At 70.2% G+C, this 111107-nt stretch carries 111 protein-coding genes and 7 pseudogenes (2 of these 118 running past the window's edge); 62 read left to right on the top strand and 56 right to left on the bottom strand.

What is annotated here, in order from left to right; all coding sequences use genetic code 11:
* Together AB0B29_RS26505 and AB0B29_RS26500 are read left to right on the top strand one after the other, a co-directional pair.
* Positions 1–208 carry the 3' end of an ABC transporter substrate-binding protein gene (locus AB0B29_RS26505; protein WP_362243965.1) on the top strand. 1304 nt of this gene lie to the left of the window's left edge, so 208 of the gene's 1512 nt are visible here — the last part of the coding sequence; its start codon lies beyond the left edge, outside the window; the stop codon is at positions 206–208.
* Positions 209–213: 5 nt separating this feature from the next.
* The gene (locus AB0B29_RS26500) at positions 214–1968 is read left to right on the top strand and encodes an ABC transporter permease subunit (protein ID WP_362243964.1); all 1755 of its coding nucleotides are present in this window, start codon (positions 214–216) and stop codon (positions 1966–1968) included.
* A 54-nt stretch (positions 1969–2022) separates the two neighbouring features.
* Here the strand turns inward: AB0B29_RS26500 and AB0B29_RS26495 are convergent, their stop codons facing one another.
* Positions 2023–2517 (bottom strand): NAD(P)-dependent oxidoreductase, encoded by a 495-nt coding sequence (locus AB0B29_RS26495; RefSeq protein ID WP_362243963.1) that lies wholly within the window; start codon positions 2515–2517, stop codon positions 2023–2025.
* On the opposite strand from AB0B29_RS26495, the gene AB0B29_RS26490 reads away from it, so the two are divergent.
* Entirely contained in the window at positions 2455–2925 is a 471-nt protein-coding gene (locus AB0B29_RS26490) for a PucR family transcriptional regulator (protein ID WP_362243962.1), read from the top strand. The two genes, AB0B29_RS26495 and AB0B29_RS26490, sit on opposite strands and share 63 nt — an antisense overlap.
* A gap of 15 nt (positions 2926–2940) precedes the next feature.
* On the opposite strand, the pseudogene AB0B29_RS26485 reads toward AB0B29_RS26490, so the two are convergent.
* The 7 genes and pseudogenes from AB0B29_RS26485 to AB0B29_RS26455 form a co-directional block, all read right to left on the bottom strand.
* Positions 2941–3130, bottom strand: a pseudogene (locus tag AB0B29_RS26485) (histidine kinase); the annotation flags it as partial.
* Between the two features lie 280 nt (positions 3131–3410).
* Entirely contained in the window at positions 3411–4838 is a 1428-nt protein-coding gene (locus AB0B29_RS26480; protein ID WP_362243961.1) for a GntP family transporter, read from the bottom strand.
* Positions 4835–5776: an NAD(P)-dependent oxidoreductase gene (locus AB0B29_RS26475; protein WP_362243960.1), complete on the bottom strand. Its 942-nt coding sequence runs from the start codon at positions 5774–5776 to the stop codon at positions 4835–4837. Before AB0B29_RS26475 ends, AB0B29_RS26480 begins: the two co-directional genes overlap by 4 nt.
* A 202-nt stretch (positions 5777–5978) precedes the next feature.
* Positions 5979–6191, bottom strand: coding sequence for a hypothetical protein (locus AB0B29_RS26470; protein ID WP_362243959.1), 213 nt, complete (start codon positions 6189–6191; stop codon positions 5979–5981).
* Between the two features lie 95 nt (positions 6192–6286).
* Positions 6287–6379, bottom strand: a pseudogene (locus tag AB0B29_RS26465) (class II fructose-bisphosphate aldolase); the annotation flags it as partial.
* Positions 6379–7827: a four-carbon acid sugar kinase family protein gene (locus tag AB0B29_RS26460; protein WP_362243958.1), complete on the bottom strand. Its 1449-nt coding sequence runs from the start codon at positions 7825–7827 to the stop codon at positions 6379–6381. The pseudogene AB0B29_RS26465 and the gene AB0B29_RS26460, both read right to left, overlap by 1 nt.
* 64 nt (positions 7828–7891) lie before the next feature.
* Positions 7892–8590: a FadR/GntR family transcriptional regulator gene (locus tag AB0B29_RS26455; RefSeq protein WP_362243957.1), complete on the bottom strand. Its 699-nt coding sequence runs from the start codon at positions 8588–8590 to the stop codon at positions 7892–7894.
* Between the two features lie 317 nt (positions 8591–8907).
* Here AB0B29_RS26455 and dctA point away from each other — a divergent pair, with 317 nt between their 5' ends.
* The 5 genes from dctA (at position 8908) to AB0B29_RS26430 (ending at position 15198) form a co-directional block, all read left to right on the top strand.
* The gene (gene dctA / locus AB0B29_RS26450; protein WP_362243956.1) at positions 8908–10356 is read left to right on the top strand and encodes a C4-dicarboxylate transporter DctA; all 1449 of its coding nucleotides are present in this window, start codon (positions 8908–8910) and stop codon (positions 10354–10356) included.
* Entirely contained in the window at positions 10356–11528 is a 1173-nt protein-coding gene (locus AB0B29_RS26445) for a glycerate kinase (RefSeq protein ID WP_362243955.1), read from the top strand. The genes dctA and AB0B29_RS26445 overlap by 1 nt, the downstream gene beginning before the upstream one ends.
* 24 nt (positions 11529–11552) lie before the next feature.
* Positions 11553–12464 (top strand): LysR family transcriptional regulator, encoded by a 912-nt coding sequence (locus AB0B29_RS26440; RefSeq protein ID WP_362243954.1) that lies wholly within the window; start codon positions 11553–11555, stop codon positions 12462–12464.
* A gap of 113 nt (positions 12465–12577) precedes the next feature.
* A complete protein-coding gene (locus AB0B29_RS26435; protein WP_362243953.1) occupies positions 12578–13660 on the top strand; it encodes a tartrate dehydrogenase in 1083 nt (360 codons plus the stop codon).
* Positions 13661–14361: 701 nt separating this feature from the next.
* On the top strand, positions 14362–15198 hold the full coding sequence (locus tag AB0B29_RS26430) for an alpha/beta hydrolase (RefSeq protein WP_362244097.1): 837 nt from the start codon (positions 14362–14364) through the stop codon (positions 15196–15198).
* A gap of 1274 nt (positions 15199–16472) precedes the next feature.
* On the opposite strand, the gene AB0B29_RS26425 is transcribed toward AB0B29_RS26430, so the two are convergent.
* Positions 16473–16967: a MarR family winged helix-turn-helix transcriptional regulator gene (locus AB0B29_RS26425; protein ID WP_362243952.1), complete on the bottom strand. Its 495-nt coding sequence runs from the start codon at positions 16965–16967 to the stop codon at positions 16473–16475.
* A 133-nt stretch (positions 16968–17100) separates the two neighbouring features.
* Positions 17101–18327, bottom strand: coding sequence for an acyl-CoA dehydrogenase family protein (locus AB0B29_RS26420; protein ID WP_362243951.1), 1227 nt, complete (start codon positions 18325–18327; stop codon positions 17101–17103).
* 63 nt (positions 18328–18390) lie between these two features.
* On the opposite strand from AB0B29_RS26420, the gene AB0B29_RS26415 reads away from it, so the two are divergent.
* Positions 18391–19218: an SDR family oxidoreductase gene (locus tag AB0B29_RS26415; protein WP_031143689.1), complete on the top strand. Its 828-nt coding sequence runs from the start codon at positions 18391–18393 to the stop codon at positions 19216–19218.
* Between the two features lie 14 nt (positions 19219–19232).
* Here the strand turns inward: AB0B29_RS26415 and AB0B29_RS26410 are convergent.
* Positions 19233–19539: pseudogene (locus AB0B29_RS26410) on the bottom strand (hypothetical protein); the annotation flags it as partial.
* 126 nt (positions 19540–19665) lie between these two features.
* Here AB0B29_RS26410 and AB0B29_RS26405 point away from each other — a divergent pair.
* The 3 genes from AB0B29_RS26405 (at position 19666) to AB0B29_RS26395 (ending at position 21834) form a co-directional block, all read left to right on the top strand.
* The gene (locus AB0B29_RS26405; protein ID WP_217236343.1) at positions 19666–21153 is read left to right on the top strand and encodes an amidase; all 1488 of its coding nucleotides are present in this window, start codon (positions 19666–19668) and stop codon (positions 21151–21153) included.
* A gap of 30 nt (positions 21154–21183) precedes the next feature.
* Positions 21184–21432, top strand: a complete 249-nt coding sequence (locus AB0B29_RS26400; protein ID WP_362243950.1) for an AMP-binding protein — start codon at positions 21184–21186, stop codon at positions 21430–21432.
* 228 nt (positions 21433–21660) lie between these two features.
* Complete coding sequence (locus AB0B29_RS26395) at positions 21661–21834, top strand: AMP-binding protein (protein ID WP_199808890.1); 174 nt, start codon at positions 21661–21663, stop codon at positions 21832–21834.
* On the opposite strand, the gene lpdA is transcribed toward AB0B29_RS26395, so the two are convergent.
* Positions 21824–23236 (bottom strand): dihydrolipoyl dehydrogenase, encoded by a 1413-nt coding sequence (lpdA, locus tag AB0B29_RS26390; protein WP_362243949.1) that lies wholly within the window; start codon positions 23234–23236, stop codon positions 21824–21826. The two genes, AB0B29_RS26395 and lpdA, sit on opposite strands and share 11 nt — an antisense overlap.
* 129 nt (positions 23237–23365) lie before the next feature.
* Positions 23366–24598, bottom strand: coding sequence for a saccharopine dehydrogenase NADP-binding domain-containing protein (locus AB0B29_RS26385; protein ID WP_362243948.1), 1233 nt, complete (start codon positions 24596–24598; stop codon positions 23366–23368).
* Positions 24599–24635: 37 nt separating this feature from the next.
* Here AB0B29_RS26385 and AB0B29_RS26380 point away from each other — a divergent pair, with 37 nt between their 5' ends.
* The gene (locus AB0B29_RS26380) at positions 24636–25265 is read left to right on the top strand and encodes a TetR/AcrR family transcriptional regulator (protein ID WP_362243947.1); all 630 of its coding nucleotides are present in this window, start codon (positions 24636–24638) and stop codon (positions 25263–25265) included.
* Between the two features lie 50 nt (positions 25266–25315).
* On the opposite strand, the gene AB0B29_RS26375 is transcribed toward AB0B29_RS26380, so the two are convergent.
* The 3 genes from AB0B29_RS26375 to AB0B29_RS26365 all read right to left on the bottom strand — a co-directional run bounded on the left by AB0B29_RS26375 (position 25316) and on the right by AB0B29_RS26365 (position 27521).
* Positions 25316–26377: an LLM class flavin-dependent oxidoreductase gene (locus tag AB0B29_RS26375; RefSeq protein WP_217236347.1), complete on the bottom strand. Its 1062-nt coding sequence runs from the start codon at positions 26375–26377 to the stop codon at positions 25316–25318.
* Positions 26377–26910, bottom strand: coding sequence for an SRPBCC family protein (locus AB0B29_RS26370; protein ID WP_109004494.1), 534 nt, complete (start codon positions 26908–26910; stop codon positions 26377–26379). Before AB0B29_RS26370 ends, AB0B29_RS26375 begins: the two co-directional genes overlap by 1 nt.
* A 113-nt stretch (positions 26911–27023) precedes the next feature.
* Positions 27024–27521: a winged helix-turn-helix transcriptional regulator gene (locus AB0B29_RS26365; protein WP_362243946.1), complete on the bottom strand. Its 498-nt coding sequence runs from the start codon at positions 27519–27521 to the stop codon at positions 27024–27026.
* Between the two features lie 107 nt (positions 27522–27628).
* Between AB0B29_RS26365 and AB0B29_RS26360 the strand changes: the two genes are divergently transcribed.
* Positions 27629–28525 (top strand): SDR family oxidoreductase, encoded by an 897-nt coding sequence (locus AB0B29_RS26360; RefSeq protein ID WP_217236350.1) that lies wholly within the window; start codon positions 27629–27631, stop codon positions 28523–28525.
* Positions 28526–28573: 48 nt separating this feature from the next.
* Here AB0B29_RS26360 and AB0B29_RS26355 read toward each other — a convergent pair whose 3' ends face one another.
* A complete protein-coding gene (locus AB0B29_RS26355) occupies positions 28574–29257 on the bottom strand; it encodes a TetR/AcrR family transcriptional regulator (RefSeq protein WP_362243945.1) in 684 nt (227 codons plus the stop codon).
* 211 nt (positions 29258–29468) lie between these two features.
* Here AB0B29_RS26355 and AB0B29_RS26350 point away from each other — a divergent pair, with 211 nt between their 5' ends.
* Genes AB0B29_RS26350 through AB0B29_RS26340 form a run of 3 tightly spaced genes read left to right on the top strand, consistent with a single transcriptional unit; the run spans position 29469 to position 32873 of the window.
* The gene (locus tag AB0B29_RS26350; protein WP_217236352.1) at positions 29469–30443 is read left to right on the top strand and encodes an enoyl-CoA hydratase/isomerase family protein; all 975 of its coding nucleotides are present in this window, start codon (positions 29469–29471) and stop codon (positions 30441–30443) included.
* A gap of 7 nt (positions 30444–30450) precedes the next feature.
* Complete coding sequence (locus AB0B29_RS26345; RefSeq protein WP_217236353.1) at positions 30451–31371, top strand: alpha/beta hydrolase; 921 nt, start codon at positions 30451–30453, stop codon at positions 31369–31371.
* A gap of 35 nt (positions 31372–31406) precedes the next feature.
* On the top strand, positions 31407–32873 hold the full coding sequence (locus tag AB0B29_RS26340) for a class I adenylate-forming enzyme family protein (protein ID WP_362243944.1): 1467 nt from the start codon (positions 31407–31409) through the stop codon (positions 32871–32873).
* A 228-nt stretch (positions 32874–33101) separates the two neighbouring features.
* Here AB0B29_RS26340 and AB0B29_RS26335 read toward each other — a convergent pair whose 3' ends face one another.
* On the bottom strand, positions 33102–33974 hold the full coding sequence (locus tag AB0B29_RS26335; RefSeq protein ID WP_362243943.1) for an alpha/beta fold hydrolase: 873 nt from the start codon (positions 33972–33974) through the stop codon (positions 33102–33104).
* 65 nt (positions 33975–34039) lie between these two features.
* On the opposite strand from AB0B29_RS26335, the gene AB0B29_RS26330 reads away from it, so the two are divergent.
* Positions 34040–34645, top strand: coding sequence for a CGNR zinc finger domain-containing protein (locus tag AB0B29_RS26330; RefSeq protein ID WP_362243942.1), 606 nt, complete (start codon positions 34040–34042; stop codon positions 34643–34645).
* 34 nt (positions 34646–34679) lie between these two features.
* Here the strand turns inward: AB0B29_RS26330 and AB0B29_RS26325 are convergent, their stop codons facing one another.
* Positions 34680–35153, bottom strand: a complete 474-nt coding sequence (locus AB0B29_RS26325; protein WP_031143657.1) for a winged helix-turn-helix transcriptional regulator — start codon at positions 35151–35153, stop codon at positions 34680–34682.
* Between the two features lie 138 nt (positions 35154–35291).
* On the opposite strand from AB0B29_RS26325, the gene AB0B29_RS26320 reads away from it, so the two are divergent.
* Positions 35292–36305: an NADP-dependent oxidoreductase gene (locus AB0B29_RS26320; RefSeq protein ID WP_362243941.1), complete on the top strand. Its 1014-nt coding sequence runs from the start codon at positions 35292–35294 to the stop codon at positions 36303–36305.
* 1664 nt (positions 36306–37969) lie between these two features.
* Here AB0B29_RS26320 and AB0B29_RS26315 read toward each other — a convergent pair.
* Positions 37970–38809 carry an alpha/beta fold hydrolase gene (locus tag AB0B29_RS26315; RefSeq protein WP_217236359.1) on the bottom strand — a complete coding sequence of 280 codons (840 nt, stop codon included), beginning with the start codon at positions 38807–38809 and terminating at the stop codon, positions 37970–37972.
* A gap of 67 nt (positions 38810–38876) precedes the next feature.
* Between AB0B29_RS26315 and AB0B29_RS26310 the strand changes: the two genes are divergently transcribed.
* Entirely contained in the window at positions 38877–39548 is a 672-nt protein-coding gene (locus AB0B29_RS26310) for a TetR/AcrR family transcriptional regulator (RefSeq protein ID WP_362243940.1), read from the top strand.
* 348 nt (positions 39549–39896) lie between these two features.
* Here AB0B29_RS26310 and AB0B29_RS26305 read toward each other — a convergent pair whose 3' ends face one another.
* A complete protein-coding gene (locus AB0B29_RS26305) occupies positions 39897–40544 on the bottom strand; it encodes a TetR/AcrR family transcriptional regulator (protein WP_362243939.1) in 648 nt (215 codons plus the stop codon).
* Between the two features lie 107 nt (positions 40545–40651).
* Between AB0B29_RS26305 and AB0B29_RS26300 the strand changes: the two genes are divergently transcribed.
* The gene (locus tag AB0B29_RS26300) at positions 40652–41365 is read left to right on the top strand and encodes an SDR family oxidoreductase (RefSeq protein WP_362243938.1); all 714 of its coding nucleotides are present in this window, start codon (positions 40652–40654) and stop codon (positions 41363–41365) included.
* A 252-nt stretch (positions 41366–41617) separates the two neighbouring features.
* Here AB0B29_RS26300 and AB0B29_RS26295 read toward each other — a convergent pair whose 3' ends face one another.
* The 4 genes from AB0B29_RS26295 to AB0B29_RS26280 all read right to left on the bottom strand — a co-directional run bounded on the left by AB0B29_RS26295 (position 41618) and on the right by AB0B29_RS26280 (position 45337).
* Positions 41618–42451 carry an enoyl-CoA hydratase/isomerase family protein gene (locus AB0B29_RS26295; RefSeq protein ID WP_217236361.1) on the bottom strand — a complete coding sequence of 278 codons (834 nt, stop codon included), beginning with the start codon at positions 42449–42451 and terminating at the stop codon, positions 41618–41620.
* A gap of 119 nt (positions 42452–42570) precedes the next feature.
* Complete coding sequence (locus tag AB0B29_RS26290) at positions 42571–43377, bottom strand: strictosidine synthase (protein ID WP_362243937.1); 807 nt, start codon at positions 43375–43377, stop codon at positions 42571–42573.
* Positions 43378–43408: 31 nt separating this feature from the next.
* Positions 43409–44275, bottom strand: coding sequence for an alpha/beta fold hydrolase (locus AB0B29_RS26285; protein ID WP_217236363.1), 867 nt, complete (start codon positions 44273–44275; stop codon positions 43409–43411).
* A 66-nt stretch (positions 44276–44341) separates the two neighbouring features.
* Entirely contained in the window at positions 44342–45337 is a 996-nt protein-coding gene (locus AB0B29_RS26280; protein WP_362243936.1) for an NADP-dependent oxidoreductase, read from the bottom strand.
* A 158-nt stretch (positions 45338–45495) separates the two neighbouring features.
* Between AB0B29_RS26280 and AB0B29_RS26275 the strand changes: the two genes are divergently transcribed.
* On the top strand, positions 45496–46119 hold the full coding sequence (locus tag AB0B29_RS26275; RefSeq protein WP_217236365.1) for a TetR/AcrR family transcriptional regulator: 624 nt from the start codon (positions 45496–45498) through the stop codon (positions 46117–46119).
* A 191-nt stretch (positions 46120–46310) separates the two neighbouring features.
* On the opposite strand, the gene AB0B29_RS26270 is transcribed toward AB0B29_RS26275, so the two are convergent.
* The 3 genes from AB0B29_RS26270 to AB0B29_RS26260 all read right to left on the bottom strand — a co-directional run bounded on the left by AB0B29_RS26270 (position 46311) and on the right by AB0B29_RS26260 (position 47710).
* A complete protein-coding gene (locus AB0B29_RS26270; RefSeq protein WP_362243935.1) occupies positions 46311–46625 on the bottom strand; it encodes an enoyl-CoA hydratase/isomerase family protein in 315 nt (104 codons plus the stop codon).
* The gene (locus tag AB0B29_RS26265) at positions 46591–47322 is read right to left on the bottom strand and encodes an enoyl-CoA hydratase/isomerase family protein (protein ID WP_362243934.1); all 732 of its coding nucleotides are present in this window, start codon (positions 47320–47322) and stop codon (positions 46591–46593) included. Before AB0B29_RS26265 ends, AB0B29_RS26270 begins: the two co-directional genes overlap by 35 nt.
* Positions 47323–47485: 163 nt before the next feature.
* On the bottom strand, positions 47486–47710 hold the full coding sequence (locus AB0B29_RS26260; protein ID WP_055705485.1) for an iron-containing alcohol dehydrogenase: 225 nt from the start codon (positions 47708–47710) through the stop codon (positions 47486–47488).
* Positions 47711–48325: 615 nt separating this feature from the next.
* Here AB0B29_RS26260 and AB0B29_RS26250 point away from each other — a divergent pair.
* The 4 genes and pseudogenes from AB0B29_RS26250 to AB0B29_RS26235 all read left to right on the top strand — a co-directional run bounded on the left by AB0B29_RS26250 (position 48326) and on the right by AB0B29_RS26235 (position 52275).
* Positions 48326–49237 carry an alpha/beta hydrolase gene (locus AB0B29_RS26250; protein WP_362243933.1) on the top strand — a complete coding sequence of 304 codons (912 nt, stop codon included), beginning with the start codon at positions 48326–48328 and terminating at the stop codon, positions 49235–49237.
* A gap of 185 nt (positions 49238–49422) precedes the next feature.
* A complete protein-coding gene (locus tag AB0B29_RS26245; protein ID WP_362243932.1) occupies positions 49423–51312 on the top strand; it encodes a propionyl-CoA synthetase in 1890 nt (629 codons plus the stop codon).
* A 168-nt stretch (positions 51313–51480) separates the two neighbouring features.
* Positions 51481–51648 (top strand): annotated as a pseudogene (locus tag AB0B29_RS26240) (transposase); the annotation flags it as partial.
* 204 nt (positions 51649–51852) lie between these two features.
* Positions 51853–52275 (top strand): hypothetical protein, encoded by a 423-nt coding sequence (locus AB0B29_RS26235; RefSeq protein WP_362244095.1) that lies wholly within the window; start codon positions 51853–51855, stop codon positions 52273–52275.
* Positions 52276–52348: 73 nt separating this feature from the next.
* Here AB0B29_RS26235 and AB0B29_RS26230 read toward each other — a convergent pair whose 3' ends face one another.
* Entirely contained in the window at positions 52349–52777 is a 429-nt protein-coding gene (locus tag AB0B29_RS26230; protein ID WP_362243931.1) for an ester cyclase, read from the bottom strand.
* Between the two features lie 364 nt (positions 52778–53141).
* Here AB0B29_RS26230 and AB0B29_RS26225 point away from each other — a divergent pair, with 364 nt between their 5' ends.
* Positions 53142–53414, top strand: coding sequence for a hypothetical protein (locus AB0B29_RS26225; RefSeq protein ID WP_362243930.1), 273 nt, complete (start codon positions 53142–53144; stop codon positions 53412–53414).
* A 646-nt stretch (positions 53415–54060) separates the two neighbouring features.
* Entirely contained in the window at positions 54061–55128 is a 1068-nt protein-coding gene (locus tag AB0B29_RS26220; protein WP_362243929.1) for an alkene reductase, read from the top strand.
* 201 nt (positions 55129–55329) lie between these two features.
* Here AB0B29_RS26220 and AB0B29_RS26215 read toward each other — a convergent pair whose 3' ends face one another.
* Entirely contained in the window at positions 55330–55830 is a 501-nt protein-coding gene (locus AB0B29_RS26215; protein ID WP_217236371.1) for a PaaI family thioesterase, read from the bottom strand.
* 92 nt (positions 55831–55922) lie between these two features.
* Here AB0B29_RS26215 and AB0B29_RS26210 point away from each other — a divergent pair, with 92 nt between their 5' ends.
* A complete protein-coding gene (locus tag AB0B29_RS26210) occupies positions 55923–56390 on the top strand; it encodes a winged helix-turn-helix transcriptional regulator (protein WP_362243928.1) in 468 nt (155 codons plus the stop codon).
* 102 nt (positions 56391–56492) lie between these two features.
* Positions 56493–57065: a TetR/AcrR family transcriptional regulator gene (locus tag AB0B29_RS26205; protein WP_055705492.1), complete on the top strand. Its 573-nt coding sequence runs from the start codon at positions 56493–56495 to the stop codon at positions 57063–57065.
* Between the two features lie 273 nt (positions 57066–57338).
* Here AB0B29_RS26205 and AB0B29_RS26200 read toward each other — a convergent pair whose 3' ends face one another.
* A complete protein-coding gene (locus AB0B29_RS26200; protein WP_217236372.1) occupies positions 57339–57941 on the bottom strand; it encodes a TetR/AcrR family transcriptional regulator in 603 nt (200 codons plus the stop codon).
* Between the two features lie 445 nt (positions 57942–58386).
* Between AB0B29_RS26200 and AB0B29_RS26195 the strand changes: the two genes are divergently transcribed.
* Positions 58387–59244, top strand: coding sequence for an alpha/beta fold hydrolase (locus AB0B29_RS26195; RefSeq protein WP_362244094.1), 858 nt, complete (start codon positions 58387–58389; stop codon positions 59242–59244).
* A gap of 283 nt (positions 59245–59527) precedes the next feature.
* Here AB0B29_RS26195 and AB0B29_RS26190 read toward each other — a convergent pair.
* Positions 59528–59953: pseudogene (locus AB0B29_RS26190) on the bottom strand (amidohydrolase family protein); the annotation flags it as partial.
* On the opposite strand from AB0B29_RS26190, the gene AB0B29_RS26185 reads away from it, so the two are divergent.
* A complete protein-coding gene (locus AB0B29_RS26185; RefSeq protein WP_302185418.1) occupies positions 59933–60061 on the top strand; it encodes a hypothetical protein in 129 nt (42 codons plus the stop codon). The pseudogene AB0B29_RS26190 and the gene AB0B29_RS26185 sit on opposite strands and share 21 nt — an antisense overlap.
* 35 nt (positions 60062–60096) lie before the next feature.
* Here AB0B29_RS26185 and AB0B29_RS26180 read toward each other — a convergent pair whose 3' ends face one another.
* The 5 genes and pseudogenes from AB0B29_RS26180 to AB0B29_RS26160 all read right to left on the bottom strand — a co-directional run bounded on the left by AB0B29_RS26180 (position 60097) and on the right by AB0B29_RS26160 (position 63153).
* The gene (locus tag AB0B29_RS26180) at positions 60097–61491 is read right to left on the bottom strand and encodes a UvrD-helicase domain-containing protein (RefSeq protein WP_362243926.1); all 1395 of its coding nucleotides are present in this window, start codon (positions 61489–61491) and stop codon (positions 60097–60099) included.
* Between the two features lie 35 nt (positions 61492–61526).
* Positions 61527–61781 carry a hypothetical protein gene (locus AB0B29_RS26175; protein WP_362243925.1) on the bottom strand — a complete coding sequence of 85 codons (255 nt, stop codon included), beginning with the start codon at positions 61779–61781 and terminating at the stop codon, positions 61527–61529.
* 74 nt (positions 61782–61855) lie between these two features.
* Positions 61856–62080, bottom strand: coding sequence for a hypothetical protein (locus AB0B29_RS26170; RefSeq protein WP_308406593.1), 225 nt, complete (start codon positions 62078–62080; stop codon positions 61856–61858).
* A gap of 270 nt (positions 62081–62350) precedes the next feature.
* Positions 62351–62731: pseudogene (locus tag AB0B29_RS26165) on the bottom strand (DUF6083 domain-containing protein); the annotation flags it as partial.
* 152 nt (positions 62732–62883) lie between these two features.
* Entirely contained in the window at positions 62884–63153 is a 270-nt protein-coding gene (locus AB0B29_RS26160) for a helix-turn-helix transcriptional regulator (protein ID WP_362243924.1), read from the bottom strand.
* 628 nt (positions 63154–63781) lie between these two features.
* Between AB0B29_RS26160 and AB0B29_RS26155 the strand changes: the two genes are divergently transcribed.
* Positions 63782–64372, top strand: a complete 591-nt coding sequence (locus AB0B29_RS26155; protein ID WP_362243923.1) for a hypothetical protein — start codon at positions 63782–63784, stop codon at positions 64370–64372.
* A gap of 110 nt (positions 64373–64482) precedes the next feature.
* On the opposite strand, the gene AB0B29_RS26150 is transcribed toward AB0B29_RS26155, so the two are convergent.
* From AB0B29_RS26150 to AB0B29_RS26140, 3 genes are all read right to left on the bottom strand, one after another.
* A complete protein-coding gene (locus AB0B29_RS26150; protein WP_362243922.1) occupies positions 64483–64701 on the bottom strand; it encodes a hypothetical protein in 219 nt (72 codons plus the stop codon).
* A 309-nt stretch (positions 64702–65010) separates the two neighbouring features.
* The gene (locus AB0B29_RS26145; RefSeq protein WP_362243921.1) at positions 65011–66189 is read right to left on the bottom strand and encodes an acyl-CoA dehydrogenase family protein; all 1179 of its coding nucleotides are present in this window, start codon (positions 66187–66189) and stop codon (positions 65011–65013) included.
* Between the two features lie 99 nt (positions 66190–66288).
* Positions 66289–66663, bottom strand: a complete 375-nt coding sequence (locus AB0B29_RS26140; protein ID WP_362243920.1) for a ferredoxin — start codon at positions 66661–66663, stop codon at positions 66289–66291.
* A gap of 117 nt (positions 66664–66780) precedes the next feature.
* Here AB0B29_RS26140 and AB0B29_RS26135 point away from each other — a divergent pair, with 117 nt between their 5' ends.
* From AB0B29_RS26135 to AB0B29_RS26105, 7 genes are all read left to right on the top strand, one after another.
* Positions 66781–67146: a DUF6479 family protein gene (locus AB0B29_RS26135; RefSeq protein WP_362243919.1), complete on the top strand. Its 366-nt coding sequence runs from the start codon at positions 66781–66783 to the stop codon at positions 67144–67146.
* Positions 67147–67326: 180 nt separating this feature from the next.
* The gene (locus tag AB0B29_RS26130) at positions 67327–67833 is read left to right on the top strand and encodes a SigE family RNA polymerase sigma factor (RefSeq protein WP_362243918.1); all 507 of its coding nucleotides are present in this window, start codon (positions 67327–67329) and stop codon (positions 67831–67833) included.
* A gap of 11 nt (positions 67834–67844) precedes the next feature.
* Positions 67845–68384 carry a cellulase gene (locus tag AB0B29_RS26125; protein ID WP_362243917.1) on the top strand — a complete coding sequence of 180 codons (540 nt, stop codon included), beginning with the start codon at positions 67845–67847 and terminating at the stop codon, positions 68382–68384.
* A 173-nt stretch (positions 68385–68557) separates the two neighbouring features.
* Positions 68558–69832: a bifunctional glycosyltransferase family 2/GtrA family protein gene (locus AB0B29_RS26120; protein WP_362243916.1), complete on the top strand. Its 1275-nt coding sequence runs from the start codon at positions 68558–68560 to the stop codon at positions 69830–69832.
* The gene (locus AB0B29_RS26115) at positions 69829–71091 is read left to right on the top strand and encodes a hypothetical protein (RefSeq protein WP_362243915.1); all 1263 of its coding nucleotides are present in this window, start codon (positions 69829–69831) and stop codon (positions 71089–71091) included. Before AB0B29_RS26120 ends, AB0B29_RS26115 begins: the two co-directional genes overlap by 4 nt.
* Before the next feature lie 130 nt (positions 71092–71221).
* Positions 71222–72886 (top strand): purine-cytosine permease family protein, encoded by a 1665-nt coding sequence (locus tag AB0B29_RS26110; RefSeq protein WP_362243914.1) that lies wholly within the window; start codon positions 71222–71224, stop codon positions 72884–72886.
* Between the two features lie 165 nt (positions 72887–73051).
* Positions 73052–73507, top strand: coding sequence for a hypothetical protein (locus tag AB0B29_RS26105; RefSeq protein WP_362243913.1), 456 nt, complete (start codon positions 73052–73054; stop codon positions 73505–73507).
* A gap of 215 nt (positions 73508–73722) precedes the next feature.
* On the opposite strand, the gene AB0B29_RS26100 is transcribed toward AB0B29_RS26105, so the two are convergent.
* The 3 genes and pseudogenes from AB0B29_RS26100 to AB0B29_RS26090 all read right to left on the bottom strand — a co-directional run.
* The gene (locus AB0B29_RS26100; protein WP_362243912.1) at positions 73723–74304 is read right to left on the bottom strand and encodes an Rv1733c family protein; all 582 of its coding nucleotides are present in this window, start codon (positions 74302–74304) and stop codon (positions 73723–73725) included.
* A gap of 114 nt (positions 74305–74418) precedes the next feature.
* Positions 74419–75519: a winged helix DNA-binding domain-containing protein gene (locus AB0B29_RS26095; protein ID WP_362243911.1), complete on the bottom strand. Its 1101-nt coding sequence runs from the start codon at positions 75517–75519 to the stop codon at positions 74419–74421.
* Positions 75520–75605: 86 nt separating this feature from the next.
* Positions 75606–75788: pseudogene (locus AB0B29_RS26090) on the bottom strand (LLM class flavin-dependent oxidoreductase); the annotation flags it as partial.
* Between the two features lie 146 nt (positions 75789–75934).
* On the opposite strand from AB0B29_RS26090, the gene AB0B29_RS26085 reads away from it, so the two are divergent.
* Positions 75935–77164 (top strand): acyl-CoA dehydrogenase family protein, encoded by a 1230-nt coding sequence (locus AB0B29_RS26085; protein ID WP_362243910.1) that lies wholly within the window; start codon positions 75935–75937, stop codon positions 77162–77164.
* 164 nt (positions 77165–77328) lie between these two features.
* Here the strand turns inward: AB0B29_RS26085 and AB0B29_RS26080 are convergent, their stop codons facing one another.
* Both AB0B29_RS26080 and AB0B29_RS26075 read right to left on the bottom strand, forming a co-directional pair.
* Positions 77329–77916 carry a hemerythrin domain-containing protein gene (locus AB0B29_RS26080; RefSeq protein WP_362243909.1) on the bottom strand — a complete coding sequence of 196 codons (588 nt, stop codon included), beginning with the start codon at positions 77914–77916 and terminating at the stop codon, positions 77329–77331.
* A gap of 11 nt (positions 77917–77927) precedes the next feature.
* On the bottom strand, positions 77928–79127 hold the full coding sequence (locus tag AB0B29_RS26075) for a hypothetical protein (RefSeq protein WP_362243908.1): 1200 nt from the start codon (positions 79125–79127) through the stop codon (positions 77928–77930).
* Between the two features lie 278 nt (positions 79128–79405).
* Here AB0B29_RS26075 and AB0B29_RS26070 point away from each other — a divergent pair, with 278 nt between their 5' ends.
* Complete coding sequence (locus AB0B29_RS26070; protein ID WP_362244093.1) at positions 79406–79756, top strand: hypothetical protein; 351 nt, start codon at positions 79406–79408, stop codon at positions 79754–79756.
* 18 nt (positions 79757–79774) lie between these two features.
* Here the strand turns inward: AB0B29_RS26070 and AB0B29_RS26065 are convergent, their stop codons facing one another.
* The gene (locus AB0B29_RS26065) at positions 79775–80869 is read right to left on the bottom strand and encodes a carboxylate-amine ligase (protein ID WP_362243907.1); all 1095 of its coding nucleotides are present in this window, start codon (positions 80867–80869) and stop codon (positions 79775–79777) included.
* Positions 80870–81197: 328 nt separating this feature from the next.
* Between AB0B29_RS26065 and ctaD the strand changes: the two genes are divergently transcribed.
* Positions 81198–82910 carry an aa3-type cytochrome oxidase subunit I gene (ctaD, locus tag AB0B29_RS26060; RefSeq protein ID WP_436845883.1) on the top strand — a complete coding sequence of 571 codons (1713 nt, stop codon included), beginning with the start codon at positions 81198–81200 and terminating at the stop codon, positions 82908–82910.
* A 23-nt stretch (positions 82911–82933) separates the two neighbouring features.
* Complete coding sequence (locus tag AB0B29_RS26055; RefSeq protein WP_362243906.1) at positions 82934–83281, top strand: hypothetical protein; 348 nt, start codon at positions 82934–82936, stop codon at positions 83279–83281.
* A gap of 452 nt (positions 83282–83733) precedes the next feature.
* Here the strand turns inward: AB0B29_RS26055 and AB0B29_RS26045 are convergent, their stop codons facing one another.
* Both AB0B29_RS26045 and AB0B29_RS26040 read right to left on the bottom strand, forming a co-directional pair.
* Positions 83734–84330, bottom strand: a complete 597-nt coding sequence (locus AB0B29_RS26045) for a hypothetical protein (protein ID WP_362243905.1) — start codon at positions 84328–84330, stop codon at positions 83734–83736.
* Between the two features lie 70 nt (positions 84331–84400).
* The gene (locus AB0B29_RS26040) at positions 84401–85255 is read right to left on the bottom strand and encodes a LysR family transcriptional regulator (protein ID WP_362243904.1); all 855 of its coding nucleotides are present in this window, start codon (positions 85253–85255) and stop codon (positions 84401–84403) included.
* 68 nt (positions 85256–85323) lie between these two features.
* Here AB0B29_RS26040 and AB0B29_RS26035 point away from each other — a divergent pair, with 68 nt between their 5' ends.
* Complete coding sequence (locus tag AB0B29_RS26035; RefSeq protein WP_362243903.1) at positions 85324–86241, top strand: EamA family transporter; 918 nt, start codon at positions 85324–85326, stop codon at positions 86239–86241.
* A 79-nt stretch (positions 86242–86320) separates the two neighbouring features.
* Here AB0B29_RS26035 and AB0B29_RS26030 read toward each other — a convergent pair whose 3' ends face one another.
* Positions 86321–87967, bottom strand: a complete 1647-nt coding sequence (locus tag AB0B29_RS26030; RefSeq protein WP_362243902.1) for a glycoside hydrolase family 27 protein — start codon at positions 87965–87967, stop codon at positions 86321–86323.
* A 395-nt stretch (positions 87968–88362) separates the two neighbouring features.
* On the opposite strand from AB0B29_RS26030, the gene AB0B29_RS26025 reads away from it, so the two are divergent.
* The 4 genes from AB0B29_RS26025 (at position 88363) to AB0B29_RS26010 (ending at position 91598) form a co-directional block, all read left to right on the top strand.
* Entirely contained in the window at positions 88363–89328 is a 966-nt protein-coding gene (locus AB0B29_RS26025; RefSeq protein ID WP_362243901.1) for a glycoside hydrolase family 6 protein, read from the top strand.
* 223 nt (positions 89329–89551) lie between these two features.
* The gene (gene dhaK, locus AB0B29_RS26020) at positions 89552–90544 is read left to right on the top strand and encodes a dihydroxyacetone kinase subunit DhaK (RefSeq protein ID WP_362243900.1); all 993 of its coding nucleotides are present in this window, start codon (positions 89552–89554) and stop codon (positions 90542–90544) included.
* 51 nt (positions 90545–90595) lie between these two features.
* On the top strand, positions 90596–91195 hold the full coding sequence (dhaL, locus tag AB0B29_RS26015; protein WP_362243899.1) for a dihydroxyacetone kinase subunit DhaL: 600 nt from the start codon (positions 90596–90598) through the stop codon (positions 91193–91195).
* Entirely contained in the window at positions 91188–91598 is a 411-nt protein-coding gene (locus tag AB0B29_RS26010; RefSeq protein WP_362243898.1) for a PTS-dependent dihydroxyacetone kinase phosphotransferase subunit DhaM, read from the top strand. Before dhaL ends, AB0B29_RS26010 begins: the two co-directional genes overlap by 8 nt.
* Before the next feature lie 74 nt (positions 91599–91672).
* Here AB0B29_RS26010 and AB0B29_RS26005 read toward each other — a convergent pair whose 3' ends face one another.
* Positions 91673–92383 (bottom strand): glycoside hydrolase family 75 protein, encoded by a 711-nt coding sequence (locus AB0B29_RS26005; RefSeq protein WP_362243897.1) that lies wholly within the window; start codon positions 92381–92383, stop codon positions 91673–91675.
* Positions 92384–92802: 419 nt separating this feature from the next.
* Here AB0B29_RS26005 and AB0B29_RS26000 point away from each other — a divergent pair, with 419 nt between their 5' ends.
* Positions 92803–93783, top strand: coding sequence for a fibronectin type III domain-containing protein (locus AB0B29_RS26000; protein ID WP_362243896.1), 981 nt, complete (start codon positions 92803–92805; stop codon positions 93781–93783).
* Positions 93784–93953: 170 nt separating this feature from the next.
* Positions 93954–94493 carry a hypothetical protein gene (locus tag AB0B29_RS25995; protein WP_362243895.1) on the top strand — a complete coding sequence of 180 codons (540 nt, stop codon included), beginning with the start codon at positions 93954–93956 and terminating at the stop codon, positions 94491–94493.
* Positions 94494–94577: 84 nt separating this feature from the next.
* Here the strand turns inward: AB0B29_RS25995 and AB0B29_RS25990 are convergent, their stop codons facing one another.
* The 3 genes from AB0B29_RS25990 to AB0B29_RS25980 all read right to left on the bottom strand — a co-directional run bounded on the left by AB0B29_RS25990 (position 94578) and on the right by AB0B29_RS25980 (position 97757).
* Positions 94578–95129, bottom strand: coding sequence for a PadR family transcriptional regulator (locus AB0B29_RS25990; protein ID WP_362243894.1), 552 nt, complete (start codon positions 95127–95129; stop codon positions 94578–94580).
* Positions 95130–95157: 28 nt separating this feature from the next.
* A complete protein-coding gene (locus AB0B29_RS25985; RefSeq protein WP_362243893.1) occupies positions 95158–97173 on the bottom strand; it encodes an NADPH-dependent 2,4-dienoyl-CoA reductase in 2016 nt (671 codons plus the stop codon).
* A gap of 215 nt (positions 97174–97388) precedes the next feature.
* Positions 97389–97757 (bottom strand): hypothetical protein, encoded by a 369-nt coding sequence (locus AB0B29_RS25980; protein WP_362244091.1) that lies wholly within the window; start codon positions 97755–97757, stop codon positions 97389–97391.
* A 250-nt stretch (positions 97758–98007) separates the two neighbouring features.
* Here AB0B29_RS25980 and AB0B29_RS25975 point away from each other — a divergent pair, with 250 nt between their 5' ends.
* On the top strand, positions 98008–100086 hold the full coding sequence (locus tag AB0B29_RS25975; protein WP_362243892.1) for a SpoIIE family protein phosphatase: 2079 nt from the start codon (positions 98008–98010) through the stop codon (positions 100084–100086).
* Positions 100087–100092: 6 nt separating this feature from the next.
* Here the strand turns inward: AB0B29_RS25975 and AB0B29_RS25970 are convergent, their stop codons facing one another.
* The gene (locus AB0B29_RS25970; RefSeq protein WP_362243891.1) at positions 100093–100896 is read right to left on the bottom strand and encodes a putative protein N(5)-glutamine methyltransferase; all 804 of its coding nucleotides are present in this window, start codon (positions 100894–100896) and stop codon (positions 100093–100095) included.
* Between the two features lie 271 nt (positions 100897–101167).
* On the opposite strand from AB0B29_RS25970, the gene AB0B29_RS25965 reads away from it, so the two are divergent.
* From AB0B29_RS25965 to AB0B29_RS25935, 7 genes are all read left to right on the top strand, one after another.
* Complete coding sequence (locus AB0B29_RS25965; RefSeq protein WP_362243890.1) at positions 101168–101605, top strand: MarR family winged helix-turn-helix transcriptional regulator; 438 nt, start codon at positions 101168–101170, stop codon at positions 101603–101605.
* 180 nt (positions 101606–101785) lie between these two features.
* Positions 101786–102391 (top strand): sulfite oxidase-like oxidoreductase, encoded by a 606-nt coding sequence (locus tag AB0B29_RS25960; protein WP_362243889.1) that lies wholly within the window; start codon positions 101786–101788, stop codon positions 102389–102391.
* 22 nt (positions 102392–102413) lie between these two features.
* Entirely contained in the window at positions 102414–103169 is a 756-nt protein-coding gene (locus AB0B29_RS25955) for a ferredoxin reductase (protein WP_362244090.1), read from the top strand.
* Between the two features lie 249 nt (positions 103170–103418).
* Positions 103419–104000 carry an Rv1733c family protein gene (locus AB0B29_RS25950; protein ID WP_362243888.1) on the top strand — a complete coding sequence of 194 codons (582 nt, stop codon included), beginning with the start codon at positions 103419–103421 and terminating at the stop codon, positions 103998–104000.
* 113 nt (positions 104001–104113) lie between these two features.
* The gene (locus AB0B29_RS25945) at positions 104114–105082 is read left to right on the top strand and encodes an acetylxylan esterase (protein WP_362243887.1); all 969 of its coding nucleotides are present in this window, start codon (positions 104114–104116) and stop codon (positions 105080–105082) included.
* Positions 105083–105192: 110 nt separating this feature from the next.
* The gene (locus AB0B29_RS25940; protein WP_362243886.1) at positions 105193–106362 is read left to right on the top strand and encodes a serine hydrolase domain-containing protein; all 1170 of its coding nucleotides are present in this window, start codon (positions 105193–105195) and stop codon (positions 106360–106362) included.
* A 255-nt stretch (positions 106363–106617) separates the two neighbouring features.
* Entirely contained in the window at positions 106618–107439 is an 822-nt protein-coding gene (locus tag AB0B29_RS25935) for an alpha/beta fold hydrolase (protein WP_362243885.1), read from the top strand.
* 21 nt (positions 107440–107460) lie between these two features.
* Here AB0B29_RS25935 and AB0B29_RS25930 read toward each other — a convergent pair whose 3' ends face one another.
* A complete protein-coding gene (locus tag AB0B29_RS25930; RefSeq protein ID WP_362243884.1) occupies positions 107461–108186 on the bottom strand; it encodes a class I SAM-dependent methyltransferase in 726 nt (241 codons plus the stop codon).
* A 4-nt stretch (positions 108187–108190) separates the two neighbouring features.
* A complete protein-coding gene (locus tag AB0B29_RS25925; protein WP_362243883.1) occupies positions 108191–108754 on the bottom strand; it encodes a PadR family transcriptional regulator in 564 nt (187 codons plus the stop codon).
* Between the two features lie 69 nt (positions 108755–108823).
* On the opposite strand from AB0B29_RS25925, the gene AB0B29_RS25920 reads away from it, so the two are divergent.
* From AB0B29_RS25920 to rho, 3 genes are all read left to right on the top strand, one after another.
* Positions 108824–109222 carry a nuclear transport factor 2 family protein gene (locus tag AB0B29_RS25920; RefSeq protein WP_362243882.1) on the top strand — a complete coding sequence of 133 codons (399 nt, stop codon included), beginning with the start codon at positions 108824–108826 and terminating at the stop codon, positions 109220–109222.
* 69 nt (positions 109223–109291) lie between these two features.
* On the top strand, positions 109292–110119 hold the full coding sequence (locus AB0B29_RS25915; protein WP_362243881.1) for a class I SAM-dependent methyltransferase: 828 nt from the start codon (positions 109292–109294) through the stop codon (positions 110117–110119).
* Between the two features lie 282 nt (positions 110120–110401).
* Positions 110402–111107, top strand: partial view of a transcription termination factor Rho gene (rho, locus tag AB0B29_RS25910; protein WP_362243880.1) — the 5' portion only. 437 nt of this gene lie beyond the right edge of the window; the window shows 706 of its 1143 coding nt (coding positions 1–706); it begins with the start codon at positions 110402–110404; its stop codon lies beyond the right edge, outside the window.

Here is a 111107-nt window from a genome sequence, read left to right as displayed (position 1 = left end):
CAGGGCCATCCGGGCCGCCGCCGCGGAACGGGACACCGAGAGCCGCCAGGAGAAGATCATGCGGGCGGAGGCGGAGATCCTGCGCACCGACGCGGTCGTGCCGCTGGTCCACGAGCAGGCCGTGCAGGGCATCGCGGACGACGTCGAGGGCGTGATCCTCGACCCGCGCGAGCGGTCCCTGATCGACGCCGACACCCGCCTGAAGTAACCCGCATGAGCCTCACGCACAGCCCTGCCGCCCGCTCGTCCCTCTGGACGGCGGCGGCCGGCCGTGTGCTCGCCGGTACCGCCCTGCTCGGCGCGGTGGCCCTGCTCCCCTGGCTGTCCGGCGCCGACCCGGCCCGTACGGTGCTGCGCGCACGGTCCGCCGACCAGAACCCCACACGGGCGGAACTCTCGGCCGTGCGCGACCAGTTGGGTCTGGACGAGGGGCCCTGGGTCCATCTCGCGCGCTGGCTGGGCGGCCTGCCGCGCGGCGACGCCGGCGTCTCATGGGTCTCCGGGGAATCGGTCATGCCGCAGGTGGGGACGGCCCTGTCGGTCTCCCTGACACTGATGCTGGGCGCGTTCGCGGTCACGGTGCTGGTCGCCGGACTGGTGGTTGCCCGCACGGTGTTCCTCGGGTCCCGGCGCCGACTGCGGCAGGACCGCGCGGGCACCACGGCCGCCGTCCTCGCGTCGCTGCCCAAGTTCCTGCTCGCCTCGGTGCTGGCCACCGTGTGCGGGGTGTGGTGGGGGTGGTTCCCGTCCAGCGGGTGGGAGGGCCCGCAGTCGATGGTGCTGCCCGCGCTCGCCCTGGGCATCCCGTCGGGCGCGATGCTCGGCGGCATGCTCGACCAGGCGCTGCCTGCCGCCTTCCACGAGCCCTGGGCGCGCACGGCCTACGCCGCCGGGCTGCCGTCCGGTCATATCGGCCGGGGCGCGCTGCGGCGCACCCTGCCCGGCCTGTTGCCACAGCTGCTGCCGACCGTCGTGGCCCTGGTCGGCGGCGCGGTCGCCGTGGAGAAGATCTTCAACATCCCCGGGCTCGGCCGGCTCGCCCTGGACTCGGCCGTCGCGCAGGACCTCCCGGTGCTGCAGACGGCGACCCTGGCGCTGGCCCTGCTCGGCGTCACCGCGGGCGTCCTGATCCGGGCCCTGCGCCACGCGCTCCTCGGGCGGCCCCTGCGGGACGGCGCCCTGCCCGCCCTGCACCGGCCCCCGCTCACGGTGCCGCGCTCCCTGCGCCGGCTCACCGCGGCCTGCGCACTGCTCCTGCTCGCCCTGGTGACGGCGGGCCTCCTGCGCGACCCGCTCCAGGTCGACACGGCGGCACGGCTGCTGTCGCCGTCCGGCGAACACCCCTTGGGCACGGACGCGCTGGGCCGTGACCTCCTGGCCCGCCTCGGCCACGGGGCGCTGCGCACGGCCTGGGTCGCCCTCGTCGTGACGGCGGTCAGCGCCGTCACCGGGCTGCTGGTGGGCATGGCACCGAGGGCGAGCGCGGGCCCCACCGAGGTCGTCTCCACCCTGCCCGCCGTTCTCGCGGGTCTGCTGATCGCGGGCGTGACCGGACCGTCCGTGTGGGGCGCCGCCTGCGCGGTCTGCCTGGTCGGATGGAGCCCGTACGCCGCCCAGACCGCGGCCCTGCTGGAACAGGAACGCGCGAGCGGGCACATCGCCGCCTCCGTCGCGCTCGGCGCCGGACGGCTGCACCTCCTGCGCCGGCACCTGCTGCCCTCGGTGGTCCCGGCCCTCCTGCGCAACGCCCTGCTCCGGCTTCCCACGACCGTGCTGGTCCTGGCCTCCCTGGGCTTCCTCGGCCTGGGCGAACAGCCGCCCACCCCCGAGTGGGGCCGCCTCCTCTCGGAGAACCAGCCGTACGCCGAACTGGCCCCCTGGACCGTCCTCGGCCCGGCCGGCGCGCTGGTGGTGCTGTCCGTACTCGCGGTGACGGGCAGCGTGCTGGGGCGGGGGAAGGGCGACTAGGACGTGTCCCGGCCGGGTGCGGGGTCACCGGCCGGGACACGTGCCGCTCACCCTTCAGACGGGGTACGTCTCGTCGTTCACGTATCCGCGCCGCTTGTCCACGACGTTGCGCAGGGGGCGGCCCTCGATGTGCCGGGTGAGGTTGTCGAGGAACACCTCGACGAGCGCCTCCCGCTCGCTCATGGTCTCGCCCGCCGTGTGCGGGGAGCTCATCACGCCGGGCATGTCCCACAGGGGCGACTCGGCAGGCAGCGGTTCCTGGGCGAACACGTCCAGGGCCGCGCCGGCGAGCCGTCCGGCGGCGAGGTGGCCGACCAGCGCCTCCTCGTCGGCGAGTCCGCCCCGGCCCACGTTGATCAGCCGCGCCCCCGGCTTCATGGCGGCGAGCACGGGGGCGTCGACCATGCCCCGGGTGTCCTGGGTGAGGGGCGCGGCCAGGACCACGTAGTCCGCCTCCGCCAGGGCGGAGTGCAGGGTCGACGCACCGTGGACCGTACCGAAGACGGGATCCGCCGTGCGGGCCCTGCGGCCCGCGCCGCACACACGCATTCCGGCCCCGCGCAGCAGACCGAGCAGACGGCCCAGGCCATCACGCCGGCGTACCCGGAGCGGTGGTTCTACGTGCCCGCCGATGTGGAGCTTCCGGAACTCCTCGGCGTCCTGCGCGCGGACACCCGTCTCCAGCGGTACGCGGAACGGCAGCTGACCCGCCTCATCGAGCACGACGACCGCAACGGCGGCGACCTGCTGCCCGCGCTGCGGGCCTATCTGACGGCCGCCGGGAACAAGTCGGTCGCGGCGAAGCTGGCCGGCATGTCGCGGCAGGCCTACTACCAGCGCCTCCACACCATCGAACGACTCCTGGGCTGCGACCTGGAATCAGGCCTGCAGCGCACGTCCCTGCACGTGGCGGTGCTCGTCCTGGACGCGGGCGCAGGTGCTGTACCGGGCAGCTGACGGGCACGCCGACAGCTCGTCAGTGACGCCGCCGGTGTGGAACCGGAGAGCACGCGGTCGTCGCCGACGACGCCGAGCGCCCGTATCCGGTGTCCGCGAGCGCCACTGCCGCCGCTACGAGGCGCCCGAGCACCTGTTGAAGTTATGGCTCCCGCCCGACCGACAGCACCGCTTCGAGCAGGCTGTGCACCCGGTCCCGGGTGCCCGGCCGGCGGGCTTGCGGCGCACGACCGAACGGAGCGGGCCCCGCTCGCACGCCGGTCCCGTGTGACCGGGATCGATGGTCGGCACCGGGCCACGTTCACGACCTGCATTGATGCCAAGTGTCTGCAGGGTCACGGCGCCGACGTCGACCTGCCCGACTTCGTGGCCTGGATCGCCGAGGTCACCGGTTACGAGGGCGCGAAGAAGCAGCCCCGGCGCGGACAGCCGCCCGCCCGGGCCGGTCGGGGGCTCGGGCGGGCGGATCCGCGTGTGGCGTGGTGTCAGACCAGCGGCCACAGCGCGGCGGTGAGGACGAAGCCCGCGCAGCCCATGACGGTCGTCAGGACCGTCCAGGTGCGCAGGCCCGCCGCCACGTCGAGACCGGCCAGCTTGGTGAACATCCAGAACCCGGCGTCGTTGATGTGGGACAGCGCCAGGGCGCCCGCACCCATCGCCAGGGCGACCAGCGACAGCTGCCCCGTCGACAGGTCTGCGCGGTGCAGCAGCGGGGTGAGGATGCCGGCGGTCGTGATGAGGGCCACGGTCGCCGACCCCTGAGCGGCGCGCAGGGCGAGGGACGTCAGGAACGCCAGCAGCAGTACGGGCAGGCCGGTGCTGTCCAGGACGTCGGCGATCGCGTCGCCGATGCCGCTGGCGACCAGGACCTTGCCGAAGACACCGCCCGCCCCGGCCACCAGGATCACCATCGCGACGGGCGGCAGCGCGGAGCCCATGACGTCGGCGATGTGCGAGCGGTTCCAGCCGCGGCGGGCGCCCAGGAACCAGCCGCACAGGGCGACGTCGATGAGCAAGGCCACCATCGGGGCACCGAGGACGGTCAGCACGGCGCGCAGGGTGGAGCCCCCGGCGAGCGCGTTCTGGCCGATCGTGCCGAGGAGGATCAGCAGGATCGGGGTGACGATCAGCGCCAGGACCATGCCGAAGGACGGCGGGCGGACGTCGGTCTGCGAGGACGCGGGCTTGGTCAGTACGGCGGTGGCGTGACCGCCCTCAACGGGAGCCGGCGCACTGCCCCCCTTGGTCCCTGCCTTCGGCTCGCCGTACACCTCGGCGTACACCGACGGGTCCATCGGGTACTCGCGGCGGGTGAGGCGACGGGAGACGAGGTAGCCGAGCAGGGCGACGACCGCCGTGACGGGGAGGCCCAGCAGCAGCATCAGGCCCTGGCTCGCGCCGATGGCCCCGGCGACGGCGACGGCGCCGGGGTGCGGCGGCAGGAAGGCGTGCACGGTGAGCATCGCGGCGGCCATCGGCAGCGCGTAGACCAGCAGCGGTTTGCGCGCGGCGCGGGCGACGCCGTACGCGATCGGCATCAGGATGATCAGGCCGACCTCGAAGAAGACCGGGATGCCGAGGACGAACCCGGCGACGGTCAGGGCGAGCGGGGTGCGGCGGGAGCCGAACCTCTCGATGAGGGAATGGGCGAACGCGTGGGCGCCACCGGAGAGTTCGATGATCCGGCCGATCATCGCGCCGAGGGCGATGATGGTGGCGATGTGGCCGAGGGTGGCCCCCATGCCGTCCTCGATGGTCTTCACCAGGTCGGCGGCGGGCACTCCCGCGGCGAGCGCGACGCCGACGCTGACGACCATGAGGGCGACGAACGGCTGGACCTTGGCTCTGAGGATGAGCAGGAGCAGGGTCGCCACACCGGCGACCGCGATGGTGAGCAGGGCGGCGTGGCTCATCGTCCCTCTCCTCCCATGGCTGTCTCTGCGGATATGTCCGACGACTTGGGCGACAGGACGGTGACGAGACTGGAGTCGTCGCGGGCGGCGAGCCCGGCGCGCTCGCCGAGCAGGTAGAGCTGTTCGGCCGCGGCGGCCAACGGCACCGGGACGTGGGCGTCCTTGGCGATGCCGGTGACGATGCCCATGTCCTTGACGAAGATGTCGAGCCGCGACTTGACCTCGGGCTCGGGTCCCTGCTCGTACGTCTGGACCATGCGCGGCCCTCGGTCGGCGAACATGAAGGAGCCGGCGGCGCCGTGCTTGAGGGTGTCCACGACCGTGCCCGGGTCGAGCCCGAGCTCACGGGCGAGCGCGATCGCTTCCGCGGCGGCCGCGATGTGCACGCCGGCCAGCAGCTGGTTGACGGCCTTCATGGCCTGGCCGTCGCCCGGGCGCGGGCCGACGACCGTGAGGGTGGAGGCGAGCAGGCCGAGGACCGGCCGGGCCGTCTTCAGCGCGGCGTCCTCGGCGCCGACGACGATCAGCAGATCGCCGTCGCCGGCTCGCACCGGGCCGCCGCTGACCGGCGCGTCCACGGTCAGCACACCGCGCTCGGCGAGGCGCTGGGCGGTGGAGCGTGCCGCCTCGGGGCCGACCGTGCTGGTGAGGATCACGACCGCGCCCGGGCGCAGGGCTTCGGCGGCGCCGTGCACACCGAACAGCGCGCCTTCGACCTGCGCCTGGTCGCGTACGGCGAGCACGAGGACGTCGGCGTCACGGGCGGCCTCGGCGGGGGAGGCGGCGTCACGGGCGCCCTCGGCCGCCAGCGCGGCGCGCCGGTCGGCGGCGATGTCGTAGACGGACACGGGCAGTTCGCCGGCCAGGCGGCGCGCCATGGGAAGGCCCATGGCGCCCAGGCCGACCACGGCCGTGCGGGGACGGGGGTGCGAAGACATCTTCGTCCTCCTTGAGAGAGACGGGGAGAGCGGAGCGGGGCGGCCGCCGGGGATGGGGAAGCCTCCGGCAGCGAGAAGGCGCGGCGCACGAGAGTGGTGGGATGCGGCGCGCGAGGTGAGGCGATGCGGCGCGCGGTCGTACGACGGTCTCGTGCCGTACGGCGCGGTGGTGCGGTTCGTCGTCAGCGGAGCCGCGCTGAGGTCACGCGTGTGCTCCCTCGGCGCGGGGGCTCAGGCGGCCGATGACCTCCAGGGCGGCGTCCCGGACCGCGTCGCGGCCCGCCGCCCACACGGAGACGACGTCGGAGCCGGGCAGCGCGGACGGCAAGCTCGCGCGGACGGCTTCCAGGTAGGCGCGGCGCAGTTCGGCGTTGACGTTGACCTTGGCGACGCCTCGGGCGAGGGCACCGTGCAACTCGTCGACGGGCAGACCGCTGGCGCCGTAAAGGGGCTGGAGCCCGCCTGGATGATGACCGGCCGTCCGGCTTCCTCGGCTGCGGCCGTGATGCCCTGGACCGTCTCCAGGTTGTAGGCGACGAACCCCGGCAGGGCCTGACCGGTGGCCGCGGCCTGCTTCAGGGCGTCGGTTCCGTGCAGCAGCATCAGTCGCTCCGAAGCAGGTCGAGGGCGTCGGCGAGGGCGTCGGGGCCGCCGACGTTCCCGGCGAAGACGATGTAGGGGACGCCGGCGGCGGGGCCGTCCACCGGCTCCCAAAGGGAGACGATGCCCGGCAGCAGCGTGCCCCGGGCCCAGGCACGTCGAATCTGCAGACCGTGGGTGGCGGTGTCGCTGGAGGTGATGCCGCCCTTGGCGACGACGAAGGCGGGCCGCCGGGTGGCGTTGACCTGGCGCACGGCCTGAACGAGCGCGGCGGAGACCCGGCGGGAGATCGCCAGACTGTCATCCGCGTCCGCGCCCGTCACCAGCACGCGAGAGGTGCGGATCACGGCGTCGGCCGTGTCCAGCGCGCCGGCGGCCGCGGCCGCTACCTCGGCGACGTGGGCGTCACGCCACTCCTCGTCGAGCAGGAGGGCGACGTCGAGTTCGTACTCGGCGATCCCTCCGCGTTCCCGCAGCCGATCCAACTGCCTAGTCGTCAGGGAGACATGGGAGCCTACGGCGATCAGCCCGTGCGGTGCGTCCCCGCGCAGCGGGCGCAGTTCGGCCGGGGTGAGCGGTTCCCGCCCGGCCTGTCCGGCGCGGGCCCTGACGAAGGACGGCCCGACCCGGTACAGCAGCCGCCTGCCCTTCGCCTCCGCCTCAGCGAGGGCGAGGGCCAGCACACGCAGATCGTCGTCGCAGACCGCGTCGACGACGGCCGTACGCCCGCCGTGCAGGGAGCTGAGCATCCGCGCGGTGTGCGCCGGGCCCCCGCCGCGCAGATCGTCGAGGGTGATGCGCAGAACCTCACCCGCGGCCACCCGCCCGTCCGTTTTCTCCTCGACCCACTCGGGCAGCGAGGAGCTGCGGTAGCCGAAGGTGGCGTCGCGGGCGAATTCGCTCTCCCCTACCGGCAGCAGTCCCTCGGCCGTGCGCATCCAGTGGCGGGAGCCGACGGTCAGCCGGCCCGCCTCGATGTAGGCGGGCACCAGTACCACCCCGTCCGGAGCGCCGGCGCCCAGCTCGGTCAGCTCCTGGGCCAGGACGTCCGTCTCCAGCGGGAAGTGGCCGCGCAGGGTGGAGTCGCCGCGGCTGGCCAGGACGTAACCGGTGTCCTCGGCCTCCGCGGCCTGGTGCAGGGCGCGGACCACCTCGCGGTTGCGGGCGGCCGCGTCCTCAGGGGACAGGCTGCGGGTGTTGGTGAGGACGAAGAAGACGGCGCTGTCCTGGCGCAGCGCCCAGCGCAGGTCCTCCACCGTCCAGGACGTCAGGACGGGCACGTCGGCGACCGTCTGGGTGCCGGTGGGATCGTCGTCGAGGACGACGAGACGGCGGCCGCCGGCTATGCGCTCGGCCACCTCGGCGGCGTTCACGACGCGGACTGGAGGGAGCCCGTCCAGCACCGCTGCCTCGGGAACGGGGCCCGTCTGGGCATGGAGGGGTAGGGACATGACGAATTCCTGGTTTCTGACGGGGAGTTGAGGGGAGCAGCAGGGTTGGCGGGAGCTGGGGACGTCAGTCGAGGTCGCGCTTGATCACATGGGTGCGCAGGTCGTCTGCGGTCTGGTTCATGTGGCCGTTCATGGCGTCCCGGGCGGCCTCGGGGCTGCCGGACTCCAGTGCGGCGAGCACCGCCTCGTGGTGCGCGATGGCGTTCGTACGGATCGCCGGGACGGCCGAGGTCTCCCGGCGCCCCCCGACGAGCAGGGGCCCGAACGGCTCGAAGAGCAAGGGAACGAACAGGTTGCCCGTCGCCCGCATCACCGTGTCGTGGAAGTCGATGTCGGCCTGCACGAACTGCTCGGTGTCGCCCGCATCGGCGGCCTGGCGCATGACCGCCAGGTGCTGGCGCAGCTCCTCCAGGTCCTCCTCGGTGCGGCGGGAGGCGGCCAGCTCACAGGCACCGTTCTCGATGAGCCGGCGCGCCTCGATCAGCCGCTCGGACAGGGCGCCGCTCGCGGTCCGCGAGGCCGCACGCACCACCGGCTCCAGCGCCGTCCACCGGTCCGGCGGGTTGACGTAGGTGCCCCGGCCACGCACCACCCGGACGACGTTCTGCGCGCGCAGTTGCTTGACCGCCTCGCGCACGGTCAGGCGGCTGACCCCGCTCTGCTCCGAGAGTTCTCCCTCGGGCGGGAGGGCGGAGTCCGGCGGGTACTGGCCGTCGATGATCGCGGTGAGCAGCTGCTCGGCGAGGTCATCGGAGAGTGACATGAAAGGAACCTCTCCGTTCGATCCGTTCGATCCGTTGATGATCACATCTGACGTCAGACATCTGATGTCCACGTGCCCGACACGATGACACCGGAGGTAGGGCTCGTCAATACCTCGGCCGGAAGCGATGTGAGCACGGCCGTTCGGGGATGCCCGTGGGGGCCATGGACAGCCGACTCGGGACGGCAACACATAGGCTGCGCCTATACGGGGCATCGTTTTTTGGTCGTGGACCCCCTGATGTGCGGCCGGTTCACTGTGGCCCAGAGCTGGCGCGTACCGATCGGGCTCGGTGTCGCGCGATCAGGGAGGCTGCAATGACGCATACCCCGGGCAACGAGCGAGCCGAGCAAGCCGCGCACATCGCGGCGAAGCCGTGGTACCGGCAGTTGTACGTCCAGGTGCTGGTGGCGATCGTGATCGGCATCGTGCTGGGCTGGAAGTGGCCGGATCTGGCCACGGACATGGAGCCGATCGGCACGACGTTCATCACCGCGATGAAGATGCTGATCGGCCCGATCGTCTTCCTGACGATCATCGGCGGCATCGCCGGCGTCGCGGATCTGAAGAAGGTCGGCCGCACCGGCATCAAGGCGCTGACCTACTTCCAGGCCGGCACGATCGTCGCTCTGCTGACGGGCCTGGTGGCGATCAACATCTTCCGGCTCGGTGACGGCGTGCACGCCGACCCGTCGACGCTTCAGACGTCCGGTGACGCGAGCCAGTACATCGAGCAGGGCGAGCACCAGCACTGGTGGGAGTTCCTCACCGACCTCGTGCCGAACAGTTTCTTCGGCCCGTTCGTCGAGGGCGACATCCTCCAGGTGATCTTCCTGGCCGTGATCTTCGGCATGGCGCTGAAGATGGTGGGGAAGTCGGGCGAGCCGATCATCGCGACCGTGGGGCGGCTGACCGAGGTCGTCTTCAAGGTCCTGTCCTTCGTCATGAAGGCCGCTCCGCTGGGCGCCTTCGGTGCGATGTCGTACGCCATCGGGAAGTTCGGACTGTCCACGCTGACCAGCCTCGGGTCACTGATCGTCCTCTTCTACGTCACCTCGGCCCTGTTCGTCGTGGTGGTGCTCGGCGGGGTGCTCGCCCTGTACGTGCGGCTGAACATCTTCCAGCTCTTCCGCTACTTCAAGGAGGAGTTCTGGCTGATCCTCGGCACCTCGACCGCCGAGCCCGCGCTGCCCGGACTGATGCGCAAACTGCAGTTCATGGGCGCGGAGCGGTCCACGGTCGGGCTGGTGGTGCCGACCGGCTACAGCTTCAACCTCGACGGTGCGGCGATCTACCTCTCGCTGGCCACCCTCTACATCGCCCAGGCCACCGACACGTCCCTCTCCCTCGGCCGGCAACTCGGGCTGCTGGCTGTCATGTTGCTGACGTCGAAGGGAGCGGCGGGTGTCGCGGGCGGCGGGTTCATCGCGCTCACCGCGACGTTGTCGACGGTCGGCTCGGTCCCGGCGGCGGGCATCATGCTCATCTTCGGCATCGACAAGTTCATGTCGGAGTGCAGGGCCCTGGTGAACTTCTTCGGCAACGCCGTCGCCACCTTGTTCGTCGCCAAGTGGGAGCACGGCTTGGACCTGGAGCGGGCCCGGCTGGTGCTGGCCGGGAAGGTGGGAGAGCCTCCGCTGACCACCGAGGCCGAAGTCGAGACCGAAGCGAAGAGCGGTACTCCGGCCGGAGCCCAGGTCGAGCTCGAAAAGCACGGTCCTGTCGTCGCACACCCCGCTCCTCAGACCGCCGAGGTGTCCCCCTGATGGCCTCCGTCCTGATCGCTCCGGACAAGTTCAAGGGGTCGCTCACCGCCGACGCCGTGGCCCGCGCGCTGGAGCGCGGGCTGTGCGAAGCCGCCCCGCACGCCCGCGTCACCCGACTCGCCCTGGCCGACGGAGGAGAGGGCAGCGTCGCTGCCGCCTGCGCGGGCCGCTTCCACGCTGAGACGGCCACCGTCACCGGCCCCACCGGGCAGCCCGTGACGGCGCTTGTGGCGGTCGACGGCCGTACCGTCCTCGTCGAAGCCGCGGCCGTCTGCGGCCTCGGCGTCCTGCCGGACGGCTGCCCTGCACCGCTGACCGCCACCAGCCGAGGCATCGGTCAGGCCGTCCAGTACGCCCTGGCAGCCGGGGCCGGCACCATCGTCCTCGCCCTCGGCGGGGTCGCCACCACCGACGGCGGCGCGGGCCTGCTCCAGTCCCTCGGCGCTGTGCTGACCCGCGCGGACGGCACCCCGATCGGCCCCGGCGGCCAGGGACTCGCCGACCTCCACACGGCCGACCTCACCGCGGCCCGTACCGCGCTGGCCGGGGTCGACCTGGTCCTCGCCACCGATGTGGACAACCCGCTGCTCGGACCGACCGGCACCGCCGCCGTCTACGGCCCCCAGAAGGGAGCCACCGAGCACGACGTGCGCACACTGGACGCGGCCCTCGGCACCTTCGTAGGACGACTTCAAGCCGCCGGTGTCCCGGACGCGTCCCGCCTCGCCCGCTCCGCCGGGGCCGGGGCGGCCGGTGGGCTCGGCTACGCCGGACTGCTGCTGGGCGGACGGATGCGCTCGGGGGCCGACTACTTCCTCACCCTGCTGGGCGCCGACGCGCTGCTCGCCGCGAGCGACTTCGTCGTCACCGGTGAAGGGAGCCTCGACGAGCAGTCCCTCTCGGGCAAGCTGCCCGTCGCGCTCGCCCGACGGGCCCGACGGCAGGGCGTCGCGGTGCACGCCGTCGCCGGCCGCTGCACCCTGCCCGCCGAACGCGCCGCCGCCCACTTCAGCTCCGTCCAGACGCTGACGGAGCTGACCGACCAGGACTGCGCGAACGACAACGCGTTGTCCGCGCGGCTCCTCTCGAACTGCGGACGGACGCTCGCCGAACGCTGGATCGGCGGGCGCGCGGACGAAGCGGCCCCGGCGGATAAGTTGGCCCTGCCCTAGGACAGATCAACCGGCGGAGGCACCGTGGACGCCCGGCAGCTGGAGTACTTCCTGGCAATCGTCGAGCACGGCGGCTTCAGCAAGGCCGCCGCCGCGCTCCACGTGGCCCAGCCGTCGCTGTCGCAGGCCATGGCGAACCTGGAGGCCGACCTCGGGGTGGCCCTCTTCCACCGAGTGGGGCGCGGTGTCGTCCTCAGCGAGGCGGGCACGGAACTGCTGGAGCCCAGCCGCCGCGTCCTGCGGGACCTGGCAGCCGTACGCGACACTGCCGCCGCGCTCGCCGGGTTGCGCGGCGGCACGGTCGAGGTGGCCACGATGCCCTCGCCCGGCATCGAGCCGCTGACGACCCTCATCCACCGGTTCGCCGAGCTGCACCCGTCCGTGACGGTGAGCACCCAGGCCGCCTTCACCCCCGACGAGGTCGTGTCCCTGGTCCGTACGGGGGCCTGCGAACTGGGCCTGCTGGGCTCGGCGATCCCCGTCGACCCTTCCGGGCTCGACGTCCTGCACATCGAGGACCAGCCGTTCGTGGTCGTCGCCGCGCCCGGCGGGGCGATCGAGGACGACGTCACGATCCGGCCCGAGGACCTGGCAGGGCAGAAACTCATCGCCTCCCGCGCCGGCAGCCTCATGCGCAGCATCGTCGACGACGTCACCGCGGGCGGCACCGGCACGGAGATCGTGACGGTCGTCGACCACCGCACCTCGATCCTGCCGCTCGTCCTGACCGGGGTGGGCGTCGCCGTCCTGCCGTCCTCCTGGACCCGGCTGGCGCGCCGCTGCGGTGCCGTCGTCGCCCCCATCGAACCCACGGCGCACCTGCACGTGGCGATGGTCAGCCTGCCCGCACACCTCACCCCCGCGGCCCGCGCCTTCCTCACCCTCACCAGGTCACTGGCCGTCCGACGGACCCGGCGAGCCGCTCCGGAGAGCTGACGCGCAACCGATCGGGTGTGCCTATGGGTCGTATCGGAAGCAGGTCTTGGACGCGCCCCGGCACCGGTGTGTTGACTCGAAACAGACCGCACGACAGTGAGCCGGAGGCCCCCATGACCGCACCCCGCACCTTCCGTATCGCCGCCATTCCCGCAGACGGCGTGGGCAGGGAGGTCGTCGCCGCGGGACGTGCCGTCCTCGACGCCCTGGCCGAGGACTCCGGCGGCGCCTTCGCCTTCCGGTGGCAGGAGTTCGGCTGGGGCTGCGAGTACTACGAGCGCACCGGGAAGATGATGGACGAGGACGGCCTCGACCAGCTCAAGGACTTCGACGCCATCTACTTCGGCGCCGTCGGCTGGCCGAACGTACCCGACCACATCAGCCTCTGGGGGCTGCGCCTGAGGATCTGCCAGAACTTCGACCAGTGGGCCAACGTCCGTCCCGTGCACTTCCTGCCCGGAGTGCAGAGCCCGCTGCGCAAGGCCGACGACACCGACCTCGACTGGGTCGTCGTCCGCGAGAACAGCGAGGGCGAGTACGCCGGACTCGGCGGCCGCAACCTCGCCGGCCGTGGCCAGGGCGGTGAAGTCGCCGTCCAGTCGGCCCTGTTCACCGAGGTGGGCTGCGAGCGGATCATGCGGTTCGCCTTCGACCTGGCCCGCACCAGGGCCCACAAGAAGGTCTCCTCCGTCACGAAGAGCAACGCCCAGCAGTACGGCATGGTCCTGTGGGACGACGTCTTCAAGCGGGTCGCACTCGACTACCCGGACGTGGAGACGGAGAGCGTCCTGGTCGACGCGATGTCGGCGAAGTTCGTGCTGAAGCCGGAGGACCTCTCCGTCGTCGTCGCTTCGAACCTCAACGCCGACATCCTCTCCGACCTCGGCAGCGCGCTCGCCGGCAGCCTGGGCCTCGCCGCCAGCGCCAACCTCAACCCCGAACGCCGCTTCCCCAGCATGTTCGAGCCGGTCCACGGCTCCGCCCCGGACATCGCGGGCCAGGGCCTGGCCAACCCGATCGGCGCGGTCGGCAGCGCCGCGCTGATGCTGGAGCACTTCGGCCTGCACGACCATGCGGCCCGCCTCCACAAGGCCATCGAGGCCACGACCGCCGCCGGCGTCCTCACCCGCGACGTCGGTGGCACGGCCACGACCGAGGACGTCACCAAGGCCCTGATCGACGCGCTGAACCCCTGACGGCGGGGGGAAGGGACGGCATCCCCCCGTTCGCCGAGGGGGATCCATGGCGGGAAAGACGAGGCCCGCAGCCGCGGACGCGACGCGGCCGACGCAACCCGCCAGACCCTGCGAAGGCGGCAACGGCCCCGGCCGCCTGTTCGCCCCACGACGACGGCCGTCTCGGCTACCGCATCCACCAGCGTCTCGGACAGCACCTCGCCTCCGTGGAACTGCAGGCCGCACTTCCCACGCTGCTGCGCAGGCTGCCGGGGCTCTGCCTCGCCGGCACCGGCGGAAGAGCTGGAGTTCCGTCCAGGGGGGTCGGTCCCGCAGGGACTGCCGGTCGACTGGTACCACGCACCGCGCACCGTCCGGCACGGCATCGCCGTGCCGGACAGCGTCCGCCTCCCGTTCTGCTGCGCACCCCGGCGAGCGGCCCCGACCGGGGCTCTGGCCGCTTCTGCGGCCTTTGACCGCCTTCGACGGACGCAGCCAGGTGGGCTTGGAGCCACACGGGCCTGGAAAAACAGGCGGGGCGCCACGGCCGGAGCGTTCATCCCCGCTTCGACTGGGGGGCTCGTGGTTGTCCCTTGCGTGATCAGTGGCGAACCTCCATTATCAGGAATCCTGATACTTGATGTTTGTAGCGATGGGGTCCGGTCATGTCATTCAAGCCCAGAATCCAGGCCAGAGGGGTTCAGCTGCTGCTCGGCCGAATGATGAGCCGCGTGCACAAGGATCTGCGCTTCACCGACATCCCGAAGCGCACGGAATCCATCCGGGTGGAGACCGGCGCCGGACCGGTGACGTGCACCGTCTACCGCCCGTCGGCCGCCGCCGCGGCCCCTGCCCCCGTGTACGTCAACTTCCACGGCGGCGGGTTCGTGATCGCCCGCCCCCAGCAGGACGACCACATCTGCCGCTACATAGCCGCCACGGCCGGCTGCGTGGTGATCAACGTGGACTACGCCGTCGCTCCGCAGCGGCCGTACCCCGTACCCGTCACCCAGGCGTACGACGTCACCGCATGGGTGGCCGAGAACGGCACCGCCAACAACTGGGACGGGTCGCGACTCGCCGTGGGCGGACACAGCGCCGGGGCCAACCTGACCGCCGCGGTCTGCCGCACCGCCAGGGACCGCGGCACCTTCACGCCCCGCCTCCAGATCATCGACTCCGCACCACTCGACCAGCTCGCCGACCCGGCCACCAAGCAGTCACCCATCGCCAAGCCCCTGCTTACCCCTCAGCTCATGCGGGTCTTCACCGCCGCCTACGTGCCTGAGCCCGGCGACCTCGCCCGTCCGCTGGTGTCGCCCGGACTGGCCGACGACCTCGCCGGGTTGCCGCCCGCCCTGGTCATCACCGCGGAGAACGACCGCCTGCGTGACGAGGGCGATGCGTACGCCAAGGCCCTGGAAGCTGCCGGCGTCCCGGTCACCCACCGTTGCTTCGAGGGTGTCGACCACTACTTCACCCACACCGGCCCGGTACCGGCCGGGAAGGAAGCCATCGACCTGATGGCCACCACCCTGCGCACGGCACTCACCGCCTGACCGGAGCAGTGCCAGTTGCTCACCGAGGGCTTCCGGATCCGCGGCCCCGGCCTGCCGTGCGATGTCCGAGAGGCGGCGGGCGAACTCGCCCTTGTACGCCGCGGCCAGTCGGTGGGCGGAATGCCCAGGGTCGGGTACTTCAACGCTGACGTTCAGTAACGGGCACCCCCGGAACGGAGCGGAGGTTTCCGGCGGCTTCCAGTCGAAGACGGCGAGCAATTGCTCACGCGGGCTCAAGGTCGGTGGGGCGGACGCCGGGGGGACGGGGAGGGGGCCGTCGCCCAGGGACCGCAGGTATGCCCCGACCAGCTCGTCCATACTGGGGAAGTGCGTGTAGAGAGTGCGCGGTGACGCCTCCCTCGTCATCCAGCCCGCCGTGCCTGTGGCCTGAGCCGCGGATCCGGCCGCCGGCGGCCCCTGCCGTCGACGCCATTTTCCGTCCCGCATCGTGTGCATGGTGCGCAACGGTGCCGTCTGGCGGTCCGTGGCAAATCGCACCCAGTCGTCACAGCCCCATCGTGTCGATCGTTGGCGAAGCAGAGGGACAACGCGTGTCTTCGACCTCCTGGGCAGGAACGGTTGGCCGAGCAGGTGAGGGACTGGGGTATCAGCGCTGCTGAACCCAGTCGCCGGACAAAAGCGTGAGGGCTCGCTCCCGACCACAGCACGCCCGGGTTGATGCACTCGGAGTGGAGACTCGTCATCCCCTCGAAGAACTCCATCGTTGCGGTGGAGCTCTCCAGTTGCCGGTCCACGGCGTCGAGGTAGCGCCTCGTGCGGCCGATGCGGGCCACGTCGTCCGGGCGAGCCGGGACTTGGCGGCTGGCCACCACGAACTCCACTCCGAGCGCCTTCACTTGGCGGAAAGACCTTCGCCACGCGTCGCGGCCACCACCCTCGGATTACCCGAGCGAGAGGTGCACGCCGCTGTAGACGACGCCCCCCCGACGGGGACGAGCGCGTACCCCTCCAGACTCAGTCTGCCTACCGGCGCACTTTTCGTGGAGCCCGGTCGCCCAACCCTCCGAGCACCACCACACAAACCGCTCGGCGAACGCGGTGACGAAACCTGCCGGGAACGAGCACCTCGATCACGGTCAGCGACTCGGGTGTTGCCCCATGCTCGACCCAATTGACGCATGGCCTACGAACAGGGCGTCCCCTGCCCACCACAATGAGGCCGCCGAGAACCGCCGGAGGGCATACGGCCCGGCAAGCCGACTTCGCTAGAACCGGGGCATAGCGCTATACCCCAGGGCGATCCCCTAGAGCCGTTAAGCCCGTTTCACAGCGTTCTGCTCCCGGACGGTGTCGAACAGGGAGGTCAGAGCGGGACTTCCCGCGAGACTGTCCAGCAGGACGTGAAGCGACTGTCGTTCCGTGGTGCCCAGGTCTGCGAGGATTTCGCCGTCGAGATCTACGAGTGTGCGGTTGAGGCGGGCCAGGACCTTGCGCCCTTCGGTGGTGATGTCCACGGCGTAGCGGCGACGATCCTGCGGATCTCGTGTCCGCTCCGCGTATCCGGCGCGCTCCAGGTCGTCGAGACTCGTCACCATCGTCGCGGGGTCGATGCGCAGGAACGAGCCAAGTGCCAGTTGCGGCATCGCACCGTTGTCCGCCAAAGCCTGCAGGACGCTGTAATGCCGCACCCGCAGGCCGGTCCCGCCAATGCCGTCCTCGGCGATCCTGAACGCCACCTGCCCGAGTTTGACCAGCAGGCAGATGGTGTGTTCGGCCACTGTCCCCGGAACCAGCGGAGCCTCGGACATCGTTTATCCCGCCCATGGTTAGTCGTACGTATGGTCCTGTCCATCGTACGAGAAGGCCCGAGGCACCAGGACCGCTACAGGCGGGCGGGATTCCCCACCTTCCGCCGGCTTACGGCCGGTGCGTCCTGGGTGCTCAGCCGACGATGGCCCGACCGAAGATCTGCCGGGCTATGACCCACTTCTGGATCTCGTTGGTGCCCTCATAGATCTCGCCGATCTTGCTGTCCCGGTAGATCGCCTCGACGGGGCCGGGGCTGCCGTCGGCACCCAGTTCGCGCGCGAAGCCGAGGCCTCCGAAGGCCTGGACGGCGTCGCGCGCCATGTCCACCGACAGCTTGGTGGCGTAGTACTTCGCCATCGCGGCCTCGGGCTCCGGGGACGGGTTGCCCGCGTCCAGGCGCAGGGCGGCCTTGGTGTAGAGGGTGCGGGCGTTCTCGATCTCGGTGGCCCGTTCGGCGAGCAGGAACTGCCAGTGCTGGTTGGCGGCCACCGGCTTGCCGAAGGCGTGTCGCGTCGACAGGTGGGCCACGGTGTGGTCGAAGGCGGCCTGCGCCATGCCGACCCCGGCAGCCGCGATGCCGATCCGGCCGTAGGTCAGAGTGGACAGTGCATGGCGCAGTCCGTGTCCCTCGGCGCCACCGAGGAGATCGTCGTCGGTCAGGTGCACATCCGTGAAGCGGACGTCCGCGGTGAGCTGGCCGCGGTTGCCCATCTTGCGGTCGGGAAGGCCGACCTCCACTCCGGGAAGCGCCGTGTCGACGATGAACATGCTCAGCCGGATGCCGGTGCGGGCGAGAACCACCACGAACCCGGCGACGGGCGAGTTGGAGATCCACCGCTTGTGGCCGTTCAGCACCCAGCCGGCCTCGGTGCGTATCGCCTCGGTCTGAACCGCCTGCGGGGACAGGTCACTTGAGGCATCCGGCTCGGTGGTGGCGAACGCGCCGACCACTGAGCCCTCCGCGACCTTTCGCAGCCATCGCTGCTGCTGCTCCTCGGTGCCTTGGCGCAGGGCGTTGCCCGCCAGGATGCAGTGCACATCGAAGACGGCCGCGACGCTGCTGGAGTAGTAGGCCAGTTCCTCGATGGCCGCGGCGGTGGCGCTCGCCGGGTGGGTCAGACCGTCGCCGCCGACCTCGCTGGGGAAGGGGATCCGGAAGACCCCCGCCGACGCAAGCCCGTCAAACACCTGCCGGGGGAAGCCGTCCGTGCGCTCGTCGCCGCCCGCGATCGCCACGGCGTGCGGAGCCACTTCGCGCTCTGCGATCCGGCGCACGGCAGCGCGAACGGACTGTGTCTCTTTGGGGGCCAGGAGCTCGTGGTAGAGCCGGTCGATCTGGCGTGTGGGAGTGGAAGTCATACGCGGAAGATACCATTAGCATCGCATACGATTAGCTCGGCAATCTATTTTGGAGGTTCGACCATGACACAGACGCTGGCCGACAAGACCATCCTGATGTCGGGAGGCAGCCGCGGCATCGGACTCGCCATCGCTCTGCGCGCGGCCCGCGACGGTGCGAACGTGGTGATGCTCGCCAAGACCGCCGTGCCGCATCCGAAGCTCGAAGGCACGGTCCACACCGCCGTTGACGAGATTGAGCGCGCGGGCGGCAAGGGGCTGGCCGTCGTCGGTGACGTCCGCGACGAGGACGATGTGCGCACCGCTGTCGACGCGGCGGTCAGCGCCTTCGGTGGCATCGACATCGTGGTGAACAACGCCAGCGCGATCGACCTGTCGTCGTCGGAGCAGCTGGAGATGAAGCGGTACGACCTGATGCAGGACATCAACACGCGTGGCACGTTCCTGCTGAGCAAGGCCGCTATCCCGCACCTGCGCAAGGCGGGCAACCCGCACATCCTCACGCTCTCCCCGCCGTTGAACCTCGCGCCGCACTGGGTGGGGAAGCACCTCGGTTACACGCTGTCGAAGTACGGCATGAGTCTGTGCACCATCGGGCTCGCCGAGGAGCTCGCCGCCGACGGTATCGCCGCCAACTCGTTGTGGCCGAGGACCCTGATCGACACAGCCGCCGTGCGCAACGTGGTCGGCGGCGCCGGACAAGCCCGTAGTCCGCGGATCATGGCTGACGCCGCGTACGCCATCCTCACGCGTGACGCGCGGAAGTGCACCGCCAACCTGTTCATCGACGACGAGGTCCTGTTGGACGAGGGCGTCACCGACCTGTCCGTCTACAGCCCTGCCGACTTCGAAGGTGATCTCGCGCTCGACATATTCGTCGATCCGGCCTGATCCCACACAGCTCACTAGATGAACGCGAGGGCGTTCTCGATGCCCTTCTTGAGGACCTCATCGGCGAGCTTCGAGTCGAAGGCGGCGCGGGACAGCTGCCGCGCCCCAGGCCTGCTTGCGCGTCCGCGCAGCGGCCGATCTAGTCGAGCAGGGCGGCGGAGGGACATCCGACGCCGCGCTGGTCCCGGTGCTCGGGCGACAGATAGCCGCGAACGAGATCCTCGAGTCCCGGGCAACCGGGCAACCGGGCAATCGGGCAACCGGGCAACCGGGCCGCAGAGTGCCGTACCGCGCCGCCTGCGCGCGTAGCTCCTCCCTGACGCCACAGGATCCTCCGTTCAATGCGCAGGGCCATTGCCTTGCACGTCATCCCGAGCCTATGGTCTGTCGAATGTAATATTATGACTCACATTTGATGATGCGTCAGAGTCAGAGATGAGGCACGCCGTGAGTGACGTCCCCTTCCAGCCCGCAGTGGAGCAGTCACGCGCGCTGGCCGCGGGTGAGATCTCGAGCCGGGAACTCGTCGAGCTCTATCTTGAGCGGATCGCCACCCATAACACCGCGTTGAACGCGGTAGTGACCCTTGACCCCGAGCGGGCCCGTCGCGAGGCCGGGGAAGCGGACGCCGCGCGGGCGGCCGGGCGAGACCTCGGTCCTCTGCACGGTGTGCCGATCACGGTCAAGGACAGCTTCGAGACAGCCGGGATGCGCACCGTCTGCGGGCGAACAGACCTCAAGGACTACGTGCCCGACCACGACGCCGAGGCGGTCAAGCGGCTGCGTTCGGCCGGTGCCGTGATCATGGGGAAGAGCAACATGCCTCCGGGCAACCAGGACGTCCAGGCCGACAACCCGGTGTTCGGTCCTTCATCGAACCCGTGGGACACGACCCGTACCTCGGGCGGATCCGCCGGGGGCGGCGCCGTCGCCACCGCCGCGGGCCTCACGGCGTTCGACTTCGGCTCGGAGATCGGCGGATCGACCAGGATCCCGTCCCACTTCAACGGCCTGTACGGGCACAAGTCGACCTGGCGGTCCATACCCCTCATCGGGCATGTGCCCTACGGCCCGGGCCCGGGACGATGGACCGAGGCCGACATGGGCTGCGGCGGCGCGCAGGTCCGCGACGCCCGTGACCTCGTCCCGATCCTGCGGGCAACGGTCGGGCCCGCCGACTACGACGGCGGTTTCAGCTACACACTCGCACCGCCGCGCGCGACCAAGCTCGCCGACTTCCGGGTCGCCGTCTGGAGCGAGGATCCCTCGTGTCCGGTCGACAGCGACGTCGCGGCTGCCGTTGACGACGCGGTCGCTGTGCTGCGGACGGCCGGCGCGAAGATCACGGTGCAGCCCGCCGGCCTCCCTGTCGACATCGCGACGAATCACGAGAAGGCCTTCCAGCCCCTGCTCTTCGGCGCGGGCGACCGCACCGGCCTCGCTCCTGCCTCCAGCGCCGCAGTGCTGGCCCGGTTCGTCCAGCACCCGCGGGGTGACGCCGGTCCCGCCCTGCTCGGAACCTTCCAGTCCCACTATCACTGGCTGCAGGCCCACATGGTGCGCAATGAGATCCGGCAGCGTTGGTTCGAGTTCTTCCAGGGCTTCGACATCGTGCTCATGCCGGTCACCCCGACGGCCGCCCCCGCCCACCACAACAAGCTGATCGACTGGTTCGGGCGGCCATTCGAAGTCGAAGGTGTGCGACGCCCTTACTGGGACCAGGTCAAGTGGAGCGCCGTCGCCAACGTCTCCGGGGGGCCGGCGACGACCATCCCGGTGCGCCGAGGCAGGAGCGGACTGCCCATCGGTCTGCAGGCCATGGGCCCGACCGGAGGCGATCTCACCACCATCGAGTTCGCCGCCCTGCTGGGCCGGGAAGTTGACGGCTTCGTGCCGCCTCCGGCCTTCGTCCAGACCCCCACCACTGGACCCTGACCACCCGCCCGAAAACCCCGAAGAACGACGATGCACAGCTTGAGCCGCAACGCGTCACGACTGCGGACGGATTCCGCGTCCCGCTCCCCGGAACGCACCGCGATCGTCTTCGGCGACGACCGCATCACGTACGAGGCCCTCGACGCCGCGGCCAACCGGGGGGCGAACCTGCTCGTCTCGCGCGGGATCCAGCCCGGGGACAAGGTCGCGCTGTCCTGCCCCGATTCTCCAGCATCTACTTCGGCATCCTCAAGGCCGGCGCCGCGATCGTGCCGCTGAACGTGCTGTTGCAGGGCCGCGAGGTCGCCTACCACCTCACCGACTCCGACGCGAAGGGCGTACTTCGCCTTCGAGGGCACCCCGGAGCTGCCGATCGGGAAGGCCGCCTGGAAGGGATTCCGCGAGAGCGCGGACTGCACCGAGTTCTTCCTGATCGAGAGCGGCGGCGCGCCGTAGTCCGGGGACGAGACGCCGGAGTCCTACACCTCGGACGTAGCCGAGCAGCCCGTGACGTTCCGGACGGTCGAACGCGACGAAGACGACACAGCGGTGGTCCCCTACACGTCCGGCACCACCGGCCACCCCAAGGGCGCGGAGCTGCGTCACCGCAACGTGTATGACAACGCGCTCGCCGGCATCGACCTGTTCGTTTCGAGGGGGCAGCGCCCTGCTACATGTTGATCATGTGGCCCGCGAGGCCGTGGACGGCTTCTTTGACCGCCTCGCCCAGGGTGGGGTGGGCGTGGACGTTGCGGGCGACCTCATGGAGGGTGAGGTCCCACTGCTGGGCCAGGGTCAGCTCGGGAAGGAGTTCGGTGACGTCGGGGCCGATGAGGTGTCCGCCGAGGAGTTCGCCGTACTTGGCGTCGCTGATCAGCTTCACGAAGCCGCTCGCGTCGCCCAGGCCGTGGGCCTTGCCGTTCGCGGTGAACGGGAACTTGGCGACCTGGACGTCGTATCCCTTCTCCCTCGCCTGTGCCTCGGTGTAGCCGAAGCTGGCGATCTGCGGCTGGCAGAACGTGGACCGCGGGATCATCACATAGTCCAGCTCCATGGTCTCCGCGTCCGCGATCGTCTCGGCGGCGACCACACCCATCGCCTCAGCGGCGTGCGCCAGCATCAGCTTCGCGGTGACGTCACCGATGGCGTAGATGTGCGGGACGGAGGTGCGGCAGCGGCCGTCCACGTCGATCGCGCCGCGCTCGGTGACGCGCACGCCGGTGTTCTCCAGGCCGTAGCCGGTGACGTTCGGGGCGAAGCCGATCGCCTGCAGGACCTTGTCGGCCTCCAGCACCTGCTGGGTGCCGTCCTTGCCGGTGACGGTGACCCGCACCTGCGGGCCGGACTCGTCGATCGACTCGACGCGGGTCGAGGTGAGCACGTCGATGCCCAACTTCCGGTACTGCTTGGCCAGTTCGTCGGAGACCTCGGCGTCCTCCAGCGGGGCGATCCGGTCCAGGAACTCGACGACGGTGACCTTGACGCCGTAGTTGTGCAGCACATAGGCGAACTCGACGCCGATGGCCCCGGCGCCGGCGATCACGATCGACTGCGGCAGGTCCTCGGCCAGGATCTGCTCCTCGTACGTCACCACGCGCGCGCTGCGCTTGGTGCCGGGCAGCAGCTTGGGGGTCGCCCCGGCAGCGATGATGCAGTTCTCGAAGCCGATGGTGCGGGTGTTGCCGTCGTAGTCGGCCACCTGGAGTGTGTGCGGGTCGAGGAACGTGCCGCGTCCGCTGATTTCGGTGATCGTGTTCTTCTTCATCAGGTAGTGGACGCCCTTGACCCGGCCGTCCGCGACCTTCCGGCTGCGGCGGAAGGCCTCCCCGTAGTCGAAGGAGACCTGTCCGTCGACCTTGATGCCGAAGGTCTTCGCCTCGCGCGTGAAGATGTGTGCGAGTTCGGCGTTGCGCAGCAGGGCCTTGGTGGGGATGCAGCCCACGTTCAGGCAGACGCCGCCCCAGTACTTCTCCTCGACGACCGCTACGCGCTTGCCCAGTTGGGCGGCCCGGATGGCGGCTACGTATCCGCCGGGGCCCGCGCCGAGTACGACGACGTCGAAGTGCTCACTCTGCTCGTCCATGGACCTTTCCTTTCCACTGGGACGGTCGACTCCACGTCAGTGGCCGACTCGCTCCCGATCGCACAACCTGTTCATCAACTCAGTCGCTGGTTCAACGCCCCGGTGCCGTGATCCATACCCACGCAGCGATCACCGACGGGCCAACGCCCCGTCGACTTCGTGTACTCCCGCCTCGGCGGCACCGAGCCTGAGGGTGTCGAGCCCGAAGGCCGCGACCGGACCGTGCACACCGGGCTTGAGGACGGCATCCGGCGCCGCCGCACGGACTGCGCCCCACGCCAGGAGGGAGCCCGTCATCTCGTAGGGATCGGGTCCGGTGAGGGCCGTCGCGGCCAGGGGACGACCCTGGCCGTCGCGGGCAACCGCGATCACCAGGGAACGGCCGTCGGTGTCCGGCTCACGATGTGCTCCCGGGAGCCGCCCGGACCACCGCGTCAGAGCAGCCCGCACCTTCGCCGACCTCAGCAAGGGCGCCTGGAGCATGGCGGCGATCTGCACCGGACGCGTCCACCGCCCGAGCCAGCCCATCCCCACCTCGACGCTCTCCAACTGAGGGAAGACCTCAGGCAGGCCGAGATGCTCCGTGCCCGGGACGGTCATGGCCGGGCGTCGCACACCGGCGTAGCGGAAGGTGAGGACACGCTTGGCGGCCCGCTCGTCGACCAGTCGGGAAGAGGCTCCAGGGCGTGGAGAGCGGTAGGCGAACCCGTCCTCGGCCACCGCGGCGACCAGCGTCTGGCGCGTGCCACCCGTGGTCAGGTCCCAGGAGTCGCGCAGGGTGCTCCGGTAACGCAGCTCACTCCCGCGCCCCGAACGGGTGATGAAGTAACCGATCTCGACATGGCATGCGCGCTCGCCCGCCTGTTCCAGGGCCAGGGCGCCGGCGAGATTGCCGGGCACGTAGTCGTAGCCGAACGCGGGTACGAGAGTCGCTCCCCGGGCGGCCGCGACGGAGTCCAGCTCGAGGAGGACCCGGCGGGCGAAGGGGCCCTCCCCCGTGGAGTCGAAGTAGCGCGCTCCCGCCCGCGCGGCAGCCGTGACCGTGGCCATGCCCAGTTGCATGAACGGCCCGACCGTGGAGACGACCACATCGCTGGGGCCCAGAAGGCGCGTGAGGTGGGCGGAAGAGGTGACGTCCACTTCCGCCACCGGCAGTTCCGCCTCGAAGCGGTCGGCCAGGGTCAGCATCTTCGTTCGGCTTCGCCCGACCAAGGTCGGCTTCTCACCTCGTGCGAGCAGTTCCCTGAGAACTCGCCGCCCCGTGTACCCCGTCGCACCCAGCAACAAAATTCTGCGCTTTTCCACGGCTACGTCTGCCTTCCGGAGGGCATTCACGACGACCACTGACCGACCACGAGTCATTCACTGACTTCAGGTCATTGAATATACGATGGTCAACATGAGAGGGCCAAACCGACGACAGCTGTATGCGGAGCAGACCCGGGCGGACCTGGTGGCGGCCGCGCGCAAACTCTTCGTCGACAACGGGTTCGCGGACACGTCGGTCGAGGCCATCACCACGGCGGCGCAAGTGAGCAAGGGCACCTTTTACCACCACTTCCCGGACAAGAAGGCGATGTTCGCCGAGCTCTACACGGAGCTGCTCCAGCGGGTCGGAGCGCTCGCCGACGCGGCGTCCGAGGCGATCCGTGCGACGCCGGGCGAGCCTGCGTTGGCCGCCGTGTCGAACCTCACGCACGCCTTCTTGCGGCGGACCATCGACGATCCCCTGCATCGAGAGCTGATGGCCCAGGCGCCCTCGGTGCTGGTGGAGCAGTACAGTCACATCAACGACACGGTGGCCCAGCCGCCGATCGAACGGCTATTGACCGTCCTGGCCGAACGCGGTGACGTGGAACCGGACGTTCCGGTCGCCACCGTCGCCCGGCTGCTGTTGGCCGTCCTGTGCGAGGGCAACCAGATCATCGCCGCCGCGGCGGACCGGGAGGACGCCCTGGCCAGGACGTTCCACACGATCACCCTGCTGATGTCGGGCCTGGCGGCGGACGGCGTCAGCGCGCACGGTTGACGTCGAGCAACGCCTGCAACAGCACTCCTCGACTGCACCCGGCCGTGCCGCTACCGTGCCGCCTCGTCCTCAATGTCACGGACCAGGTCGATGGCCCGACCGAGAGTGGTGAGCCGAGCGTCGAGGGTCTCTCCGGCCGGATAAAAACGTACGGTGTCCACACCGGCGTCGCGCCACACACGCAGCCGCTGACGCACCATGGCCTCGGTTCCGATCAGAGTGGTCGCCAGCACCATTTCGTCGGTGACCAAGCCGGCCGCGCCGTCCCGGTCCCCGGCCTGCCAACGTGTCCGGACTTCGGCCGCCACCTCGGCCCAACCCTGGCGGCTGTAGGCATTGTTGTAGAAGTTCGTGGTCGCGGACCCCATGCCGCCGAGGCTGAAGGCCAGTTCCTTCTTGCGTCCGGCCACCATCGCGCTCAGCGCGTCCTCGTCGTCCGCGAAGGCGACCTCGGCACCTTGGCAGATGTCGAGGTCGGCACGGGCGCGACCGGCGGTGGCCAGGCCCTGGTCCAGGTGGTCGAAGTACGCCTCCTTGGCGCCCTCGGGCACGAAACTGGTGCCCAGCCACCCATCGGCGATCTCACCGGTCAGGTGCAGCATCTTCGGCGAGAGGGTGGCGAGGTAGACCGGAATGTCATGCTCGGCACGCATCGACAGACGCATGGGTTTCGCCTCCGCGCCCGGCAGTGGAATCCGGAACTCCTGTCCCGAGTAGGAGACTTTGCCGCCCGCGGCGGCCTCCCGCACGATCTCGACGGTCTCCCGCATCCGCACCAGCGGCCGGGCGAAGGGCACGCCGTGCAGCCCCTCGATCACCTGCGGCCCGGAGGGGCCCAGTCCGAGAAGGAAGCGCCCCTGGGAGATCTGCGACAGTGTGATCGCGGCGCGGGCGATGGCCATCGGCGTGCGGGTGCCGAGTTGGATGATTCCGGATCCGAGGAGCATGCGCTCGGTCTTCGCCGCGAGGTAGCCCAACGGCGAGGGAGCCTCGGAGCCCCACGCCTCCGCCACCCAGCAGATGTCGAGACCGAGCTTCTCCGCCTCGGTGACATAGGCGACGATCTCCCGCCAGTCGCCCCCGGAAGCTTCGATCGTGGTGGAGGTACGCATCAGAGCCTCGCCTCGCCCGCGGGCCGGGCCCTCTCGGCCAGCTTCTTGATCTCTTCGAGGGTGATGGTCATGTTGGCCTCGAACTCCCGCATGCGCACGAAGACGATCTTCTGCTCCTTCTCCGGCATGCGATCGATGGCGAAGGAGAGGCCCGAAGGGGCCGGCCCCATCTGCATCCATTCGCTCAGCAGAGTGCCACCGCCCTGCGGCTCCAACGTGAACCGCCAGATCGCGGTTGGGTCCTGCGGGTTCTCGACGCTCCAGGCAAGCAGCCTCGGCGGCTCGTACTCGACGATGTGGGAGGTGGTGGTCCACTCCCCGAGTGCCTCGTGCTTGCTCCTGCCGATGAACCGGGCTCCCAGAGCAGGGGCGGTCCTGCCATCCAGCCATTCGACATGCTGCAGCTCGGAGCTCATACGCGGCATCAGCTCGATGTCGGACACGAGCGGCCACACCTGTTCGGGCGGAGCAGCGATCCAGGTGCGAACCTCCACCGTCGGCTTGTCCGCATAGCGCGCGCCTGTCCAATCCATGTTCCTGCAGCCTCCATGCCGATCCGAGAACTTCCATGACCAGACGTGACCAGTAAAGTTGCGTAGATAGACTCACATGTCAAGGGAAACGCCGCCCCGGCAGAGCCGCGAAGTCAGCCGGCGAAACGCTCTCGGACATCCGGCCGTTCGGCCAGATGTGACGGATAGCCGGGGCCCATCCGAGGACTGGTGTTCTCCGCGGTCATCTGCTCCCCGCAGGAAGAACACACCACCTCGGCATGGGCTTCCTGTCCGCAGACGTCGTGATGCATGACTACCGGCGGGCCCTCTTCACCGGACAGCCAGCGGTCCCCCCACCGGTTCATCACCAGCAGCACACCGTAGAAGTCGCGCCCCTTCTCCGTGAGCACGTAGTCGTACCGAACTGGCTCCGTCTGGTACGGCCGTTTCTCCAGCAGCCCCTCATCCACCAACCGGCGCAACCGGTCCGTCAACGTGTTGCGCGCGATCCCCAGTGACACCTGGAACGCGTCGAACCGTCGGATCCCGTAGAACGCCTCACGCAGCACCAACGGCGTCCACCAGTCCCCGAGCAAGTCCATGGTGCGCGCGATCGAACAGGGCCAGTGCGCAAAGGATGTCCGCCTCATGACCGTCAGCATAGGTTCGTCCAGTCGTGAGACCCAGCAGGTGGAGCGACGACAGTTCATACACGCGACATCTTGCGCTCATTAAATAACGAAGTTATGTTGCCGTCATGAAACGTGACTTGCTGGGCAGAAAGCTGGTTGTCACCGGAGCGGCGCGCGGCATCGGCGAGAAGGTGGCCCGCCTGGCCATCGCCCGAGGCGCTCAGGTCACCTTGATCGGACTGGAACCCGATCGGCTCCGTGACCTCGCCCGCGAGCTGGGCCCCGCCGCTTCCTGGCGTGAGGCCGATGTGCGCGACGGCACCGTCCTGCGGTCAGCGATCGACGAGGCTGCGGGGGTCATGGGCGGCATCGATCTCGTCGTCGCCAATGCCGGCGTCGTGGCGTACGGGACCGTGCGACAGACGGACGAGGCGTCGTTCGAGCGGGTCCTGGACATCAATCTGAACGGTGTCTTCCGGACCCTCAAGTACGTGACGCCCCATCTGGAGCGCAGCCGGGGACACGTGCTGGTTGTGGCCTCCGCGCTGTCCTTCATGCCGCTGGCGGCGATGGCCTCCTACGGCGCCAGCAAGGCCGCGGCCGAGCTGCTCGCCCTGACCTATCGCCAGGAGGTGGCGCATCTCGGCATCACGGTCGGCCTGGTGCACCCCTCCTGGATCGACACGGATCTCGTCCGGGGCGCCGAGGCGGACCTTCCCTCGTTCCAGGGCCTGCGCAACCGGCTTCCCTACCCGGGCAATGTCACCACGAGTGCCGACCGGGCGGCGGCCGCGATCGTCGACGGGCTCGTGCGCCGGCGCAGCCGTGTGTACGTCCCGCGCGCCGTCCTCGTGGCCAACTGGGCCAAGGCGGCGCTGAATTCGCCACTGGCCTGGCCATGGGCGAGGCGCTTCGCGGCCCGTGCCGTTCCGTCCCTCGAACGGGAGGTCGCGGCGCTGGGGAGGCATGACCAGCTCACGCCGGGCACCGGTGCCTCTGCCGCCGAGACCAAGTCGCCCTAGCCGCACATGGGTGGTCCCGCGCGGGACAGCGTCCTGCCCTACCGACTTTCACCGACCTTGAACGATCGAGTCGTAAAGGCGCGCGCCCGCCTCGTGCGAGGCTTCGGCCCGTTCCCGCTTGTCGCCCAGACCGACAGAGAAGTTCACGCCCATCGGCCGCATCACCTGCACCACGGGATCCTCGAACTCGCCGAAGTGCTCGGCCAGCTCAAGGGTGACGTACCCGTGGACCAGACTCCACAACTGGGCGGCTATGACTTCAGGTTCCTGCCGCTCGGCCCTGCCCGAGTCCACGAGCCGTCGACATGCCGCGGTGATATGGACGTGGGCATCCCGGAAGGCCGGCGAATGTCCGCTCAAGCGAAGGTCCGCGTCCGACAGCGGCCGGTACGTCGCACGAGTGGACAGGCCGAACATCAGGTCGTACAGGTGAGGGTTCTCGTGGGCCACTCGGCGGCAGGTCAAAGCCATGGCGAAGAGATCCGCGATCGGATCATCCGTCACCGGCACCTGGGCGAACGCCGCGCCGAGCTCCCTGAAGCCGTGGTCGGCGACGGCGCGCATCAGTTCGGGGATCCCACCGAAGTGGCCGTAGACGACCATCGTCGACAGCCCGCTCGCGGACGCCACCGTACGCGCCTTGATGGCCGACGGCCCCTGTTCGGCCAGCAGGCCGACAGCGGCTCGCACAAGCCGCTCCGGTGCGTCATCGAGCCTCGGCCGCCCTGCCATGCCTCTCGCGCCTCCACCATTGACACTCTTGAAATAACTTGGTTATGTAACTCGTCACGGCAATAGTACACATCTTGAGCGACGTGCCGTTTCGGACACGGGCGCGCCTCCCCGGACGGGCTTTCACGCACTGTCCCAGATTCCTGGCGCCGGCAGCCCCTCCCTCACTCGCTTTGCACTCCCCCATGAACCCAGCACGGGAGCAGAATCCATGCCATACAAAGACAAGGGTCATCTGGAGATCGAGGACCGCGGAGCCGTCCTTGTCGTCCGGGTCGACGGCGGCCCGCACCAGTTGTTCGGCCTCGACATCGCCCATCAGCTGGACAAGCTGGTGACCCGGGTCGACCGCGATCCGAGCATCCGTGCCGTCGTCTTCACCGGGGCACATCCCGAGCGGTTCGTCAGCCATGCCGCGGTCCGGTGGCTGCAGGAAGAGGGCGCCGCGAGCCCGACGGTCGGCCGACGCGGTGCCGCCGCCGTCGTACGCATGGCGAAGCACGTGGACCGGTCCCGGGTCCTCGGGGCACTCATGCGCAGGACCCCGATGCGGGGTGCCCTCCAGCTGGAGCGTCTGCACACGACCTTCCTCCGGATGAACGCCAGCGGTGTCCTCTTCGTCGCCGCGCTCAACGGTTCGGCTCTCGGCCTCGGCGCCGAGTTCGCCTGGGCCTGCGATCTGCGGGTCATGGCCGACGGGGACTTCTTCATCGGCCAGCCCGAAATCCTCCTCGGCATCATCCCGGGCGGAGGCGGCACCCAGCGGCTGACCCGCCTGATCGGCACCCACCGGTCCCTGGCCGCGATCCTCGAAGGCAAGCCGTTCACGCCCGCGGAAGCGCTCGCCAACGGGGCGGTCGACAAGGTCGTACCCCAGGACAAGGTCGTCGCGCAGGCGGTCGAGCTCGCAGAGCACTTCGGCCGGCGGTCGAAGGGGTCGGTCGCGGCCGCCAAGAGGTCGATATACCTCGGCGGCTCGATGCCCCTGGAGGACGGACTCCACGTCGAACGCGCCGAGTTCTTCACCCGAGTCATGTCGAAGGACGGCCAGGAACTGATGCTCGACTACATGAAGACGACGGACGTCACCGGCGAGCTCCCGCTCTACAACCCGGACACCTACGCCCAGGCGCTCGCCTCGGGCAGCGTGCCCGGGCACCGCTCGACGAAGACGACGCGGCGGTGAGCAGACGATGACCACTGCGCACTCCTTCACCCGCCACGACATCACCTTCCCCTCCGGCGACAGCACCTGTGCCGGATGGCTCTACCTCCCGACCGGCGTCACCTCCCCGCCCGTCGTCATCCTCGGGCACGGCCTCGGCGCCACCCGCGAGATGCGCCTGGACGCCTTCGCCGAGCGTTTCGCTCAGGCCGGCATCGCCGCCGTGGCCTTCACCTACCGGCACTTCGGCGACAGCGGCGGCCACCCGCGCCAGCTCCTGTCGATCAAGCGTCAGCTCGCCGACTGGGACGCCGCCATCGCCTACGTCAAGGCCCGCCCTGACGTCGACCGCTCCCGCATCGCGGTGTGGGGCAGCTCCTTCGGCGGAGGCCACGCCATCACCGTCGCCTCTCGGCATCCCGAACTGCGCGCGGCCGTGTCCCAGTGCCCGTTCACCGATGGTCTCGCCTCCGCGCTCGCGCTCGGCCCGGTCGCCTCGCTCAAAATGACCCCCGTGCTCGCTCGGGACATGGCGGCCAGAGTGCGCGGCAAGGCACCCGCGATGGTTCCCATCGCCTCCGCCCCCGGTTCGCCGGCCCTCATGAACGCCCCTGACGCCCTGCCCGGCTACCAGGCGCTCCAGCCGCCCGGCACGACATTCCGCAACGAGGTGGCGGCACGGGTCATTCCGACCATCGCCACCTACCGGCCTGGGCGTGCCGCGAAGAAGGTCGCCATGCCGATCCTCTTCTGCGTCAGCAACACCGACTCCGTCACACCTCCCGCCCAGACCCTCCGGTACGCGCGCACCGCACCCCGGGGAGAGATCAAGAGGTACGACGCCGGCCACTTCGACTTCTACACCGGCGAGACCTTCGAGGCCCTGGTTCGCGACCAGATCGAGTTCCTCACCCGGCAGTTGCACCCCGCGCCGGTATCGACTCCTTGACCGGATCGCACAACACCGAGACAGGTACGCCCGCCATGAACTTCGCTTCACTGCCCGACCGTCGCGCCGCTCTCGACCCCGATGGGGCAGCGGTCTCGGACGGGCGCCAGTCACTCACCAACGCTCAGTTGCTGGACCGCGTCCGTGCGGCAGCGCGTCAGCTCCAGGACCTCGGCATCGGTCCCGGCGATGTGGTGGCCCTCAAGCTGACGAACCGCATCGAGTTCGTGCTGCTGTTGTTCGCCGCCTGGCGGATCGGCGCTACCATCACGCCGGTCAACCCGAGCATGACCGACGTCGAGGTGGACCGGCAGGTCAAGGACTCCGGTGCGCGTCTGCTGGTGGTCGAAGACCGCGAGGCGCCCGTCACGGACGGTACTGCCGTACTCGCCGTCGGCGCACTGCACACGGAAGGGGCGAGTTCGGATCACACACCGCATGTGGACTCGTCCGCGCTGGCTCTTCTCATATACACCAGCGGCACCACCGGGACGCCCAAGGGCGTGATGCTGGACCACGCCAACATCGACGCCATGACGGAGATGGGCCGCCTGTCCCTGGACATCGGGCCCGCCGACCGGTGCCTGCTGATCCTGCCGCTCTTCCACGTCAACGGCATCGTGGTCAGCATTCTCACGCCTCTTCTCGCGGGGGCGAGCGTCGTCATCGCGGGCCGCCGGTTCGACCCGCACAGCTTCTTCGACCTCGTCGAGCAGGAGCGCCCCACCTTCTTCAGCGCCGTGCCGACGATCTACAGCATGCTCGCTGCGCTCCCGGACGACGTGCGGCCCGACACATCGTCGCTGAGGTTCGGAGTCTGTGGCGCCGCACCTGCCTCCGCCGAGCTGCTGAACCGGTTCGAAGCCCGGTACGGGTTCCCTCTTGTCGAGGGGTACGGCTTGTCCGAAGGAACCTGCGGGTCCACCGTCAACCCCGTCGCGGGCCCGCGACGTGCCGGCACCGTGGGACTTCCCTTCCCCGGCCAGGAGATTCGGATCGTCGACGCCGAAGGTACCGAGGTGGGGCCGGGCACGGACGGTGAGGTCCTCGTGAAGGGCCCCAACGTCATGCGTGGCTATCTCGGCCGCCCCGAGGAAACGGCCAGAGTCATCGTCGACGGCTGGTTGCACACGGGCGATGTGGGTCACCTCGACGCCGAGGGCTATCTGACCCTGGTCGGGCGCTCGAAGGACATGATCATCCGTGGTGGGGAGAACATCTACCCCAAGGAGATCGAGGACGTCCTCACAGGCGACCCGTCGGTGCTCGAAGCCGCCGTGATCGGCGTACCCGACGAGAAGTGGGGAGAGGTGGTCGTGGCCTACATACAGCCGCGACCAGGCGTGGCCGTCGATCTGACGGCGCTGCGGGAGCTCTGTGCGCGCAGCCTCACCGGCTTCAAGCGTCCGACCGACTTCTTCGTGGTGGAGGCCATAGCGAAGAACGCGGTCGGGAAGATCGACAAAGCCTCCTTGCGCGCTGCCCACGTCGCGGTTTCCTGAGATTCACCACGCGCCGAGCCTGGATGCCCAGGCAGCGCCTATCCGACAGCGCGGCCGCGGGGACGCTTCGGCGGGTGTCCCGGTCTCGGCCAGGATCTGACTGAGGGGCGGCCCAACCGGAAGCAACTGGGCCGCCCCTCGGTCCGGGAGGCTGCTCGGACGACTTGCCCCGGCCGGCCAGTGAGACTGTGGACCCGCAGGGGCGCCGCTCTCGTCACGGTGGCAGGGTCACCGACTCGCCTCGACGGCCAGGAACGACCGCAAATGGCCCAGCAGCGCCTCCGGTTGCTCTTCGGGGATGAAGTGGCCGCACTCCGGGATTTCTGCTCCGGTGACGTCGTCCGCGTAGGCGCGCCAGATCTCCAGCGTCGGCAGGCGGGAGGGCAGCCCTGCGGAACCCCAGAGCGCCAGTACCGGCATGGTGAGGCGGCGGTCCTCGGCGGCGTCGATGTCGTCGAGGACGACGTCCTGCTCCATGGCGCGGTAGTCGTCGAAACTCGCGCGCATGGCACCCGGGCGGGAGAAGGCTCGGACATTTCCGTCGACCGCTTCGGGTGTCAGCCCGTGGCGGTTATAGGTCCACCGCTCGAAGAAGTACTCGAGATACCCGCGTATGTCGTGCCCCACGAGCCGCTCGGGAAGGTCGGGCTGCATCTGGGACAGCCAGTGCCAGTACCCGGAGGCGAGCGAGGCGTCCAGTCGGCGGAACATCTCCCGGGTCGGCACGATGTCGAGCACAGCCAGCCGTTCCACCTGATCGGGGCGGTCCAGCGCCCAGCGGTGCCCCACGCGGGCGCCCCGGTCGTGACCCACGACGGCGGTCGTCTCGAAGCCGAGTGCTTCGACGAGGCCCGCCATGTCGGCGGCCATCCGCCGCTTGTCGTATCCGGTCGAGGGCTTGTCGCTCAGGCCGTAGCCACGCAGGTCGGGTGCCACAACGGTGTGGTCGGCGGCAAGATCCGCCAGCACCGGCTGCCAGCAGTCGGAGGTCTGCGGCCAGCCGTGGAGCAGGACGAGCAGAGGACCGGATCCCGCTCGGAGGTAGTGCAGGCGAACCCCGTCCACCTGCGTCACGCCCGTGGTCACGGTGGGCTGTCCCACGGCTGCGCCTCCCCGGCACGAACTAACCCTCTTAGGGGGTTAAACCTAGCGTGCAGAATGAAGGCGTGGCAACGGACGACACGTGGATCTGGGACGGCGGGCGGGTCTGTCTGGACTTCACCAACACCCTCCGCCACCGGTGGCGACCCACGCCGGGGGAGACGCTCCGGAACCCGGGCGATCTCACCCTCTGGCTTCAGCGGGCCGGACTGCTCGCACCGGGCATCCCGGATCCCGTGGATGCCGCCGTCCTGGCATCGGGCCGACGGCTGCGCGAGGCGGTCGACCGGGCCGTACTCGCGGTCTCCGACGGCCGACTGCCCTCCTCCAGCGACGTCGTGCTGCTCAACGGATCGGCAGCACAGGCGCCCCGGCCGGCGCCGCAAATCGCCATCAAAGGCGGCCACTTGGAGCCCGCCGGCACCACGACCATGGCACCTGATCCCGCGACCGCGCTGGCACTGATCGCGCAGGACGCCGTAGACCTGCTCCTGTCGACCGAGATCCGGCGCGTACGCGTGTGCGGCGCGGACACATGCGCCCTGCGCTTCCTGGACCGCTCCCCCGCCCACAACCGCCGCTGGTGCTCGATGTCCCGCTGCGGCAACCGCACCAAAGTCCGCCTCCACCAGGCCCGAGCCAGACGGAGTGAGCGCACCCCGGCGGACTGAGCCCACCCGGACTCCTGCCGCCACCGCACTCAGCTCACTCCGCGGGCCTCAGACGAAATGCGGGGCCGGGGACACTCTCGATGTCCTCCGCCTGCACGGCGTGGCCGCGTTCGCAGCGGATCTGGGCATCGACGTGCGCACCGCATCCTCGGTGTCGCGTCAGTACGGCCGGGCCCTCCGGGTCGGCGCGGTAGCGGTCGCCCCACTGCAGGAGCCCCATCACGGCCGGGACCAGATCCACGCCCTTCGGTGTGATCACGTACTTCGGCCGGCTCCGCGAACCCGGCTCCTTATAGGTCTCGGTGGCCAGGATCCCTTCCTCGACAAGCATCCGAAGCCGTGCCGCGAGAAGGTTCCGGGGACAGCCGAGGACACGTTCGAAGTCACTGAAGCGGGACGAGCCGTACCAGACCTCGCGCAGGATCAGGATCGTCCACTTCTCACCCACGACCTCAAGGGTCCGGGCGATCGAGCAGTTCGACATGTCCCGGTCGAGTCGGGTATCCATGCCGGCGTCCTGAAGAGCTTCGGTCCTCGCATCCATGGGGTGATTCTAACCCGACGTGAGTTTACTTTTCTATACTCAGCCAGTAGCGTCATGACCACACGCAGGCGACCGAGAAGATCACGTGGAAAGGCGGCCGGCATGAAGGCATTCGTCGTCGAGAAGTACGGCAAGGACGGCGTGCGCGCCGCCGAGGTACCCGAGCCCAGCGTCGGTGACCGCGATGTTCTGGTCAGGGTGAGCGCCGCGAGCATCAACCCGCTGGACAAGATGGTCCGCAACGGGGAGTTCAAACAGCTGTTGAAGTACAAGCCTCCGTTCGTGCTCGGTCATGACGTGGCCGGCGTCGTGACGCGGGTCGGTTCCGCCGTGCGCGGCCTCGAGGTCGGCGACGAGGTCTACGCCCGTCCGCGCGACCTGCGGATCGGAGGCTTCGCGGAGTACATCGCGATCGACATGGACGACGTCGCGCCCAAGCCGGCGTCGCTCACCCCGCAGGAGGCGGCCGCGGTGCCGCTGGTGGCCCTGGCCGCCTGGCAGGTCCTCGTGGACCAGGCCCATGTGAAGCCGGGTCAGAAGGTGCTCGTCCACGCCGGTGCCGGCGGTCTCGGATCGACGGTCATCCAGCTCGCCAAACACCTCGGTGCCACCGTGGCGACGACCGCGAGCACTGATTCCGAGAAGCTGGTCCGAAGCCTCGGTGCCGACGTCGTCGTCGACTACACCAAGGAGGACTTCTCCAAGGAGCTGTCCGGCTACGACCTGGTGCTGGACGCCGTGGGCGGGGCGAACCTGGAGAAGTCGCTGACCGTGCTGAAGCCCGGCGGCCTGGCTGTCAGCGTCGTGGGCCCGCCGGACGCCGGGTTCGCCAGGCAGCTCGGCGCCCCCTCCTTCATGGGGCTGGTCATGAACGTGCTCAGCCGCAAGATCCGCAAGCGGGCGAAGGCCCTGGGCGTTCGCTACCAGTTCTTCTTCATGCAGGCCAATGGCTACCAGTTGCGCGAGCTCGGCGCCCTGTACGACAGCGGGAAGCTCCGCCCGGTCATCGACAGCACCTTCCCGTTCGATCGGACGCTCGAGGCGATGGCGTACGTCGAGCAAGGTCGCACCAAGGCCGGCAAGGTCGTGGTCTCGATGACGCCCGACAGCAACTGAGATCAGGCCGGCCACACGGCATCCTCCTGGCATGATCACGCGGGGCACGACGACGCGACGGCAGGGGCGAGAGACGCTCGCCGCGTCGGGCGGAACAACATCGACGGCTCGCGTGTCTCGACGCTCATGACGGACAGGGGATTTGTCCCACGGCGCCCTCTGCTCCGACCCTGAATCCGAGGGCTGCCGGCGGCCGCGGCAGTCTGCGGAGCCCCGTGCCCCGCGTGCCTTGGATTGCATCCAGGGAAGTGGTGTACGGGTTCGACCTGATCCGGGGTTTGCTCCGGCATCGGGTCGGTGCCCGCATAGATGAACGGCCATCGGCTGATCTTCGAGGTGTCGAAGCCCGAAGGACGTCAGCACGATGACCGCACCTGCCAGTGCCCCCGCACGCCCTCGCCGAGGACAACCTCGCCGCGCCGGGTCCCGATCTGCTGCGCGCGACGGTCTGAACGTTCGCCGACACGCTCATGCCCGGGACCTGCGCACATACGTGGCCTTCCTGTGGTTCACGCGACGCAGGCGGGACCGGCGTGATGCGTCCATGGACCACCGAGCGGCGTTCGAGTGGCGGCGGCGTCGTGATGAGCGTGGCCCTCGTTCGGAAGAGGCGAGTTGGGGCCGGGAGGTGTCCACGGTCAACGACTTCTACCTGTGGGCAGGACGTCGTCAGGGCCGATCCCATCCGTCAGCGCGCGGGCTTCGGTGTGGTCGCCGTGGCGGGACGGGGCTGGCGGCACGATGGTGCGGCAAGTGCCAGCCGCGGCACTACGCCGCCCTGGTCACGTGCGCTTCCGGCCCCGCATCCCGGCGCCGGCCCGGCCTGCGACGCCGACGGAACCCTCCGGATCCGACGTACGTACGGAAGCCAACCTGAGCCGGCCACGGAAGGAGAACACCGACCTGCGCCGCACTCTCGCTCTGTACGAGGAGGCCATCCGCCGGCCGGCTCTCGACATCGGCCACTGCACAGCGGCGGCACCGTTCTTCCACTGCCAACCGCAGCAGGCCCGCGCCGCCCGGGCCCTCCTGAATCCGACACCCCCCAGGCGCCTGGCGTGCGAAAGGACGTCGGGCGTAGCGCGCAGCCGACTACCGATGATCAAGGATTCACCTGCTGGACAGCGGACGAGATCCAGACCGGCGTTGCGCTGATGACCGAGCTCGGGCAGCTCGGCGGCGGCGGTCGGGCCCTGTACGGCCCTCGTCTCGGCGAGCGGAGCCTCAGGGACTGGTCCGGCGGCTCTCCCTGCCGCCCCCGGGCCGACTCGCCCAGCGGACCGGCCCGGGGCACGCTGGAAGGAGCGGCGTCGCCCACGTCGTCAAGGCCAGCAGCGAGGGCGTCGAGTGGCTCTGCCCGGATACCACGATCGAGCGGATCGCCGCCCAGTGGCTGGAACTCAGGCGCTCCTCGTCGTGGTCACCGACGGCGCGGCCGGCGCCCACGTCTTCGACGCCCGTGCGGCACGTATCAGCCGTCCCGGCCGGAGGGTCGCGGCGGTGGACACCGTGGGAGCGGGCAGGGCGGCCGGGCGACGGCGCACCCCGCCTCGCTCACGGAGGATGCGCCTACCTGAGCCAGCCGCTCCGGCGGCCGGGGTCCGGCCTGCCGGATTCTCGCGCACGGACCAGGCGTCAGCGACTGCACCGAAGCCCTGCAGGCGTTACTCGTCGAGGAACTGAATGGCGTGCTTCAGAAACCGCTCGGGATACTGGAACTGCGCTCCATGCCCGGCATCGGGGTAGATCAGCAGCTGAGCGTTGGGGATGTTCTGGGCGAGGTGCCAGGAGTTGATCGAGGCGATCATCACGTCGTTCTCGCCGTTGAGGACCAGCGTCGGCTGGGTGATCGCGTTCAGGTGGGCGTAGGGGTTCTCGCCCGGCAGCGGTTCCGCGTAGGCCATAGTCGCTTCGAACTGCGCCTGTGCGACCGCGGGCGAGCTCGGCGGGTCCTGGTCGACCCGCTGGTGACGGCGCTCCCAGAAGGCCTTGCCCGCTTGCTTCGCGGCTTCCGAGCGGCCGAAGAACAGGAAGAGGAAGTCCTCCAGGGTGGGGACCGGGTTCAGGGCGTACTGAGGCACCTGGGGGTCACTTGTCGGGTCCCCACCTCGGAGGCCGGTGCCGAGCAGGAGGAGCTTGCGCACCAGCTGGGGGTGGCGCAGCGTGACTTCCTGCGCCTGGAAACCGCCGAGCGAGAAGCCGAGCAGGTCGACCTGCTCCAGCCCCAGTGCCCGGATGACCGCGGCGATGTCGTCGGCCATGTCCTCGATCCGGTTACGCGGCGTGCCCGATGACGAGGCGACGCCGCGGCCGTTGAACAGGATGACCTCCCGGCCTTCGGCCAGGCCGTCGGTGAGCAGCGGGTCCCAGTTGTCCATCCCTCCGCGGAAGTGCTGGACCAGGAAGATCGGGACGCCCGAGGGCTTGCCCCAGCGCCGGTAGGCGAACCGGTCGCCGTCAACCTCGATGTACTGAGTCGGTGCGGTCACATGCGTGTCACTCATGGCCTGAGCCTTTCTGGAGGGGTGAACAATAATATGACGATCGTAATCTAAAAAGTCAAGGTCTTAGATGTCGATCGACATCTATGTATGCTGGACCGTCGAGCGTCGACCGACGAAGGGACGGCTGGACATGCGGGTCACCAAGGCACAGGCAGAGCAGAACCGTGCCCACATCGTCGCGACAGCCTCCAGGCTGTTCCGGGAGCGCGGCTATGACGGTGTCGGCGTGGCAGAGCTGATGGCAGCCGCCGGGTTCACCCATGGCGGGTTCTACAAGCACTTCCGCTCCAAGGCCGACCTGATGGCCGAAGCGTCCGCAAGCGGGCTCTCGACGACCGCGGCACGGGCAGAAGGTCTGGACCCCGCCGAGTTCGTCGAGCGCTACGTCTCACGGGAGCATCGCGACGGGCGCGGCGACGGCTGCACCATCGCGGCCCTCGGCGGCGACGCCGCACGTCAGTCGGCGGACCTCAAAACAGAGTTCGCGGCCGGGATCGAGAACCTGCTGACGGCCCTTCAGCCCCCAACCGATACGCCGGGGGATGCGGACCAGCGCGCGGCCCGCATGATGGTGATCGACGTGCTCGCCCATTCGGTCGGCGCGATCATGTTGTCGCGGGCATGCCCGGACGGCTCTCCGTTGGCGGACGAAATCCTCGATGTCTGCCGCAAGGAGATTCTCGCGTCACTGGCACAGGGCAACAGCGACCAGCCGGCGGCAAGCAGTCCGGAAGCCTGACCGCAGCCGACCGACGCAAGCCCAGCTCAGTACCTTGAACAGCACGAGGCCGGCTCCCAGTCGCCTCAGTGCGAACACCGGCAGAACCACCCCGCCGCCCCTTCGAGCGACCTTCCTCAGCGCGCGGTCTAGGCGCGGGGTGGGAGTGGGACCCGACGCCGTACAGGTGGGCAATCTCGGGAATCCCAGCAGCACGCGGTGGCGGTAGCCCTCCTGCCGGCTGCCCCAGCCGTCCAGTCGTACCGGTATGGGCAGCAACGGCCGGATGACCTGCCATTCGGGGATTCGGGCCATACCGCAACCGAGGACTGCCCGGATGGCCACCCGGGCCGGAGACCGGGCCGCACTTCAGCGAGGCAGCAGGACCTCGACCTGCCCCCGGATGTCCTGCACGATCTCCTCCACGCTCAAGGCGATGTTCACGCTCACCGCCATGCTGAGGAACATCACGGCGGACACGATGTGTGCCAGCGTCGCGGCGTCGCCCTCGGTGACCCGCTCGTCTCGGCGTAGCACGGCGGCGACGGCCTCCTCGGTTTGCGCGACGATGGCGAGTGCCGCGCCGTGCCGGGGCTCCTCGGGGTCACCGAAGACCATCTCTCGCAGGTAGGTGCGTCCGTTGTCGATCTGGACGCGGTTGCACTCGACGATCGGCCGGACGATCGCCAGCACCGCGTCCAGCACGCCTGGGACGGTCTCGGCGTCCGCCCGGCCCCGCTCAAGTGCTTCGACGTACTTGGCGTTCTGGACAAGGAGGAGGAGTTCGCCCTTGGTCTTGGCATAAAGGAACAGGGTCCCGGTGCCGATGTCGGCCTTGTCCGCGATCTGTTGGGTCGTGACCTCATCGACGCCGCGTTCGGCGAACAGATCACTGGCGGCAGCGACAATGCGGTCGAGTTTTTCCTGCTTGTTCCGCTCGCGCCGTCCGAGAGGCATGGCGGTGTCCTCCAGGAATAGATTCTGACTGTAATCAGTTATGATTGTACTCAATGTCATGTGGGCTCGAATGTGGCTCCGCTCATTCTTCCATCGCGGGGCGATGTGTCCTTGCCCCATCCGTGCGCAGCCACGTACTTCACATCCCCCTCGGAAAGAAGGAACCCATGCCCTCCCTCGATGGAGCAGTCGTCCTCGTCACCGGCGCCAATGGCGGTATCGGCACCCACTTCGTCCACGACGCCCTGGCGCGCGGCGCCGTCAAGGTCTACGCCACCGCCCGCTCCCCCCGCGCCTGGGACGACGACCGCATCGTCCCCCTGACCCTTGACGTGACCGACCGCACGTCGATCGACGCGGCCGTGGCCGCCGCGGCGGATGTCACCGTGCTCGTCAACAACGCGGGCGCCACCCCGCCGAGCACGAGCCTGCTGGACGTCACCGAGGCAGACATCCGGGCGAACATGGAGACGAACTTCTTCGGACCGGTCTTCCTCGCCCGCGCCTTCGCACCGATCCTCGCCGCCAACAAGGGGTCAGTCCTCATCGACGTGCACTCCGTTGCCAGCTGGTATGCCTTCGGCGGCGCCTACAGCGCCTCCAAGGCCGCACTGTGGTCGGCCACCAACTCGTTGCGCATCGAGTTCGCACCCATGGGCGTCCACGTGACGGGGGTGCACATGGGCTACGTCGACACCGATATGGCCGCGCACGCCGACGGCCCCAAGATGCTGCCGACACAGCTGGTGACGACCGTCTACGACGCCGTCGAGGCCGGAGAATACGAGGTCCTGGCCGACGACTTGACCAAGGGGGTCAAGGCGGCTCTGAGCGGCCCGGTCGAGGCGCTTTACCCGGACCTGCACAGCACGGAAGCCTGAGCTTGTTGTTCGGTCCCGACGCGATCTCTTCACGTCAGGGACCCAGTGATCCATGGCGTGCGAACGGTCGGCCGACCGGTGTCCAGAAGCGGTGCACTGTAGCGGCCATCGAGCGGTGGAGGACATCGGCGGTCGATCCGGCAGCAGCCCGATCCGACCATCGTGCCGAAGACGTCGGAAATCAGGTGGGCCCCGCGGCAAATGAGGACGGACGCAGCATCCGCTGCGTCCGTGCTCACTTTCTGATGGGTGTCAGCTTTGCTGGTTGGCGATGCCGATGTAGTGCCCGAGACGGTACTCGAAGTCGATGCCGGCCTGTTCGACGACGGCCTGCGTGCCTGCGGCCCGGGTGAGGAAACCGGGAAGGGTGAGGGAGTGGGCGAACTCGCCGTACGCGGCGACCAGGTCCCCGTCCGGGGGCAGGGTTGCCCGGTTGATCTGGGCTTTGGCCGAGGCGAGTGAGGTGCGGTCGAAGGAGGCGAGTCGGGCGGCGACGGTGCCGACGAAGGCGTCGAGTTCGCTGTCGGGGAGGGCGCGGGTGATCCAGCCCCAGCGTTCGGCGGTGTCGGCGTCGTAGTCGTCGCTGGTGAGGATGGCTTCCAGGGCGCGGTCGCGGCCGATGGCCCGGGGCAGGCGTTCGCTGCCACCACCGCCGGGCAGCAGTCCGCTGCCGACCTCGGGCTGTCCGAAGATCGCCTTCTCACGACTGGCGTAGCGCAGATCGAGGGCGAGGGCGAGCTCGTTCCCGCCGCCGCGGGTGCGTCCACGGATGGCCGCGATCGTGATGTACGGCGCTTTGGAGAGTTCCAGGACCAGATTCGTCCATGCCGGAACCGCGTCCGGGTCCTCGGGGGCGGGGAAGTCGGCGGCGGCGGCCAGGTCGAAGTGGTTGTAGAAGAAGTCGGGGGTGGCGCTGTCGAACAGCACGACCTGGATGTCCGGGTCGGTGGCCAGTTCGGTGACGATCTCGATGAGGCGCAGGACCGTATCGCCGACGATCAGGTTGACGGGCGGGTTGGCGAAGGTGATCTTCGCGATCTGCGGTGAGGTGCGCTCGTAGTGGATGGTGCTCTGCTGCTCGCTCATGGCTGGCTCCGGATGCGTGGTGGGTATCAGACGGCGATGGGGGTGTGAGGAGGGCAAGGAAGCCGGGGCGGATGGATGTGCCGAGCAGATCCGGCGGTCCCGCTTCCCGTCTGCGCTGCTCACTCCTGGTAGTACGGGAGGATCTCGCCGTTCTTGACGTAGGTGAGGGCGGCGGCGACGTCGTAGGCGTGGATCGCGGAGACTTGCGGTGCCAGCCGGTTGGACAGGTCCTCGATCGCGTTGCCGGTGAAGAAGGCGTCCCGTGCCGCGGTGTCGGTGAACCCGAGGCTGACCGAGGCGTGGAAGTGCTGGTCGTGGGGGTTGTCGTGGGCGACGTCCGGGGTGTCCCAGAGCTTTTTCGTCCAGGGCAGGAACGTCTGCGTGCGCAGTTCCTTCAGCACTCCGGTGCCGGCGAGCGCGGGGGCGAGCTGCTTGTTGACGAACTTCCGGAAGGCGCCGGCGCCGACCCCGTCCCTGCGGCGAAGGTAGATCAGCGCGCGGGCACCGACCGCCTCTCCGCGGCCTGCGACGTCGTACCACCGAGAGGAGTTCGGCGGGCCGGCGTAGAGCAGGGTGCGGCGGAACACGTTGATCTCGTCGGCGTAGGCCAGCTTCGTCTGCTCGCGCCCTTTCAGGGGTGCAAGCACCGATTGGAAGGTGACTTCCGCGACGCCGTCGATCTTCCGGTCGGCGGGGATCGCGGTCTGGACCCCGTCGATGGCCGGCCACAGGCCCGTGTTGTGCTCGGCGAGGTGGATCTGCCGGTACTCCTCCAGACCCGGGGTGGCGGAGATGATCCCTGAGTGCGGGCCCTTCCAGTGGTCCATGCCGGTCTGGCGGGGCTGGTCGGTGCGCACCCACAGCAGGATCGAGGAGGCGAGAGGCTTCCTCACTTCCGGGGGCGCGGCGACCGGTGACGTGCGCATGATGTTGCCCTTTTTCCTGGTCAGGTGGTGGTCATCGGGCCAGGAACTCGACCGCGACGGGGGCGAACTCCTGGTGGTACTGGAAGATGCCGCCGTGCCCGGAGTCGGGGTAGATGATCAGCTCGCTGCCCTTGATGCGCCGGTGCAGGTCCTCCGACAGGACCGACGGCACCATGCGGTCGTTGTCGCCGTTGGCGATCAGGGTGGGCTGCGTGATCGACGACAGGTCGTCAGGGGCGGAGCGCCCCCACTTCTTGATCGCCTTCAGCTGCGTCTGGAACGCCTTGGTCTTGATGTCCACGTCGCGGTCGACGGTGCGCTCCTTGAGCCGGTTGACGAACGCGCGTGCGGCGGGCTTGCCGGTGGCGTTGCGGTTGAAGAACAGGAACTCCTTGGGGTCCGAACGGGTCAACGTGGCGCGCAGGATGTCCCAGTAGGTGACTCTGGCTACCTTGTCCATGTCCTTGCCGCCCTTGGGCCCGGTGCCGGTGAGGACCAGCTTGCGGACGAGCTCGGGGTGCTTCACCACCAGGGCCTGGGCGACCATGCCGCCGAGGGAGAAGGAGAAGACGTCGATCTTGTCGTACCCGAGCGCCTTGATGAAGGTGTAGGCGTCGTCGGCCATCGCCTCGACACTGTCCGGCACCTGACCGGTGGACGCTCCGACACCGCGGTTGTCGAAGGCGATGACGTGACGGCCCTTCGCGATGGGATCGATGATGCGGGGGTCCCAGTTGTCCAGGGTCGCGGCGAGGTGGACGAAGAAGACGACGGGGATGCCGCCCTTCGGGCCCAGCTCGCGGTAGGCGTACGTGACGCCACCGGCGCTGACGGTGCGGGCCGGGGCCTTCGCGTAGGAGGTGATGACGGCTTCGTTCGGGGTGTCAGTGCTGCTCATGACGGATTCTCCTTGCGTGTTCTGTGTCGCTGTGTGTTTCGTGTCGCCCATCGCGGTTGCGGCGGGTCAGCTGTTGCCGATGACGGCCTTGCCGCGGATGCCGCCCTGGGACAGCGACTGCAGCGCGTGCGGGGTCTGGTCGAAGGGGACCACCTTGCCCACGACCGGGCGCACCACGCCCTGGTCGATGAGGGTGGTGATCTGGCGGAGCTGGTCGCCGCTGGCGCGCATGAACAGGAACTCGTACGTCACGCCGAGCTTCTTGGCCTGCTTGCGGATCTTGCGGCTCAGGGCTGTGACCGCCAGGCGCAGCAGCGGATTCAGGCCGGCCTGGCGGGCGAACGCGGGGTCCGGGGGACCGGCTATCCCGATGGCCTTGCCGCCGGGCCTGAGCACCCGCAGGGACTTCTCGAGGGTCTCCCCACCGAGGCTGTCCAACACCAGGTCGTAGCCGGTCAGGAGCTGCTCGAAGTCCTGGGTGCGGTAGTCGATCACCGTGTCCGCGCCGAGCGCGCGTACATAGTCCGCGTTGGAACCGCTGGCGGTGGTGGCGACGCTCGCGCCGAGGTGCGCGGCGAGCTGGATCGCGATCGAACCGACCCCGCCGGCGCCGGCGTGGATGAGCACCTTCTGCCCGGGCCGCAGCTTCCCGCGCTCCACCAGCGCCTGCCATGCCGTGAGCGCCGCCAGCGGCAGCGAGCCGGCCTCTTCCATGCTGATCGAAGCGGGCTTGAGCGCCAGGTCACCCTCCGCTACGGCGATGCGCTCGGCGAACGTGCCGATGCGGTCCTGGTGGGGCCGGGCGTAGACCTCGTCTCCGGGCTGGAAGCCGCGAACCGCCGTCCCGACGCGGATGACGGTGCCCGCGACGTCGTTGCCCAGGATCAGCGGCAGCTTGTAGGGCAGGATCTGCTTGAACTCACCGGCGCGGATCTTCTCATCCAGCGGGTTCAGCCCGGCGGCCTCCACTCGCACAAGCACGTCGTGCTCCCCCACGGTGGGCTCGGGGACCTCCGCCTCTTGCAGCGGCTCCTTGTACTTGGTGACGACGAACGCTCGCATGGGGCGCCACTCCTAATATTTGTCCTATTTATCCAGGTCTGAGACTGGATCGGCAAACCCGGCGCGACATCCGGGAGCCTCACAACCTCGCCCCATCCGGTCAATCCGAGTACACTCAACTATGAGTCCACTCATAATTCTTGTCAAGGGGGGTTCCCATGGGAAGCGATCACATGCCGATCGGGCGCCGCGAGAGGGCCAAACAGGACAAGCGCGAGCGCATCATGACCGCCGCCCGCGAGCTGTTCGCCGAACACGGCGTCGACAGGGTCACGACGCAGCAGGTCGCCCGCCGGGCCGATGTCGCCATCGGGACGCTCTACCTGTACGCGTCCACGAAGGCCGAGTTGCTGATCATGGTGCAGAACGAGAAGTTCGCCGCCGCCGTCGATTCCGGCCTCGCCGCCGCCGACGCCGCCGTCGGACAGGGCGCGCTGGAGCGGGTCATCGCTCTCATCCGCCCCCTGGTGGAGTGCGTGCGGGAGCACCTCGAGAACGGCCGCACCTATCTGCGCGAACTTGTCTTCGGCGACCCGGCCGAGCCATACCGGCAAGTGGGTCTGACCCTTGCCGGCCGCGTCGAGGACGGCATCACCGGCCTGCTCACGCGCAACGAGGACATCGGCGCCGCCGACGCGGCAACGCTGGCGCGGGTGATCACCGCGATCATCCACATCAGCACCACCGCCACCGTGTGCCCGCACCGCAGCGACGAGGCCGTGCTCGCCGACATCCGCGACCAGATCCACGCCACCCTGGCGCAGCACATCCGCGCCGCATGACCGCTCGCTCCACGAGCCGACCATGTCCCCGGAACGGGGGCACTTCGTGAGCACGCGCTACGGCGTGGTCACCATCGGCGGCGGAACCGGGGGCACGTCACCGCGATCCGCGCCGCGCAACTCGGCTAGAACAACCTGTCCGGCAGTGCGGCAGTGCGGACAACGGACAGCCGCTCACCCTGCACTCCCGGTCAGGCCGGCGGCGTCTGCCCGCCCTGCGCCTCACGTTCCCAGATGGGACTGCGGTCCTTGTCGACCAAGGCCGCTCGGACGCCCTCCAGGAAGTCCGGCGTGCGGATGGTCGTGCGCGTGAGAGTGAGCTCGGCGTCAAGGCACTCGCGCAACGTCTGCTGTCTGCCTCGGGCCAGCAGGTTGTGAGTGATCTCCAAGCTCTGCGGCGAGGCGGACTCCAAGGCGATCAACGCGTCTGACGCCCAGGCGGTGCCGAGGTGACGCAGGCGTTTCTCGATCTCACCGAGGGTCGGCGCGCCGAACGCCCAGTCCATCTCCCCGCGTACCTCCGCCAGCCTGCTCGCCCCCCACCGGCGAACGGTCGGCAAGGCGGTTCAGGACGACGTCCACCGGGGCGCCTGGGCTGTCCGCCAGGGCGTCTCCGACCGCACCGAGCCTGTCCGTGGGGACGAAGTGCGTGGCCAGCCCCGCGTACAGGGCGTCGGCAGCGTCGAGACGGTGCCCGGTCAGTCCCAGGTACATGCCCATCGCGCCGGGCAGCCGCGGCAGAAAGTAGCTGGCCCCGATGTCGGGGAAGAAACCGATCCCGGTCTCGGGCATCGCCAGCACCGCACGCTCGGTGACGACGCGGAAGGTGCCGTGGACCGACAGACCGAGACCACCGCCCATGCACATGCCGTCGATGAGCGACACGACCGGCACGGGATACTCAGCGATCCGGGCGTTGAGCCGGTACTCGGAGGCGAAGAACCGCTCACTGGCCTCGGCATCCCCAGCGAGGCTGTGCTCGCGGATCGTGCGGATGTCGCCGCCGGCACAGAAGGCCTTCACACTGGTGCTGGCGATCACCACAGCGGACAGCGGTGTGTGCTCCCATGCGGCGAGCGCCCCGTCAATGGCCGCGACCATGCCTGTCGTCAGGGCGTTGAGCGCCTTGGGTCGGTTCAGAAGGATCCGGCCGACGCCCCGGTGCACATCGGTGAGAACCTCGCCCTCAGCAATGTCAGTCATGCGTCTCATCTCGTACTCCGCGCGGACCTGGCTGTTGTGCCATCACCGTTCCTCCGTCGCCGACTGTCGCCCCTCATGGCTGAGCAGGCGCTCGTGTCCGGAACCCCGCCAACAACCCCGTTGCGCCCACCGTGGACGAGATCCAGGACCTCTACCCGCAGATTTACGGCTGAAGGTCAAGATCCTCGCACAGGTCGCGGAGCGCCTCCACGAACCTCCCGGCCGCCAGGGCATCGCCGTCGCCGTCGGCGGCAACTCCGAACGCGCGGGCGCAGTCGGCGTACCGGCTCTCGGCGGCCGGTACGGAGAACGCCGTCACCGCGGGGAAGAGCATCGCGTTCGACAGACCATGAGCGACGTGGAAGTGCGCGCCGATCGGGCGGCTCATGCCGTGCCATGGTCGACTCGCCCCACGCCATCTACCCCGGCACGGACGAGAGCGTTCAGCGCGAGGCCGCCGGAGAGCGGATTTGCCTTGCGGCTCACGTACGCCTCGACGGCACGACTGAGCGCGTCGACGACGGCGACCGACAGGAACGCCGGTCCCGAACAGAGTCATCTTCTCGTCCGTGGCGCTGTCGTGATGCTGAGGTTCGTGTGCGGAGCCTTGTAGTCCCGCATCCGGCCGCCCTGAACGCCCCACAGACAGGCTGGCGCCAAGCCTATCGGTCGTCGGATCCGGGACGGTCCCGGCAGACAGACACGGCTGCAGTCCGGCGTCCTCACGCATCACCATCAGGCGTTCCGCCGCACCGGCCCAGGCGACGGGGGGACTGCTCCTCCCAGACAGTCGGACCTCAGACCGCTGATCCGCAACGGCAGAGATTCTGGAGCGTTGATCACCCTCGGTCGCCCGCACTGCGCCGCCGCGCCCGCAGCCAGAGGTGCCCCCTACTGTTCTGAGTTTACTTTCTTATACTCAGCCAGTAGCGTCAGGACCAGCACATCAACCTGGCTGCACGCGGGACGTGGGCGTGGCAGCAACCTGCGAAGGAGCACCACCATGGGCGTAAGCCGAGAGGCACACGAGTTCGCGGAGTTCCTCGCGAGCGTGAGCGCGAAGTCGTCGACACCCGGTCTCGACCTGGCCGTCATCCGCGACATCGTGGACTCGAACCACAAGGCGTCGACCGAGCCGGAAGGCGTCACGTACGCCGAGGTGGACGCGGGCGGCGTTCCCGCCCTCTGGGCCATCCCCGATGGCGCCGATCCCGACAAGGCACTGCTCCACTTCCACTTCGGCGGATCCGTCACCGCCTCCATGCACTCGGACCGCAAGGCCGCCGGCCACATCGCCAAGGCAGCCGGAGCCCGCTCCCTCGTCGTGGACTTCCGCCTGGCGCCCGAACACCCCTACCCGGCGCAGCTCGACGACGCCGAGACGGCGTACCGGTGGCTGCTCTCGCAGGGCTACGAGCCGCGGAACATCGGCAGCACGGGCCACTCGATCGGCGGCACCCTCGCGGTGATGCTCCCGCTGCGCCTGCTCGCGAAGGGCGAGGCGACGCCGGGCGCGATCGTCAGCGTCTCGCCGTGGACCGACCTCACCATCCTGAACTCGTCGGTGGACGAGAACGAGGACAACGACAAGATGCTCAGCAGGAGCACCCTCGAACTCTTCCGAGGAGCCTGGCTGCAGGATCCCGCCGTGGACTTCACCGACCCCGCGATCAGCATCGCAAACGCCGATCTGACCGGCCTGCCGCCCACGACCGTCCACTACGGCGAGTACGAGACCCTCGCCGACGACGGCGCCGAACTCGGCCGACGCCTCGCGGACTTCAAGGTCACCTCAGAGGTCCACCCGATGCCCGAAGGGCAGCACTCGTTCATCCTGGGCGCCGGGCGCGTACCCGAGGTGGACCAGGCGATCCAGCAGATGGGCCAATGGCTGCGCAAGCACCTCGGCGCGTGAGCTGAAGGCACACTGGGCGGAGCGGCCCTTCGGCCGGACCGCCGCACCACCGCGATGCCGGTGACCGGTTCCCGCCGGTCGCCGGCATCCTGCCAGACCATGTCGGCCGGCATGCGGTGCCTGTGTCCGACACCGTTCCCCACCCAGCCACATCACCGTCCCTTGATGCCACAAAGGAGTGCGCGATGGGAACATACGAAGATGTCTTCCGCGCCAGTACCGAGGACCCGGAGAGCTTCTGGCTGAAGGCGGCGGAGGGCATCGACTGGGATGTCGCTCCGCGACGCGCTCTGGACTCCTCGGGCGCACCCTTCTACCGCTGGTTTCCCGACGGACGGCTCAACGTCTGCTTCAATGCGCTCGACCGGCACATCGAAGCCGGCCGGGGCGAGCAACCCGCGCTCGTCCACGACTCCCCCGTGACGGGCACCCGGCGCACCTACACCTACGAACAGCTGAGGGACGAGGTGGCGGCCTTCGCCGGAGCACTCGCACAGCTCGGCGTGGGACACGGCGACCGCGTGGTCATCTACATGCCGATGGTCCTCGAGGCCGTTGTCGCGGTGCTGGCCTGCGCACGCATCGGCGCGGTCCACTCGGTCGTCTTCGGCGGGTTCGCCCCTCGTGAACTCGCCCTTCGCATCGACGACGCCGCCCCCAAAGTGGTCGTCTCCGCCTCCTGCGGAATCGAGGGCAAGCGTGTGATCGCGTACAAGCCCCTGCTCGACCGGGCGATCGAGCTCGCGGTCCACAAGCCGGAGAAGAGCGTGATCCTGCAACGCCCACAGGAGACGGCCGAGTTGGGGCCTCACGACCTCGACTGGGCCGACCTGGTGGCTACCGCGCCACCGGCCGACTGTGTTCCCGTCCCCGCAACCGACCCCCTCTACATCCTCTACACCTCCGGAACCACCGGAAAGCCCAAGGGAGTCGTGCGTGACTGCGGCGGCTACGCGGTCGCCCTCCACTGGTCGATGGGCGCCGTGTACGACGTGGGCCCGGGCGAGACCATGTTCACCGGCTCCGATGTCGGCTGGGTCGTCGGGCACTCGTACATCGTCTACGCGCCCTTGCTGGTCGGCGCGACCACGGTGCTGTACGAGGGCAAGCCGGTCGGCACCCCGGACGCGGGCCAGTTCTGGCGGGTGGCCGCCGAGTACGGCGTCAAGACCATGTTCACGGCGCCTACCGCCTTCCGGGCGATCAGGAAGGAGGACCCGAAGGGGGCGCTCACCGCCGGCTACGACCTCTCCCACCTGCGCTATCTCTTCCTGGCCGGTGAACGCCTCGACCCCGAGACCTATCACTGGGCGAGCGACCTGCTGGGCGTCCCGGTGATCGACCACTGGTGGCAGACCGAGACCGGCTGGCCCATCGTCGCCAACCCTGTGGGCATCGAAGCCGCTCCCCTCAAGCCCGGCTCCCCGACCCGCCCGCTGCCGGGCTGGGACGTCCGCGTCCTCGACGCTTCGGGCAAGCCGGTACCCGCGGGCGTCGACGGCGCGATCGTCGTGAGGCTTCCCCTGCCGCCCGGCGCGCTCCCCACGCTCTGGAAAGACGACGACCGCTACGTCGCCTCCTACCTCTCCGCCTACGACGGCTACTACCTCACCGGCGACAGCGGCCACCTCGACGACGACGGCTACGTCTTCGTCATGGGCCGCACCGACGACGTCATCAACGTCGCCGGACACCGGCTGTCCACCGGCAGCATGGAAGAGGCCCTGGCCGCCCACCCCGACGTCGCCGAATGCGCCGTCATAGGCGTCGCCGACGAACTCAAGGGACAGATCCCGCGCGGCTTCGTCGTCCTGAAAGCCGGCAGCGACCGCGAACCGGGCGAGGTCGAGGCCGAACTCGTCCAGCTCGTACGCGAGCGCATCGGGGCCGTCGCCTCCCTCAAGGACGTCACGGTCGTGGCCGCCCTGCCCAAGACTCGCTCGGGAAAGATCCTCCGCAAGACGATGCGCGGCATCGCCGACGGGCACGACGAACCGATCCCCTCCACAGTGGACGACCCCGGTGTCATCGAGGCCCTGCGCCCTGTTCTCCGCCGCGCCGGTCACACCCCGTGATCGGCTGTCGCCTTCCCTGGCTTGCGGTGGGCGGTAGCGCCCGGCGGACTGCCCCACCGGAGCCTTTGACGCCGATCACGCGACCTGGGTCTCCCCCGCGACCTGGCAGTCGTCTCTACGGCCCGCGTCCAGGCATCCGATCAACTGACCACCTGAGATATCGAGCCGGTGATTGTCGCGTGGAAGGCCGCACACCGTTCGGTCAGCGGCCACCAGGGACGGTACGAGATGCGGGAGATCGTCAACTCACTCTTCTACCAGGGCCGCACCGGCCGTCAGTGGGACCTGCTTCCGCAGGACCTGCCGCCGGGCGGCGCGGTGATGTACCAACTTCGCCAAGCGGCGCGACGACGGCACCGACCAGACCGTACACGACCTGCTGCGCTGGCAGGTGCGGGAGATGGCGCGGCGGAAAGCGGACCCGAGCCTGGTGGTGCTCGACACCCAGAGCATGCATGCGGCGGCCGGGTGCCCGCGGAGTCGACGGGGTGTGATGCGGCAAAAAAAGTACCGGGCCGCAAGCGCGGCCTGGCGCAGCACATGACCGGCGGGGAGCTGACCCTCGGGGCGGTGCTGGCCCGGCTGGAGGAGCGGGAACGGGAGATCGCCGCGCAGGCCGAGACGACGGGAGAGCAGATCGAGCAGCTGACCGCACGGCTGGACGAGCTCGGCAGGGCCGCTGAGGAGATCCGGATCACCCGCAAGACACTGCTGGAGCTGCCCGATCCGCAGCCACCCGCGCCGCCGGCGCCGAAGCTGCCCGACCATCCGGCCTACCGGCAGATCCTGGCAGTATTCGCCGCGGCCGACGCTCCGCTGCGGGCGCGGCAGGTGTGCGAGGCGATGGACATGGAGATCGCGTCCAACACCTTCAGCAACACCCGCCTGAAGCTCAAGCGGCTGACCGAGCGCGGAATCCTGGTCGAGACCGGGCAGGGTTTGTTCACCCAGCCGCGGCCGTAGCCGCCCGGCGGCTGCGGCCGGCCCGCCTGCCCCTCCCGAAAGGGGGAAACAGGCATCAACTCACGTAACCCTCTCAGGACTGCAACTGGGCGAAGAGCGTCGCCAGGTCGATGAGGCCCCAGTGGTCGGTGAGCTTCCCGTCGGCCACCTTGAACATGCGGACCTCCAGCACCTTGATCGATCGGCCGGTGGCGGGAGTGCCGTTGAAGGACCCGGTGTTCGTGCCGGTGAGGATGAAGCTGATCGCGAACCAATCGTCCTCGGCGACGACACGGACCGGCGTGGCGGCGAAGTCGGGGACCGCGTCAAGGAACGACGCAAGCACCGCGCGGGCCTCCTCGAGGCCGGTGGTGGTGCCATCGGCGGCGTGGTTGCGGAAGTCCGGCGCGTACAGGGCGAACAGGGCGTCGAGGTCGCGCAGGTTGACGCGCCTGACGTACTCATCGGCAAGCCGGTGCAAGTCGGCGGCGGACGTTCGGGGCTCGACGTTCGAGGAAGGCATGTGCTTCTCCAATGTGGATGGACGGAGCGGCTCCGCCCCGGTGACGGACAGGGGAATCGGGTCGAACAGGCGGGTTGGACGAGCAGGGTCTGGCACGTTTCCGACTTGCGCGAGTGCGACCACCCCTTCCGAGCCCGGGACCCGCCGGTCACGAGCGTCATCACGGGGAGGGCGACCACTCATTACCTTACGATCGTAATGCTATCGGGGCGACCGAGAGGCCGCAAGCAAGTTCCGAGGTGAGTGGGATCGTGTGGCGGCCTACCGGTCGAGCACGGGGGCACGCCGTCAGCCGTGAACGTCACGGCGGAGAAGGGGGCGCAGCGTGTGCGGCAGAAAGCGCCGCGTCGGCGATGACGAACACTTGACGATCAACCGGAAGACCATTACTGCTCTCGCTGACCGTCTCCCCGCCCAGACCGCCGCGCCCGACCTGCCCGAGCACCCGGACTACCCCCGCATCCTCGCCGTCTTCAACGAGGTCACCGACCCCCTCCGGGCCCGTGATGTCTACGAAGCCCTCGACCACGAACCGCCGCCGAAGAACATCGATGGCACCCGCGCCAAGCTGAAACGCCTCGTCAGGCTCGACGTCCTCACCGAGGCCGACGCCGGCAGCTTCACCACAAAGCAGTAGCCGACCAAGCCCCCGCGACCAGCAGCCCTGCCCCAACCTCACCTGCAAACGGACAACACCTCACGAACCGCCCTCTGCGAGCTGGAGGAACTGGTCTTCACCCCCCGAACTCGCGGTCAGTGAACTCGTGGTCAGCGAACTGGTGACGACCGCCATCCGCTACAGCAAGAGCCCTATCAAACTGCGGATGATCTTTCACTCCGCCCTGACGAGCGAATCTCCGACGCCAGCAGCACCACCCCGCACCTGCGCCGCGCCCAGGTCTCGACGACGGCCGCGGCCTGCTCCTCGTCGCCCACCCCACCGAATACTGGAGCACACGGCACACCCGCAAGGACAAGGTCATCTAGGCGGAGCAGGCGGTTCCAGCTTCCGTTGCGGAACTCCCACCGCCCTGGCGTGAGGTCGTTGCGCGAGCTGCGCCGCGCGGCTTCGCGCCCCCTGCCGTGACCCACTTGCCACAGCCCACCCGACCGCTTAGTATTACGTTCGTAATTTAATAGGCCACTGCCGACTGCGACTCGACCGGCGGGCGCAGGGCGGGTGCGTCTTCGGACCCGGAGGCAGAAGAGCCAGGTGTCCACGTCCACGCGGTGTCCGCCCCCGCCCTTTTCGGCACCACCACACACCACCTGAGGAATGACCCATGCTCAACGCCCTGTGGAACCCGACCGTCGTCGGAGAGATCGCCCTGCCGCACCGGCTGGCCATGGCCCCCCTGACCCGCAGCAGGGCCACCCCGGACGGCGTGCCGACCGAGCTGAACGCCGAGTACTACGCCCAGCGCGCCTCGCACGCGCTCATCATCACCGAGGGCACCCAGCCCTCCGCCGACGGCCAGGGCTACCCGGTGACCCCGGGCATCTACACCGAGGATCACATCGCCGGCTGGCGCAAGGTCACCGACGCCGTACACAAGGCCGGCGGACGCATCGTCATCCAGCTGATGCACACCGGGCGCATCTCCCACCCGGACAACACCCCCCACCACCGGCAGCCGGTGGCACCCTCCGCGATCAAGCCGGGCGGCCAGACGTTCACCCCGTCCGGGCTCCAGGAGATGCCGGAGCCGCGCGAACTGTCCACCGAGGAGGTCGCCGCGACGGTCGACGACTTCCGGCGCGCCGCCGCGGCCGCCATCGCGGCCGGCGCCGACGGCGTCGAGATCCACGGGGCCAACGGCTACCTGGTCAACCAGTTCCTCTTCCCCAGCACCAACCAGCGCACCGACCAGTACGGGGGCTCCCTCGACAACCGCATCCGTTTCGCGGTGGAGGTCGCCACGGCCGTTGCCGACGAGATCGGCGCCGGCCGCACCGGCATCCGGATCTCTCCCGGCAACCCCTTCAAGCTCAACGACCTCGCGGAGAGCGACCCGCACGAGCTCTACCCGCACCTCCTGCGCGCCCTCGCCCCCCTCAACCTCGCCTACCTGCACATCGGTCACGGCGGCGACGAGGAACTCCTCTCCACCCTCCGCAAGTTGTGGCCGACCACGCTGATCCTCAACCGGGCCGGTGCCGACATCGCCGCCCGCGCCAAGGACGTCGAAGACGGTCTGGCCGACGTCGTCACCGTCGGCACCATGGCCCTCGCCAATCCCGACCTCGTCGAGCGCGTACGCGCCGGCGCCCCCCTGAACACCCCCGACCCCGCCACCTTCTACGGCGGCGGCGCGGCCGGCTACACCGACTACCCCACCCACGCCGCCTGACGAAGAGCAGCCCGGCGCCCGAGGGAACCACCACCTTCGCCGCCTCGACACAGCTGCGGCGCACGGAGGCCGGCGACCCGAGGAGTCACAGGCCGCGACCGACCTGCGCCGCAGCGGTTTCACCTCACACCCCGGCGCTCTGCGCCGCGATCGAGGCAGTGCGACGTCACGGCCCGGACCGATACCGGTCGCCGCCGAGGCTCACCCCTGCGAGGGTGACACCGGGAAGAGCATGCAGCTGCTGGTGGCGTGGGCGAGCAGACGGTCCGTGCCGTCGACCAACTGCGCCTGGGCCAGGGCGGTTTTACGGCCCTTGCTGACCACCGTGCCGATGGCGCGTACCGTGCCCGTGTCCACGGTGATCCGTCGCAGGAACTTCACCGTGAGGTCGAGCGAGGTGTACGCAACGCCCTGCGGAAGGGTCGACTGGACTGCGCAACCAGCCGCCGAGTCGAGCAGGGTGGCGAAGATGCCGCCGTGCACGCTGCCGATCGGGTTGTAGTGCTCCTCACCCGGTGTCAGGGAGAAGACCGCCCTGCCGGGCTCCACCTCGCTCAGAGTGAAGTCGATGGAGTAATTGATGGGCGGCGCCGGCAGTCGCCCCGCCTGCAACTCACGCAGGAAGTCGATGCCGGCCATGCGTCCGGCGGCTTCCGCCAGGATCGCGGGATCTTCCCATTGATACGTACGCGTTCGTCCCACGGCCGGGCACCTTCCATCTGACTTTTGAAAACGAAGCTAGTTTCCCGCTCGCCTGACTGTCAATGACGAAGCCAGACCCTTACGCTGGCGGGATGGAGTGGCTTGAGGCGAGCACGGAGAACTGCCCTGTCCAGCGCACGCTCGACGTGGTCGGAGAGAAATGGACGTTGCTGATCTTGCGTGATGCCGTCAACGGGGTCCGCCGCTTCGACGACTTCCACCGCCACATCGGCCTGTCGGAAGCCGTCCTCAGCGACCGCCTCCGGAAGCTGATCGCGGCCGGCATCCTGAAGACCGTCCCATACCAGGAGCCGGGCAGCCGCTCCCGCAACGAGTACCGCCTGACCCGCAAGGGCTGGGATCTGTGGCCTGTCCTGATGGCGCTGAGCCAGTGGGGCGAGGCGTACGCCATCGGCCCCGAGGGGCCCGTACTGGACATCCGTCACACCGACTGCGACGCCCCGGTCCGCGTCGTCGTCGAGTGTTCCGCGGAGCACTCCACCCTCAGCCCCGCGGAAGTCACCGCCCGACTCGGACCCGGTGCCCGCATCCGGTCGTGAGCACGCCGGTCATGGGGTCGCCGGTCATGATATTACGTGCGTCAGGCCATCGATTACCCTTGAGTGCGAAGCATGGCCTTACGGAGCGAACGGAGAAAGCTCGTGGTGCGCTACGCCAAGGAGCACAAGCAGGTGACGCGGCGACGCATCATCGAAAAGGCCGGCCACCGGTTCAAGCAGGACGGCATCGACGGCTCGGGTATCTCCACGCTGATGGCGGACGCGGGGCTCACCAACGGAGCCTTCTACGCCCACTTCGCGTCCAAGGACGACCTCGTCGCCCATGTCGTGGCCGAAGAACTGCACACGCAGGTCGCGAGTTACAGCACCCTGCGGCCCGGCCGCCCGGGACTCGAGGACCTCATCCGCGAGTACCTGTCTCCCGAGCACCGGGACCACCCCGGCCTCGGTTGCCCCTCCGCCGCCCTTCTCGACGAGATCGGCCGCTGCGAGGACGGGACCAGGCAGGCCTACAGCGACGGCGCGCGGGCCATCCTGGAGGAGATCTCCGCCCGCCTGACACCCGAGGACCCGCGGTCCGCTCAGGCCAAGGCCATCGGGCTGTTCACCATGCTGGTGGGGACGATGCAGCTGTCCCGCGCCCTGTCCGACCGGAAGCGCGCCGATGAGGTCCTTGAGCTGGGGATCGAGAACGCTCTCGCGTTCATGGGGTGAGGCGCAAGGCGAGGTCGCGTCAGTGAACGGGCGCCTCGAGCCGCTCGCCCAAAGGGCGCCACGCCCCTGAGGCACCACCCTCGGCCCAGACTACGACCGCACCGCACGCCTTTTGCCGCTCGAGGAACTCGAGAACCGTCTCCACGAACTGCCCGTGGAACTGGAAGATGCCGCCATGGCCGGCGTCGGGGTAGAGGACCAACTCGCCGTTCGGCACTCGCGCGCCAGGTCGACCGAGTTCCGGGTCGGAACCATCCAAGGGGTGCGGGTGTGTCACATCGCGGGGCTGGAATGCCCGTGCTCCACGCCCAGCAGGGCGAGGGCGTTGTGGATGCCCTGTTCGAGCAGTTCGTCGGCAAGCTGCCGGTCGGTGAGGGCTCGGGAGAGCTGGAGCGTCCCGGCCATCATGGCGTAGGCGCCGAGCGCCTTGGTGCGGACCGAGAGGGGATCGTCGGGTGCCAGGCGGGCGGCGATGCCGTCGATGACCATCAGTACGCCATCGGTGTAAGCCTGCTTGGTCGGGTCTGTGCAGCGCCGGATTTCGTCGAGCAGGGCGGCGGAGGGGCAGCCGTCGTCGGAGCTGTCGCGATGCTGGGCGGACAGGTACCGGCGCACGATCTGCTCAAGTCCTGCGCGACCGGGTGCCGCCTGCGCGACGATCCTCGCGTTCTGCGCCTGCAGTTGGTCGGAGACCGCGGTGGCCACGAGGTCGTCTTTCGACGTGAAATGGGTGTAGAAGGCGCCGTTGGTCAGCCCCGCGTCCGTCATGAGGGTTGAGATGCCCGAGCCGTCGATGCCGTCCCGCTTGAACCGGCGACCGGCCGCCTCGATGATCCGCTGCCGGGTCGCCTGCTTGTGCTCTTTCCCGTAGCGCACCGCGCGCTCCTTTGCTCGTCGGAGAGGCTGCTTGCTCTTGGCGGGCACCCTTATAATGTCGCATTTCGATCGTACTTCAATGGATTCGAGGCTCCAGCGGCCGCCCGTTCGGCGGCGAGGTGCCGTGCCAGGTGGCGCGGTATCCCCTCACTCGGGGGCGTTCATTTGCGCACCATGGAGTGCGGTCGACTGCGGGGGCCCGCTTGCGATCCATCGTCTCCACGCACAGTATTATGAGTGTAATCCAATGTCCCTCGGTTGGCGCCGCCTCAGCGCTCGGCGAGGCGGATGCCGGGGGTGATCAGAACGAGCCGGATGACATGGGTCGGTACCCACCACTGTGTGACCTGGCCGACAGTGTCGGTGCAGTGCATCGGGCGCCGGCGAAGAGAACTCCGTCCTTGAAACTCGCTACAGAAGGACATGGACATGAACACACCGCGGAATTCACCGTCCTCCTCGCCCTCGTCGTCCTACCAGAACGCGCCGACCCGCTCCGTGTCCGTCCGCGGCGGAGGACTTCGCCTATCGGGAACTCGGCCCTGAGGACGGCGTACCGCTGATCCTCCTGATTCACCTGGCCGGGGTCCTGGACAACTGGGACCCGCGCGTCGTCGACGGACTCGCCGCACGACGCCGGGTCATCGCCTTCGACAACCGCGGGGTGGGCGGATCGAGCGGCTCCACGCCGGACACGATCGAGGCGATGGCCCGCGACGCGGTGCTGTTCATCCGAGCCCTCGAGTTCGACCAGGTCGATCTGCTCGGCCTGTCGATGGGCGGCTTCATCGCACAGGTCATCGCTGAACAAGAACCTCACCTCATCCGCAAGGTCATCCTGGCGGGCACAGGCCCCGCCGGTGGCCCCGGCATCGACAAGGTCCCGGCGCTCACCCTCCAGGCCACGCTCAAGGGCGCCCTGACCCGCCAGGATCCCAAGCTCTCCCTCTTCTTCACCGAAACCGAGGGCGGTCGGCGGGCGGGACGGGCCTTCCTGGAACGGCTGAAGGAGCGCACGCACCACCGCGACAAGGACATCTCGCTGCCGGCGTTCCGAGCCCAGCTGAAGGCCATCAGACAATGGGGCCGCCAGGCACCGTCGGACCTGTCGGAGATTCGCCAACCGGTGCTCGTGGCAAACGGCGAGAACGACCGCATGGTGCCCAGCCACAACACCCTTGACCTGGCCGCCCGCCTGCCCCGGAGCGAACTCGTGCCCCTCTACCCGGATGCCGGACACGCGGGGATCTTCCAGTACCACGATGAATTCGTGGCAAGGGCACTCGAGTTCCTTGGGTCCTAACCCCGAGCCAAGCCGCGCTGCCCGCACCTTCACGCTCGCACAACGCCCTCGGAAACGTCAGCTCGGCCGTCACCGTTCGCCGGCCCTGGCCGTGGAAGGCGGCCCCCTGCTCAACCGTGCCTGAGTGCGGCCCTGTACGTCGTCGTCGGCCCGCGCGACGAAAGGGCGTCCAAGCAAACAGTCGCGCTGGGTTGGCGCACAGTATCCGCAGGGCTTCGGTGGGGTTGAGTTCCGCCGTGAGCCAGGTCGGGGTGCTGTAGGCACGGCCATTTGCACGACAAGGCACGGCCGCCTTCGCCCACACGTGCTCGGCCAGCAGGCGGGAGAGCGCAGCGGATCCGGGGTAGGACAGAGACAAGGCCGCCGACAGCCCCCGATGATCGACAACCACCGCGCCGGGCCAGCCGAGCAGCCAGGGATCCAGGTCCTCCCACTGGCGTTGCTGTGCCTGGACTTCCAAGTGGAGTCCAGGGGCGGCGAGTTCGTGCACCAGTCGCTGCCAGAGCCGATCTTCCAGCGGGGGTACCGGGCCGCTGATCAGGTTGAGGCGGATCCCGCACGCACCCGTCTCCACGAGCCGGTCGAGCTCTTCCCCCCGACGTCCGGGGTCTATGACGGCCACGCCGCGGAGGGGGCCCCGGCGTTTTGCCGAGGGCCTGGAGCAGGTAGGAGTCGTCCGTGCCGAGGCATGTTCACGGGAAGCGCCCACGGCATCGCCGTCGTCGCCGTGCTCCCCGAGACCCTCGCACAGGAAACTCGATACCCCGCACTCCCCACGGACGAAGCCACCGCCCCGCCGGTCGCCTCCGCTCACTGAACCATTCCGTCCGAGGCGGCTGGAATGAGGTCGATTCACGAAAGACCACCGAGATCGAGCCGACTGCGGGCACGTGTCACGGCGACGTAGGCGAGGCGGGCGTCCGTTTCACTCACGGGTTCCGGGATCGGGCGACCACGGTCGTCGTGTTGATCGCTGTCCGGGGGCGGGGGGAAGTCATCGGCGATCTTGACCGTGGGCCATTCCCGGCCTTTGGCCTTGTGGGCCGTGGAGACCGTGACGTCGGCCTTGTCCTCGTCGGTCAGTGCGTGGACCGCGGTGATGATGGCCTCGGGTCCGTGCTGGTCGACAAGTTCTACGAAAGGCTGCAGATCGCGGCCGGCCGGATCGTGATCCGCGTACTCCTGCAGCTCGCCCCAGGAGGCGAAGAGAACGAGTTCTGGGTGGGCGGTGCGACGGCCGTCTTTGAGGTCCCGTGCAGCCAGCGCCAGCGCGACGAGCGTATGCCCTCCCCGCGTCAGCGCGACGCGGTGGCCGGCGGCCAGCAGTCGCATGACCTCGGTCATGGCCCCGATGTTGGTGCGGCACAGCACCGCGTCCGGGGAGGCGACGAGACCGCCCTTCGTCGGGATCGCCTCGGTGCCTGTCAGTCGGATGGGCGCGTCGGTGAACGCGAGCCACCGGTTGGCTTGTTCGGCAAGGAGGGGGCCGAAGCGGAAGGATCGAGTCAGGGTGAGGTGGGTGGCTTCGAAGCCTGTCATGATGTCCCGGGCTCCGCGCCAGCCGTAGATCGCCTGAGCGGAGTCGCCGACCATGACCAGCTGGGTGTGGGCACGTTGAGCGGCGAAGACCTGTTCCAGGACGGGGTTGGTGTCCTGTGCTTCGTCGAGGAAAAGGAAGTCGGCGTCGATCTTTGGTTCAGTGAGGGCCCACATCTTCAGGTAGTGGTCATGCTCGAAACGGACCACGCCCTGCTCGGGATTCTGCAGGTCTCCCCACGCCTTGTCCGCGAACGACGTCACGACCTCGGCGAGGCGGGCGTGTTCGTCCGGCGCACTCAGGCCGCGCAGCGCGGGTACGTGGTGAGAAGCCAGCGTGCGATCAGCCGAGTGGCAGAAGCGGGTCACCGTGCGCAGGACGCTGTGCGACAACGTCCTGTGGCTGATCTCGTGATCTCCGATTCGGACAGGAGAGGTAATGCCGAGGGCCTGCCCGATCTTCCACGCGGGTTGGCGGGGGCTGTTGAGTCTGCGAGCGAAGCGGTGGCCAAGGGCTGCGTAGGCCGTGGCGTGGGCGGTCTTGCACAGGTTCGGGTGCGCGTGCGACTGGCTCCGCCCAGCGCGGCCGGCGGCGTACGAGTCAGATACGGCCGGATCACGACGACGGAGCAGGATGTGGGCTGTGCAAGCCAGTACGTCCTCGGAGGAGTGGAGAGCGAGCAGGCCTTCGAGTTGCGCCGTCAGTTGCAAGGAGCGTTCTCTCTCGTTCCGATCGAGGGCTGCGGTCAGGCTCCGGGCGACGAAGTCTCGGGACGCTGTCCTCTGGCGGTCGCGGCCTGGCGGATCGCCGCTCGCGCGGTACGGCTGAACTCGAGATTGAGAAGGACCTGCCCGTGCTGGTCGGGGTAGTGGGTGGTCAGGACATCGATGGGCAGAACGTGGTGCAGCCGTCGCCGTAGTGACCGCAGCGCGCGGCCGGGGGTCCTGGCCGGCTGGACGGCCATCAACCGGGTGCGGTCGGCGTTCGCTGCGAGTGACACCGTACGACGTGCTCGGTGGAGCTCGCCATTAGTGGCTGGCCTGGTCAGCAGGATTTCAATGCCATGGTGCGAGGTCACGACCCAGCCGTTCCATGCTCGTGGTGCGTCGGGCGCGGACGACGGACGTGGTTCGGCAGGCGGTTGTGGATGTGCTCGCGGTGGAGCATGGGGTCGAAGGGCTCCCAGTCGGCCAGCGCGAGGTCCGCTGCTGACTGGGTTGCGGTGTGGGTGGAACAGCGCTGCATGCGCCAGCGCAGCTGCTCGGCGTAGGGCAGGGCGGTGAGGTCATATACAGCCATGAGCTCACAGGGCAAGGCCAGTTGCCCCCGTGTGGCCGTAGCGGGTACCAGCCTCCAGACGCCCACGGGGCCGTCCGTAAGCAGCCTCTGCGAGCAGCGGTCGCGCTGCCGCGTCTGCGCCACGCACTGGATTTCGTCCACAGGTTGCGCAGCGAGGTAGCGGACATACAGGAACTGCACTACGGGTCTGGCGGGTCGGCAGCCGTCCGGTTGTGCCGTTGGCCGGCTCGAAGGGGTGATCGGGGTGAACACGCCGGTGTCAATCAGACGGCGTGTGTGCAGGGCCAGATCCCGGCGCAGCCCGTCCAGCGCGGAGGCTTCGGGCGCAGCGTCGCGGGCGGGGCAGACTGGGGCGTGAGCCAAGCGGCACCAGGGTCTGCCATCGCCGGCCGGATGGGCGACACCAGAGCTGACGTGCCAACGGTAGGCGGCGGGCACCTCGGCCGCAGGCACTTCCCGGGGGTGCAGGCGGACGGGCCGCGCAAAGCTGCGGTGGTACCACTCGACCGGGTTGCCGCACTCTCGGCAGCGATCACGCTGAGCGCAGCGGAGGAGCCGACTGGGGCTGTCGTGCTCGATACGCAGTGAGCGTCGGGGGTAGGCGACAGCGGGGCTGTCGTCCCAGTGCCGCGGTGTGGATGAAGAACGCATGCGTGCGAAGGTGCCAGGCAACACGCCGCATCCACAGCGCCAAGGCTGGAGAGTCCCTCGAACAGCCCCATTCCGTCAAACGCACATTCGAGTTGTCGATCAGAGGTTCGTGTCGCTTCGCCGGTCCGGGTGATTGGCGCGAGCCCTCCCAGTCAACGGTCACCGCCGGTCGGCCCCGGGGGCTCGTGCCCCTCACACACGACTCCGAAGAGCTCGTCGAGTGGAGTGTTCAAGGCATGGGCGAGGGCGCGCCAGGTCTTGAGAGTGCCTACGGTGCGCCCCTGCTCAATCTCGATGAGGGTCCTTCTGGCCAGGCCGCTTCGAGCAGCGAGCTCGTCATAGGTCCAGCCGCGCGCCGCCCGCAGCCGGGCAAGCTCCAGACGCAGCGCCTCGAAATCCGGGTCGGGCGGGAAGATCGTCACCCGACAATCCGACGGTGCAGACCACTGCCCTGTCAGTGCAGACCTCTGCCCTATTTCTGCAGGTGACACCATCAAGTGAAGGGCAGAGGTCTGCACTACCGTGTGCGGGCCACCCCACCCTCTGCGGGTACGGCGCAGACATGACGGGAGGAACACGCCACCCATGAGGCTTTGCACGACGCGACCCGGCGTCCGGCGCGCCTGGACCGTGGAACTGCGCCCGCAGCCCGGCGGACCGATCCTCGTATGCCAGCAGTGCTCCCACAGCGACCGACTGCTCAGCGGCACGTCCGCCCGGTCGGAGCTCCTGGCCCACCTGGCACGACACGCTCGCCGCGATCTCCTCCCTGCCCACCTTCGTACCTGCCAGTGCCACGAGCGCGGCTGCAGCTGGCACTCGCGCCATCGAGGCTGCGGTGGGCCCATCCGGCTCGTGCTCGCACGCGAGCGAGGCGGACGGCTGTGGCGCCTCGCGGACGCGTGCACGGCCTGCGCCGCCGCTACTTCACAAGCGGCCGTCGTTCCCGACACGTTCATCAACGCTGCGACGGCGCCGCCGGCGCATGCGGACATCCGTCGAAAGCACCGAAGCCCCAGAGGCCCGGACAGGCAGACCCGGGTGCGGGAGATGCTCAACTACCTCGCCTCCGCGCTGCCGACTGAGACCAGCCCTGCCGCCCGACTGATCGCCCTGCAATGCGCCTTGCGCATGAACGACTCAGCTCAAGTCCGCTTGCCGCTCGGGGTACTGCGCAGCCTTCGATTGGAACCTGCCACGGATTCCTGGCGGGATCTCCACCAGGCACGATGGCTATGCGCAACCCTGCCCACGTCGCGCTCCAGCGCACGCGCTGTGGTCATCCAGCTCCTCGACGTCGGGCTCTTCGCCCAATGCCCGGCCCGTCCCGACCGGCTCGCTGCCGCAGACTGGGCGCTGCGAGCCGCTTGCGGCATCCGCATGGACTGCGCCCCGTTTTCCCAGCTCATTGCCATGTGTATCAAGGCCCATACCGCTCCCGAGAGCACCCATGGAACAGCTGAAGTGGATCAGCTGGCACGCGAGTGCGGGCTGGCCGCAACGGATTTCACGGATGCACTTGACCAATTGACGGCCGCAGGACACATCAGCTCCCGGAGCGTGCAGTCGGCGTCGGGAGATCTGTACTGGACACTGACAGAGCCCGGCGGGCGTGGATACGAAGGAACGACTCGTCGGTGACTGGCAGACGTCGACGGTCCGTCACACGCAACGTCGATATCGCAAACATCCGTGCCGAGGCGCCGGGGGCATCGCTCTCGCTCTCAGCGCCGACGCGGGATCCTGATCGACTAACGTCGAATTCCCGCCGCTCGCTTCTGACGCGTCCGCTGAGCGATTTTCCGAGCGCCTGAAGCATTCATACGCCAGGCCGCGAATTGCAGGCCGACGTCGAACTGCTCCGCCACCTGTTCGTCGGCCCCGCCCGACAGAGCCGCGCCGATCGCCGCCGTCATGGGGATGAGCAGCTCCCCAGAGAGAGCTGCGGCCTGCTTCTCCTTCAGCGCCATCTCAGGGCCTAGGTGTATTGACCCGCAGCATTGTTCACAAGTCGACGACGTGGTTCATCGGCGGCATGTGGTGCAACGGCCTCATCGACCCGACCGAACTCGCCATCGAGATGCACCCCGAGACCGAGCGCGAGCAAGCCCGGTACATCCCCAGTGTACCCGCGCCCAGCGTGATGCCCTTGAACACACTCGCTGCTCGCGGCGAAGTGCCAACTGCCGCAGCACGGCTCGGCCGTCATCCTGATCCCACAGAATCCCGGTGCCAACTATCCTCGGTATGTGACAACTAACGTCGGTGGTCACAAACAGTCAGCGTCGCACCCTCGGCATCCCCAGCCCGATCCACGAGATGATCTCGCGCTGGATCTCGTTGTTGCCGCCCCCGAAGGTGAAGATGACCGCCGAGCGGTACCCGCGTTCGAGTTCGCCGTGCAGGACCGCGCCGGCCGAGCCCTCCTTCAGGGCACCGGGGGCCGCGACGATCTCCATGAGCCAGGCGTAGGCGTCGCGCCGCGCCTCCGAGCCGTAGACCTTGACCGCGGAGGCGTCCTGCGGGGTGAGGGTGCCGTCCTGGACCGCGCCGACCATCTGCCAGTTGAGCAGTTTCAGCGCCTCCAGCCGGGCGTGCGTCCGGGCCAGGAGGCGGCGCACCCAGGGCAGGTCGGCGACGCGGCGGCCGTCGGCGAGTTTGGTCTCCGTCGCCCAGCGCCGCACGTCGTGCAGGGCGCGGATCGCCATGGTGCCGTGGGCGGCCAGGGTCACGCGTTCGTGGTTGAGCTGGTTGGTGATCAGCCGCCAGCCCTGGTTCTCCGCGCCGACCCGGCGCGAGACGGGGACGCGGACGTTCTCGTAGTAGCTGGCGGTGGTGTCGTGCGAGGCGAGGGTGTTGATCAGGGTGCAGGAGTAGCCGGGGTCGGAGGTCGGCACCAGGAGCATGGTGATGCCCTTGTGCGGCGGTGCGTCCGGGTCGGTGCGCACCGCCAGCCACACCCAGTCGGCCGTGTCGCCGTTGGTCGTCCAGATCTTCTGCCCGTCGACGACGTACTCGTCGCCCTCCCGTACGGCCCTGGTGCGCAGGGACGCGAGGTCGGTGCCGGCGCCGGGCTCGCTGTAGCCGATGGCGAAGTCGATCTCGCCGGAGAGGATCTTCGGCAGGAAGTACGCCTTCTGTTCCTCGGTGCCGTACTGCATGATCGTCGGGCCGACGGTGTTCAGCGCCATGAGCGGCAGCGGGACACCGGCCTGGGCGGCCTCGTCGAAGAAGATGAACTGCTCCATGGCCGTCAGGCCGCGCCCGCCGTACTCCTTCGGCCAGCCCACGCCGAGCCAGCCGTCCCTGCCGAGCCGCCGGATGGTCTCGCGGTAGAACCGCTTCTGGGCGGCCGGGACACCGTGTCGGGCGTACGCCTGGTCCGGGACCAGTTCGGCGAAGTAGGACCGCAGTTCGGTGCGCAGCCGCTGCTGCTCGGGCGTGTATTCGAGGTGCACGGCGCCTCCAGGCTCCCAAGGCCGGTCCTGTCGGCGCACACCGTAGAACGTGTTTCAGAAATTGGGAATGGCGTCGGCCGGTTCAACGCATGGCGTCGGTCAGTTCAGCGTGGCGAGGAAGTCCGTGCACGCCCGCGCGCAGGCGCGGCAGGCCGCCGCCGAGTCCTCCGCTCCCGGTTGCCGGTCGAAGACGTGGGCGGCCTCCAGGCACACGGTCCGGCACCACTCCACCTGGATCCGGATGCCGCTCTCGTCCACCTGGTTCTGCTCGGACAGCACCCGGCACGTCGCGTCGCAGACCTCCGCGGCCATGATGCCCTTGCGTCGTACGAGTTCCTGGTTCTCGGTGCCGTTGGGATCCACGAGGCTCGCGCGCAGCGCGCACGCCCGCGCACACTCGGTGCACGCTTGCGCACAGGCGAAACGGTCCTCCAGGAACCGGAACAGCTCCTGCTGGGATGTCGTCGAAGTCACACAGCGCGAGTAGCCCCGGTCGGCGCGGGTCAAACCCTGTTCCCACGGCCTCCGTGCCGTGCGGCCGTCATCCGTGCCCAGCAGGTTCATGGAGGGGACCACGGGTACCCGCGTGTCATGAATAGCGCATGGATGGAGATGGCCGCGGGGCGTGGCGCCGTCGGCATCGGGCTGATCGTGGCGGGTGTGGTGGTCGTGGCCCTGCTGCTGGGGGCCTTCGTCCTCGGCGTGCGCGTCAAGCGCAGGGAGCTGCCCACCCCGCGTCCGGACGAGCAGCCGAGGCTGCCGGACGGGGGCCCGGTCCGCGAGACGAGTGAGCGCCGGGAGCCGGAGGAGGTTCCCAGGAGCGAGGAGCGCCTGACCCCGCACCAGCTCAAGGGGCACGGCAATCAGAGCGACCGGACCAGCGCATCGCAGGAGCGTCCGCGCTGGAACGAGGGCAGCAGCGGTGGCTTCGGCAGCGGCGGCCCGGGAGCCCGCTGACCCGGCGCCCGGCCCACACCTGGGCGGATCAGGGGCCCGTGCCTGTGCACGGGCCCCTTTTCCATGCCCGGGCCCCGCATCGTCGAGGTGAGGTGGATCACAGGTTTCGAGTGCATCGTGGAGCGGGGTCCGGCGTCTTTTGAGAGGTGTAGGGGGCCACTGAGACGCAGGACGGTGAGGATGGAGCAGTTTCGGGCGGACGGCTTCGACGAGTTCGCGGCCGCCCGTTGGTCGGCGCTGCTCCATGTCGCGCGTCTGCTCACGGGGGGCGACCGGCAGCGGGCCGAGGATCTGGTGCAGGAGGCCTTGGTCAAGCTGTGGTTCGCCTGGCCGAAAGTGGCCGGGCAGGCTCCCGAGGCGTATGTCCGGACCGTGCTGGTACGGCTGGCGGCCCGCTCGGCGCGGCGGCGCTGGTGGGGTGAGCGCCCGATGGAGCACCTGCCCGACCGGGCCGACCCGGGCGACGTGTCGTCCGCCGTCGCGGAACGTTCGCGGCTGGAGGCGGCACTGGCCCAGCTGTCGCCGAAGCAGCGGGCCGCGGTCGTGCTGCGCTACTACGAGGACCTGCCCGAGGCCCAGGTCGCCCAGGCCCTGGGCTGCCCGCTGGGCACCGCCCGGTCCCATGCGTCACGCGGAGTCGCACGGCTGCGCCAGATCCTGTCCGACACCGTCCGGCCCGTGGGGTGAAAGGAGTACCGATGGACGACTTCGAGCGGGACCTGTCGCGGCTGATGCACGACACCCGGCAGCACACCCCCTACGAGCCCGCACACCGGCAGCGGCTGCACGCGGGCATCCGGGCCCGCCGACGGTCGCGGTTGCTGTGGAAGGCGGGCGGCTCCGCCGTGGCGGTGGCCGGGCTCAGCGTCGGGCTGGCCCTGCTGCCCAGCATGTTCACCCGCGCCCAGCCCGCGGACCACCGGCCACGGCCGGTGACGAGCCCGACGGTCTCCCCGGACGGCTCCCCGACGAGCCCGGCGCCGACGCCGAGCACGACACCGACCGAGCAGCCCGAGACGACGCTGCCCGCGACCACGACCACGACCACGACCACCACCGGCGGCATCACCCCGTCCGGGACGACGAGCGAGCCGGCCGAACCCGCGCCGACCACCACGGCCCCCGAGAGCCGGACCACCTCGACACCGCCCGCGCCCCCTCCCTCCTCTCCACCGACCACCGCCCCCGCGTCCGCTCCGTACTCCGAACAGCCCTCCGCGTCGGTCTACCCCGAGTAGCCGCCTGAGCGGCCCGTCCCGTCGGGGGCACTCCCGCCCCGCACTTCTCGACGCCCCACCGCCAGGGGCCGGCCTCGACCTTCCCAACGCCTCACCCGTCACGGGCGCCTTCGGCATGCCCGCAACCGGCGCCCGGGCATGCCCCCACGCCAGAAAGAGACCGTGAGTCAGCCATGCGAACCGTATTGCGGTCGGTCCCGATCGACCGCCCGACAACCGAACCGTCGGCGCTGCCCCGCCGGGCGCCCCTGCCGGCGCACCACCCGGACCCCGTCCTGGACGTGGTCGTTCCGGTGTACAACGAGGAGAACGACCTCGAACCCTGCGTCCGGCGCCTGCACGCACACCTCTGCGAGACCTTTCCCTACCCCTTCCACATCACCGTCGCCGACAACGCGAGCACCGACGCGACCCCGCGGATCGCCGCCCGGCTGGCCGCGGAACTGCCCGGCACGGACTGGATCCGCCTGGCGGAGAAGGGCCGGGGCCGTGCGCTGCACACCGCGTGGACCCGCTCCCGCGCCCCGGTGCTGGCCTATCTGGACGTGGACCTGTCCACCGACCTCGCCGCGCTGCTGCCGCTGGTCGCGCCGCTGATCTCGGGCCACTCCGACATCGCCATCGGCACCCGGCTGGCCCGCGGCTCCCGGGTGGTGCGCGGGCCGAAACGGGAGATCATCTCCCGCTGCTACAACGGGCTGCTGCGCGGCACGCTCGCGGTGGGCTTCTCCGACGCGCAGTGCGGGTTCAAGGCGGTGCGGCGGGACGTCGCCGAGCGTTTGCTGCCGCTGGTGGAGGACCGCGAGTGGTTCTTCGACACGGAGTTGCTGGTCATCGCCGAGCGGGCGGGCCTGCGGATCCACGAGGTGCCGGTGGACTGGGTGGACGACCCCGACAGCCGGGTCCGCATCCTCTCCACGGCACTGGCCGATCTGCGGGGCATGGCCAGGATCGGCAGAGCCCTGGCCTGCGGCCGGCTGCCGCTGTCCGTGCTGCGCCGCAGCGGCGGCGACCTGGCCGGGGAACTGCCGCCGGGTCTGGCCCGGCAGGTGGTGCGTTTCGCCGCCGTCGGCGCCGCCAGCACCCTGTGCTATCTGCTGCTGTACACCGTGCTCAGACCGGGGACAGGGGCGCAGGCCGCCAACGCGCTCGCCCTGCTCGCCAGCGCCATCGCCAACACGGCGGCCAACCGGCGACTCACCTTCGGTGTGCGGGGCCGTGGCGGCGCACTGCGCCATCACCTCAAGGGCCTCGCCGCCTTCCTGATCGGGCTGGCCCTGACGAGCGGTTCGCTCGCCCTGCTCCACCACACCGCGCCCGGGGCCGGCCACCCGGTCGAGCTCATGGCTCTGGTCGTCGCCAACCTGGCCGCGACGCTGCTGCGTTTCCTCCTCTTCCGGGCCTGGGTGTTCCCGGCCCGCCGCACGACAGGACCCTCCGCCGCATGAGCACCGTCCAGCTGCGTCGTCCGCCCGTCGGTGCCGGGAGGCCCGAAGTCCCGTACGGTGCCCGGAAGTTCCGGCCGCGACTGCGTGCCGTCGCCGAACGCTACGGGCCCGTGCTGCTGACGTACGGCGTGCTGAAGCTGGCCGGCTTCGCCGTCTTCATGTTCCTGCTGGACTCCGCGGGCGACTTCCGGAAGAAGAACCCGCGCTTCGGCGGCGGTGAGCACGCCTGGGACGTCCTGGCCAGCTGGGACGGCTGGTGGTACCAGCAGATCGCCGCGCACGGCTACGACCCGGCCCTGACGCCGGTCCCGGGCGCGACGGGCCTGATCACGCTGGAGGGCAACTCGGCGGCGTTCTTCCCGCTGTACCCGACGCTGATGCGGGTGGTCTCGGAGTGCACCGGTCTCGGCCTGTACGGCGCCGGCATGACGGTCTCGGTCATCGCCTCGTTCGCCGCCGCGCTCGGCATCTACACCGTGACGCATCGCCTGGGCGGCCACCGGGCCGGTCTGGTCGCGGCCGGGCTGTGGGCGGTCTGGCCCGGATCGGGCACGGAATGGTCGGGTTACTCGGAGTCCCTCTACACGGCCCTCGCCGCGTGGGCCTGCCACGCGGTCATGACCCGGCGCTGGCTCACGGCCGGCCTGCTGACCTGCGCGGCCGGGTTGTGCCGGCCCACCGCCGTCGCGCTCGTCGCCGCCCTCGCCGTCGCGGCGGTGCTGTCCCTGCGCCGGCGTGAGGGCGGGGTCCGCCGTCCGCTGGCCGCTGTGGCGATCGCGCCCCTGGGCCTGTTCGGCTACCTCGGCTGGGTCAACTACCGCATGGGCGACATCAACGGCTACTCCAAGCTCCAGGACGGCGCCTGGGCCCACAAGTTCGACTGGGGAGTCCACACGTTCGACGTGCTGACGTCCATCCCCGTCGGCCACTTCGACTACCGCTTCGCGATGCCCTTCGAGGACGTGATCGGCGTCTGCGTGGTGCTCATGGTGCCGGTGCTGACCGTGCTGCTGACGCGCCTGCGACCGCCTGCCGTGCTCGTCGTCCACACCGTCCTCTCCTACCTCATGGTGATGACCACCCAGCAGTACTTCGGCAACGTCTCGCGCTATCTGCTGCCGCTCTTCCCGCTGTTCGTCCCTCTCGCTCTCGCGATGCGCCGGCTGCGGTGGCCGTCCCTGGCCGCGGTCCTCGGCACGGCCGCGCTGGCCTCCGGGTCGTACGCGGGGTACGTGCTGTTCGTGCTGGGGGTGCCGTAGAGCGGCCGGCCCGTCGGGCCGGTGAGATGGCTCCGAAACATTCCCTTCACCCAGGAAGTATTTAGGGGTAACGACCTCTGCCTACCGTGCCTGCCTTGTCAGTACCCGACCCGCAGCAAGGAGGCGTGGCATGAGTGCCGAGCCGCGACTGGCCGCAGTGGCCGAGCCGGAACCCGCACCGCAGGCCGTACCGGCCACGGACCAGGCCGTCAAGGAGACGCTCGAGGACTACACCCTCCGCTTCGCACCGCGCAGTTACCGGCGCTGGACCCCGATGGTGGTGGCGACGACCGCGCTCGGCGGCATCGCCTACATGGCCGACTTCTCCATCGGGGCCGGCATCGGACTGGCCCACGGCACGGGCAACGCGCTGCTCGCGATCGCCGTCGCCGCCGTCGTCATCTTCGTGACCGGCTTCCCGCTGGCCTACTACGGGGCCCGCTACAACATCGACCTGGACCTGATCACCCGCGGCTCGGGCTTCGGCTACTTCGGCTCCGTCCTCACCAGCGTCATCTTCGCGAGCTTCACCTTCATCTTCTTCGCCCTGGAAGGCTCGATCATGGCCCAGGGCCTGAAGCTGGGCCTCGGACTGCCGCTCTGGCTGGGTTACCTGGTCCCCACGCTGATGGTGATCCCCCTGGTGATCTACGGCATGAAGGCGCTGAGCAAGCTCCAGGTGTGGACGACCCCGATCTGGCTGCTGCTGATGGTCGGGCCGCTCGTCTACCTCGTCGCCACCGACCCCGGCACGGTCGACCGCTTCCTCGCCTACGCGGGCACCGACGGGGACGGCGGCGTCAACACCGCCTCCGTGCTGCTCGGCGCGGGCGTGTGCCTGTCGCTGATCGCGCAGATCGGCGAGCAGATCGACTACCTGCGCTTCATGCCGCCCAAGACCGAGGCGAACAAGCGCAGTTGGTGGACAGCCGTGGTGATGGCCGGCCCGGGCTGGGTGGTGCTGGGCGCGCTCAAGCAGGCCATCGGCGTGTTCCTCGCGGTGTACATCATCGCCGAGGTCGGCGCCTCCGCCGCCCCCGAGCCGATCCAGCAGTTCAAGGGCGCGTTCGACGCGATGATGCCGTCCTGGCTCGTCGTCCCCCTGGCCGTTGTGCTGGTCGTCATCAGCCAGATCAAGATCAACGTGACGAACGCGTACTCCGGCTCCCTCGCGTGGACCAACTCCTTCACCCGGGTCACTCGGCGCTACCCGGGCCGGATGGTCTTCGTCCTGGTCAACCTGGGCTTCGCGCTCGCGCTGATGGAGGCCGACATGTTCAGCTTCCTCAACAGCATCCTGGGCTTCTACTCGAACTGCGCGATCGCCTGGGTGGTCACCGTGGCCACCGACATCGGCATCAACAAGTACGTGCTGAAGCTGTCCCCGCACGCCCCCGAGTTCCGCCGCGGCATGCTCTACGCCGTCAATCCCGTCGGGGTCGTGTCCTTCGTCGCCGCCTCGGGGCTGTCCATCGCCATGTACTTCCACGGCCTCGGCGACACGCTCCAGCCTTACTCCCCCGTCGCCGCGGCCGTCATCGCCTTCGTGCTCACTCCGCTGATGGCCGTGGTCACCAAGGGGCGTTACTACCTGCGACGTACCGACGACGGCATCACCGAGCCGCTGCTGGACGAGGACGGCAACCCCAGCGCCGTCACCTACGAGTGCCATGTGTGCCGGCAGCAGTTCGAACGGCCCGACGTCGCCGCCTGCGCGACGCACGACGCGGTCGTCTGTTCACTGTGCCTGAGCACCGACAAGGTCGGTGACCACGTCCTGCCGGCCACGGTCTGAGCGGTGCGGCGGGAGTGCGGCCGGCCCTCCCGCCCACGGCACGTTCCAACTCGGTCTCGGACGCACTGTCCGCGGCCGGAAGGGGGGGCTGCTCCGGCGCCCGGGCGGCATACTGATCTTGCGCTGCGCAGTGATCGGGCGAGGCCGGAGAGGGGATGACGGGACGTGACCACCGAAGAGCCGGACGGGCGGAGAACTCCCCATGAGCCGCCCAACGTTCGCCCGGTCCCCGACGACGTGTGGCTGAGGTTCCTGACGGACAGCGAGTCCGCCATACGCGTCTCCGCTCCCAGGGAACCCTCGGCCACGGAGCGGGCGGCGGGGCGACAGCTCCAACCCCCGCACGCCGTCGGCGATCTGTGGCAGCCGGAGGACTTCTGGGTCCGCGTGGCCTGGCGGGACCTGGACCGCCGTGCCAAGGTCCGGCGAGCGGGACGGGTGGCCGCCACCGCTGCCGCCGTCGCGCTGGCCCTGGGAGTCTGGTCCCAGCTGTCCACCGGCGCGGGCACGGGCCACCGGCCCGGCGCGAGCACGGTGCGGCAGGTCGAGGGTGCGACCGCGCGGCTGCCCACGGCCACGCCCCTGCCGCCCGCGTCTCCCCGCCCCCCGCAGGCCCGATAGCCACACGGGACGCGGGCTCCACCGCGCCGACATCGGCTCACCACGGCCCCCGCCGCCCCGGCCACCAGCACCGGCTTCGGATGTCTGGGGCGGCGCAGGCGCGCCGGAATCAGATGCCGAAGGGCCACAGGCGCACCGGAGCCGGCGGAGGCGCGGAAGGGGCATCGGCCGACCGGACGGAGCCGGTTGCCGAGCCCTGCGCATGACCGCCCTGTTCAGCCCGTCTTCCAGCCCCTGCGGGTGTCGATCCGCTCCCACTCCGCGTCCCACTGGGCCATGCGGCGGCGATCGAGACCCAGGCGGGTCAGCCAGGTGGCTCCCAGCACCGTGGCACCCGTGAAGACCCCGGCGAGCGCGCCGCCCATGGCGGTGTGCAGCCAAGCTTCGCCGCCGGAGACGGGCGGGGTCGTGAGCTCACCTCTCCGGTTGACCCACACGGACAGGGTGCTTCCGGCGGGTGCTCTCGCCGGTACCCGAGCCTCCTCCCGGTGGGTCGAGCCGTCGGGCGCGGTCCACCGCACCTTGCCCCACACCCGGTGGTCGCCGGCCTCGCGTGCCGGTGAGGGGCCGGGCGCGTCCTCGACCACCGTCGCCCGGACCTGGCTGCTCTCGGCCCGCTGCCGCGCGACGGCCTGCTCGACCGTGCCCGCCGCGAACAGTCCCGCGACCAGCCCGCCCAGCAGGGCGAACACCCAGCCGGCGAGCACGATCCAGGCTTCGACGACGTCGACGCGCCGTTTGAGCGCGTTGCGCCGCCACCGCCACCACCGCACGGTCACACGTTCTGACGCTTTCATCGGCCGACACCCCCTCGTGAGCACCGGCAGCACCCTTCCAGTGTGCGCCTGTCCGCCGGGAACGCCCGCCGATCAAAGGCGCAAGGGCGTATTGCGGGGGGTGCGCGTCCCGGTTCAGCCGGGAGAGGCCGCGATCCGTACCCGGTCGCTCTCGTCGCCGGAGAGGAAGGAGGCCATCGCCCGCCCTTCCTCGGCGATGCCCGTGCGGTCGCTCCGTGCGAAGCGGCGCAGCGGGGTGACGAGCAGTGTGCCCGCCTCGACGGTCCAGGTGGCGGCCACCCTGCCGTCGACCAGGACGACCCGGGCGCCGGCGACGGACAGATGGCGGTGCGCGTCGTCGATGATCCGGCTGCGGTCGTGATAGCCGAGGATCGCGTTGTCGAACGCCGGCAGGAACCTCACCGGCGCCGGGGTGTCGGGATCGGGTCGGGGCGCGTCGGGGAGGTCGAGCAGTTCGCGGCCGCGTTCGTCGCGGAAGGCGACGAGTTCCTCGCGGAGGGCGGAGACCGCGGCGGGCAGTCCGGCGAGACCGCACCAGGCGCGCAGGTCGGCGGAGGCCGCGGGGCCGAACGCGGCCAGGTAGCGCCGCACCAGCGTCTGGCCCACGGGGTCGCGGACGTCCGGGGAGGACGGGTCGATGTCGCGGCCGAGCCAGGAGGAGATGAGCGCGTAGCGCGCTCCCCCTCTGGTGCGCCAGAGGCCGCGCGGCGGCACCTGGACCGTCGGGAGGAGGGCCGCGACCAGCATCTCGCCCAGGGGCCGCGGCTGCGCGCCGGGCCGGCGGTCGGCGACGGCTCGCGCGAGGTCGGGCATGGAGCGGGGTTCGCCGTCGGCCATGACCTCGCGGCCCGCCGCCTCCAGCTCGCCGGGATCGATCCCGGCCAGTTCGCGCCGGTACACGCCGAACACCCGTTGGCGGAGCATGGCGTCGTGGCGGGAACGCCAGGCCACGACGTCGTCGGCGGTGACGAGGTGGACGGTGCGGCGCATGAGGTGGGTGCGCACGACACGGCGCCCGGCCAGCAGCTCCGACAGCTCCGCCGGGTCGAAGGCCCGCAGCCGCGACCAGAGGCCGGTGAACGGCTCCTGCGGTTCCTGTGCCTGGAGACCGCACAGGTGCGCGACCGCGTCGAGGACCGGCAGGTCGGCACGGTCGAGGAGCAACTGCCGGGCCAGAGTGGCGCGGTTGAGCGCCCGGGAGTCGAGAACGGTCATCGGAGCACCTCGGCCCTCATGTCGTGTGCCGGCCCGCGGTCCAGGTGTCCGGGCGGCTTGCGCGCTCACGGTCGCACGGGATGCGGTCAGGGAGTGACCGCAACCGGCGACGGCGTGACCCCCCTGCGGGTGAGCGCAGCGGAGGTCGCACTCCCCTCCTGCGCGAGGAGGCGGTACGAGCGCACCCGGTCGGCGTGGCCGTGGGTGATGGTGGTGATGATCAGCTCGTCGGCGCCGGTGGCCTCCCGCAGTTGTTCGGGCTGGTCGCCGTTCCCTACGTTCCCTATCGAATTACTAGGAAAGTATTGACGGGGCCTTGCGCTCCTGCGCAGGATGATGCGGATGGCCCACACATCTTTCCCGCTCGTGAGGCTCAACATCCCGCTCTGCATACGAACTTGAGGAGACCCCTGCGATGGGCGTTGCCCTGGCGCCGTCCGGCCCCGCCGCGGAGTTCGACCAGTCCGGGACGGACAGCGCGCACTGGTCGTGCGTGGCGCGCGAGACTGCGGAGGACCTGGCCACGGACGCGGTCGCCCGCGACCAGGCGGGCAAGCCTCCCTTCGACGAGGTGTCCCGGCTGCGCGAGTCGGGGCTGCTGACCCTCCTCGTCCCCGCCGAGCTCGGGGGCGGCGGCGCGGACTGGACCCAGGCGTACGCCGTGGTCCGGGAGATCGCGGCGGCCGACGGCGCCATCGGGCAGCTCCTCGGCTGTCACTACTTCACGTCCTGGAGCGCACGGTTCTTCGCCGATCCCGCCCTCGCCGCGCGGCTGGGTCGGCGGTCCGCGGCGGAGGGGTGGTGCTGGGGCGGCGGCCTGGCCCGCCAGGAACCGGCGCTGACACTCACCCGGGAGACCCGCGGGTACGTGCTGAACGGGCGGCAGAGCTACGCCGCCGGCGTTCTGGTCGCCGACCGCCTCGCCGTACGTGCGGTGCGGGCCGGAACCGGCGAGCCCTGCGCGCTCGTGGTCGACCCCGCCCTCGCGGGTGTGGTCGTCGACGGTGACGCCGACCCCTTCGGCCAGCGGCTGGCGGCGGGCGGCAGCGTGGAGTTCGACGCCGTGCCCATCGCCGCCGACGACGTACTGGGCTCCCTGTCGGCGGACGAGGACGTCCTGTCGCCTCAGACGGCCCTGGTGTCACCGGTCGGTCGTCTGCTGTCGGCACAGCTCCGGCTCGGCATGGCGGAGGGCGTGCTCGCCGAGGCCCGTGAGTACAGCAGGTCCGGCCACTCGCACTGGCACCCGGACTGGCCGGTCGGCTCCCCGCAGGATCCACAGGTGCTGACGGCGTACGGGGAACTCACCGTGCTCACCCGCTCGGCGTCCGCACTCGCCGACGAGGCACGCCGGGCCGTGGAGGGCGGGCTGGATCACGGCGAGGACCTCACCTACGAGGATTACGCGGAGATCTCCGTCCTGGTGGCCATGGCCGAGGCCGCCGCGTCCAAGGCCGCCCAGGAGTCCACCGCTCGCGCCCTGGACATCATCGGCGCCCGCTCCGCTTCCGCCCGGCTCGGCTTCGACCGGTTCTGGCGCAACGCCCGGACGCACACCCTGTACGAGCCCGTCGGCCACCGGCTCCAGGACGTCGGGGACTACTTCCTCAACGGGGCGCACCCTCCGTTCGTCCTTCCCGTCTGACCGGACGCCCCGTCCGCGCGACTGCCCATCCGGGCACCGGACCGTCCGAACACAGGACCCGTCCGAGCACACGACGTCGCCTGGCGACGCGACGACGGCCGGTGCGCCGGGGATCCGGCCGATCCCCGGCGGGCCACCTGACCCGGGTCGGCTCCTCGCGGAGTTCAGTCCTTGCCCATCGCCTTGCGGACGGCGTCCTTCGTGCGGTCCACCAGAGCCGCGACGGGACCGAGAGCCACGTTGGCCTTGCCGGACTCGATGCCCGGGTGGGGGCGGGTGGGTGCCATGGCCTCGGCTGCCTTCACCGCCTTGGCCAGGGTGGCGAGGCCATCGGCATCGGTGCTGCGGCGGATGTGCGTGAACTCGTAGCGTTCCTCCGCCCGGGCGTGCTCCTGCACGTCCTTGCGCAGCTTCATCAGCTGGAGCATGAACTTGGGATCGTCGGTGTCCAGTTCGTCCAGCGCGGCCAGGGTCTCCTTGGCCGCCCGCTCCTCGGCGAGCCGGTCCTCCACGACCTGCTCGCCACCGGGCAGGGCCCGCCGTGCGAAGGGGTGGACGACCTCCTCCTCGGCGGTCTCGTGCACGGCCAGCAGCCGCACCAGGCGGCGGAAGGCGTCACGGCGCTCCTCGCCCCGGCTCTGCTCGACCTCGTCGAAGAGGTTGCGGATGTCGCCGTGCTGGCGCATGAGGAGCGCGACCACGTCGGTGTCCGCGGCCCGGTCGTCGGCCTGGGGCGTGTGTGTCTCGGGCATGGCCGGTTCCCTCACTTCTCGCGCATCGCGGGGTCGGGGTGCACGCCCTCGGTCTGTACGCGGTACTCGCGGCCGAACATCTCGTCGTGCTGGACCATCACGCGCTCGCTGGGCGGCCGTTCACCGCCGTGGATCTGCTCCTGCATCTTCTCGAACCGCTCGTGCGCCTCGCGCACATATCCGGCGCCCAGCGTGGTCAGGTCCATCTGGGTGTCCAGCAGCTCGCGCAGGTACTGCTTGTTCGGCTCGAAGGTGAGCACGTTCGGCAGCTCCGGGGCGAGGACCTCCTGCGGTTCCCGGCCGTCGTGGCGGCGCATCAGGTCGCAGGCGGTGTGCAGGTGCTCCAGCTCCATGTTCAGGTGCAGCTCCCAGATCGCCTTCACCTTGGGGTCGCTCTCCTGCTCCATGAAGGAGTAGTACAGGTAGCACTCGTTGTACTCGTGGTTGACGAGCTGCTCCCACCACGTCTCCCCCGGGTCGACGAGCGACTCGTAGTGGGTGACGTGCTCCTCCTCGATCAGGCCGATCTCCTGGTAGAGCTGCCGGGCGATCGGCTCCATGTAGGTGGGGCCGGTGTTCATGTAGAAGTTCATGGTCTGCTGCTCCGCCGACATGATGGTCAGGGCGTGCAGCTTGGACAGCGGGTTGGTGCCGCTCTTGTCGTAAGGGTCACGGACGTTGTCGTACGGGTCGCGGTGGTGGTACTTCGTCGGCCGGCCCGGCAACACCTCGGTGAGGTTGTCGACGATCGACTCCGCCTTGCGGTGCTCGATCATCTCGTAGAGGTTGGCGTACCGGTACAGATGGTCGAAGTCCTCCAGCACCCCGAACTGATAGGCCTGCTGCAGGTACGGGTCCGGCTCCATCCGTGCCACCCACGCCGTCAGGTCCACCGCGACCTGCTCGTAGGCGATGGTCGTCTCCAGGACGGAGGAGACACCGGGCAGCAGCCAGTTGACGACCTTCTGCTGCTGCGCCTCGATGTAGCGGGTCCGGGCGAGCTGCCGCTTCACCTCCGGGTCGACGGTGTTGCGGGCGAGCTGGTGGCTGAAGAGGATGGCCTCCACCTCGATGCCGTTCATCGTGATGATGCGGCAGCGGGTGTACGGGTCGCAGCGGTCGGGGTCGATGGGCTGCACGTTCAGCTCGCGCCAGCTGCGGAGCTGGCGGTCGAGCGGGATGCCCCGTTGTTCCAATGGGTTGAACGTCATGGACGGTCTCCTGGGGAGTAGGGACTCGCGCGCCGACGGAGTGCCCCGCCCGGGCCGAAGGGAACAGGTTCGTCTCCCCCACTCTTTCGGCCGGGTCTGCTTCCGGCCATGACACATCCCCCGACCGGGTGTTCACCACGTGGGTGTACCGGCCGGTCCGCCCGGACCGCACGGCCGGCCGACGGTCGCCGGACCGGTGGCGCTTCGAACGGCCGCCCTCGGGTACTTCCACGGCGGAACGATCCGCCGACGAAGGAAACGGAGGAACGGAGGCCGTGTTGCTGTCCCATTCGCTCGATCACGGAGTCCTCGTCATCACGGTCCACGAAGACCCCGGCGTCGGCGGGCGCGCCACACTCCTCACGAGGATCAGCGACCTCGTCCGGGCCTGCCGGCCGGCACCCGTGGTCATCGTCCTCGACGAGCCGGCCGCTCGGAGTGCGGTGGTCAGCGTGGTTCTCCGGGTCCATCAGCTGTGCAGCCTGCTGGGCACGCTGATGTCGGTGGCCGCGCACAGTGCGCCCGTCCGCCGCGCACTCGAGGCGGACGCCGACGCCGGCGGCACCCGACTGGTCGTCCACGCCCGCGCGGACACCGCCGTCGCCGCCGCCTACGCCGCGGTGGCCTGAGGAGCGGTTCCCGGGGCGTCACGGCATCGTGCTCTGGGCGCTGATCAGCTCGGTGACCGCGCGAAGGCCTCCGTGCGCGAGGGCGGCGCGCTGCCGGTCCGCACCGGTCCCGTCCTGCAGCAGCCGGTGGATCAAAGAGGTGACCTGCCGGGAGTCGCCGGATGCCTCGAGGGCGGGAGCGACGTGCCGCAGGAACTCGTAGAGCGCGTCGCCGGCCCGGTGCGGGGTGCCGCCGGGGTCGAGAAGGGTGTCTCCGAGGCCGTGCCGGGCGGCGTGCCACATGGCGGCCTGCAGCAGCTCCGGCGCGGCGTCGGGCAGGGGCGCGTCGGCGGCCGCTTCCGCCAGGGCGGTCTCCGCGAGGGCCCGGATGAGCGCGGCGAGCATGACCGCCTCGTCCGCGCGCAGCTGGACGTCCAGGCACCGCACCTCGATGGTGGGGTACGTGGCCGAGAGGCGGGCCTGCCAGTAGAGCTGACCGACGTCCGAGATCAGACCCGACTCCAGCAACCGTTCCACGCGCCGGTCGTAGTCGTCGGCGTCCCGGAAGTGCGGTGGCATACCGCTGACCGGCCACCGGCTGAAGATCACGGTGCGCCAGCTCGCGAAGCCCGTGTCGTGGCCGTCCCAGAGCGGGGAGTTCGCCGCCATGGCCGTCAGCGTCGGCAGCCGGGAGCGGATCCGGTTCAGCACCTGCACACCCGCTTCCCGGTCCGGCACTGCGACGTGTACGTGCGTGCCGTTGACCAGTTGCTCCGCCACGAGCTGCGGGGCCTGCGTGACCATCGCCCGGTAGCGGGCCTGGTCGGTGACGGCGATGGGGCGGCCGTGCCGCAGCGGCGGGGTGCCGCAGACACCGATCCGGCAGCCGTGCTGTTCGGCGGCCACGCCGACGGCGTGGCGCAGCCGCAGGAGGTGGCCGCCGACCTCCTCCAGGGTGTCGCAGACCGGGGTGGCCACCTCGACCTGCGCCTGGAGCAGCTCGTACTGCACCTCCTGGTCGGTCACGAGGTGCCCCACGCCCGCCGCGGCGCGCACTTTGTCCGCCTGAGGTACCGGCAGGCCCGTGACCGGGTCGAGCAGCAGGTACTCCTCTTCCACGCCGATCGTCGTCATCGACCACCCTCTGTTCCGCCCGGGAACGGGCCGGATTCCGGCGCGTGTCCGACGCACCTCACGCAGCGAAGTCACCTCTTCCGGGGGCACGCTCGTGTGGACTGTCGAGTGCCGCATTCCAGCCGGAACAAAACATGACACAGACCCTGAAACCGCTTGCACGGGAAAGGGGGCGCCGCCCGCCGCCGTCGGGCCCGCCGCTCGGTCGAATGGATCAGTACGCCATTCGACTCAGACACACCCGACGGCAGACAAGGGTGATGAACCCTACCGAATAGGTTGCTGCGGGCGGATGACCGTCCGCCCCGTTGCTGCCGATCGAGGACTGATGGCGACACATACCGAACCGGTTTCACCCGCACCCGCGATGGAGCCCCGCGGCAGAGGGAAGGTGATCGTCTCCTGGGTGACGACCACCGATCACAAGAAGATCGGGCACCTGTATCTGATCACGTCGTTCGGGTTCTTCCTGGTCGCAGGGGCCCTCGCGATGCTCATCCGGGCGGAGCTGGCCCGGCCGGGGCTGCAGATCGTCTCCAGTGAGCAGTACAACCAGGCGTTCACCATGCACGGCACGATCATGCTGCTGCTGTTCGCGACGCCGACGTTCGCCGGTTTCGCCAACGCTGTCATGCCCTTGCAGATCGGCTCACCCGATGTGGCGTTCCCGCGGCTGAACATGTTCTCGTACTGGCTGTTCCTCTTCGGCGGCCTGATCGTGCTCGGCAGTTTCCTCACTCCGCAGGGCTCCGCCGACTTCGGCTGGACCGCGTACACCCCGCTCAGCGGTGGGGAGCGCACCCCTCAGGTGGGCGGGGATCTGTGGATCATGGGTCTGGCGCTGTCCGGCTTCGGCACCATTCTCGGCTCCGTCAACTTCATCACCACCATCATCTGCATGCGCGCCCCGGGGATGACCATGTTCCGGATGCCGATCTTCACCTGGAACGTGCTGCTCACCTCGCTGCTGGTGCTGCTGGCCTTCCCGGTCCTGGCGGCCGCGCTGCTGGTACTGGAGGCGGACCGGCGCTTCGGCGCGCAGGTGTTCAACCCGGAGAACGGGGGCGCGGTGCTCTGGCAGCACCTGTTCTGGTTCTTCGGCCATCCCGAGGTGTACATCCTGGCGCTGCCGTTCTTCGGCGTGATCACCGAGATCATCCCCGTCTTCGCCCGCAAGCCGATCTTCGGGTACACCGGTCTGATCGGGGCGACCGTCTCCATCGCCGGGCTGTCGGTGACGGTGTGGGCGCACCACATGTTCGCCACCGGGGCGGTGCTGCTGCCGTTCTTCTCCTTCATGACGTATCTGATCGCCGTGCCGACGGGCGTGAAGTTCTTCAACTGGATCGGCACGATGTGGCGTGGCTCGCTGTCGTTCGAACCACCCATGCTCTGGGCGCTCGGCTTCCTGGTCACCTTCCTCTTCGGCGGCCTGACCGGCGTCATCCTGGGCTCTCCGCCGCTCGACTGGCACGTCACCGACAGCTACTTCGTGGTCGCCCACTTCCACTACGTGCTGTTCGGAACGATCGTGTTCGCGATGTTCGGCGGATTCAGCTTCTGGTGGCCCAAGATGACCGGCACGATGCTCGACACGCGCCTGGAGAAGATCCACTTCTGGACGCTGTTCGTCGGCTTCCACACCACCTTCCTGGTCCAGCACTGGCTCGGCGCCGAGGGCATGCCCCGCCGCTACGCCGACTACCTGGCCGCCGACGGTTTCACCGCGCTCAACACCGTCTCCTCGATCGGCGCGTTCCTGCTGGGCCTGTCCACCCTGCCCTTCCTGTACAACGTGTACAGGACTGCCCGGAAGGGCGAGAAGGTCGAGGTCGACGACCCCTGGGGCTACGGCCGCTCGCTGGAATGGGCCACGTCCTGCCCGCCGCCCCGCCACAACTTCCTCACCCTGCCCAAGATCCGCTCCGAGTCGCCGGCCTTCGACCTGAGACACCCGGACGTGGCGAGCCTGGACGAGGCGGAGAACACCGGGCAGCGCGATGTGGTCGACGCCGAGGGGCACAAGGGCGAGCGGCAGTGAGACGGGGCAGGCGGCGGGTGCCCGTGAGCGAGCCGCGCAGCGCCCTGGCGGAAGAGACCGAGGGCTTCCTTTTCGCTCACTCTCATCGCGACGGCGCACAGCGCGAGGCCGAGGAGCTCTGCGCACGCATGCCGTGGCTGACCACCGCCCAGAGCGAGGAACTCACCGGCTACTACGTGCGGCGACGGCTCGACATCACCCGGCAGCTGATGCTCGGCACCGTGCGACGAGCAGACGAGCTGCGGCAGGAGTACGAGAACCGCTACGCCCACCTCCGGCGCGCCCTGCTCCGGCGCCACGCGGCCGGTGCCTGCGCGGTCCTGGCTTGTGCCGCGGTGGCGGGGGCGCTGGCGGATGTGCTGACCCGCTGAGCCGAGGACCGGGGGGCTCAGCTGCCGTGGCCGTCCTCGCGGGCCGGCGGCCCGACCCCGACACGACGGCACGCCGGTCGCGTTCTCCGGGATCTGATCATTGGTGAGGCGGACGACCGTGAACGTGGCGGACGCGACCGGCCCGCGCAGCCCGGAGTGGGCCATGACCGAGCGGAGCACCCCGAGGAGGGCGGTCTGGCCGAAGTGCATGGCCCTGTCGACCGGCAGCGGCTGGGTGCGGGGGTGTTCGGGCAGGCCGGTGAGGCGCTGGAGAACACGGGCGGGCACATGGGAGTCGGGGCGGCCGGTGACGGCCTGCTCGATCTTCTCGCCGAGGGTCATCACCACGCCGCCTGCGGTACCGGCGACCAGCCCCTGCCACAGTACGCGCCCGATCATGCGGCGCCGGTTACCCGGTCACGGCTTCTTCACCCGCCCCCGGGCCGGTGGCCTCAGTGGCCGTAGGGCGGTTCGAAGCAGCCGGTCTCCGGGTACGGGCCGTTGGCGCGCACCTCGAAGTTCGACTTCTGCACGAACCCCGACACGCAGGCGTCGTCGTGCACGCGCAGGGCCACCCGCGTCCCCTCTGGCGTGACGTAGCCGTCGTCCTTCCAGCGCGGGGACATCCCCGTGACGGTGAGCGTGCCGCCGAGGCGCTTGCCGTCCTTCGTGACGCGCTCCTCCTCGTAGCCGAGCCGGAGCAGCGCCGTTCGTACGGTCCGGGGGTCCCACTTCCGCTGCTCCCACAGCCGCTCGAGCACCGGCCGGATGCGGTCGGCCTCCCTCTGGGCGTCCTTCGCGTGGGCCGGAGTCATATCGCCCTCACGGCGGTAGGCGTTGTTCTCGTTGTAGTGCGGGGCGCCGTCGCCCGCGCCCGGCTCCACGTACGGCGACGCCGGGGCACTGGGCGAGGGTGCTGCCGACGCAGTGGAGGCCGCCCCGGTCCGCGACTCCGGGGCGTGCAGGTCGCCGCAGGATCCGAGAGTCGCGGCGAGGGCGAGTGCCAGAGCGATCGAAGCGGCCGGGCGGACGCGCATTGAGGTGGACATGCGGCCGACCCTCTCATCATGGCCGGGCCGCCGGGGCCGGAACCACTCGAGAGCGCTGCAGCGTGCCAGGTCAGGCCGTGCGGTAGAGGGCGGTGAGGAGTTCGATCGCCGGCTGCGCGGCGGGGTGGGGCTCGCCGTGCCACCACACGAGGCGTACGGCGATCGGTTCGGCGTCGCGCACGGGGCGGTAGACGACGCCGGGTCGGCGGTACTGGTGGGCGGTGGACTCCGCGGTCATGCCGACGCAGCGGCCGGTGGCGATGACCGTGAGCCAGTCGTCGACGTCGTGCGTCTCCTCGGTCGCCGGCCGGGAGTGGGGTGGCCAGAGGTCGGCGGTGGTGGTGCCGGTCCGGCGGTCGATCAGCAGGGTGCGGCCGCTCAGGTCGGCGAGCCGCACCGAGCGGCGTCCGGCCAGGGGGTCGTCCGCGGCCATGGCGACCATGCGTCGTTCCAGTCCCACGATGGCCGAGTCGAGCCGCCGGTCCTCCGTGGACCTGCGCACGACGGCCAGGTCGCACGCACCCTCGGCCAGGCCGGCCGTCGCCGAGTTGACGCGGACCAGATGCAGTTCGGTCTCCGGACGGTCCAGAGCCCAGCGGCGCTGGAAGGCCGAGGTGTGGCGGCCCAGCGCCGACCAGGCGTAGCCGATGCGCAGGACGGAGTGGCCCGACGCGGCCTCGCGGACCAGGTCGTCCACCTCCCCGAGCACCCTGCGGGCCCGGGCCACCACGCGCAGCCCGGTCGCGGTCGGGGTGACCTCTCGGGACGTGCGGCGCAACAGGCGTGCGCCCAGGGCTCGTTCAAGCGAGGCGAGGGTCCGGGAGACCGCCGCCTGGGAGACGCCGAGCGCGATGGCGGCGTCCGTGAAGGTGCCCTCGTCGACGATCGCGACGAGACAGCGCAGCTGACGGAACTCGACATCCATGAGTGCATCGTATGGATCGAACCCCGGGCGCATTGTGCGCAAGGGTCGACTCGGCGCACGATCAGCGCATGCGAGCAGCCTCCGCATCCGCCGCCTCCTCCGCCCCTTCCACCGAGCCCGTGCTCCCGACTGCGGCGACCGCCCCCGGGCACAGCCCGCACCGTCTCGCCGGCGTGGCCACGATGGTGGGCAGCGGGCTGTCCAACCAGACCGGCGCCGCGATCGGGTCCCTCGCCTTTCCCGTCATCGGGCCGACCGGTGTCGTCGCGGTCCGCCAGTACGTCGCCGCCGTCGTCCTGTGGGCGGTGAGCCGGCCCCGGCTGCGGTCCTTCACCTGGCGGCAGTGGTGGCCTGTCCTGTCGCTGGCGGTCGTCTTCGGGACGATGAACCTGTCCTTGTACAGCGCCATCGACCGCATCGGCCTGGGCCTTGCCGTGACGCTGGAGTTCCTCGGCCCGCTGAGCATCGCCCTGGCCGCCGCGCGACGCCGGGTGGACGCGTGCTGTGCGGTGGCAGCGGCGGCGGGGGTCGTCGTCCTGATGCGGCCCCGGCCGTCAGCCGACTACGCGGGAATGGGACTGGGCCTGCTGGCCGCCGCGTGCTGGGCGTCGTACATCCTGCTCAACCGCACCGTCGGACGGCGCATCCCGGGTGCTCAGGGTTCAGCGGCGGCGGCTGGGCTGTCCGCCCTGATGTTCCTGCCGGTCGGTGTCGTGCTCGTCCTCCGTCAGCCGCCGACCGCGCAGGCCGTCGGCTGTGCCGTCGTCGCGGGTGTCCTGTCGTCCGCCGTGCCCTACCTGGCGGACCTGTTCACGTTGCGCACCGTACCGGCCCAGGCCTTCGGGTTGTTCATGAGCGTCAACCCCGTTCTCGCCGCGGTGGTGGGCCTGGTGGGGCTCGGCCAGCACCTGGGCCCGGCCGAGTGGGCCGGCATCGGGGCCATCGTGCTGGCCAACTCCCTGAGCGTGCTCGTACACCGGGGCTGACCGGCGCAACGGCGCGCGCACCCGAGGCTTCGCGATATCGGCCGCCTCGGCGGGGCGAATCCCCGGGGCTTCCAGTTGTTCACGCGCGGCTCCATTTCTGGTGGGCCTGCCCGTTGCAGGTCCGCAGGATCAGCGGGGTTCCGCCCGCGGTGCCGGACCCGTCGACGTCCAGGCACAGTCCGGCGTGGACATTGCGGATCGTCCCGTCGGAGCCGACGGTCCACTTCTGGTTGTTCTGGCCGTTGCAGGGCCAGGTGATGACCCGGGTGCCGTCGGTGGTGCCCTGGTTGTAGGCGTCCAGGCACTTGTCGCCGAAGACCCGGATCTCGCCACCGGCCCACGTGGTCCACAGCTGGTTGGCGGCCGTGTGGCAGTCCCAGATCAGTACGCTGGCACCGGCCGCGGTGGAGGCGTTGTCCACGTCCAGACAGCGGCCGGACGCGGTGCCGCGCAGACGCGAGGTGGTGGCGCTCAGCGGGCTGCCCCCGGTCACGCGGAACACGGCCACGCCGTGCGCGGGGACGCTCGCGGAGATCTGGCCGGAGGTGCCGGACGTGGCGCCGGTCCACAGGTCCGTCAGCGTGAACGGCCCGCCCGTCAGGCCGACCTGGGCGGCCGTGGTGGTGACCGTCGCCGTGCCGCTCCCTCGGTTGAACAGGCCTACGGCGACCGAACCGTCGGACAGGGGCTTGGCGAACACCTCGGTGCCGCCGTCGTCGCGCACCCTGCGCCCGCCCGCCCCCAGCGGGTCCTGGTTCACCGCCAGCAGACGCGGGTTGCGCAGGATCGCACTCACGTCGGAGGACATGGTGCGGATGTCGTTGCCGGCCATGAGAGGAGCGCCCATCAGCGCCCACAGGGCGAAGTGGGAACGGGACTCGGTCAGTGACAGGCCGGGGCGGCCGACGACGAGCATGTCGGGGTCGTTCCAGTGCCCCGGCCCCGACTGTGCCGCCAGCGGCGCAGTCACGTCCAGGACATTGCCCACGCCCATCGGGTAGCTGTTGGTGTTGCCGTTCTGCCAGATGTCGAGCAGGTCCTCGGTCGTCCGCCACAGGTCGGCGACCTCGCCCCAGTTGTACTTGTCGCCGGTGGGGGCGTGGAAGCTGTTGGGGTTGATGCTGTAGACGATCGGCCGCCCCGTGGCGCGCAGGGCGTCGCGCATCAGCGTGAACCGCGCGACCTGCTCGTCGCGGGTGCCGCTGGAGGAGCACCAGTCGTACTTGAGGTAGTCGACGCCCCATGAGGCGAACGTGGCGGCGTCCTGGGCCTCATGGCCCTTGCTGCCGGTGGAGCCGGGATAGGTGCCCACGCCCTGGGCGCACGTTTTCTCGTTGGGCGCCTGATAGATGCCGAACTTCAGGCCCTTGCCGTGGATGTAGTCTCCGAGCGCCTTCATCCCGCTGGGGAACTTGGTCGCGTTGGCCCGCAGGTTGCCCGCCGCGTCGCGCTGCGGGTCGAACCAGCAGTCGTCGACCACCACGTACCGGTAACCGGCGTCCCGCATGCCCGACGCCACCATCGCGTCGGCGGCCTGGCGCACCTGGGCCTCGGTGATCTGGCACCCGAAGCTGTTCCAGCTGTTCCAGCCGAGCGGCGGGGTGAGCGCCGGGCTGCCCGGCGCGGCTGCTGCGGTGGAGTGTGCGGAGGCCGTCAGGGACGCGGTGACCGTCAGCACGGTGGTCGCGAGAAGGCGGAGCAGTCGTCCGCCTGATCGTCTGGGCATCGGGGCCTCCTCAGCCGGACGGGTGCCATGAGCGGTGACCTCTTGGTTATCGCGTACATGACATCCCGTGTTCGAAATTTCGCATACCATTCCGAAACTCGTGCTGCCAGGGATGGTAGACGCCGACCTGAACATGTCAACAGTGAGAACACCCGCCACCAGGTAAGCGGGAGACCTGCGGCGATTCGATTGGGCGGAGATTCGAATGTTTCGATGCCCGCATCGAAAGTGCGAGAGGGATTGACGGGACTCAAGACCTTCCTATCATCCAGGATGCCCGGCCCACCGATGAACGTTCGAAACTCTGAACAAGAGCAGTGCTCCGCCCGGTGGGAGCGCTTGCCCGCCTGGCTCGCCCCGACCAAGCCCCCTGCCAGAAAGCCGAGGTACCCGTCATGCGCCGCAGACTCCTCGCCCTGGTGGCAGCGCTCTCCTCACTGCCGCTGGCGCTCGCCGCCGCCCCGACCGCTCATGCGGCCGACCCGACCACCATGACCAACGGGTTCTACGCGGATCCCGACTCCAGCGCGAAACGGTGGGTCGCCGCCAACCCCGGCGACGGCCGGGCCTCCGCGATCAACGCCTCCATCGCCACCACCCCGACGGCCCGCTGGTTCGGCTCCTGGAGCGGCAGCATCGGCGCGGCCACCGGCGCTTACGCGGGCGCCGCGGACGCCCGGGACAAGCTGCCCCTCCTCGTCGCCTACAACATCTACAACCGTGACTACTGCGGCGGTCACTCCGCGGGCGGAGCCTCGTCGCCGTCCGCCTACGCGAACTGGATCGCCCAGTTCGCGGGCGGGATCGCCGGCCGCCCGGCCGTCGTCGTCCTCGAACCGGACTCCCTCGGGGACTACGGCTGCATGAGCCAGGCGCAGATCGACGAACGCGAGAGCATGCTGACCGGCGCCCTCGCCGAGTTCAACCGCCGAGCTCCCAACACCTGGGTCTACCTCGACGCCGGCAACCCGGCCTGGGCGAGCGCGGCGACCATGGCCCGGCGTCTTCACGAAGCCGGCGTCCGGCAGGCTCACGGTTTCTCGCTCAACGTCTCCAACTACCTCACCACGGCCGAGAACACCGCTTACGGTGACGCCGTCAACAGGGAACTCAGCGCCCGGTACGGCTACACCAAGCCGTTCGTCGTCGACACCAGCCGCAACGGCAACGGCTCGAACGGCCAGTGGTGCAATCCGTCGAGCCGCCGCATCGGCACTCCCACCCGCCTGGGCGGAGGCGCCGAGATGCTCTTGTGGATCAAGGTTCCCGGCGAGTCCGACGGCAACTGCGGCGTGGGAGGCGGCTCCTCGGCCGGGCAGTTCCTTCCCGAGGTCGCCTACAAGATGATCTACGGCTACTGATCCCAGGCCGTCCGGGCGCTTCCTGTCTTCCGCACTTGGCTGATCCGCGATCCTGCGCCGAGGCCGTCCGCGTCCTTCAGGGTGCGGTCGGTCTCGGTCCGCAGGGCGTCGAGGTCCGAGACGGACCGGCACCGACAGCCAAGATCGACAACTGGTCAAACGTGACGTGAGCTGCGAAGCTGGAATTCGAGGGCTCATCTACTAGGTTGTCTAGGAGGTACCCGTGAAGATGCTGATCAACGTCCCGGAGAACGTGGTCGCGGATGCGCTGCGCGGTCTGGCGGCTGCCCACCCGGAGCTGACCGTGGACGTGGAGAACCGGGTGATCGTGCGGCGGGACGCTCCCGTCGCCGGACAGGTGGGGCTGGTGTCGGGCGGAGGCTCGGGGCACGAGCCGTTGCACGGCGGTTTCGTGGGTCCCGGCATGCTGTCGGCGGCCTGTCCGGGCGAGGTCTTCACCTCCCCCGTGCCCGACCAGATGCTGCGCGCGGCCGCCGCCGTGGACAGCGGTGCCGGCGTGCTGTTCATCGTGAAGAACTACACCGGGGACGTGCTCAACTTCGACATGGCCGCCGAGATGGCCGAGGACGAGGGCATCCAGGTGGCGAAGGTACTGGTCAACGACGACGTGGCGGTGACCGACAGTCTGTACACGGCGGGCCGTCGCGGTACGGGCGCGACCCTGTTCGTGGAGAAGATCGCGGGCGCCGCCGCGGCCGAGGGGATGCCCCTGGAGCGGGTCCAGGCCATCGCCCGGCAGGTGAACGAGAGTTCCCGCAGCTTCGGGATCGCGCTCAGCGCCTGCAGCACCCCGGCCAAGGGCAGCCCCACCTTCGATCTGCCGCCCGGTGAGCTGGAGTTGGGCATCGGCATCCACGGCGAACCCGGCCGGGAGCGGCGCACCATGATGACCTCCGGCGAGATCGCCGAGGCCGCGGTCGAGGCGGTGGTGGAGGACCTCCAGCCGCGCAACCCGGTGCTGGTCCTGGTCAACGGCATGGGAGCGACCCCGCTGCTGGAGCTGTACGGCTTCAACGCCGAGGTGCACCGGGTGCTCGCCCAGCGCGGCGTCCCCGTGGCCCGCGTGCTCGTGGGCAACTACGTCACCTCCCTGGACATGGCGGGTGCCTCGCTCACCCTCTGCCAGGTCGACGAGGAGCTGCTGCGGCTGTACGACGCGCCGGTCAGGACCCCGGGTCTGCGCTGGGGCGTGTGACGGACGGAGGGGGTAGAGGATCACCACGTACCTACCAGGCAAGGAGATCCAGTGCTCGACGCCGATTTCTTCCGCCGTTGGATGACGGCGACCGCCGCGTCCGTCGACCGCGAGGCGGAGCGGCTCACCGCCCTCGACTCCCCCATCGGGGACGCCGACCACGGCAGCAACCTCCAGCGCGGGTTCACGGCCGTCGTGACCGTGCTGGAGAAGGAGGCCCCCGGCACGCCCGGCGGGGTCCTCACCCTGGCGGGACGCCAGCTGATCTCGACGGTCGGCGGCGCGTCGGGGCCGCTGTACGGGACGCTGTTGCGCCGTACCGGCAAGGCGCTGGGCGATGCCGAAGAGGTCAGTGCCGAGCAGCTGGCCGAGGCGTTGCGGGCGGGGGTGGACGCGGTCATGACGCTCGGCGGCGCCGCCCCGGGTGACAAGACCATGATCGACGCCCTGGTGCCCGCGGTGGACGCGCTCGGCGACTCGTTCGCCGCGGCCCGCACCGCCGCGGAGGAGGGCGCGGTGGCAACGACGCCGCTGCAGGCGCGCAAGGGCCGGGCGAGCTATGTGGGCGAGCGCAGCATCGGCCACCAGGACCCGGGCGCCACGTCGTCGGCGCTGCTGATCGCCGGACTCGCGGAGGCCGCAGGTGAGTGACGAACGGCTGGTGGGAATCGTGCTGGTGTCGCACAGCGCGGAGGTGGCCGCGTCGGTAGCCGAGCTGGCCAAGGGGCTCGCGGGCGGCGGCCCGGCGGTCCCGGTCGCACCGGCCGGTGGCACCGAGGGCGGCGGGCTCGGCACCAGTTCCGAACTGATCGCCGCCGCGGCCGCGTCCGTCGATCGCGGTGCCGGAGTCGCTGTCCTGACCGACCTGGGCAGCGCGGTGCTCACGGTGAAGGCACTGCTCGCCGAGGGCGACGAACTTCCCGAGGGGACGCGTCTGGTGGACGCCCCCTTCGTGGAGGGGGCCGTGGCAGCGGTCGTCACGGCGTCCACGGGGGCGGACCTGGCGGCGGTGGAGGCGGCCGCCACCGAGGCGTACTCCTACCGGAAGGAATGAGCGCGACCTGCGGCCGGGCACGCCGAGCGGCGGTGTGCCCGGCCGCGGCGTGCCGGTGAGGGGCCGTCAGCCGCTCATCCCCCGGCCGGCGGCGCGTCCGTGCGGCTCCCGGTGGCGAAGCGCTTAGCCGCCCGCTCCCCCTCCGTCACGGCGGCGGCGTGGTCCTCGATGGGCGACACCCTGGTGTTCTTGAAGACGATGTAGGTGACGCCGGAGGGTGCGCCGCCGCCGTGCGGGTCGGCGCGGATGCCGAGGCCCTTGGCGGTCGCGTAGGACGCCTCTCCGATGATGCCCTGCGGGCCAGCGTCGCCGACGACCGCGTACTGCACGCGGTCGCGGTACACGACGGCCACCACCGAACCGCCGCCGATGCCGTGGTCCCGGTAGTCCCAGCGGCGGCTCGGCGCGGGTACGACGATGAACGGCAGCCGTTCGGCGCTCAACGGGCGGCCGTCCGACTGGGGGTAGGCCGTGCTCGCGGCGAAGTACGGGTCGGTGCGGACGTTGCAGCGGGGCCCGGGCCGGCCGTCGCAGTCGATGTCCATGTCGGCCTTCCAGAACACGACGTCGCGGGTACCGCAGACGGGGATGTTCGCGGGCGCGCCGTTGTCCCTGCGGTAGCGGCCCCGGGAGACGGGAGTGCACTGGCTCACCCCGGCGAGCAGGTCGGCGGCGCTCACGGCGCTCTCGCGCCGTACCGCGGGCTGGGGATGGGCGGCAGGGGGTGCCGTCGGGGCGAGCAGGGCGGCGCTGGCCACGGCCAGGGTGAGCGACTGGACACGCACGATACGGGAGCCTCTCATCGGGGACCTGACGGGCACTCAGCCCAATCTGTTCCCGCGATGATCATCCGGCCACCGTTAAGGGGCCGGACGGCTCACGCCCTCAACCCCCGACAGACGCCGGGAGCCTGAGTCCGTGTAAGGATCCGGCCGTCCGGCCACCCGGGCCGGCACGAGGTTCCGCCACGACGGCGCTCTGCGCGACAGGGCCGAACTCACCCCTGCCGAGGCGTAGTTCGACCGCGAGGTCGTCAGCAGTCGTAAGGCTCCCGGGTGGTCACGCACGGCCCGGCGTGCCCTCCTCCCGGCCGGACCGTCCCCGTTCGACCGGACGGCCTCTTGATGCGTCCCGCCAACGGCGTCATATTGGTCCGGACCAATACCGTCCACCGGTCGGCCGACCACCCCACGGAGGCAGCGTCGTGCGAGGACCTTCCGCTCCCTCCTTCCTCTTTCGCCGCCTAGCGCTCTGCGGAACCCTCGCGCTGGTCGCCTCCTGCGGCCCGGCCGGAGCTGAGGAGGGGGACGGCAGCGGTGTGCCCGGTGCGCCGACGGGAGTCACGGCCGCGTCGGGCAGCGCGACGAGCGTGCACGTCATGTGGAACACGACCGATCGGGCCGATGTCTACGAGGTGTATCGCGGGAACACGAAGGTCAAGGAAGTGCCGGGTTCGCAGCACATGGTGGATGTCACCAGGCTCCGGCCCTCCACGCTGTACGTCTTCTCCGTGCGGGCGCGGGGCGCCGACGGGCGGCTCGGGCCACCCAGTCGCCGGGTACGGGCGCGGACGCCCGCGGTCGTGGCGGACGACCGCTCCGCGCCGACCCGCCCGTCGGCGCCCCGCGGCCGGGCGGTGGGGAGCCGGGCGGTCCAGCTGTCCTGGTCCGCGTCTACGGACGACCGGGGTGTGGTGTCGTACGACATCCACCAGGGAGGAACGAAGATCCACAGTGTGGGCGCGGGCCGCACGGCCACCGTGCTCACGGGGCTGCGGCCGGGAACGCGCTACACGTTCACCGTCCGGGCCCGGGACGCGGCCGGGAACGTCTCGCCCGCCACCCACGCCGTCCGCCTCACCACCCCGGGCACCGACGACGGCCGGGCCACCGCCCCCACCGGCTTCCGGGTGACGAGCCACCGGGCGGCCGGGGCGTACCACCTGGACCTGAGCTGGGTGCCGCCCCGCGTGGACGGTGAGGTCACCCAGTACCGGATCGAGCTGGACGGCCGGCCCGTCACGTCCCTCGTGTTCGGCGGCAGCGCCCCGCGCGACCGGGCCACGTACAGCTTCTACGTGGGGCGGAGAGCCGGTGTCACCCACCGGGTCCGCATCAGGGCGATGCTGCCGGACGGCACCTGGGGAGGTCTCTCGGCGGAGCGGACGGTGACGACGGAGCCCTGACGTCCGGCGCCGCATCGGCCGGGCGGAGGAACCCGTCACCTGCACGGGGGCGCTCGGAGTGCGGCCGTGCCCGGGTGCGCCTTGGCTGACCCCGAGGCAGCACGGGCGTTCCCCGACCCTAGGCGGCTCAAGGGATGTACCGCCGACCGTGCCGCCGGAGGGCAGTCCACATGCGCAACTCATCGTCAGTTCTCCGCTCCGGCCTGACCGTGGCAGTCGCCGCGCTGCCCCTCGCCCTGACCGCGGTGCCCGCCGTCGCGGGTCCCGGTATCTCCGTGAGCACCACCGGGTCCACGGTGTCGGTCACGACCAGCTCGTGCACCCAGATCAACGGCAGCTGGGGCACCGCCTCGCTCCTCACCAGCAGTCAGGGCAGCTTCGCCCAGGGCCGTCAGGTGACGCTGTCGGGGACGTCCACCAGTCAGTCCGCGGCCTGGTCGAACGTCTCGCCGGGCACGTACACGGTCATCGTGGTCTGCTCGGAGGGCACCACCGCGGGCACCCAGTCCGTCGTGGTGTCCACCGCCCCCTCCCCCTCGCGGTCCGCGTCGCCCTCCGCCTCGCCGTCCCGCGGCGTCATGGGCGGATCCGGCGGCAGCACGAAGGACTACGGGGCCGTCACGCTCGTGGCGGGCGGCACGCTGGTCGGGGCGGGCCTGATCGGGACGGCCTGGTACCTGCGCCGGCGCAACAAGCCGTACCGGCTCTGACCCGGTACGGACGGCGGCCCGCTCCCCCGAAGCGCTCCGGGCGGGCGGGCCTCCGTCATGTCGTGTCCGGGGCGGCCGGGTCCGTCAGGTGCGTTCGCCGTCCGGGAGTTCGGCGACCTCCGCCAGGGCACGACTGAGCCACCGGGTCCAGAAGGTCTCCAGGTCGATGCCGGCCCGCAGCACGAGATGCCGCAGCCGGACGTCGGTGCCGTCCCGGCCGGGCGGGAAGTCGCGCTTCTCGATCTCCTCGTACTCCGCCAGCTGCCGTTCGTGCAGCTCCAGATGGCGCCGGAGGTCGGCCTCCAGGCCCGCCGTGCCGACCACGGCCGCCGCCCTGAGCCGCAGCAGCAGCGCGTCGCGGTGCGGCTTGGGGTCCTGGGAGGCGGCAGTCCAGCGGGCCAGCTCGGCGCGACCCGCGGGCAGGACCTCGTAGCTCTTCTTCTGTCCGCGGGCCGGCTGCTCGGCCGGCAGGGCCCTGATGAGGCCGTCGGCCTCGAGTTTCCCGAGCTCGCGATAGATCTGCTGGTGCGTCGCCGACCAGAAGTAGCCGATCGACCGGTCGAAGCGGCGGGTCAGTTCCAGGCCCGACGACGGCTTCTCGAGCAGGGCGGTCAGGATCGCGTGCGGGAGTGACATGGCCTCATCCTAGGGACGCGTATCCGCACTACAGGGCGGCTGCCAGCTCCGTGCCCTGCTTGATGGCGCGCTTGGCGTCCAGCTCGGCGGCCACGTCGGCGCCGCCGATGAGGTGCGTGCTGCGCCCGGCGGCGAGCAGCTCCTCGTACAGGCCGCGGCGCGGCTCCTGGCCCGTGCAGAGCACGATCGTGTCGACCTCCAGGACCGTGCTCTCCTCGCCGACGGTGATGTGCAGTCCGGCGTCGTCGATCCGGTCGTAGCGCACGCCCGGGACCATGGTGACGCCGCGGTGCTTGAGCTCGGTGCGGTGGATCCAGCCGGTGGTCTTGCCGAGGCCGGCGCCGACCTTGGAGGTCTTGCGCTGGAGCAGGTGGACGGTGCGCGACGGGGCGGGCCGCTCGGGCGCGGCGAGGCCTCCGGGACCGCTGTAGTCCATGTCGACGCCCCACTGCCGGAAGTACGTCGCCGGGTCCTCGTGGGCCTTGTCGCCGCCGTCGGTGAGGAACTCGGCGACGTCGAAGCCGATGCCGCCCGCGCCGAGGATCGCGACCCGGTCGCCGACCGGGGCACCGTCGCGCAGGACGTCGAGGTAGCCGACCACGCTCGGGTGGTCGACGCCGGGGATCTCCGGGGTGCGTGGGGTGACGCCGGTGGCGACGACGACCTCGTCGTAGCCGTCGACGTCCGCGGCCGTGACGGGCGTGTTCAGCCGGATGTCGACGCCGTGCCAGTCCAGCTGGGTGCGGAAGTAGCGGAGCGTCTCGTCGAACTCCTGCTTGCCGGGGACCTTGCGGGCGACGTTGAGCTGGCCGCCGATCTCGCTCGCCGCGTCGAACAGCGTCACGTCGTGCCCGCGCTCGGCGGCGGAGACCGCGCAGGCGAGACCGGCCGGGCCGGCGCCGACGACCGCGACGCGCTTGCGCAGCCGGGTCGGGGAGAGCACCAGCTCGGTCTCGTGGCAGGCGCGCGGGTTGACCAGGCAGGACGTGATCAGACCGCTGAAGGTGTGGTCGAGGCAGGCCTGGTTGCAGCCGATGCAGGTGTTGATCGCCTCGGGGCGGCCGGCGGCGGCCTTGGTGACGAAGTCGGGGTCGGCGAGCATCGGGCGGGCCATCGACACCATGTCGGCGGCGCCCTCGGCGAGCAGTTCCTCGGCGAGTTCGGGGGTGTTGATGCGGTTGGTGGTGACGAGCGGGACGGACACCTCACCCATGAGCCGCTTGGTCACCCAGGTGTAGGCGCCGCGCGGCACGGAGGTCGCGATGGTGGGGATGCGGGCCTCGTGCCAGCCGATGCCGGTGTTGATGATGGTCGCCCCGGCGGCCTCGACGGCCTTGGCGAGGGTGATGACCTCGTCGAGCGTCGAGCCGCCCGGGACGAGGTCGAGCATGGAGAGCCGGTAGATGACGATGAAGTCCTCGCCGACGGCCTCGCGCACCCGGCGCACGATCTCCAGCGGGAAGCGCGTGCGGTTCTCGTAGGAGCCGCCCCATCCGTCGGTGCGGTGGTTGGTCTGCTGCGCGATGAACTCGTTGATGAGGTAGCCCTCGGAGCCCATGATCTCGACACCGTCGTAGCCGGCCTGCCGGGCGAGGCGGGCGGCGCGGGCGTAGTCGTCGATGGTCCGCTCGATGTCGGCGTCGGTCAGCTCGCGGGGCGGGAAGGGGCTGATCGGTGCCTGGACCGGGCTCGGCGCGACGAGGTCCTGGTGGTAGGCGTACCGGCCGAAGTGGAGGATCTGCATCGCGATCCGCCCGCCCTCGCGGTGCACGGCGTCCGTGATGACGCGGTGCTGCTCGGCCTCCTCCTCGGTGGTGAGCTTGGCGCCGCCCTCGTAGGGCCGCCCCTCGTCGTTGGGGGCGATGCCGCCGGTGACGATCAGGCCCACTCCCCCGCGGGCGCGGGCGGCGTAGAAGGCGGCCATGCGCGCGAAGCCGCCCTCGGCCTCCTCCAGGCCGACGTGCATGGAGCCCATGAGGACCCGGTTGGGCAGGGTCGTGAAGCCCAGGTCGAGGGGGGTCAGCAGGTGCGGGTAACGGCTCATCGGGCCCTCCGTGCGGGGTGTCGTGCCTGCCCGTAGTTGTAGAGGACTACCGACGGTTTATGCAACTAGTTGCATAACGTGATGGAGGGCACAGCAGGCACGAACAGGGGACCTCCGACCGCTGACGGCCTGCGTGGACACCGCGCCCGCGGTCGCACGCCGTTCAGCGGCAGGCGGTCCCTGGCCTGCTCGGGGAGAGAGGAGACAGGAGGTGGTCAGTGGCTCTGCAGACGCACGTGCAGTTCCTTCTCCTGGTCGCCGGAGGCCGTGCTGAGATCGTGCACGTCGAACAGCGAGTCCAGGGTCGTGCGGAACCGTTCGATCGCCCAGTAACCGCCGTGCAGGTCGGCCTCGACGGAGGACGACAGGTGAACCGGCCGCGCGCCCTCGTGCTCGTCGGCGACGTCGAAGGTGCCGAGCCACACGGTCGGTCGGGTCTCGTGCAGTTCCTCGGGCACGTCGTCGGCACACCGGTCGGACTCGAAGCAGGAGCACAGTGCGTCGAACACGATCCGGGCGTCGTGCTTGCTGCACCCGCTGATCTCCACCGAGACGGAGTGGGGGTACGGTCGCTCGTGGTCCATCGCCATCGTGATCGCTCCTCTCGAGGTCACCGGCTGCCGTATCCGCCCCTACCCCAGCAAAGCACCACCTTCCGGCGAGCACTACCGGCGGGTTCCCTTCTCCCGGTGACACTTTTGCGGGGCGGTCCGCGCCGTGGTGGGAGATGGTGGAAGGTGACGGAAGGGGCCTTCGGGATACGGCTCCGCGCGGTAGAACTTGGGGTGTCGGCACACGACGGCGTGCCGCGAGGACGGCGAAGGCGGGCGTGGGATGAGTGCAGCCGGGTCTCCCGAATCCGCAGGCGACGGTCCGGTACGCGGATCGGCGCGCCCGAGCGGACTGCTGGACGTGCTGCGCGTGGCATCGGTGGTCCTGGACGCCGAGGGCCGCATCGTGCTGTGGAGCCCGCAGGCCGAGGAGCTGTTCGGGTACGACGCCCAGGAGGCGCTCGGGCAGTACGCCGCCCGGATCATGGTCCACGAGGAGCACGTCGACCTCGTGGTCAAGCTGTTCGCCGACGTCATGGGCACCGGTCAGAGCTGGGCGGGAGCCTTCCCGATCCGCCGCAAGGACGGCGGCACCCGGCTCGTGGAGTTCCGCAACATGCGGCTGCTGGACGACCAGGGCGACGTCTACGCGCTGGGATTGTGCGCCGACCAGAGGACCGTGCGCCGGCTGGAGCGTGAGGTGGCCCTGTCGACGCGGATGATCGCGCAGTCCCCGACCGGGCTGGCCGTGCTGGACACCGAGCTGCGGTACGTCTCGGTCAACAGGGCGCTGGAGAAGATCAACGGCGTACCGGCCGCGGAGCACCTGGGCCGCACCCCTCGCGAGGTGGTGCCCCGGATGGACGTGGACGCCCTGGAGGCCGCGACGCGCCGGGTGCTGGAGACGGGCACGCCGGTCGTCGACCAGTCCACGATCGGCCGCACCCCGGCCGACCCGCAACAGGACCACGCCTGGTCGGTCTCGCTGTACCGGCTGGAGAACGCCTTCGGGACCGTGCTGGGCGTGGCCGTCTCGATCGTCGACGTCACCGAGCAGTACCGGGCGGGCATCGAGGCCGAGGCGGCGCGTCGGCGCCTGGCTCTGATCGCCGACGCCTCGGGGCGGATCGGCACCACGCTGGACCTGGACCGCACGGCCCGCGAGCTGGCCGACGTGGCCGTGCCGGAGCTCGCGGACATCGCGGCCGTCGACCTGCTGGACGCGGTGGTGCAGGGACGGCGCACCAGCCTGGGTCCCGCGGAGTCGGCCGTGATCCGGGCGCTGGCGGTCCAGGGGTACGACTCCGCCGAGGCGCTGGAGGCGGCCGACACTCCGGGGCAGGTCGCCCGGTACGCGCCCGACCGGCTCGTCACCCGGTGCGTGCGCACGGCGAGCCCGGTGATGCTGCCGGAGGTCAAGGACGAGGACCTGGTGCACATCGCCCGCTCCCCGGAGGCGGCCGAGCTGCTGGGCCGGGCCGGGGTGCACTCGTATCTGGCGGTACCGCTGATCGCGCGCGGAGAGGTGCTGGGGGCGCTGGACCTCAAGCGCACCCGCAATCCGCTGCCGTTCAGCGAGGACGACCTGCTGCTGGCGCGCGAGCTGGCCGCCCGGGCCGCCGTGCAGATCGACAACGCCCGCTGGTACCAGAGCGCCCGGGAGACCGCGCTCACCCTCCAGCGCAGCCTGCTGCCCAGCCATCCGCCGGTCACCGGCGGGCTGGAGGTCGCCTCCCGCTACCAGCCGGCCGGGGCCACGAGCGAGGTGGGCGGCGACTGGTTCGACGTGATCCCGCTGGACGGCGGCCGGACGGCGCTCGTCGTGGGCGATGTGATGGGCAGCGGCATCCCCGCGGCGGCCGCGATGGGGCGGCTGCGCACGGCGACCCACACCCTCGCCTCCCTCGGCCTCGACCCGAACGTGCTCCTGGAGCACCTCGACAAGATCACCGCGGGTCTCGAACAGGCCATCGCCACCTGTGTCTACGCCGTCCACGACCCGCATCTGCGGCAGTGCCGGATCGCCAACGCCGGGCACCTGCCGCCGGTGCGGGTCCGGGCCGGGCGGCCACCGGAGCTGCTCGCCCTGCCGACCGGGGTGCCGCTCGGGGTGGGCGGTGTCGCCTTCTCCACGACCACCGTCGATCTCGAGCCCGGGGACCGGCTGGTGTTCTACACCGACGGTCTCGTCGAGACCCGGCGCGATCCGATCGACGAACGGCTCGAGACGCTGCTGTCCCTGCTCGACGGGCCCGACCTGCCGCTGGAGGACGTCTGCGACCTTCTGCTGCGCACCCTGCACGAGCCGGACAACTTCGACGACGTGGCCCTGCTCATCGCGCGGGCGACCACGCCGGGCTGAGAGGCCCTACGGCGCGACGCCGATCACCACGTGGGCGTACAGCTCCTCCGACACGGCCAGGTGGGTCGTGAGGCCGCTGCGCTCGAAGGCCTCGACGGCGGCCGGTGCCTGGTTCCGGCTCGTCTCCACCAGGACGCAGCCCCCCGGGGCGAGCCAGCCGGGCGCCTGCGCGGCGACCCGGCGCAGGACGTCGAGGCCGTCGGTGCCGCCGTCGAGGGCGACCCGCGGCTCGTGGTCCCGGGCCTCCAGCGGCAGCAGCCCGATCTCGTCGCTCGGCACGTACGGCACGTTGGCCGCGAGGATGCCGACGCGGCCTCGCAGCGCAGGGGGCAGCGCCTCGAACAGATCGCCCTCGTGGACACGGCCGCCGGCGGCGGCGATGTTGCCGCGGGCGCACCGCACGGCGGCCGGGTCGATGTCGGCGGCGTGCAGTTCGACGGGGCCGAGCGCGGCGGCCAGCGCCGCTCCCACTGCGCCCGAACCGCAGCACAGGTCCACGACGACGGCGGCACCGGACGCCCGCTCCAGGGCCTGCTCCACGAGGAACTCGGTGCGCCGGCGCGGCACGAAGACGCCTGGGGCGACGGCGATGCGCAGGCCCCGGAACCCGGCCCAGCCGACGACGAGTTCGAGCGGCAGCCCCGCGACACGACGCTCGACCATGGCGGCGACCTCGGCCGGGGTGCGTGCGGCGGAGAGGATCAACTCGACCTCGTCCTCGGCGAAGACACAGCCGGCGGCCCGCAAAGCGCGGACGACGCGGTCACGGGAGGACGGCGCGGAAGGGGGGACGGCGGACACAGACGGCATGGAAGCCCAGAGCCTTTCGCAACCGAAGGGCGCTCCGGCGATCGCCTACGACCGGCGATCCGCGCGACATCGAGAGGAGAGCACCCGAGCTGACACAGCGGTAATGGGTCTCACCTCCTCGGCTTCCGACGGCCGGGTCCTGACCAGCCGGACGGCAACCCTACCCGACGGGCCCGCCGCCCGCCGCGGCCCTCGTGACGGCGCCCCGTCAGGTGGTTGGGTTGTGCAACCATGGAGGGGAGCCGAGCAGCATCGTGGTGAGGGAGGGCCCGTGCACACCGCAGACGCCGTGGAGACCATCCAGCGGGAGATGACGGTCTTCGCCCGCCGGGCCAGGGCCGCGGCGGGCCGGATGCACCCCGAGCTGTCGCTGGTGTCGTACACGCTGCTCGGGCACCTGGAGGAGAGCGGCGGGTGCCGGGCCACCGACCTGGCCGTCCACTACGCGCTGGACAAGTCCACCGTCAGCCGCCAGGTGGCGGGGCTGGAGCGCGCCGGACTCATCGAGCGCCGCCCCGACGCTGCGGACCAGCGCGTCCAGGTGCTGCACCTGACCGGGGCCGGGCGGCACATCCTGGCCCAGGTCACCGAGAGCCGCCGCGCGGCCTTCCGGGAACGTCTGGCCGACTGGCCCGCGGAGGACCTGAGCCGGTTCGCGGACTACCTGGTGCGCTACAACGCCTCACCCGGTCCCGGCCGGCAGGAGTAGGGCCTGTCCTTCGGATCAGGTCGCAGCCGCGGGGATCACCGGCGTCGAGAGGCACGGTCGATCTCCTGGACCCGACCCGGGCGACAGGCCCCGGGACACCCGGCACGTACGGTTGAGTACGCACACACGAGCACACCGGTCCGGCGGGGCACCGTCGGCCCGGCCCGGAGGCACCACCGCATGCACATCACCCGAGGCTTCACCGGGCGCCCACGCGTCGCCGACCCCGGCCTGCCGCCCGGCCAGTACGACGCGGGCGACGACTGGCCCGTGCTGTCGGCCGAGGTCACTCCCGAGCTGGCGGCCGCCGACTGGACCTTCCGCGTCGACGGACTGGTGGCCGAGCCCCGCACCTGGGACTGGGAGGCAGCGCACCGGCTGCCGCCGTCGGCGTACGAGGGTGCCATCCACTGCGTGACGAGCTGGTCGAAATTCGGCGTGCGGTTCGCGGGCGTGTCCCTGGACGCCTTCCTGGAGGTGGTCCGGCCCCAGGAGTCGGCCACCCATGCCGTCGCCTACTCGCACACCGGCTACACCGCCAACCTCCCGCTCGCCGACCTGACCGGCGGGCGCGCCTGGATCGCCTGGGAGTACGACGGGCAGCCACTCGCCCCCGAGCACGGCGGCCCGGCCCGGCTGCTGGTGCCGCACCTGTACTTCTGGAAGAGCACCAAGTGGATCGCGGGGCTGCGGATCCTCGACCACGACGAGCCGGGCTTCTGGGAGCGCAACGGGTATCACGAGCGGGGCAACCCCTGGGAGGAGCAGAGGTACTCCGGTGACTGAGACCGCCGTGACAGAGACCGCCGTGACAGAGGCCTTCGTGCCGCCCACGCGGTTCGCCGTGCCCGGGCGCATCGCGGTGAACGAGCAGGCCGCGTCCGAGTGGCAGACCGCCACCGTCGTCGAGATCCGCCGCGAGACCCCGCGCGTGTCCACCTTCCGGCTCGCGGTGCCGGGCTGGCCGGGGCACCTGCCCGGCCAGCACCTGATGGTGCGGCTGACCGCCGAGGACGGCTATTCCGCCCAGCGGCACTACTCGATCGCGTCCGCGCCGGACGACTCCGGGGAGGTCGAGCTGACCCTGGACCACGTCGAGGGCGGCGAGGTCTCGGGCTGGTTCCACACCGTCGCCCGGCCCGGCGACCGGGTCGAGGTGCGCGGCCCGGTGAGCGGCTTCTTCGCCTGGCCCGGCGACCGCCCCGCGCTGCTGGTGGGCGCGGGCTCCGGCGTCGTGCCGCTGATGTCGATGATCCGGCACCACCGGGCACGGAACCTGACCGTGCCCCTGCGGCTGGTGGTGTCCGCGCGCAGTCCCGAGGAGCTCATCTACGCCCGGGAGTTGGGTGCGGAGACCACCACCGTCTTCACCCGGAGCGCGCCGGAGGGAGTGGCGGTCGGACGTATGGCGGCCGCACATGTGGCGCCGCTCCTGGCCGAGCAGCCTTCCAGTGGGTGGGAGGCCTATGTGTGCGGCTCGAACTCCTTCGCCGAGCACGCCTCGCGCCTGCTGGTGACGGCAGGTCAGCCGGTGGACCGGATCCGCATCGAGCGCTTCGGCTGACCCGGGTGTTTCGCCCGGCACCCGCCGGGCACCCAGGCGGAGGGTTGCGGCAGCCCGCCGCTGCTGTGCCTGGGTGGGCGGGCGTTCATGGTTTGCGCGAAACACCCCCAGTGGACGTGAAGCGATCGACGGGTGCCGGAGGGGTATCCGATTCGTAGGGCACGCGTACGCGTGATGTGATCCGCGGGGAGCGGCGGCGCACCGCACGGCCGCTCCGCACCTCCCCGCTGTGACGGCGAGGAGGTGGGCATGCGCACTCCGATGCACGCTTGGCGTCGGCGGCGCGGTCCGCTGCGGCGCCGGTCGGATGTCGTCGAAGCGTGGACGGTACTGGTGGTCGCCGTCCTCCTCCTCGTGGGCGCGCCCCTGGCCGGGACGGCCGCCGCCCGGTGGGCCCATGACGAGGCACGGTCGCTGTCGGCGGAGCAGCGGGCCGAGCGGCATCGGGTCCGGGCCGAAGTGGTCGGCGGGAACGACTCGCTGCCGTCGGTGCGGCCCGGCGGGCAGCACGCGTACCGGGCCACCGTGCGCTGGACCGAGCCGGACGGCACCACGCGCACCGCGACGGCCCGGGTCCCCGCGGACTCCCGGCGCGGTGACAGCGTGGACGTCTGGTTCGACCGCCAGGGGCGCAGCGTGTTGCCACCGGTGGACGACACGGCGGTCTGGGAGCACACCCTCACCATCGGCTCCTGCGCCACGGGCGGTGCGGTGGCCGTGGTGCTCTTCGGTCACCTGCTCGTGCGACGGGTGGCGTTGCGCCGCCGGATGGCCGAATGGGACCGGGCCTGGGCCCGGATCGAACCGGAGTGGACGCATCGCAACGCGTGACCGCGCGGGGCCCCGGGGCGTCGGAACAAACACCTGGCCAGGCCTCCGGCCACGGACGTAGTGTGATCATCCGCACTGCCCCTGTAGCTGCTTCTCACCCAAGGCGGTCCTGCATGGCCCTGTTCGACCTTCCACTCGACGAGCTCCGCGAGTACCGCAGCGCGGCGGCCGAGCCCGAGGACTTCGACGCCTTCTGGTCCAAGACCCTCCAGGAGGCTCGCGAGTACGACCTGGACGCCCGCTTCGAACCGGTCGACACGGGCCTGTCCACCGTCCAGGTCTTCGACGTGACCTTCGCCGGTTTCGGCGGCCACCCGGTCAAGGGCTGGCTGACGCTCCCGGCCGGCGCAGACGGCCCGCTGCCGCTCGTGGTGGAGTACATCGGCTACGGCGGCGGGCGCGGGCTCCCGCACGAGCACCTGCTGTGGGCGTCCTCGGGCCGGGCGCACTTCGTGATGGACACCCGGGGGCAGGGCAGCGGCTGGGGCGGGGGCGGCGGCACGGCGGACCCGGTGGGTGGCGCGCCCGCGTACCCCGGCTTCATGACGCGTGGCATCGACGCCCCGGAGAACTACTACTACCGCCGGGTCTACACGGACGCGGTGCGTGCCGTGGAGGCGGCCCGCTCGCACCCCCTCACCGATCCGGCGCGCACCGTGGCCGTCGGTTCCAGCCAGGGCGGCGGCATCACGATCGCGGTCGGCGGACTCGTCCCGGACCTGGCGGGCATCGCGCCGGACGTGCCGTTCCTGTGCGACTTCCCGCGTGCGGCGACGATCACGGACCGGCACCCGTACCGGGAGATCGGTCTCTACCTCAAGACCCACCGTGGCCGCACGGAGGACGCCCTGCGCACGGTGTCCTACTTCGACGGCGTCCACTTCGCCGCCCGCGGCCGGGCCCCGGCGCTCTTCTCGGCCGCCCTGGAGGACCAGACCTGCCCGCCGTCGACCGTCTTCGCGGCCTTCAACGCCTGGAGCCACGAGGACAAGGCGATCGAGGTCTACGACTTCAACGACCACGAGGGCGGCGGCCCCTTCCAGCAGGCTGCCAAGCTGCGCTGGATGCGGTCGTACATCTGATCCGGCCGTTCACCTCCGCCGGGCTTCCGCTCGGTCCGACCAGTCGGTACGTTCATCGCGCCCGGGCCGCGACGCGGCGGTCCGGGCCCGGGCGGTCGGCGGAGGGGTTCATGTCCGAGATCGGAACACAGGTGGACGGTCACTGCGACGCGGCGTTCACGGCGGTGCGCCGGGCGTTCGAAGAGAACTTCCGGGAGCGCGGTGAACTGGGCGCCGCGGTGGCCGTCACCGTCGACGGCCGGACCGTGGTGGATCTGTGGGGCGGCTGGGCCGACGCGGCGCGCTCCCGGCTGTGGGAGCGGGACACCGTGGTCAACGTGTGGTCCACCTCCAAGGGGCCGGTGGCGTTGTGCGCGCACATCCTCGCCGATCGCGGACTGCTCGACCTGGACGCGCCCGTGGCCCTGTACTGGCCCGAGTTCGCCGCCGCGGGCAAGGAGAAGGTCCTCGTGCGGCATCTGCTGTCGCACCGCGCCGGTCTGGCCGGTCTGCGTGAGCCGCACTCGCTGGAGCAGCTGTACGACTGGGAGCTGACCACGCAGCGGCTCGCGGCGACCGAGCCCTGGTGGGAACCGGGCACCCGCTCCGGCTATCACGCGCTGACCTACGGCCATCTGGTCGGCGAGGTCGTTCGCCGGGTGTCGGGGCTGCGGCCGGGGGCCTTCCTGGCGCGGGAGGTGACGGGGCCGCTCGGCATCGACTTCCGCATCGGCCTGCCCGAGCGGGACTTCGGCAGGGCGGCCGAGCTGATTCAGGCGCCGCCCACGGCGGCGGACGGTGAACGGGCGGCGGTCTTCGCCCAGCCGGCGCCGGCGGCGGTCGCCGCGCTGGCCAACCCGGCGGTGTCCGCCGCGGTGGCGAACACCCCGCAGTGGCGGGCCGCCGAGATCCCGGCGGCGAACGGCCACGGCACCGCGCGGGCCGTCGCCGGACTGTACGGCGTCTTCGCGGGCCGCGGCTCCCTCCGGGATCACCGCGTACTGTCCCCCGAGGCCGCCGAGCGGGTGCGCGAGGGGCAGGGCGGTTGCCGGGACCTGGTGCTCGGCGCCGGCTTCCAGCACGAGACGGAGCTCGGCCTCGGAGTCTGGCTCAGCGGCCCCGCCGGCTCCTACGGCCCCAACCCGCGCGCTTTCGGACACGACGGCGCCGGCGGCTCCTGCGGGCTCGCCGACCCGGAGGCAGGGGTGTCCCTCGGCTATGTGATGAACCGGATGGGGCCCCGTATCGCCAACGACCCGCGAAAGACGGCGCTGGTCGACGCCCTGTACGCCGCGCTGTGAGGGCGGAGCGGGCGGGCCGGTTCCGGCCGAACCGTCCGGCCGCCCTTCCCAACTGGTTTAGACCCCGATCTCGTGACGCCCGACAGGACGCACCGGTCTACGAGTTCACCCTGCCGGGCCGCGCCCCGGCACCCGCGGCCGACCCTGACCCGTCACCCGTCACCCGTCCGGCGGACTGCCGACGCGGGTTCCCGGAGATGACGGAGATCATCGAGAGACGGCACGGCCCCCCAGGCGACCCCCGAGAGGATCCCCATGACCACGTTCACGACCTCCGACGGAACCGAGCTCTACTACAAGGACTGGGGCGCGGGGCAACCCGTGGTGTTCAGCCACGGCTGGCCTCTCAACGCGGACGCGTGGGACGGACAGGCCAAGCTGGTCGCCGAGCACGGCTTCCGGGCGATCGCGCACGACCGCCGCGGACACGGCCGCTCGGGCCAGCCGTGGCAGGGCAACCACATGGACCGGTACGCCGACGACCTGGCCGAGCTGATCGAGGCACTGGATCTCACCGACGCGGTCCTGGTGGGCCACTCGACCGGCGGCGGCGAAGTGGCCCGCTACATCGGGCGGCACGGGACGGCGCGGGTCGCGAAGGTCGTGCTGCTCGGTGCGGTGCCGCCGCTGATGCTGCGGACGGATGCCAATCCGCAGGGCACGCCGAAAGAGGCCTTCGACGGGATCCGCGCCGGTGTCGCGGCGGACCGCTCGCAGTTCTACTGGGAGCTGAGCGAGGCCTTCTACGGCTTCAACCGGCCCGGTGCCGCCGTGTCGGAGGGCGTGCGGCGGGCGTTCTGGATGTGGAGCATGCAGGTCGGGCTGAAGGGCGCCCACGACTGCGTCGCGCAGTTCTCGGAGACCGACTTCACCGAGGACCTCGGGCGCATCGACGTGCCGACGCTCGTCGCGCACGGGGACGACGACCAGATCGTGCCGATCGCCGCCTCGGCCCACCGGACCTCCCAGCTCGTCAAGGACGCGACGCTGAAGGTGTATCCGGGCGCCCCGCACGGCCTGGTCGGCGACTTCGAGAAGGCGTTCAACGACGATCTGCTGAACTTCCTGCGCGGCTGAGCAGCACCTCGGCGCCGGTGCCTAGCCCGGCAGCCGGGCCATGACGAGCCGCACCCGGGGGCTGCCGTCCGGCCGCCGCCCGAACTCCGGGAGCGGCTGGAGCTCCACTCCAAAACCGGCTGCCTCGAGTCCGCGCTGTACGTCTCCGAGACGGAACGCGCGGTAGTACATGACGAACGGAGGCCGCCAGAGGGCGTTGCGCACCCGCATGGCGGCGTCGAAGCCGAGCAGCGCCCAGGAGCCGGGCGAGCCCGGGCGGGGCGGGGCGACCAGCGGGAAGGCGAAACAGCCGCCCGGTCGCACGACGGAGCGGACCTGCGCGAACAGCCCGGGCAGTTCGCGGGGCAGGAAGTGCCCGAAGGCCCCGAAGCTCACCACCAGGTCGAAAGCGGGTGCGAAGGGCAGCGCGCGGGCGTCGGCCCGGACCCAGGAGACCGGCGGGCCCGTCGGCCCGACCCGTTCGCGTGCGACGTCGAGCATGCCCGCGCTGAAGTCGACGCCGGTGACCCTCTCCCGGCACACTCCCGCCAGCACCCCCACGCCCGCTCCCGTGCCGCAGCACAGGTCGAGTCCGGTGTCGAAAGGCCCGGCCGCCCGGAGGGCGGAGCCCACCGCGTCGAGGATCGCGTCGGGTGTCCGGAAGGGCGTGTGGTCGAACTTCGGCGCGAGGAGGTCGTAGCCGCGCTCGACGGACGACAGCGCCTGGACGGCGAGTTCGCGCACACTGGGGCCTTCGGGACTGAACATCGACTCAGCCTAGGGGAGCACGCTGCCGCAGGACGGTGCGTACGCGCTCGCACCAGCGGATGTTCTCCTCCTCGAAGGCGATGCCGCTCATCAAGGTGAGGTAGGGGCCGACGCGGTCGGCCTCGCGGAGGTACTCGTCCTCGCTGCGGCCGGCCAGGAGGCGTTCGCGCACCCGCCGGTAGCGGGCGAGCTTGCCGCGGGCCCACGCCTCGCGCTCCTCGACCAGCGCACGGGTCGCGTCCGGGTCCACGCCGTCCATGGCCTGGATCTTGATGAGGAGTTCGTCGCGGATGGCGGTGGGCCGCCGGGGCGGCGTGGCGGCGAACGCGCCCAGGTCCTGTCGGCCGGCTTCGGTCAGCGTGAACATGCGTTTGTCGGGCCGCCGTTCCTGGCGCACCGTCCTGGCCTCGATCAGTCCGTCCTGAGCGAGGCGCTCCAGTTCCCGGTAGAGCTGCTGCGGGGTCGAGGCCCAGAAGTTGGCCAGCGACACGTCGAACACCTTGGACAGCTCGTACCCCGAGGCCTCGCCCTCCAGGAGGGCCGCCAGAACGGCGTACTTGAGAGACATGTGGACACGATATCAAGAGGTGATTATTCTACTCCGCACTTACTCAACAAATTGACTAAGAGGGATTCGATGCGTGCATTCCGTGAGGCGATCGAGAAGCTCGACCTCGACGCCGCCGAGGCGCTGCTGGCGCCCGACATCGTCTTCACCAGCCCCGTCGTGTTCAAGCCGTACACCGGCAAGGCGATCACGGCGGCGATCCTGCGTGCCGTCTCCGGGGTCTTCCAGGACTTCCGCTACGAGCGCGAGATCAACGACGTGAACGGCCACGACCACGCCCTGGTCTTCGCCGCGCGCGTGGGCGACCGGGAGATCAGCGGCTGTGACTTCATCCATGTCGACGAGGACGGCCTCATCGACGAGTTCACGGTGATGGTGCGCCCGTTGTCGGCGGCCCAGGCGCTCGCGGCGGCCATGGGCGAGCAGTTCGAGCGGATCGCCGAGGAGGCACGGAGCCGCTCGGTCTGAGCGACACGTCCTGCGTTCCGTTCCCGCGTTCTCCCGGCGCCCGCAGCCGGTTCACGGTTTCATGTCCTCATGACGTCCGTCGAGCACGAGCGGCTGATGAGGGTCAACCAGGCGAACTGGGACGCCCGCACGCCCGTCCATCTCGCCAGCCGCTTCTACGGTCTCGACCAGGACCTCGAGCCGGAGCGCTGGTTCGCCCCGTTCGAGTGGGAGGACCTCGGCGAGCTCGCCGGGCGTGACGTGCTGCATCTCCAGTGTCATCTCGGTACGGAGACGATCGCCTTCGCGCGGCGCGGCGCCCGGGCCGTCGGCCTAGACTTCTCGGGCGCGTCGGTCGCGGCCGCCCGGGACATCGCGTCGAAGGCCGGCACGGACGTGACGTACGTCCGGGCCAACGTGTACGACGCCGTCGAGGCCCTGGAGGGGCGGCGGTTCGACGTCGTCTACACCGGCAAGGGCGCCCTGTGCTACCTCCCCGACCTGGACCGGTGGGCGGGGGTCGTCGCCCGACTGCTGCGTCCCGGCGGCCTGTTGTACGTGGTCGAATTCCACCCCCTGCTCAACTCGCTGGGCCCGAAACCCGCCGCGGGCGAGGGGCCCGAGCTGCTGCTGCGCCACGACTACCTGAGCGGCGCCGGTCCGGTGCACCGCGACGGGACCCACACCTACACGGACGGTCCGGCCGTCGAAGGCGCCACGGACAGTTACGAGTGGATGCACGGAATGGGCGAGGTCCTCAACGCGTTGACGGATGCGGGACTCGCCGTGCGGCGGCTGCGGGAGGGCGACGAGCTCCCCTGGCCGCGCTGGCCGCAGATGGACCGTACGGAGTCCGGCTGGTGGCGCCTGCCCGCGCCGCGGATTCCCCTGCTGTACGGACTGCTCGCCACGCGCTGACCGCCGGTTGAGGTAGGCCGCTGAGGCAGGTCGCAGAGGTAGACCCACCCACATCCGCCGCTTTCGGTGGTACATTGCGAAAAGCACACGTGTACGCCCCTCTTTGCGGGCGCCGGTGCCGTTCTTCATCTCTCTCCTTCATTTCCAGCACGACGACGTGTTCGTCGTATCCGACGTGCTGTCCCCCGCCGCCCGGAAGCGTTTCTCAGGCCTCCCTTCGCGGCTCTCCCCCTTCCCCTCGCACGTTCCATGCCTGCCGTCCGTGAAAGGACACACACCACCATGACCACCACACTCGACAACCCACCCGTCCGGCGGCAGTCCCCGGCCCGGACCGTGTCCGGTGTCCTCGACATCGACTCGAACGGGAAGGGGCACCTGCGCGCCGAGCACGGCCTGCCCTCACCCGCCGACGCCGCGGTCTCCCCCGCGCTGATCCACCGGTACGGCCTGCGCAAGGGCGACCTCGTCGAGGGCGTGACCGGGGACCGGCGCGCCCTGACCGATGTCGCTCACGTGGCCGGCCGTGCGCCCGGGGACCTGCGCGGCCGGCGCCATTTCCGGGACCTGACGCCGTTGCATCCGCAGGAGCGGCTGCGGCTCGAGCACCCGGCCGCCGGCCTCACCGGCCGCGTCGTCGACCTGATCGCACCGGTCGGCAAGGGCCAGCGCGGACTCATCGTGGCCCCGCCCAAGACCGGCAAGACCGTCCTCCTCCAGCAGCTCGCCGCCGCCGTCACCGGCAACCATCCCGAGTGCCGGCTGATGATGCTGCTGCTCGACGAGCGGCCCGAGGAGGTCACCGACATGCGGCGCTGCGTACGGGGCGAGGTGTACGCCTCGACCTTCGACCGCGGCGCCCGGCAGCACATCGCGCTCGCCGACCTCGTGATCGAGCGCGCCAAACGGCACGTCGAGGCCGGTGAGGACGTCGTCCTCCTGCTCGACTCGCTGACCCGGTTGTGCCGGGCGCACAACAACGCGGCCG

The organism is Streptomyces tibetensis (assembly GCF_040647715.1).
In the GTDB taxonomy this organism is placed as follows: Bacteria; Actinomycetota; Actinomycetes; order Streptomycetales; family Streptomycetaceae; genus Streptomyces; species Streptomyces tibetensis_A.
The sequence above is the reverse complement of the archived record's forward strand: the minus strand, read 5'-3'. Positions and strand labels throughout refer to the sequence as shown.

Coding starts and splice junctions, on each gene's coding strand:
- AB0B29_RS26500 (WP_362243964.1), top strand. CDS start 214: ATGAGCCTCACGCACAGCCCTGCCGCCCGCTCGTCCCTCTGGACGGCG.
- AB0B29_RS26495 (WP_362243963.1), bottom strand. CDS start 2,517: ATGCGTGTGTGCGGCGCGGGCCGCAGGGCCCGCACGGCGGATCCCGTC.
- AB0B29_RS26480 (WP_362243961.1), bottom strand. CDS start 4,838: ATGAGCCACGCCGCCCTGCTCACCATCGCGGTCGCCGGTGTGGCGACC.
- AB0B29_RS26475 (WP_362243960.1), bottom strand. CDS start 5,776: ATGTCTTCGCACCCCCGTCCCCGCACGGCCGTGGTCGGCCTGGGCGCC.
- AB0B29_RS26460 (WP_362243958.1), bottom strand. CDS start 7,827: ATGTCCCTACCCCTCCATGCCCAGACGGGCCCCGTTCCCGAGGCAGCG.
- AB0B29_RS26455 (WP_362243957.1), bottom strand. CDS start 8,590: ATGTCACTCTCCGATGACCTCGCCGAGCAGCTGCTCACCGCGATCATC.
- dctA (WP_362243956.1), top strand. CDS start 8,908: ATGACGCATACCCCGGGCAACGAGCGAGCCGAGCAAGCCGCGCACATC.
- AB0B29_RS26445 (WP_362243955.1), top strand. CDS start 10,356: ATGGCCTCCGTCCTGATCGCTCCGGACAAGTTCAAGGGGTCGCTCACC.
- AB0B29_RS26435 (WP_362243953.1), top strand. CDS start 12,578: ATGACCGCACCCCGCACCTTCCGTATCGCCGCCATTCCCGCAGACGGC.
- AB0B29_RS26430 (WP_362244097.1), top strand. CDS start 14,362: ATGAGCCGCGTGCACAAGGATCTGCGCTTCACCGACATCCCGAAGCGC.
- AB0B29_RS26425 (WP_362243952.1), bottom strand. CDS start 16,967: ATGTCCGAGGCTCCGCTGGTTCCGGGGACAGTGGCCGAACACACCATC.
- AB0B29_RS26420 (WP_362243951.1), bottom strand. CDS start 18,327: ATGACTTCCACTCCCACACGCCAGATCGACCGGCTCTACCACGAGCTC.
- AB0B29_RS26415 (WP_031143689.1), top strand. CDS start 18,391: ATGACACAGACGCTGGCCGACAAGACCATCCTGATGTCGGGAGGCAGC.
- AB0B29_RS26400 (WP_362243950.1), top strand. CDS start 21,184: ATGCACAGCTTGAGCCGCAACGCGTCACGACTGCGGACGGATTCCGCG.
- lpdA (WP_362243949.1), bottom strand. CDS start 23,236: ATGGACGAGCAGAGTGAGCACTTCGACGTCGTCGTACTCGGCGCGGGC.
- AB0B29_RS26385 (WP_362243948.1), bottom strand. CDS start 24,598: ATGACTCGTGGTCGGTCAGTGGTCGTCGTGAATGCCCTCCGGAAGGCA.
- AB0B29_RS26380 (WP_362243947.1), top strand. CDS start 24,636: ATGAGAGGGCCAAACCGACGACAGCTGTATGCGGAGCAGACCCGGGCG.
- AB0B29_RS26375 (WP_217236347.1), bottom strand. CDS start 26,377: ATGCGTACCTCCACCACGATCGAAGCTTCCGGGGGCGACTGGCGGGAG.
- AB0B29_RS26370 (WP_109004494.1), bottom strand. CDS start 26,910: ATGGATTGGACAGGCGCGCGCTATGCGGACAAGCCGACGGTGGAGGTT.
- AB0B29_RS26365 (WP_362243946.1), bottom strand. CDS start 27,521: ATGAGGCGGACATCCTTTGCGCACTGGCCCTGTTCGATCGCGCGCACC.
- AB0B29_RS26360 (WP_217236350.1), top strand. CDS start 27,629: ATGAAACGTGACTTGCTGGGCAGAAAGCTGGTTGTCACCGGAGCGGCG.
- AB0B29_RS26355 (WP_362243945.1), bottom strand. CDS start 29,257: ATGGCAGGGCGGCCGAGGCTCGATGACGCACCGGAGCGGCTTGTGCGA.
- AB0B29_RS26350 (WP_217236352.1), top strand. CDS start 29,469: ATGCCATACAAAGACAAGGGTCATCTGGAGATCGAGGACCGCGGAGCC.
- AB0B29_RS26345 (WP_217236353.1), top strand. CDS start 30,451: ATGACCACTGCGCACTCCTTCACCCGCCACGACATCACCTTCCCCTCC.
- AB0B29_RS26340 (WP_362243944.1), top strand. CDS start 31,407: ATGAACTTCGCTTCACTGCCCGACCGTCGCGCCGCTCTCGACCCCGAT.
- AB0B29_RS26325 (WP_031143657.1), bottom strand. CDS start 35,153: ATGGATACCCGACTCGACCGGGACATGTCGAACTGCTCGATCGCCCGG.
- AB0B29_RS26320 (WP_362243941.1), top strand. CDS start 35,292: ATGAAGGCATTCGTCGTCGAGAAGTACGGCAAGGACGGCGTGCGCGCC.
- AB0B29_RS26315 (WP_217236359.1), bottom strand. CDS start 38,809: ATGAGTGACACGCATGTGACCGCACCGACTCAGTACATCGAGGTTGAC.
- AB0B29_RS26310 (WP_362243940.1), top strand. CDS start 38,877: ATGTCGATCGACATCTATGTATGCTGGACCGTCGAGCGTCGACCGACG.
- AB0B29_RS26305 (WP_362243939.1), bottom strand. CDS start 40,544: ATGACATTGAGTACAATCATAACTGATTACAGTCAGAATCTATTCCTG.
- AB0B29_RS26300 (WP_362243938.1), top strand. CDS start 40,652: ATGCCCTCCCTCGATGGAGCAGTCGTCCTCGTCACCGGCGCCAATGGC.
- AB0B29_RS26295 (WP_217236361.1), bottom strand. CDS start 42,451: ATGAGCGAGCAGCAGAGCACCATCCACTACGAGCGCACCTCACCGCAG.
- AB0B29_RS26290 (WP_362243937.1), bottom strand. CDS start 43,377: ATGCGCACGTCACCGGTCGCCGCGCCCCCGGAAGTGAGGAAGCCTCTC.
- AB0B29_RS26285 (WP_217236363.1), bottom strand. CDS start 44,275: ATGAGCAGCACTGACACCCCGAACGAAGCCGTCATCACCTCCTACGCG.
- AB0B29_RS26280 (WP_362243936.1), bottom strand. CDS start 45,337: ATGCGAGCGTTCGTCGTCACCAAGTACAAGGAGCCGCTGCAAGAGGCG.
- AB0B29_RS26275 (WP_217236365.1), top strand. CDS start 45,496: ATGGGAAGCGATCACATGCCGATCGGGCGCCGCGAGAGGGCCAAACAG.
- AB0B29_RS26270 (WP_362243935.1), bottom strand. CDS start 46,625: ATGGACTGGGCGTTCGGCGCGCCGACCCTCGGTGAGATCGAGAAACGC.
- AB0B29_RS26265 (WP_362243934.1), bottom strand. CDS start 47,322: ATGACTGACATTGCTGAGGGCGAGGTTCTCACCGATGTGCACCGGGGC.
- AB0B29_RS26260 (WP_055705485.1), bottom strand. CDS start 47,710: ATGAGCCGCCCGATCGGCGCGCACTTCCACGTCGCTCATGGTCTGTCG.
- AB0B29_RS26250 (WP_362243933.1), top strand. CDS start 48,326: ATGGGCGTAAGCCGAGAGGCACACGAGTTCGCGGAGTTCCTCGCGAGC.
- AB0B29_RS26245 (WP_362243932.1), top strand. CDS start 49,423: ATGGGAACATACGAAGATGTCTTCCGCGCCAGTACCGAGGACCCGGAG.
- AB0B29_RS26235 (WP_362244095.1), top strand. CDS start 51,853: ATGACCGGCGGGGAGCTGACCCTCGGGGCGGTGCTGGCCCGGCTGGAG.
- AB0B29_RS26230 (WP_362243931.1), bottom strand. CDS start 52,777: ATGCCTTCCTCGAACGTCGAGCCCCGAACGTCCGCCGCCGACTTGCAC.
- AB0B29_RS26220 (WP_362243929.1), top strand. CDS start 54,061: ATGCTCAACGCCCTGTGGAACCCGACCGTCGTCGGAGAGATCGCCCTG.
- AB0B29_RS26210 (WP_362243928.1), top strand. CDS start 55,923: ATGGAGTGGCTTGAGGCGAGCACGGAGAACTGCCCTGTCCAGCGCACG.
- AB0B29_RS26185 (WP_302185418.1), top strand. CDS start 59,933: ATGTTCACGGGAAGCGCCCACGGCATCGCCGTCGTCGCCGTGCTCCCC.
- AB0B29_RS26170 (WP_308406593.1), bottom strand. CDS start 62,080: ATGGCTGTATATGACCTCACCGCCCTGCCCTACGCCGAGCAGCTGCGC.
- AB0B29_RS26155 (WP_362243923.1), top strand. CDS start 63,782: ATGCTCAACTACCTCGCCTCCGCGCTGCCGACTGAGACCAGCCCTGCC.
- AB0B29_RS26150 (WP_362243922.1), bottom strand. CDS start 64,701: ATGGCGCTGAAGGAGAAGCAGGCCGCAGCTCTCTCTGGGGAGCTGCTC.
- AB0B29_RS26135 (WP_362243919.1), top strand. CDS start 66,781: ATGAATAGCGCATGGATGGAGATGGCCGCGGGGCGTGGCGCCGTCGGC.
- AB0B29_RS26130 (WP_362243918.1), top strand. CDS start 67,327: ATGGAGCAGTTTCGGGCGGACGGCTTCGACGAGTTCGCGGCCGCCCGT.
- AB0B29_RS26125 (WP_362243917.1), top strand. CDS start 67,845: ATGGACGACTTCGAGCGGGACCTGTCGCGGCTGATGCACGACACCCGG.
- AB0B29_RS26120 (WP_362243916.1), top strand. CDS start 68,558: ATGCGAACCGTATTGCGGTCGGTCCCGATCGACCGCCCGACAACCGAA.
- AB0B29_RS26115 (WP_362243915.1), top strand. CDS start 69,829: ATGAGCACCGTCCAGCTGCGTCGTCCGCCCGTCGGTGCCGGGAGGCCC.
- AB0B29_RS26110 (WP_362243914.1), top strand. CDS start 71,222: ATGAGTGCCGAGCCGCGACTGGCCGCAGTGGCCGAGCCGGAACCCGCA.
- AB0B29_RS26100 (WP_362243912.1), bottom strand. CDS start 74,304: ATGAAAGCGTCAGAACGTGTGACCGTGCGGTGGTGGCGGTGGCGGCGC.
- AB0B29_RS26095 (WP_362243911.1), bottom strand. CDS start 75,519: ATGACCGTTCTCGACTCCCGGGCGCTCAACCGCGCCACTCTGGCCCGG.
- AB0B29_RS26085 (WP_362243910.1), top strand. CDS start 75,935: ATGGGCGTTGCCCTGGCGCCGTCCGGCCCCGCCGCGGAGTTCGACCAG.
- AB0B29_RS26080 (WP_362243909.1), bottom strand. CDS start 77,916: ATGCCCGAGACACACACGCCCCAGGCCGACGACCGGGCCGCGGACACC.
- AB0B29_RS26075 (WP_362243908.1), bottom strand. CDS start 79,127: ATGACGTTCAACCCATTGGAACAACGGGGCATCCCGCTCGACCGCCAG.
- AB0B29_RS26065 (WP_362243907.1), bottom strand. CDS start 80,869: ATGACGACGATCGGCGTGGAAGAGGAGTACCTGCTGCTCGACCCGGTC.
- ctaD (WP_436845883.1), top strand. CDS start 81,198: ATGGCGACACATACCGAACCGGTTTCACCCGCACCCGCGATGGAGCCC.
- AB0B29_RS26045 (WP_362243905.1), bottom strand. CDS start 84,330: ATGTCCACCTCAATGCGCGTCCGCCCGGCCGCTTCGATCGCTCTGGCA.
- AB0B29_RS26040 (WP_362243904.1), bottom strand. CDS start 85,255: ATGGATGTCGAGTTCCGTCAGCTGCGCTGTCTCGTCGCGATCGTCGAC.
- AB0B29_RS26035 (WP_362243903.1), top strand. CDS start 85,324: ATGCGAGCAGCCTCCGCATCCGCCGCCTCCTCCGCCCCTTCCACCGAG.
- AB0B29_RS26030 (WP_362243902.1), bottom strand. CDS start 87,967: ATGCCCAGACGATCAGGCGGACGACTGCTCCGCCTTCTCGCGACCACC.
- AB0B29_RS26025 (WP_362243901.1), top strand. CDS start 88,363: ATGCGCCGCAGACTCCTCGCCCTGGTGGCAGCGCTCTCCTCACTGCCG.
- AB0B29_RS25995 (WP_362243895.1), top strand. CDS start 93,954: ATGCGCAACTCATCGTCAGTTCTCCGCTCCGGCCTGACCGTGGCAGTC.
- AB0B29_RS25990 (WP_362243894.1), bottom strand. CDS start 95,129: ATGTCACTCCCGCACGCGATCCTGACCGCCCTGCTCGAGAAGCCGTCG.
- AB0B29_RS25985 (WP_362243893.1), bottom strand. CDS start 97,173: ATGAGCCGTTACCCGCACCTGCTGACCCCCCTCGACCTGGGCTTCACG.
- AB0B29_RS25980 (WP_362244091.1), bottom strand. CDS start 97,757: ATGGACCACGAGCGACCGTACCCCCACTCCGTCTCGGTGGAGATCAGC.
- AB0B29_RS25975 (WP_362243892.1), top strand. CDS start 98,008: ATGAGTGCAGCCGGGTCTCCCGAATCCGCAGGCGACGGTCCGGTACGC.
- AB0B29_RS25970 (WP_362243891.1), bottom strand. CDS start 100,896: ATGCCGTCTGTGTCCGCCGTCCCCCCTTCCGCGCCGTCCTCCCGTGAC.
- AB0B29_RS25960 (WP_362243889.1), top strand. CDS start 101,786: ATGCACATCACCCGAGGCTTCACCGGGCGCCCACGCGTCGCCGACCCC.
- AB0B29_RS25950 (WP_362243888.1), top strand. CDS start 103,419: ATGCGCACTCCGATGCACGCTTGGCGTCGGCGGCGCGGTCCGCTGCGG.
- AB0B29_RS25945 (WP_362243887.1), top strand. CDS start 104,114: ATGGCCCTGTTCGACCTTCCACTCGACGAGCTCCGCGAGTACCGCAGC.
- AB0B29_RS25940 (WP_362243886.1), top strand. CDS start 105,193: ATGTCCGAGATCGGAACACAGGTGGACGGTCACTGCGACGCGGCGTTC.
- AB0B29_RS25935 (WP_362243885.1), top strand. CDS start 106,618: ATGACCACGTTCACGACCTCCGACGGAACCGAGCTCTACTACAAGGAC.
- AB0B29_RS25930 (WP_362243884.1), bottom strand. CDS start 108,186: ATGTTCAGTCCCGAAGGCCCCAGTGTGCGCGAACTCGCCGTCCAGGCG.
- AB0B29_RS25925 (WP_362243883.1), bottom strand. CDS start 108,754: ATGTCTCTCAAGTACGCCGTTCTGGCGGCCCTCCTGGAGGGCGAGGCC.
- AB0B29_RS25920 (WP_362243882.1), top strand. CDS start 108,824: ATGCGTGCATTCCGTGAGGCGATCGAGAAGCTCGACCTCGACGCCGCC.
- AB0B29_RS25915 (WP_362243881.1), top strand. CDS start 109,292: ATGACGTCCGTCGAGCACGAGCGGCTGATGAGGGTCAACCAGGCGAAC.